Annotated in this window: 95 protein-coding genes and 1 pseudogene (2 of these 96 cut by a window edge); 47 read left to right on the plus strand and 49 right to left on the minus strand. The window is 70.0% G+C overall.

The window, feature by feature from the left end:
• The 3 genes in view from ACIBQ1_RS08515 to ACIBQ1_RS08525 are tightly spaced (at most 35 nt apart) and all read left to right on the plus strand, a layout consistent with a single transcriptional unit that may run on beyond the window.
• Positions 1 to 902, plus strand: partial view of a helicase-related protein gene (locus ACIBQ1_RS08515; protein WP_397275641.1) — the end only. 2,323 nt of this gene lie to the left of the window's left edge; the window shows 902 of its 3,225 coding nt (coding positions 2,324-3,225); its start codon lies off the left edge, out of view; it ends in the stop codon at positions 900 to 902.
• Positions 903 to 904: 2 nt separating this feature from the next.
• Positions 905 to 2,779, plus strand: coding sequence for a DrmB family protein (drmB, locus tag ACIBQ1_RS08520; RefSeq protein ID WP_397275643.1), 1,875 nt, complete (start codon positions 905 to 907; stop codon positions 2,777 to 2,779).
• Positions 2,780 to 2,814: 35 nt separating this feature from the next.
• Positions 2,815 to 4,908 carry a UvrD-helicase domain-containing protein gene (locus ACIBQ1_RS08525; RefSeq protein WP_397275645.1) on the plus strand — a complete coding sequence of 698 codons (2,094 nt, stop codon included), beginning with the start codon at positions 2,815 to 2,817 and terminating at the stop codon, positions 4,906 to 4,908.
• Here ACIBQ1_RS08525 and ACIBQ1_RS08530 read toward each other — a convergent pair.
• Positions 4,889 to 6,829 (minus strand): DNA translocase FtsK, encoded by a 1,941-nt coding sequence (locus ACIBQ1_RS08530; protein ID WP_397275647.1) that lies wholly within the window; start codon positions 6,827 to 6,829, stop codon positions 4,889 to 4,891. The two genes, ACIBQ1_RS08525 and ACIBQ1_RS08530, sit on opposite strands and share 20 nt — an antisense overlap.
• Positions 6,830 to 6,940: 111 nt before the next feature.
• Between ACIBQ1_RS08530 and ACIBQ1_RS08535 the strand changes: the two genes are divergently transcribed.
• Both ACIBQ1_RS08535 and ACIBQ1_RS08540 read left to right on the plus strand, forming a co-directional pair.
• The gene (locus ACIBQ1_RS08535) at positions 6,941 to 7,414 is read left to right on the plus strand and encodes a very short patch repair endonuclease (protein ID WP_397275649.1); all 474 of its coding nucleotides are present in this window, start codon (positions 6,941 to 6,943) and stop codon (positions 7,412 to 7,414) included.
• Between the two features lie 1,896 nt (positions 7,415 to 9,310).
• Entirely contained in the window at positions 9,311 to 9,592 is a 282-nt protein-coding gene (locus ACIBQ1_RS08540; RefSeq protein WP_397275651.1) for a hypothetical protein, read from the plus strand.
• Here ACIBQ1_RS08540 and ACIBQ1_RS08545 read toward each other — a convergent pair.
• On the minus strand, positions 9,573 to 11,135 hold the full coding sequence (locus ACIBQ1_RS08545) for an ATP-binding protein (RefSeq protein ID WP_397275652.1): 1,563 nt from the start codon (positions 11,133 to 11,135) through the stop codon (positions 9,573 to 9,575). The genes ACIBQ1_RS08540 and ACIBQ1_RS08545 overlap by 20 nt on opposite strands.
• A 131-nt stretch (positions 11,136 to 11,266) precedes the next feature.
• Here ACIBQ1_RS08545 and ACIBQ1_RS08550 point away from each other — a divergent pair, with 131 nt between their 5' ends.
• The 3 genes from ACIBQ1_RS08550 (at position 11,267) to ACIBQ1_RS08560 (ending at position 13,607) form a co-directional block, all read left to right on the plus strand.
• Positions 11,267 to 12,508: an MFS transporter gene (locus ACIBQ1_RS08550; protein WP_397275653.1), complete on the plus strand. Its 1,242-nt coding sequence runs from the start codon at positions 11,267 to 11,269 to the stop codon at positions 12,506 to 12,508.
• 441 nt (positions 12,509 to 12,949) lie between these two features.
• Entirely contained in the window at positions 12,950 to 13,207 is a 258-nt protein-coding gene (locus ACIBQ1_RS08555; RefSeq protein WP_397275654.1) for a hypothetical protein, read from the plus strand.
• 97 nt (positions 13,208 to 13,304) lie between these two features.
• Entirely contained in the window at positions 13,305 to 13,607 is a 303-nt protein-coding gene (locus tag ACIBQ1_RS08560; protein ID WP_397275656.1) for a hypothetical protein, read from the plus strand.
• Positions 13,608 to 13,956: 349 nt separating this feature from the next.
• Here ACIBQ1_RS08560 and ACIBQ1_RS08565 read toward each other — a convergent pair whose 3' ends face one another.
• Positions 13,957 to 15,519, minus strand: coding sequence for an ATP-binding protein (locus ACIBQ1_RS08565; RefSeq protein WP_397275657.1), 1,563 nt, complete (start codon positions 15,517 to 15,519; stop codon positions 13,957 to 13,959).
• A gap of 425 nt (positions 15,520 to 15,944) precedes the next feature.
• Between ACIBQ1_RS08565 and ACIBQ1_RS08570 the strand changes: the two genes are divergently transcribed.
• Both ACIBQ1_RS08570 and ACIBQ1_RS08575 read left to right on the plus strand, forming a co-directional pair.
• Positions 15,945 to 17,951 carry a hypothetical protein gene (locus ACIBQ1_RS08570; RefSeq protein ID WP_397275659.1) on the plus strand — a complete coding sequence of 669 codons (2,007 nt, stop codon included), beginning with the start codon at positions 15,945 to 15,947 and terminating at the stop codon, positions 17,949 to 17,951.
• A 165-nt stretch (positions 17,952 to 18,116) separates the two neighbouring features.
• Positions 18,117 to 18,560: a YbaB/EbfC family nucleoid-associated protein gene (locus tag ACIBQ1_RS08575; RefSeq protein ID WP_397275661.1), complete on the plus strand. Its 444-nt coding sequence runs from the start codon at positions 18,117 to 18,119 to the stop codon at positions 18,558 to 18,560.
• Here ACIBQ1_RS08575 and ACIBQ1_RS08580 read toward each other — a convergent pair.
• Entirely contained in the window at positions 18,554 to 19,240 is a 687-nt protein-coding gene (locus ACIBQ1_RS08580; RefSeq protein ID WP_397275663.1) for a hypothetical protein, read from the minus strand. The genes ACIBQ1_RS08575 and ACIBQ1_RS08580 overlap by 7 nt on opposite strands.
• Positions 19,227 to 19,553, minus strand: a complete 327-nt coding sequence (locus ACIBQ1_RS08585) for a hypothetical protein (protein WP_397275665.1) — start codon at positions 19,551 to 19,553, stop codon at positions 19,227 to 19,229. Before ACIBQ1_RS08585 ends, ACIBQ1_RS08580 begins: the two co-directional genes overlap by 14 nt.
• A gap of 251 nt (positions 19,554 to 19,804) precedes the next feature.
• On the opposite strand from ACIBQ1_RS08585, the gene ACIBQ1_RS08590 reads away from it, so the two are divergent.
• Complete coding sequence (locus ACIBQ1_RS08590) at positions 19,805 to 20,107, plus strand: hypothetical protein (RefSeq protein WP_397275666.1); 303 nt, start codon at positions 19,805 to 19,807, stop codon at positions 20,105 to 20,107.
• 88 nt (positions 20,108 to 20,195) lie between these two features.
• On the opposite strand, the gene ACIBQ1_RS08595 is transcribed toward ACIBQ1_RS08590, so the two are convergent.
• Both ACIBQ1_RS08595 and ACIBQ1_RS08600 read right to left on the minus strand, forming a co-directional pair.
• Positions 20,196 to 21,455 carry an MFS transporter gene (locus ACIBQ1_RS08595; protein ID WP_397275667.1) on the minus strand — a complete coding sequence of 420 codons (1,260 nt, stop codon included), beginning with the start codon at positions 21,453 to 21,455 and terminating at the stop codon, positions 20,196 to 20,198.
• Positions 21,452 to 21,577 (minus strand): hypothetical protein, encoded by a 126-nt coding sequence (locus tag ACIBQ1_RS08600; protein WP_397275669.1) that lies wholly within the window; start codon positions 21,575 to 21,577, stop codon positions 21,452 to 21,454. Before ACIBQ1_RS08600 ends, ACIBQ1_RS08595 begins: the two co-directional genes overlap by 4 nt.
• Positions 21,578 to 21,749: 172 nt before the next feature.
• Here ACIBQ1_RS08600 and ACIBQ1_RS08605 point away from each other — a divergent pair, with 172 nt between their 5' ends.
• From ACIBQ1_RS08605 to ACIBQ1_RS08615, 3 genes are all read left to right on the plus strand, one after another.
• Positions 21,750 to 23,579, plus strand: a complete 1,830-nt coding sequence (locus tag ACIBQ1_RS08605; RefSeq protein WP_397275671.1) for an ABC transporter ATP-binding protein — start codon at positions 21,750 to 21,752, stop codon at positions 23,577 to 23,579.
• Positions 23,579 to 25,411: an ABC transporter ATP-binding protein gene (locus ACIBQ1_RS08610; RefSeq protein ID WP_397275673.1), complete on the plus strand. Its 1,833-nt coding sequence runs from the start codon at positions 23,579 to 23,581 to the stop codon at positions 25,409 to 25,411. The genes ACIBQ1_RS08605 and ACIBQ1_RS08610 overlap by 1 nt, the downstream gene beginning before the upstream one ends.
• Before the next feature lie 429 nt (positions 25,412 to 25,840).
• Positions 25,841 to 26,890 (plus strand): hypothetical protein, encoded by a 1,050-nt coding sequence (locus ACIBQ1_RS08615; protein WP_397275677.1) that lies wholly within the window; start codon positions 25,841 to 25,843, stop codon positions 26,888 to 26,890.
• Here the strand turns inward: ACIBQ1_RS08615 and ACIBQ1_RS08620 are convergent.
• Positions 26,789 to 27,250, minus strand: coding sequence for an HAD family hydrolase (locus tag ACIBQ1_RS08620; protein ID WP_397275678.1), 462 nt, complete (start codon positions 27,248 to 27,250; stop codon positions 26,789 to 26,791). The two genes, ACIBQ1_RS08615 and ACIBQ1_RS08620, sit on opposite strands and share 102 nt — an antisense overlap.
• A gap of 187 nt (positions 27,251 to 27,437) precedes the next feature.
• On the opposite strand from ACIBQ1_RS08620, the gene ACIBQ1_RS08625 reads away from it, so the two are divergent.
• The 4 genes from ACIBQ1_RS08625 (at position 27,438) to ACIBQ1_RS08640 (ending at position 31,974) form a co-directional block, all read left to right on the plus strand.
• Positions 27,438 to 27,821, plus strand: a complete 384-nt coding sequence (locus tag ACIBQ1_RS08625) for a hypothetical protein (RefSeq protein WP_397275680.1) — start codon at positions 27,438 to 27,440, stop codon at positions 27,819 to 27,821.
• Positions 27,822 to 28,173: 352 nt separating this feature from the next.
• Positions 28,174 to 29,166 carry a trypsin-like serine peptidase gene (locus tag ACIBQ1_RS08630; RefSeq protein ID WP_397275682.1) on the plus strand — a complete coding sequence of 331 codons (993 nt, stop codon included), beginning with the start codon at positions 28,174 to 28,176 and terminating at the stop codon, positions 29,164 to 29,166.
• Between the two features lie 119 nt (positions 29,167 to 29,285).
• Positions 29,286 to 30,542 carry a serine hydrolase domain-containing protein gene (locus ACIBQ1_RS08635; protein WP_397275684.1) on the plus strand — a complete coding sequence of 419 codons (1,257 nt, stop codon included), beginning with the start codon at positions 29,286 to 29,288 and terminating at the stop codon, positions 30,540 to 30,542.
• 94 nt (positions 30,543 to 30,636) lie between these two features.
• Positions 30,637 to 31,974, plus strand: a complete 1,338-nt coding sequence (locus tag ACIBQ1_RS08640) for an MFS transporter (RefSeq protein WP_397275685.1) — start codon at positions 30,637 to 30,639, stop codon at positions 31,972 to 31,974.
• Here ACIBQ1_RS08640 and ACIBQ1_RS08645 read toward each other — a convergent pair whose 3' ends face one another.
• From ACIBQ1_RS08645 to ACIBQ1_RS08660, 4 genes are all read right to left on the minus strand, one after another.
• Positions 31,975 to 32,520, minus strand: coding sequence for a GrpB family protein (locus ACIBQ1_RS08645; RefSeq protein WP_397275687.1), 546 nt, complete (start codon positions 32,518 to 32,520; stop codon positions 31,975 to 31,977). It lies immediately after the preceding gene.
• Between the two features lie 22 nt (positions 32,521 to 32,542).
• Complete coding sequence (locus ACIBQ1_RS08650) at positions 32,543 to 34,696, minus strand: DUF6055 domain-containing protein (protein ID WP_397275688.1); 2,154 nt, start codon at positions 34,694 to 34,696, stop codon at positions 32,543 to 32,545.
• A gap of 121 nt (positions 34,697 to 34,817) precedes the next feature.
• Positions 34,818 to 35,732: an adenosine deaminase gene (gene add / locus ACIBQ1_RS08655; protein ID WP_397275690.1), complete on the minus strand. Its 915-nt coding sequence runs from the start codon at positions 35,730 to 35,732 to the stop codon at positions 34,818 to 34,820.
• Positions 35,729 to 36,667 carry a nucleoside hydrolase gene (locus ACIBQ1_RS08660; protein WP_397275692.1) on the minus strand — a complete coding sequence of 313 codons (939 nt, stop codon included), beginning with the start codon at positions 36,665 to 36,667 and terminating at the stop codon, positions 35,729 to 35,731. Before ACIBQ1_RS08660 ends, add begins: the two co-directional genes overlap by 4 nt.
• Positions 36,668 to 36,741: 74 nt before the next feature.
• Between ACIBQ1_RS08660 and ACIBQ1_RS08665 the strand changes: the two genes are divergently transcribed.
• On the plus strand, positions 36,742 to 37,743 hold the full coding sequence (locus ACIBQ1_RS08665; protein ID WP_397275693.1) for a LacI family DNA-binding transcriptional regulator: 1,002 nt from the start codon (positions 36,742 to 36,744) through the stop codon (positions 37,741 to 37,743).
• 16 nt (positions 37,744 to 37,759) lie between these two features.
• On the plus strand, positions 37,760 to 38,728 hold the full coding sequence (locus ACIBQ1_RS08670; RefSeq protein WP_397275694.1) for a slipin family protein: 969 nt from the start codon (positions 37,760 to 37,762) through the stop codon (positions 38,726 to 38,728).
• A 133-nt stretch (positions 38,729 to 38,861) separates the two neighbouring features.
• Here the strand turns inward: ACIBQ1_RS08670 and ACIBQ1_RS08675 are convergent, their stop codons facing one another.
• The 10 genes from ACIBQ1_RS08675 to ACIBQ1_RS08720 form a co-directional block, all read right to left on the minus strand.
• Positions 38,862 to 39,719 (minus strand): thermonuclease family protein, encoded by an 858-nt coding sequence (locus ACIBQ1_RS08675; RefSeq protein WP_397275696.1) that lies wholly within the window; start codon positions 39,717 to 39,719, stop codon positions 38,862 to 38,864.
• Between the two features lie 140 nt (positions 39,720 to 39,859).
• The gene (locus ACIBQ1_RS08680; RefSeq protein WP_397275697.1) at positions 39,860 to 40,615 is read right to left on the minus strand and encodes a GntR family transcriptional regulator; all 756 of its coding nucleotides are present in this window, start codon (positions 40,613 to 40,615) and stop codon (positions 39,860 to 39,862) included.
• Positions 40,573 to 41,409, minus strand: coding sequence for a tryptophan synthase subunit alpha (trpA, locus tag ACIBQ1_RS08685; RefSeq protein WP_397275698.1), 837 nt, complete (start codon positions 41,407 to 41,409; stop codon positions 40,573 to 40,575). The genes ACIBQ1_RS08680 and trpA overlap by 43 nt, the downstream gene beginning before the upstream one ends.
• A complete protein-coding gene (gene trpB, locus ACIBQ1_RS08690) occupies positions 41,406 to 42,599 on the minus strand; it encodes a tryptophan synthase subunit beta (protein ID WP_397275699.1) in 1,194 nt (397 codons plus the stop codon). The genes trpA and trpB overlap by 4 nt, the downstream gene beginning before the upstream one ends.
• An 85-nt stretch (positions 42,600 to 42,684) precedes the next feature.
• Positions 42,685 to 45,171 carry a PQQ-binding-like beta-propeller repeat protein gene (locus tag ACIBQ1_RS08695; RefSeq protein ID WP_397275700.1) on the minus strand — a complete coding sequence of 829 codons (2,487 nt, stop codon included), beginning with the start codon at positions 45,169 to 45,171 and terminating at the stop codon, positions 42,685 to 42,687.
• A complete protein-coding gene (locus tag ACIBQ1_RS08700) occupies positions 45,147 to 46,031 on the minus strand; it encodes a hypothetical protein (protein ID WP_397275703.1) in 885 nt (294 codons plus the stop codon). The genes ACIBQ1_RS08695 and ACIBQ1_RS08700 overlap by 25 nt, the downstream gene beginning before the upstream one ends.
• Positions 46,028 to 47,707 (minus strand): PQQ-binding-like beta-propeller repeat protein, encoded by a 1,680-nt coding sequence (locus ACIBQ1_RS08705; RefSeq protein WP_397275705.1) that lies wholly within the window; start codon positions 47,705 to 47,707, stop codon positions 46,028 to 46,030. The genes ACIBQ1_RS08700 and ACIBQ1_RS08705 overlap by 4 nt, the downstream gene beginning before the upstream one ends.
• A 38-nt stretch (positions 47,708 to 47,745) precedes the next feature.
• Positions 47,746 to 48,168, minus strand: coding sequence for a hypothetical protein (locus tag ACIBQ1_RS08710; protein WP_397275706.1), 423 nt, complete (start codon positions 48,166 to 48,168; stop codon positions 47,746 to 47,748).
• Between the two features lie 151 nt (positions 48,169 to 48,319).
• Complete coding sequence (locus ACIBQ1_RS08715; protein WP_397275708.1) at positions 48,320 to 49,486, minus strand: FAD-dependent oxidoreductase; 1,167 nt, start codon at positions 49,484 to 49,486, stop codon at positions 48,320 to 48,322.
• 18 nt (positions 49,487 to 49,504) lie between these two features.
• On the minus strand, positions 49,505 to 49,972 hold the full coding sequence (locus ACIBQ1_RS08720) for an SAM-dependent methyltransferase (RefSeq protein WP_397275710.1): 468 nt from the start codon (positions 49,970 to 49,972) through the stop codon (positions 49,505 to 49,507).
• A gap of 121 nt (positions 49,973 to 50,093) precedes the next feature.
• Between ACIBQ1_RS08720 and ACIBQ1_RS08725 the strand changes: the two genes are divergently transcribed.
• Positions 50,094 to 52,820: a helix-turn-helix transcriptional regulator gene (locus ACIBQ1_RS08725; protein WP_397275711.1), complete on the plus strand. Its 2,727-nt coding sequence runs from the start codon at positions 50,094 to 50,096 to the stop codon at positions 52,818 to 52,820.
• Here the strand turns inward: ACIBQ1_RS08725 and ACIBQ1_RS08730 are convergent.
• The 9 genes from ACIBQ1_RS08730 to ACIBQ1_RS08770 all read right to left on the minus strand — a co-directional run bounded on the left by ACIBQ1_RS08730 (position 52,817) and on the right by ACIBQ1_RS08770 (position 61,722).
• Positions 52,817 to 53,065 (minus strand): cell division protein CrgA, encoded by a 249-nt coding sequence (locus ACIBQ1_RS08730; RefSeq protein WP_397275712.1) that lies wholly within the window; start codon positions 53,063 to 53,065, stop codon positions 52,817 to 52,819. The genes ACIBQ1_RS08725 and ACIBQ1_RS08730 overlap by 4 nt on opposite strands.
• Before the next feature lie 41 nt (positions 53,066 to 53,106).
• The gene (locus tag ACIBQ1_RS08735) at positions 53,107 to 54,081 is read right to left on the minus strand and encodes a sugar-binding transcriptional regulator (RefSeq protein WP_397275714.1); all 975 of its coding nucleotides are present in this window, start codon (positions 54,079 to 54,081) and stop codon (positions 53,107 to 53,109) included.
• 74 nt (positions 54,082 to 54,155) lie between these two features.
• Entirely contained in the window at positions 54,156 to 55,151 is a 996-nt protein-coding gene (locus ACIBQ1_RS08740) for a D-ribose ABC transporter substrate-binding protein (protein ID WP_397275716.1), read from the minus strand.
• Between the two features lie 16 nt (positions 55,152 to 55,167).
• The gene (locus ACIBQ1_RS08745) at positions 55,168 to 56,250 is read right to left on the minus strand and encodes an ABC transporter permease (RefSeq protein WP_397275718.1); all 1,083 of its coding nucleotides are present in this window, start codon (positions 56,248 to 56,250) and stop codon (positions 55,168 to 55,170) included.
• Complete coding sequence (locus tag ACIBQ1_RS08750; protein ID WP_397275719.1) at positions 56,247 to 57,785, minus strand: sugar ABC transporter ATP-binding protein; 1,539 nt, start codon at positions 57,783 to 57,785, stop codon at positions 56,247 to 56,249. Before ACIBQ1_RS08750 ends, ACIBQ1_RS08745 begins: the two co-directional genes overlap by 4 nt.
• Positions 57,782 to 58,426 (minus strand): DUF2291 family protein, encoded by a 645-nt coding sequence (locus tag ACIBQ1_RS08755; protein ID WP_397275721.1) that lies wholly within the window; start codon positions 58,424 to 58,426, stop codon positions 57,782 to 57,784. Before ACIBQ1_RS08755 ends, ACIBQ1_RS08750 begins: the two co-directional genes overlap by 4 nt.
• Positions 58,423 to 59,892, minus strand: a complete 1,470-nt coding sequence (locus ACIBQ1_RS08760; protein WP_397275723.1) for a glycerol kinase — start codon at positions 59,890 to 59,892, stop codon at positions 58,423 to 58,425. Before ACIBQ1_RS08760 ends, ACIBQ1_RS08755 begins: the two co-directional genes overlap by 4 nt.
• Positions 59,885 to 60,838 carry a transketolase family protein gene (locus ACIBQ1_RS08765; RefSeq protein ID WP_397275725.1) on the minus strand — a complete coding sequence of 318 codons (954 nt, stop codon included), beginning with the start codon at positions 60,836 to 60,838 and terminating at the stop codon, positions 59,885 to 59,887. The genes ACIBQ1_RS08760 and ACIBQ1_RS08765 overlap by 8 nt, the downstream gene beginning before the upstream one ends.
• Positions 60,835 to 61,722: a transketolase gene (locus ACIBQ1_RS08770; RefSeq protein WP_397275727.1), complete on the minus strand. Its 888-nt coding sequence runs from the start codon at positions 61,720 to 61,722 to the stop codon at positions 60,835 to 60,837. The genes ACIBQ1_RS08765 and ACIBQ1_RS08770 overlap by 4 nt, the downstream gene beginning before the upstream one ends.
• Before the next feature lie 205 nt (positions 61,723 to 61,927).
• Between ACIBQ1_RS08770 and ACIBQ1_RS08775 the strand changes: the two genes are divergently transcribed.
• From ACIBQ1_RS08775 to ACIBQ1_RS08795, 5 genes are all read left to right on the plus strand, one after another.
• Complete coding sequence (locus ACIBQ1_RS08775; protein ID WP_397275728.1) at positions 61,928 to 63,205, plus strand: extracellular solute-binding protein; 1,278 nt, start codon at positions 61,928 to 61,930, stop codon at positions 63,203 to 63,205.
• 72 nt (positions 63,206 to 63,277) lie between these two features.
• Positions 63,278 to 64,219, plus strand: coding sequence for a carbohydrate ABC transporter permease (locus ACIBQ1_RS08780; protein WP_397276734.1), 942 nt, complete (start codon positions 63,278 to 63,280; stop codon positions 64,217 to 64,219).
• Positions 64,216 to 65,055 carry a carbohydrate ABC transporter permease gene (locus tag ACIBQ1_RS08785; RefSeq protein ID WP_397275730.1) on the plus strand — a complete coding sequence of 280 codons (840 nt, stop codon included), beginning with the start codon at positions 64,216 to 64,218 and terminating at the stop codon, positions 65,053 to 65,055. The genes ACIBQ1_RS08780 and ACIBQ1_RS08785 overlap by 4 nt, the downstream gene beginning before the upstream one ends.
• Before the next feature lie 13 nt (positions 65,056 to 65,068).
• On the plus strand, positions 65,069 to 66,061 hold the full coding sequence (locus ACIBQ1_RS08790; RefSeq protein WP_397275731.1) for a sugar phosphate isomerase/epimerase family protein: 993 nt from the start codon (positions 65,069 to 65,071) through the stop codon (positions 66,059 to 66,061).
• Entirely contained in the window at positions 66,061 to 67,608 is a 1,548-nt protein-coding gene (locus tag ACIBQ1_RS08795; RefSeq protein WP_397275733.1) for a DUF4038 domain-containing protein, read from the plus strand. Before ACIBQ1_RS08790 ends, ACIBQ1_RS08795 begins: the two co-directional genes overlap by 1 nt.
• Before the next feature lie 106 nt (positions 67,609 to 67,714).
• Here the strand turns inward: ACIBQ1_RS08795 and ACIBQ1_RS08800 are convergent, their stop codons facing one another.
• The 4 genes from ACIBQ1_RS08800 to ACIBQ1_RS08815 all read right to left on the minus strand — a co-directional run bounded on the left by ACIBQ1_RS08800 (position 67,715) and on the right by ACIBQ1_RS08815 (position 73,933).
• A complete protein-coding gene (locus ACIBQ1_RS08800) occupies positions 67,715 to 67,840 on the minus strand; it encodes a hypothetical protein (RefSeq protein ID WP_397275735.1) in 126 nt (41 codons plus the stop codon).
• Between the two features lie 100 nt (positions 67,841 to 67,940).
• Positions 67,941 to 72,224 (minus strand): HAD-IC family P-type ATPase, encoded by a 4,284-nt coding sequence (locus ACIBQ1_RS08805; protein ID WP_397275737.1) that lies wholly within the window; start codon positions 72,222 to 72,224, stop codon positions 67,941 to 67,943.
• A gap of 26 nt (positions 72,225 to 72,250) precedes the next feature.
• Complete coding sequence (locus ACIBQ1_RS08810) at positions 72,251 to 73,174, minus strand: hypothetical protein (protein WP_397275739.1); 924 nt, start codon at positions 73,172 to 73,174, stop codon at positions 72,251 to 72,253.
• 291 nt (positions 73,175 to 73,465) lie between these two features.
• On the minus strand, positions 73,466 to 73,933 hold the full coding sequence (locus ACIBQ1_RS08815; protein WP_397275741.1) for a PPOX class F420-dependent oxidoreductase: 468 nt from the start codon (positions 73,931 to 73,933) through the stop codon (positions 73,466 to 73,468).
• Positions 73,934 to 74,074: 141 nt separating this feature from the next.
• On the opposite strand from ACIBQ1_RS08815, the gene asnB reads away from it, so the two are divergent.
• Positions 74,075 to 75,919 carry an asparagine synthase (glutamine-hydrolyzing) gene (asnB, locus tag ACIBQ1_RS08820; RefSeq protein WP_397275743.1) on the plus strand — a complete coding sequence of 615 codons (1,845 nt, stop codon included), beginning with the start codon at positions 74,075 to 74,077 and terminating at the stop codon, positions 75,917 to 75,919.
• A 79-nt stretch (positions 75,920 to 75,998) separates the two neighbouring features.
• Here the strand turns inward: asnB and ACIBQ1_RS08825 are convergent, their stop codons facing one another.
• On the minus strand, positions 75,999 to 76,829 hold the full coding sequence (locus ACIBQ1_RS08825; RefSeq protein WP_397275744.1) for a hypothetical protein: 831 nt from the start codon (positions 76,827 to 76,829) through the stop codon (positions 75,999 to 76,001).
• Positions 76,830 to 76,980: 151 nt separating this feature from the next.
• On the opposite strand from ACIBQ1_RS08825, the gene ACIBQ1_RS08830 reads away from it, so the two are divergent.
• Genes ACIBQ1_RS08830 through cydB form a run of 4 tightly spaced genes read left to right on the plus strand, consistent with a single transcriptional unit; the run spans position 76,981 to position 81,188 of the window.
• Entirely contained in the window at positions 76,981 to 77,685 is a 705-nt protein-coding gene (locus tag ACIBQ1_RS08830; RefSeq protein WP_397275746.1) for a ThuA domain-containing protein, read from the plus strand.
• Positions 77,670 to 78,764, plus strand: coding sequence for a Gfo/Idh/MocA family protein (locus ACIBQ1_RS08835; RefSeq protein WP_397275748.1), 1,095 nt, complete (start codon positions 77,670 to 77,672; stop codon positions 78,762 to 78,764). Before ACIBQ1_RS08830 ends, ACIBQ1_RS08835 begins: the two co-directional genes overlap by 16 nt.
• Positions 78,765 to 78,818: 54 nt before the next feature.
• Positions 78,819 to 80,189: a cytochrome ubiquinol oxidase subunit I gene (locus ACIBQ1_RS08840; protein WP_397275749.1), complete on the plus strand. Its 1,371-nt coding sequence runs from the start codon at positions 78,819 to 78,821 to the stop codon at positions 80,187 to 80,189.
• 15 nt (positions 80,190 to 80,204) lie between these two features.
• On the plus strand, positions 80,205 to 81,188 hold the full coding sequence (gene cydB, locus ACIBQ1_RS08845; RefSeq protein ID WP_397275750.1) for a cytochrome d ubiquinol oxidase subunit II: 984 nt from the start codon (positions 80,205 to 80,207) through the stop codon (positions 81,186 to 81,188).
• A 142-nt stretch (positions 81,189 to 81,330) separates the two neighbouring features.
• Here cydB and ACIBQ1_RS08850 read toward each other — a convergent pair whose 3' ends face one another.
• Positions 81,331 to 82,530: an FAD-dependent monooxygenase gene (locus ACIBQ1_RS08850; protein WP_397275751.1), complete on the minus strand. Its 1,200-nt coding sequence runs from the start codon at positions 82,528 to 82,530 to the stop codon at positions 81,331 to 81,333.
• Positions 82,531 to 82,689: 159 nt separating this feature from the next.
• Complete coding sequence (locus ACIBQ1_RS08855; protein WP_397275752.1) at positions 82,690 to 83,199, minus strand: GNAT family N-acetyltransferase; 510 nt, start codon at positions 83,197 to 83,199, stop codon at positions 82,690 to 82,692.
• 421 nt (positions 83,200 to 83,620) lie between these two features.
• On the opposite strand from ACIBQ1_RS08855, the gene ACIBQ1_RS08860 reads away from it, so the two are divergent.
• The gene (locus tag ACIBQ1_RS08860) at positions 83,621 to 85,441 is read left to right on the plus strand and encodes a DJ-1/PfpI family protein (RefSeq protein WP_397275753.1); all 1,821 of its coding nucleotides are present in this window, start codon (positions 83,621 to 83,623) and stop codon (positions 85,439 to 85,441) included.
• Positions 85,442 to 85,510: 69 nt separating this feature from the next.
• Here ACIBQ1_RS08860 and ACIBQ1_RS08865 read toward each other — a convergent pair whose 3' ends face one another.
• Positions 85,511 to 86,476 carry a C39 family peptidase gene (locus ACIBQ1_RS08865; protein ID WP_397276735.1) on the minus strand — a complete coding sequence of 322 codons (966 nt, stop codon included), beginning with the start codon at positions 86,474 to 86,476 and terminating at the stop codon, positions 85,511 to 85,513.
• Positions 86,477 to 86,527: 51 nt separating this feature from the next.
• Positions 86,528 to 89,050: a hypothetical protein gene (locus ACIBQ1_RS08870; RefSeq protein ID WP_397275754.1), complete on the minus strand. Its 2,523-nt coding sequence runs from the start codon at positions 89,048 to 89,050 to the stop codon at positions 86,528 to 86,530.
• Positions 89,051 to 89,238: 188 nt separating this feature from the next.
• On the opposite strand from ACIBQ1_RS08870, the pseudogene ACIBQ1_RS08875 reads away from it, so the two are divergent.
• From ACIBQ1_RS08875 to ACIBQ1_RS08895, 5 genes and pseudogenes are all read left to right on the plus strand, one after another.
• A pseudogene (locus ACIBQ1_RS08875) lies at positions 89,239 to 89,455 on the plus strand (LuxR C-terminal-related transcriptional regulator); the annotation flags it as partial.
• A gap of 101 nt (positions 89,456 to 89,556) precedes the next feature.
• Positions 89,557 to 90,315 carry a dolichyl-phosphate beta-glucosyltransferase gene (locus ACIBQ1_RS08880; RefSeq protein WP_397275756.1) on the plus strand — a complete coding sequence of 253 codons (759 nt, stop codon included), beginning with the start codon at positions 89,557 to 89,559 and terminating at the stop codon, positions 90,313 to 90,315.
• Positions 90,282 to 92,180, plus strand: coding sequence for a glycosyltransferase family 39 protein (locus tag ACIBQ1_RS08885; protein WP_397275757.1), 1,899 nt, complete (start codon positions 90,282 to 90,284; stop codon positions 92,178 to 92,180). Before ACIBQ1_RS08880 ends, ACIBQ1_RS08885 begins: the two co-directional genes overlap by 34 nt.
• An 87-nt stretch (positions 92,181 to 92,267) precedes the next feature.
• Entirely contained in the window at positions 92,268 to 92,771 is a 504-nt protein-coding gene (locus ACIBQ1_RS08890) for a hypothetical protein (RefSeq protein WP_397275759.1), read from the plus strand.
• A gap of 152 nt (positions 92,772 to 92,923) precedes the next feature.
• A complete protein-coding gene (locus ACIBQ1_RS08895) occupies positions 92,924 to 93,289 on the plus strand; it encodes a hypothetical protein (protein WP_397275760.1) in 366 nt (121 codons plus the stop codon).
• 3 nt (positions 93,290 to 93,292) lie between these two features.
• On the opposite strand, the gene ACIBQ1_RS08900 is transcribed toward ACIBQ1_RS08895, so the two are convergent.
• Together ACIBQ1_RS08900 and ACIBQ1_RS08905 are read right to left on the minus strand one after the other, a co-directional pair.
• Positions 93,293 to 93,988 carry a poly-gamma-glutamate hydrolase family protein gene (locus tag ACIBQ1_RS08900; protein WP_397275762.1) on the minus strand — a complete coding sequence of 232 codons (696 nt, stop codon included), beginning with the start codon at positions 93,986 to 93,988 and terminating at the stop codon, positions 93,293 to 93,295.
• A 32-nt stretch (positions 93,989 to 94,020) separates the two neighbouring features.
• Complete coding sequence (locus ACIBQ1_RS08905) at positions 94,021 to 94,662, minus strand: TetR family transcriptional regulator (protein WP_397275764.1); 642 nt, start codon at positions 94,660 to 94,662, stop codon at positions 94,021 to 94,023.
• Positions 94,663 to 94,736: 74 nt separating this feature from the next.
• Here ACIBQ1_RS08905 and ACIBQ1_RS08910 point away from each other — a divergent pair, with 74 nt between their 5' ends.
• The 3 genes from ACIBQ1_RS08910 (at position 94,737) to ACIBQ1_RS08920 (ending at position 97,527) form a co-directional block, all read left to right on the plus strand.
• On the plus strand, positions 94,737 to 95,402 hold the full coding sequence (locus ACIBQ1_RS08910; RefSeq protein WP_397275766.1) for an esterase/lipase family protein: 666 nt from the start codon (positions 94,737 to 94,739) through the stop codon (positions 95,400 to 95,402).
• A 154-nt stretch (positions 95,403 to 95,556) separates the two neighbouring features.
• Positions 95,557 to 96,807 carry a serine hydrolase domain-containing protein gene (locus ACIBQ1_RS08915; RefSeq protein ID WP_397275767.1) on the plus strand — a complete coding sequence of 417 codons (1,251 nt, stop codon included), beginning with the start codon at positions 95,557 to 95,559 and terminating at the stop codon, positions 96,805 to 96,807.
• 297 nt (positions 96,808 to 97,104) lie between these two features.
• Positions 97,105 to 97,527 (plus strand): DoxX family protein, encoded by a 423-nt coding sequence (locus ACIBQ1_RS08920; protein WP_397275769.1) that lies wholly within the window; start codon positions 97,105 to 97,107, stop codon positions 97,525 to 97,527.
• Here the strand turns inward: ACIBQ1_RS08920 and ACIBQ1_RS08925 are convergent.
• From ACIBQ1_RS08925 to ACIBQ1_RS08940, 4 genes are read right to left on the minus strand one after another with little or no spacing between them, the layout of a single operon-like run.
• Positions 97,520 to 98,785, minus strand: coding sequence for an alpha-L-fucosidase (locus ACIBQ1_RS08925; RefSeq protein WP_397275771.1), 1,266 nt, complete (start codon positions 98,783 to 98,785; stop codon positions 97,520 to 97,522). The genes ACIBQ1_RS08920 and ACIBQ1_RS08925 overlap by 8 nt on opposite strands.
• A 22-nt stretch (positions 98,786 to 98,807) precedes the next feature.
• Positions 98,808 to 99,671 carry a carbohydrate ABC transporter permease gene (locus ACIBQ1_RS08930; protein ID WP_397275773.1) on the minus strand — a complete coding sequence of 288 codons (864 nt, stop codon included), beginning with the start codon at positions 99,669 to 99,671 and terminating at the stop codon, positions 98,808 to 98,810.
• Complete coding sequence (locus tag ACIBQ1_RS08935) at positions 99,664 to 100,602, minus strand: carbohydrate ABC transporter permease (protein WP_397275775.1); 939 nt, start codon at positions 100,600 to 100,602, stop codon at positions 99,664 to 99,666. The genes ACIBQ1_RS08930 and ACIBQ1_RS08935 overlap by 8 nt, the downstream gene beginning before the upstream one ends.
• 13 nt (positions 100,603 to 100,615) lie before the next feature.
• On the minus strand, positions 100,616 to 101,752 hold the full coding sequence (locus tag ACIBQ1_RS08940) for an ABC transporter substrate-binding protein (RefSeq protein WP_397275776.1): 1,137 nt from the start codon (positions 101,750 to 101,752) through the stop codon (positions 100,616 to 100,618).
• Positions 101,753 to 101,986: 234 nt separating this feature from the next.
• Between ACIBQ1_RS08940 and ACIBQ1_RS08945 the strand changes: the two genes are divergently transcribed.
• The 4 genes from ACIBQ1_RS08945 (at position 101,987) to ACIBQ1_RS08960 (ending at position 106,965) form a co-directional block, all read left to right on the plus strand.
• Entirely contained in the window at positions 101,987 to 103,138 is a 1,152-nt protein-coding gene (locus ACIBQ1_RS08945; RefSeq protein ID WP_397275778.1) for an ROK family protein, read from the plus strand.
• A gap of 237 nt (positions 103,139 to 103,375) precedes the next feature.
• Positions 103,376 to 104,548, plus strand: coding sequence for an RCC1 domain-containing protein (locus tag ACIBQ1_RS08950; protein WP_397275779.1), 1,173 nt, complete (start codon positions 103,376 to 103,378; stop codon positions 104,546 to 104,548).
• 108 nt (positions 104,549 to 104,656) lie between these two features.
• Complete coding sequence (locus tag ACIBQ1_RS08955; RefSeq protein ID WP_397275781.1) at positions 104,657 to 105,070, plus strand: VOC family protein; 414 nt, start codon at positions 104,657 to 104,659, stop codon at positions 105,068 to 105,070.
• 50 nt (positions 105,071 to 105,120) lie between these two features.
• Positions 105,121 to 106,965 carry a glycoside hydrolase family 97 catalytic domain-containing protein gene (locus ACIBQ1_RS08960; RefSeq protein WP_397275783.1) on the plus strand — a complete coding sequence of 615 codons (1,845 nt, stop codon included), beginning with the start codon at positions 105,121 to 105,123 and terminating at the stop codon, positions 106,963 to 106,965.
• A gap of 46 nt (positions 106,966 to 107,011) precedes the next feature.
• On the opposite strand, the gene ACIBQ1_RS08965 is transcribed toward ACIBQ1_RS08960, so the two are convergent.
• Genes ACIBQ1_RS08965 through ACIBQ1_RS08975 form a run of 3 tightly spaced genes read right to left on the minus strand, consistent with a single transcriptional unit; the run spans position 107,012 to position 109,957 of the window.
• Positions 107,012 to 107,842: a carbohydrate ABC transporter permease gene (locus tag ACIBQ1_RS08965; RefSeq protein WP_397275785.1), complete on the minus strand. Its 831-nt coding sequence runs from the start codon at positions 107,840 to 107,842 to the stop codon at positions 107,012 to 107,014.
• Positions 107,832 to 108,731, minus strand: coding sequence for a carbohydrate ABC transporter permease (locus ACIBQ1_RS08970; RefSeq protein WP_397276737.1), 900 nt, complete (start codon positions 108,729 to 108,731; stop codon positions 107,832 to 107,834). Before ACIBQ1_RS08970 ends, ACIBQ1_RS08965 begins: the two co-directional genes overlap by 11 nt.
• The gene (locus tag ACIBQ1_RS08975) at positions 108,698 to 109,957 is read right to left on the minus strand and encodes an ABC transporter substrate-binding protein (protein WP_397275787.1); all 1,260 of its coding nucleotides are present in this window, start codon (positions 109,955 to 109,957) and stop codon (positions 108,698 to 108,700) included. The genes ACIBQ1_RS08970 and ACIBQ1_RS08975 overlap by 34 nt, the downstream gene beginning before the upstream one ends.
• 201 nt (positions 109,958 to 110,158) lie before the next feature.
• Here ACIBQ1_RS08975 and ACIBQ1_RS08980 point away from each other — a divergent pair, with 201 nt between their 5' ends.
• The 3 genes in view from ACIBQ1_RS08980 to ACIBQ1_RS08990 are tightly spaced (at most 48 nt apart) and all read left to right on the plus strand, a layout consistent with a single transcriptional unit that may run on beyond the window.
• The gene (locus ACIBQ1_RS08980) at positions 110,159 to 112,426 is read left to right on the plus strand and encodes a glycosyl hydrolase family 95 catalytic domain-containing protein (RefSeq protein ID WP_397275789.1); all 2,268 of its coding nucleotides are present in this window, start codon (positions 110,159 to 110,161) and stop codon (positions 112,424 to 112,426) included.
• 48 nt (positions 112,427 to 112,474) lie between these two features.
• Positions 112,475 to 114,172, plus strand: coding sequence for a sensor histidine kinase (locus tag ACIBQ1_RS08985; protein WP_397275791.1), 1,698 nt, complete (start codon positions 112,475 to 112,477; stop codon positions 114,170 to 114,172).
• A protein-coding gene (locus tag ACIBQ1_RS08990) for a LuxR C-terminal-related transcriptional regulator (protein ID WP_397275792.1) crosses the window boundary here: on the plus strand, positions 114,163 to 114,716 show its 5' portion. 94 nt of this gene lie beyond the right edge of the window; only the first 554 of its 648 coding nucleotides appear in the window; it begins with the start codon at positions 114,163 to 114,165; its stop codon lies off the right edge, out of view. Before ACIBQ1_RS08985 ends, ACIBQ1_RS08990 begins: the two co-directional genes overlap by 10 nt.

A 114,716-nucleotide genomic window follows, 5' to 3' on the forward strand; every position in this document is an offset into this window, starting at 1 on the left:
TGGTGGGTTACTTCAACAGCCTCCGGCTCCTGGCAGCCGCCGAACTCCAGGTCCTGGACGACGTCCAAGACCGGCTCAAGCTGCTGGCCGAGCGGTTCGAAACCGAAATCCGGCGCGCCGACCAGCTCACGGAGCTGACCAGCCGCGTGAAATCCAGTGATATCCCGAAACGCCTTAAGGATCTGGAGCGTACGCTTCCCGACGAGAGCGTCTTCGACACGGTCCTCGCCACGAACATGATCTCCGTGGGTGTGGACGTGGACCGGCTCGGTCTGATGGCGATCATGGGTCAGCCGCAGACCACAGCCGAATACATCCAGTCGAGCAGCCGCGTTGGTCGTCAACATCCGGGTCTCGTCGTCATGCTCTACAACGCCAACCGATCTCGGGACCGCTCGCACTACGAGAGCTTCGTGCCCTACCACTCGGCGCTCTACCGGCAGGTCGAGTCGACTAGCGTCACGCCCTTTTCACCACGCGCCCGTGACCGGGCCCTGCACGCAGTCCTGGTGGGCATGGCGCGGCTCATCTACCCTGAGCTGCGACTCAACGGGGCGGCGGCAGCAGTACAGAAGTACGGGAGCCGGATCGAAGAACTGAAGGACCTCATCCTGATCAGAGCAAGGGGGGCCTTGGAAAGCGACGGGGGCGTGATCGACGAAGACGAGCTGGCCGGCGTCGAGAAGGACCTCAACGACCTCATCGCCGACTGGATCTACCTCGCCGACGAGAATCCGGACCTGGTCTATCAGGCCAGGCCGCGGTTCAAGCGGAGTGAGGTGCGCAATGCCGACGAGGCTCTTCTCTGTACCTTCGCCGATACCGACCTCACCCAAGCTTGGCCCACCTTGTGGAGCCTTCGTGACGTCGATGCGGAGTCCGACCTCTACCTGGAGCGATGAGAATGGCACTTCGTGGCGGACGGACCCGGCAGACGGGCCGGAACGGCGAGGCCGAAGCCACCCGCAAACCGCTGGGCGCGGTGCGTCGGGCGCAGGCCATCACCACTTACGGTGTGGGTTCGATGATCGCTATCGAGGATCAGTCGTACATTGTGAGCGGACTGGACAGTTGGAGAGTCGGGAAGGCGGACGTGATCTACGAGCCGCGACTTCAGCACTGGCTTCGGGTCGCCAAGTTCCAACTCCCCCCGGCGGACGAGCCGCCCTCTGGCGATGGGATGAAAGTCCGGCTCTTCCCCGAGATATACTCCTGCGGCACCTGCAAGAAGCTTCAGGAGTTCAAGAGATTCGGCTCGCCCGCGGGCAAGAGCGTCTGTGGCGCGTGCGACAAGCCGCTGACTCCATCACGATTCGTGATCGCCTGCGAGAACGGCCACCTGGACGATTTCCCCTACTTCGAATGGGTCCACAAGAAGAGTGAGCCCAACCGTGGCGTGAACGAGCAGGTCAAACACGAGCTCACGCTGGAGAGCAGCGGTCAGACCGCCTCGCTCCGCTCGGTCGTGATCAAGTGTTCGTGCGGGGTACGGCCAGCGTCGCTGGAAGGCGCCTTCGGCGGCGGTGCGATGTCCGCGCTGGGCATCAAGTGCAAGGGGCGGCGGCCGTGGCTCGGGCGCGATGCCAAGGAGCCCGGGTGCAGCGCGACTCCTCGGACGCTGCAGCGAGGTGCGTCGGCCGCCTGGTTCTCGATCAGTCGGTCCGCGCTCTCGATCCCGCCTTGGTCGCAGGCTCTGCAGCAGCGGTTGAACCCCTACTACGACTGGCTTGCCGGAAAACTGGAACGTAGGCCGGAATCGGAGATCCTCGAAGACATTAAGGAACATCCCCATCTCACGGACGACGGTCGGTTCACGCCAGAAGAAATCCTGGCGGCCGTCCACCGACGTCGGGAGTTGGAGGCCAGTGCCCTGCCCGACTCTGACGAGGCACCCATGTTCGAGTCGGCCAACAAGCTCCGGCACGAAGAATACAACCAGCTCTGCGACGGGACCGGAAGCGTTGCCCGCGACGAGAACTTCGAGTGCGTGCAGGCCCCTGGTGACGGGAGCGCCCTACCATACGGCATCAAGCGCTCCATGCTGGTGAAGCGGCTACGCGAGGTGCGGGCGCTGGAGTCGTTCACCCGAGTCACCATGTCCGACCCAGCGGGCGGCGACACCCGCCGCGCCGCAATGGCCAACGACGCGGTGGACTGGCTACCTGCGATCGAGGTCAGTGGCGAAGGCGTCTTCCTCACCATCGATGAACAGCTCCTGCGAGAGTGGGAACAGCGCCCGGGACCGGTGATGCGCGCTCAGCAGATCTGGCGGAACCACACCGCGATCCTGCGCGAGCGCGCGGAGCGGGCCGGAAGCACGAAGCTCCCTGAAGACATCAAGTCCCCTGTGACGCCGCGATATGTGCTTCTTCATACCCTCGCGCACGTGCTCGTCAACGAATGGAGCCTGGACTGCGGCTACCCGGCCGCGTCGCTGCGTGAACGGCTCTACGTGGACCAAGACATGGCCGGGGTGCTCATCTACACGGCAACAAGCGACTCGGCCGGCTCGCTTGGCGGGGTGGTCGCCCAAGGTGAGCACCGCAGGCTCCACGAAACCCTCGAGTCGGCACTGGCCCGCACCGAGTGGTGCTCACAGGACCCGCCGTGCATGGAGTCCGAGGCCAGCGGTATGGACAGCCTCAACCTGGCCGCCTGCTACGCATGCGTTCTGCTCCCCGAGACCAGCTGCGAGACCAACAACGTCTTTCTGGACCGGGCCATGCTGATCGGTGCCCCGGACGATCCGGCAACCGGCTTTTTCTACGAGGGTGGCTAAAGTCACGTGATCTTCCGAACATGAGGAGGGACGCGGTGCCACGTCTGGGCATCCACCAGGACTTCCTACAGGACCTCATCCGGCTGGAACGCCCTATCCAGCAGAAGGTCGTCGATACGATCACCAAGTTCGAACAGACGGCGCACGCCGGGGCGCATCTGGAGAAGCTCAACGACATCCGCGATGAGCGGTTCAAGAGCATTCGAATCGACCGGAAGTACCGCGGTATCGTCCTGGTCCCGCAGTCGGGTGACAATTTCACATTGCTTCGCGTGGACACTCACGACGAGGCCTATCAGTGGGTACGGCACCGCCGCGTCTCGGTGAATATGGCCACCGGCCACATGGAGATCCGTGACGACGCAATCATCGCCGACACGATTGAGGGACTGACGCGGGCTCCGTCTGAGCCCGCGCATCCGCTGCTCGATCACATCTCCGACGCCGACCTCATCCGGCTCGGCATCGACGACCAGATGCTCAAGTTTGCCCGAATGCTCACCGACGTGGCCATGCTGGAAGCGTTGGACGGCAAGTTGCCGCAGATCCAGTACGATGTGCTTTTCGGCTTGGCCGCCGGCATGTCGCCGGAGGACGTTTGGAACGATGTGGTCGGCTCCGCCGTACCGGGAAAGATCGATCCAGAGGACCTCGTTGCTGCCACCCAGCGGATGCCGCACAAGGTGGCGCTGGTCGAAGGGCCGGACGAGCTGATTGGGTTGTTCGCCAAACCTTTCGCCAGATGGCGGGTCTACCTGCATCCGCTACAGCGGGAGGCGGCATTCCGGTCGTACACGGGCGCAGCTCAGGTGACCGGCGGCCCCGGCACCGGCAAAACCGTGGTTGCGATCCACCGCGCCCGGCACCTGGCCCGAGAAGGCGGCCGGGTGTTGCTGACCACCTTCACAGCGACGCTGGCCCGTTCGCTGGCCGAATCGCTGCGGCTACTGGAGACCGATGACGAGGTACTGTCCCGCATCGACGTTTTGACCGTCGATCAGGTGGCGCGACGGCTGATGGACGAGCACGTCGGGAAGTTCGCGCTCCTCCGCGACGAGGAGGAAAAGGAGATTTGGCGGCGGATCACTCGGCGTCGGAGTCTGGACTTTTCCGAGAGGTTCCTCCGAGAGGAGTGGCGGCAGGTGGTTCTTGCGCAGGGAATCACCTCCTCTGACGGGTACCTGTACACGCGTCGGACCGGGCGAGGACGGCGACTCGGCTCACTGCAGCGAGCCCAGATCTGGCGGGCCATCGCCGAGTTCGAGCAGGAGTTGACCGAGCACAACTACCGTACCTTCGAGACAATCTGCGTCGAGGCGACGCGGGTGCTGGGGGAACTGGACGCCCGGCCGTATGATCACGTGATCGTGGACGAGGCACAGGACCTCCACCCGGTGCGTTGGCGGGTGCTCCGAGCTGTGGTCGCCGAAGGCCTGAATGACCTGTTCATCGCGAGCGACACCCACCAGCGGATCTACGATAACCGCGTCTCCCTCAACTCGATCGGTATCCAGCTCGCCGGCCGCTCCACCAGATTAAAGATCAATTATCGGACCACAGAGGAGATCCTCACGTGGGCCATCGCCATGCTCGCTGGCGAGAAGATCGACGATCTCGATGGGCGGCGAGCGAGCCTGACTGGCTGCCGGTCCGAGGTCCACGGTGCCAAGCCCGAACTGTGCGGCGCGTCGACAAAGAATGGCGAGCTATCGCACCTGGTCGAGACCATTCGGAGCTGGCTCGACGCCGGAGTGCAGCCAGAGGAGATCGGGATTGCGACCCGGTCCGAGACGCTGGGGCAGTCGGCGGTGGAGGTTCTGACTCGCGCCGGCATCAATGCCTCGTACCTCTCCCGGGACCGTGATGGCGTGGATGGCCACATCAGGGTCACGACCATGCACCGGATGAAGGGCTTGGAATTCCGCTGCGTTGCGGTGATCGGCGTAGGCGCCAACCAGTTGCCCGCCGCGAATGCGGTCACACCGCTGGGAGAGGATGCAACCACCCACTGGAACGACCTCCAGCGGGAACGCTGCCTGCTCTTCGTGGCTAGTACCCGCGCGCGCGAGCGCCTCCACATCTCCTGGCACGGCGAGCCGAGCCCGTTCCTCAACCTCGCCAGTGGCTGACGATCGCCGCGATCTCCTCGTCCGAGATCGCGGCGAGTCGGATCTCATATGGCAGGCTGCTCCTGCTCGCAAGGAACAACCCGCTACCCGGACGCAGTGACTCGGCCCCCACGTGCTCAAGGACGCTCAGGCTTTGCTCAGCCGTGGCCACGGTAAGGGCCAAACGGGCCGAGAAGTAGCCCTTGATCCGTCCATTGAGCACCTCTTCGGACGGTGCAGCCGTGCGGGCAACGACATGAAATCCCGCTGCGCGACCTTCCCTGGTCAGCTCGATGATCGCTTCACTGTCGCCGACCTCGGTCAGCTCGTCGATGACTACGATCACGTCCGGATGGGCCAACTCTGTGCCGCCGAGGGCGCCAACTGGGGCAGATGCCCTGGCCTCGCGCACCTCGCGGTTGAACTGCTCTGTGGTACGACAGCGATGTGCGGTCAGATCGGCGTAGCGACACTCAACCTCAGCCAGAGCCCAGTTGAGCGGGTCACCTTTGGCCTGCTCGATCAAGTGAGGCAGGTCTGGGAAGAGATTCGTCCGACCGGTGACTACCAAGCGGAGGCGCATCGGATGGTGACGCATCGCGAGTGAGGCGACGATGCTTCGGAGCGGGTCGAATTGCTCCCCGTTTCCACCGATCAAGAAATGCGGTGATTCGTTCAGCTTCCAGAAAGCAGGTGTCCCGCCCTCGGCGCGGCCGAGGCCCGCCAGCAGCGAGTCGCCGTCGGGTGCTTCGCGGAGGATGTCCCCCAGGCTCAGCAGATCGGGAGACCGGTGGGGCACCTCGACGCCGATTGCCACCACGCCTGGTAGCGGAGAGGTTGACCGCTTCATGGGCACAAGCCGCGTCCCGCTGTTGTTCACCGCCGCGGCTAAATCGCGAGCCAGCGCGAAGACTGCGGCATCCGGTGTAGTGGGGCCAAGCCTGATTTCGAACCGGGTGAGCTGGGGTGTCCGGGCATAGCCCGCAACCCTGGCGTCGATTCGGGCCTTGCGCAGGACCTGATCGATGGCTTTGGCCACGGCGCCGTCGGCGTCGCTGTGCCTGCGTTCGGGCGTGCCAGACTTCAGGAGCCTGACGGGCGGAAGTCGATCAACCTTCCTGGCGGGTTTGGGAGCGGGTGGGCGCATGGCTCGGAGTCGGGCGGTCACCTCGGCGGCCGACTTCGGGCGCTCTTCCGGCTTCTTGGCCAGGAGCTGGAGTATCAGCTCTTCCAGCGTGGACGGAATATCGCCTCGGATGTCGTGCGGAGGTTTCGGTGCCTTGGTGGCGTGCTGGAAGAGAATCTGCCAGACGTTGCCGTGGAAAGGCCGATCGCCGGTGGCCATTTCGTAAAGCACGCATCCCAGCGAATAGAGGTCACTGCGCTCGTCTGGCGCGCCGTCGCTCTGTTCGGGCGCTGCATAGGCCGGAGTACCGGCCTGCATCGTGGCTCGGCCCGTGTCGACGACTCTGGCGATGCCGAAGTCGCAGATCTTCGGTCGGTCGCCGGGCAGGAGCATGACGTTGGCGGGTTTGATGTCGCGGTGGATGACCTTCTTGGCGTGCGCGGCGGTGAGCGCCTCGGCCAGGCGGGCCCCAATGGTGATGACCCGCTCTATCGGAAGGCCGGCCACAGCCGCGGACATGACCTTTGCCAGGTCCTTGCCGCTGAGGAGTTCCATCACGAAGAACAGTCGCCCGTCGTCCTCGTCGGCGTCGTGAACGATGACGATGCCGGGGTGCTGGAGCTGGCCACAGACCTTGGCTTCGGCGCGGAAGCGATTTACTCGTCGCGGATCGGCGTCCACATGGTTGGGAAAGACTTTTACGGCGACCTCGCGGTCCAGGCGCAGATCGAAAGCCTTCCACACCACACCCATGGCGCCCCGGCCGAGCTCCCCGTCCAGCCGATAGCGGCCGGACAGGATGGTCCCCTCCTGCACAGCGTCACCTCCGCCACTTCGCCCGCATTTAGAGCATGGTGATGCCTATCACGAGGAGTGAATCTTCGAAAACTGAAGTCCGCAAAGCACACCACGAGGATCTCGTACGGTATGACTATGACAGTGGAGAGGCCCGCCCGCGCTTCCAGCGAGGGCGTCCGGAAGAGCATGCAGTCGAATCGCGGCAGGGACACCAGGCCCGAGCTCGCTTTGAGGCGTGCCGTCCACGCTCTCGGTCTTCGCTACCGCGTTTGTGTTCGCCCTCTCCCAGCTGTCAGACGCACCGCTGACCTGGTGTTCACCAAGGCCAAGGTGGCCGTCTTCATGGACGGATGTTTCTGGCATGGTTGCCCTGACCATCACACGAAGTCGGCTACCAACGCCGCGTACTGGGCGGACAAGGTTCGTAGGAACAGGGAGCGTGACGCTGAGACCGACCAGCTTCTCGCCGAGGCGGGTTGGACGGTGGTCCGCATCTGGGAGCATGAAGATCCGTTTTCGTCGGCGGGGAAGGTCGCAGAGCGGGTCCGAGCGGCGGCTGTCCGCAAGATCCAATTTGACGACCAGCATCCTTGTCAATGTTAATTTGACGACTTCGGTCGTACGTATGCCCTATGTGTCACTCCTTATTGCCGTCGAGGGATCGCGGACGCGTGCCCGTGCGGGGAAATGGCAGTGCTGGCCGCTGGGCCTAGCGGGGGAGGTCCGCCACGCGATGACCCGGTCTCTAGCTGAACGGTACTTGTGGCGTGGCATCCGATTGGGCAGGGCCGCCTTCGCGGTTCGTCCTCAACCTGTGGCGCATCGGCGCGCATATCCTGCTCCACCTCGAACGCACGGGCGTATCTGACCAAGAGTCGCACAGTGTTGTGATTCGTACGCGAGAAGACTAAATTAAGACATTTATCATCATAGGGCCACAAATGGTGTGGGATGAAAGTTGCCCCTCTTTCATCAGGTTTCCCCCTTGACGGCGTTGATCCCTACTGAATAGAGTCGCTTGTGCGCCATCTCGAAGGCGTCTTCTTTCTTTAGAGGGCGACGGTTGGGTAGCGCGCCCTGTGTTGCGGTCGGCGGTGTGCCGTGGCTATTGGCGCCCGCGTGTTCATTGGCTTGTTCGGCGATGCCCTGGCGCGTTCATGCCGTCATTCTTGAAATGGCGCTTAGACGTCGGGGCGTGTTGGGTGAAGTGAGGCGGGGTGTGCTCCGTCGTGCGGCAGGTGGGCAGTCGTGTGATCCACGATCTCCTGTCGCGAGTGACGTGCTCCACGTCTCTTCCGCCCTACGCTGGAGGCCGTGACATTCGATAGGTCTTTGCAGAAGTGTTTTCGGGGATCCTTGCTCGGTTGTGTCTCGAAAGGCTCGCAAATGATCACATCGGGGCCCAAGGTCGTCGATGACCCGTCAGCCGATTTCCGCATCGGAATTCGCGCCATCCGGGGCGATGTCTCGAAAAATATTGGTCGTGTCGCTATTCGGGGCGGCAGGACGGAGTCGTCGTTCGAGTAGTACTGACCCAGTCAAAATTATCGGCCGCCCCTGGTCGACGCGGAGTTTGCAGGTGATATGAGCCTGTCCGCCCTTCCCCGTAGTCTCGGTGCCGGGTAGGAAAGGGCATGGCCTGGCTTCGTCGAGGTCGAACCCTCTCGTGCGTACGCCGACAGATAGGCCTGCCACTCCGCCTCCGTACAGACGATCGTGTCGGGCCGCGACGCGCTCCGCCCCATCGTCGAGTGATGCCAGCCTCCACGCAGCTATCTCGGCCTGGCGTTCGCCAGAGATTCTGGTTCGGCGTCCGCGGTGCGACGGGCCTGCTGGTCGTGCATCCTGATTAGCCACCTGGACACCCAGCGTGTCGAGATGGCCAAATCGGCATCGTTCTCAACGATCACCGCAAAGGAACGTGGACGCTTTGGGAGATCATCCTCAGACGCCCAGATGAGGCTGCGAGACGTTGCTCTATCAGCCCCGCAGCCTTGCCAAGACACCGGCGAAGGGCCCAACCCCAGCGCGTCGAGACCCTTCATCATCGCGTGACGGTGACGCGGTCACTTCGAACACGCCAAAACAGCGCCAACAAAACAGGTCACCACCATCCATCCCCTTCTATCGAGAGAGCCCATATGTCTCCAGAACGCGCCGTCCTGATCGCTCTGGCTGTTGTGGCCGCGATCAGCATCGCAACCGCTCTCCTCCTCGCGGACGGCGCCACGTGGCCGGCCGCCCTCCTCGGCGGGCTTACCTCCGGTGGTGTAACCCTCTGGGGGTTGCTCGGTTGGCTCAGCCGACGCGCGTAGTCGATGGCACGGCGAAGGGTCCGAACTCGCAGTACATCAGGTTCGGGCCCTTCCCCGCCCCAGGTGAGGATCTGCGGCCGTGTGCCTCTGGCCCTGCGGATCCTGCTGGCGCTCCTACCAAGGGCGAGAGCGTATGGGCTGCGGCGTGGCCGTTCTGGAGTCAGGACCGCGGCGATCATCCTGGATGTCCCGGCTGCGGGCGCTGCAGGTGGCGTTGAGCGGGCTGGTGACCAAGTACGAGTGGGACCATCTACGGCGGCTGGCAGGGGAGGGGCCTGTGCCTGCCCGGTTCAGGCAGAACAGGAAGCTGCAGATGGAGCTCGAACGGCTCGACGCCAGCGCAAGGGCCGTCGCGCTGGCGTGCGCGGGTGCGACGAAGGCGGACCCGGGGCTTATCAACATCGCAGAAATCGTTTCTGCGTGGGGGCTCGGGACGGGGTTGCCCTTCACGCCCGCAGAACGGTGACCTGTCGCCCCGCCGGGGTGTGGTCTTGGTCGAACTGGACGCGTTCGTCCATCGGCGACGCCTCGGGACGGCGATCGAAGATCACCAGGTAGCCGGTGTCGAGATCAAGCCGGTCCAGATAGCGGTCGAGTTGCGTGAGCCCCTCGGCCAGTGGATCCCGCTGACCGGGTCGCCACACTTTGAGCTCCATGGCCTCCCGCTGCACCTGCTGCTCGCCGTACGGCCAGCGCAGGTAGACGTCCAGGCGGCCGGTGCCTGCCGCGTACTCCCTGTCGAGGAAGCCGCCGCCGTTGACGATCCGGTGCAGGTAGGCCATGAGGATGATCTGGCATGCGGCCTCGTGGTAGGCGGTACCACGGACCAGCGTCTCGCCGTGCTGCTTCCAGAAGGCGGTGAACTCACGCAACAGTTTGAGCAGGTCCAGGCGGCCGTCGGGGAGGACGAAAGACCGCGAATCATCCCGGATGATGGCTTCCGCACGGCTACCCATCACGCGCAGGATGACCTCGCGGTAGATGGGGTTGGCGATTTCGAGCACGCGTCCTCGGGCTGCCAGGCCGAGATCACGCACGTAGGAGAAGTCGTCCTCGAAGGTTTCGTCGACGTGGACCAGCGTGCCTGCGAGCGCCGGTTCGAGCACTCGCTTGACCCGGGGTTCGTGCAGCTTGGCGACGAGAGAATCCAGGTGGGTGGCGCGGGCGCGGATGAGTCGCTCTTTGGCCTGCTCGATGTGCCCGGCAGTGATCGGCTCCTCTGGAGGAACCCGCATTTTACGGGTGACCTGGTAAGCCAGCGCGTTGATCAGCCAAGGTTGTCCGCGGGTGAATTCGAAGGCCGCGGTGAGGGCTTCCTTGGTGAACTCCTGCCCGGTCTCCGCGGTGTGCTGGCCGTACAGCTCCCTGACGTCCTCAGGAGTGAAGTCACCCAGGCGAAGCGACCTGACCGCGATGTTGAAGGGGCTGATCGCGCCGAGCCGGGAGGGGTCGCCGCCTGAGGCGATCTTGTAGTCCCGCACGTCCCTCAGCCCGCACAACACCACGGAATTGGGGAACGGAACGCCTCTGGGACGATCGTTGTGGCCGATGCGCAGTTGCCGCAGGACCGCGATCAGGCTCTCCCCGTACAGCGCGTCGATCTCGTCGATGAGCAACACGAGCGGGAGCTCGCACTGGGCTGCCCACGCCTGGAGAGCGGCGCCCAGCCGTCCACCCGGAGCGGCCTCAGGCCAGGGGGTGGGCGCCGAGTTGTTGCTCCATCGGAGCTGGTCCAGCAGGATCAGCTCCGCGGCCTCGTAGTCGTCGCCCGCCACGGAGGCCGTCTCGCAGGACATCATCACCGCCACGGCGGCACGTTCCTTGGTGAGCTCATGCTCCAGGGAATGCAGCAGGGTCGTCTTGCCCGACTGGCGCGGAGCGTGGATCACGAAGAAGCGATCCAGGTCGATCAACTCGCGCGCCTGCGGCAGCCGGGGCTGCGATGGCAGCACGTAGTGGAGCCGGGGGTCGCACGGTCCGGTGGTGTTGAAGTACCTGGGCCTGGTCACCGTCACAGTGTGGCATCAAGCGGTGACAGATTCGATCGGGTTGGCTCACAGAGCCAGGTCTCACGCTGCCCGCCCCATTGCCCACGTCTTCACTGACATTTGATGTCAGTGAAGACGTGGAGACTGTGCGCATGCCCGTTCAGATCCACCATCGCACGACCATGCGCCTGCTCATCGCTGCGGCCTTCACCACCGCGCTCGGCAACAATATTCAGCTCATCACCGGGGCGCTGCTGCTGGCCAGGGAACAGCAGACTATGATGGCCGTGGGCTGGTTGTTCATCGCCGTCGCGCTGCCGCAGGCCGTCCTGTCCCCGTACCTGGGGCGGCTCGCGGACCGCCTGGACCGTCGTGTCCTGTGGGTCGCCTGCGACACGGTGAGCGCCGTCGTCGCCCTCGGCCTGCCGCTGTGGCTGGCTGCGGGCGGTGCCGCCGAAGTCGGCATCTATGCCGCGAACTTTGCGCTCGCCCTGGTCAGCGCGATTTTTGTGCCGGCGAGTGCGGCTCTGATCAAGGAACGAGTTCCCGGCGGTGATGTCCTGCGCCGGTTCAACGGCCGCTATGAGATGGCCACCCAGGCCGGCATGCTGCTGTCCGCCACTGTCGGCGGGCTCGCCGTCCAGATCTTCGGCGCCGTCCCCTTGCTCGTCTTCAACGCGGGCACCTTCGCCGTTTCGGCCCTGTGCGTGACCGCCATCGGCGGTGCCGGAGTTGTCGTCGGCCGCGCCTCCGAGCCGGTGGAGGTCGCAGGCCCGGAGCATCTCCCGCTTCCGATGGGCAGCCTGATCCTTCTGTACGCGCAGGGCAGTGTCGTGGTCACCGTTTTCAACGCCCTCCTGCCCATGTACGTCTTGGTCGAGCTCAATCGCGGGGCGGGCACCTTCGGGGCCATCGACGCCCTGGGCAGCCTCGGCTTCCTGGCCGCCGCTGCCGGGTATCGGCTGTTCGCCCAGCGGTACTCTGATCTGCGCATCGCCGTGGTGGGCTTCCTCGCGTGCAGCCTGCTCATCGTCGCTCAGGGACAACTGGGCATCACCGGACTGGCCGTGCTGGTCCCCATCGGTGCGTTCGTCTTCGGCCAGGCGAGGATCTCGTCACGGAATTTGCTGATGGCCCATGCTGGTCGCGCGGATATCGGCCGGGTCTTTGGTCTTGCCAACGGCGGCGGGCTCGCCGCGACCATCACCGTCATGCTGCTCGTGGCCACCGTCACCGATCACACCAGCGTGGGGGTCGGCTTCGCCACCCTCGGCGCATTCGCGCTTCTGTCCACAATCTGGGCATTGGCGCTCCAGCGACGTGCCGTCAGGATCGCCGAAGCACCTGCATCACCAGCCGTGCAGACCGAAGATGACAGCGCCGCGCTCCGATAGCCGATCAGCTTGCCGAATCCGGCTTACGCCCGACGGGCGCAGCAACGGCTCCAGTACCGCCCGCCCATTGCGCATCCGTCAGATCCGCCCGCCCCCGCCATCGAGAAGGCGCGGGCGAGGTCTCCGCGTTTGATGGTCTTCTTGGTCGTTGTCTTATCTACCGGAGACCTTGTGCCGATCGTCGACGTGGCGCGCGGCCTTTTCAGATCCGTCGCTTTGACCACGTTTTCGCTGGCCGGGGCTGTTCGGTGGTCTGCGCCCCAGGAGTTCGATTCTCCTCCCGGGGAGAAGGAATCTAGGCACCGGTATGAAAGAACCACTGCCTGCCCACGAGCACCCATCGGCACATTGGCCAACTGTCCGTCACTGAGCACTCACGCAGTGGGACCATGGGCGAAGTGAAGTCCGGGGATTCTCCCTCTGCCGTAAAGGTAGGAACACATGGACGTGGAAGCATGCCTTCTCGACCTGATGTCGCGGGTGCGGGCACTCGAAGCGGGCGCGCCCATCAGTGACGCCATCAAGACCACGATGGCCGGCATCGCCCAACAGGTGAAGGCCGACATCACCGAGTTCCGGGCCGAGCTCAGACAAGATCTCGCAGCTCTCGGTGACGAGGTGGCAGGGCTTCGGCGGCACCTGAACGAGCACCTCAGCACCGCCCGACCCGAGATCCTGCACCAGCCCGGCTCTCTCTAGCCCGAGCCGAGCGATCGCTGGACGACGAAGGGCTCAGCCGAAGCCGCCAGTATGCGCGCGGCGGCTCATGCTGAGCCCAGCGTTTTAGGACACTCCCATGAGGCTGGCCGGCAACACTGGGGCGATGGCAGCGGAAGGGCAACTGCAGCGCAAGCCCGGGGAGCAGATGCTGATCTCCAGGCAGTCCGGACGCCTCGCAAGGATCGCCGTGGAGGCTGATCCGCTTGTTGGACAGCGCTTCGCGATACTGGCGTTCCACAGCGCCGCCGATCCGCTCCTCGCCGATCACCTTGCGCACAGCTCGGCGATCCTGCGTACGAGCCGCCCGCGAAACAGGAAAATGGGCTCTGCGAAAAGGGAAAACCGGGCCTCTGGGTCGGCTCGTCATCGCGAAGGATGACCGCACGCACCTTCGTGCGCATCCGGCCACGACCAGTGATCATCGACGAGGTCCAGCGGGACGACGATCCCCCGATCTGGCCACCAAGCAGGTGGTCGACGAGGACTGGTCTCCAGGCCAGGCCGTACTATCCGGATCGACTCGTTCCCTCAGCTGGTCGTCGCCCATGTCGCCGATGGTCTCGGGCTCGACGTCGCGACCGTACGCACGTATCTGACCTACCTGGAAACCGTGTTCCTGATCGCGCTCCCTGTTTCTCGTCCGTTCCGCCTGCGAAAACAGGATGGAGTTCTCTCGTGGGATGGTTCGCTTTGGTCGACAAACACCCCTTGGCCGAGGACTGACACCTTCACGCCCGCAGAACGGTGACCTGCCGTCCCGCCGGGGTGCGGTCTTGGTCGAACTGGACGCGTTCGTCCATCGGTGACACCTCGGGACGGCGATCGAAGATCACCAGGTAGCCGGTGTCGAGATCAAGCCGGTCCAGATAGCGGTCGAGTTGCGCGAGCCCCTCGGCCAGCGGATCCCGCTGATCGGGCCGCCACACTTTGAGCTCCATGGCCTCCCGCTGCACCTGCTGCTCGCCGTACGGCCAGCGCAGGTAGACGTCCAGGCGGCCGGTGCCTGCCGCGTACTCCCTGTCGAGGAAGCCGCCGCCGTTGACGATCCGGTGCAGGTAGGCCATGAGGATGATCTGGCATGCGGCCTCGTGGTAGGCGGCGCCACGGACCAGGATCTCGCCGTGCTGCTTCCAGAAGGCGGTGAACTCACGCAACAGCTTGAGCAGGTCCAGGCGGCCGTCGGGGAGGACGAAAGACCGCGAATCGGCCTGGATGACGGCTTCCACAGCGCGACCCAGCACACGCAGGATGACCTCGCGGTAGATGGGGTTGGCAATGTTGAGCGAGGGCCCTTGGGCTACCAAGCCGAGGTCACGCACGTAGGAGAAGTCGTCCTCGAAGGTTTCGTCGACGTGGACCAGCGTGCCTGCGAGCGCCGGTTCGAGCACTCGCTTGACCCGGGGTTCGTGCAGCTTGGCGACGAGAGAATCCAGGTGGGTGGCGCGGGCGCGGATGAGTCGCTCTTTGGCCTGCTCCATGTGCCCGGCAGTGATCGGCTCCTCTGGAGGAACCCGCATTTTACGGGTGACCTGGTAAGCCAGCGCGTTGATCAGCCAAGGTTGTCCGCGGGTGAATTCGAAGGCCGCGGTGAGGGCTTCCTTGGTGAACTCCTGCCCGGTCTCCGCGGTGTGCTGGCCATACAGCTCCCTGACGTCCTCAGGAGTGAAGTCACCCAGGCGAAACGACTCGACCGCGATGTTGAAGGGGCTGACCGCGCCGAGCCGGGAGGGGTCGCCACCTGAGGCGATCTTGTAGTCCCGCACGTCCCGCAGCCCGCACAGCACCACGGAGTTGGGGAACGGAACGCCTTCCGGGCGACTGTTGTGGCCGCTGCGTAGTTGTCGAAGGACTGACATCAGGGTCCTCCCGCTCAGCGCGTCGATCTCGTCGATGAGCAACACGAGCGGGACCTTGCACTGGGCTGCCCACGCCCGGAGGGCGGCGGCCAGCCGTGCACCCGGGGCTGCCTCGGGCCAGGGGTCAGGCGCTGCGTCGGTCTTTGACCGGAACTCGTCCAGCAGGATCAGCTCCGCGGCCTCGTAGTCGTCGCCCGGAGTGGAGGCCGCCTCGCAGGAGATCGTCACCGCCACGGCAGCGCCTTCTTCGGTGAGCTCACGCTGCAGGGAATGCAGCATGGTCGTCTTACCCGACTGACGCGGAGCATGGATCACGAAGTAGCGATCCAGGTCGATCAACTCGCGCGCCTCCGGCAACCGGGGCTGCGACGGCAACACATAGTGGAGTCGTGGGTCGCACGGTCCGGTGGTGTTGAAGTACCTGGGCCTGGTCACCGTCACAGTGTGGCATCAAGCGGTGACAGATTCGATCGGGTTGGCTCACAGAGCCAGGTCTCACGCTGCCCGCCCCATTGCCCAACCTCGCGCGCCGTTCTGGACTATGACGCCGCTATGGCGGCGGCGGGCGATGCTGCTCCGGGGACATCAGCGTTTGATGGCAGACGCATGGGAGAGCGTGCGCCGGGGTTTCCGCGACGTGTTCGCGATACCGGCGTTCCACAGCGTCGCCGATCCGCTCCTCGCCGATCACCTCGCGCACAGCCGCTGGTGCAGGTCGCGTTCGACTACGTGCGTGACTGCCGGCGCAGATGATCATTCTCCTGGCAGGGCGCGCACAGCGGGTCGATGGTCCATCATGGAGAGTCATCGGCCCACGCGGCTTCGCGCCCCGAGGGCAGCCGGAACCACGGTGGGGAATCATGAGGACCTTTTTCGAGCCGGACCAGGAAGAGGAGTTCGAGGCGGCCAAGGATCTGCTGATCCGCCGCTGCCTGGACTGGGCCGACGGCCGCGGCCTGGCTGCCGACGGCCTGGTGCTGACTGCGGCCTTGGACTCCCGCCATCGCAGCAGAGACGGACGGCTGGGCTTCTGGGATGCCGCACAGGTGCGGCGGTTCCTGCTGGAGTGGATCCCCCGGTACGTCGCCGCGCCTCGGGAGGACCTCGATGCCGCCCCGCAAAGCCTGATCACGCTGCTGCGTTACCTCGATGCGACCGGCATCCGCGACCCGCGCGGCGCCACGACGGCCGAGTTGGAGGAGGCCGTGGCCGAGGCCGTGAAGGAATATCCGGCGGCCTTGGCGGACCCGTACCGCCAAGGGCTGGCGAGGTTCTGGGCGCAGGTGGCCATCGACAACGGTGTCGACCCGGGCGACCACAAGGCCCTGACGAAGTTTCAGCGCGATGTCGACGCCGGGCGGGTGGCGTACGACGCGGACGTGCTCGACAAGGTGGCGGAGGCCCGTTTTCTCGGACTCGGGCCCGACGAGGAACGGGCGTTCCCGCAGCCGCCCATCGTCCTGCCGTCCGCGCCGGAGATCGCCGCCGCCGCGGCGCGAAGCGAGATCGTACGGAGGCTGGCGGCACTGGCCGACTGGGCCGGAGCGGAGGGCAGGCCGCTGACCGGCGCCGGAAACCTCCGCGTGGCCGACGCCCGCGAGCTGGCCGAGCTTCTCGGCACCGGCGAGCAGGACCTCAAGGTTCGCAGCGCCACGCACATGCCCAAGCTGCACCTCCTCGTCGAATGGGCGAAGGCCGCCCGCCTGGTCCGCGTGAGCAAAGGCCGCCTCCTGCGGGTGGCCAAGGCCGCGCCTCTGCTGCGTGATCCGGAACGGTTGTGGTCGCGGGCCTTTGAGGTCTTCTTCGACCTCGGCCCGGTGATCGGCGCCTCCGCCTCGGGGTGGGACATCGAGTCGCCGCTGGTGGAGGTCTTCGACGAGGTGATGGCGGACGTGCTGAACAGCGTGTACGGCCTCACCGGCCAGGTCCCCGTGGCCCGCCTCCAGGAGACGGTCTGGCTGGCCTGCCGCGAATACCTGATGCTGGGCGACGGGACGCACGACCTGCGGCGGAGGAAGGTCGACGACGACCTGGTCGCGGCGCTGGAGGCCCTGGCCGAGCTCGGCGCGGTGGAGCTGAGCCACGGCGTCGCCGAGGCCCTCTACCTCAGTGACCTGGGCGATGACGACGAAGAACAGCCCTTGCCGCCCGAAGCGCGGACCCGGTTGCGTGCCGTCCTCTCCGAGCCGGGTCTGCTCGTGAGCCTGACACCGCTCGGCATGCGGGGTGTGCGCGAGCGGATGCTCGCCGAGGGCCGGGACGCACCGCTGGTGGGAGAGCTCGTGGAGGCCGCGCCGGGCGGGCTGCTCGGCGTGCTCGCGGAGCACTACCCGCCGGAGGAGGCCGCGACGGAGCTGGCGGGCTGGCTCGCCGCACACGGCGGGGACGTCGAGCCGTTGCTGGACGCCATGCGGGCCTGCCCGTTCCGCACCCGCGCGTCCGCCATGCTCGCCACCCTGGTGGAAGCCCATCCCGACGGCCGGTCGCTCCTCGCGCGCCTGCGCGGGGACCGCGTGCTCGGGCCCATCGCCATCACCCTGCTGCACGATGCCGGAGCCGTGGGACCCGATGATCTGTCCTCCTCCGAGCAGCTCCTGCTCATGACCGAAGGCCTGCTCAACCTGCTGGAGCTGGCCGGTCCGGAGGAGGTCGTGACGCAGCTCGGCCAGATGGCGGGCAGGGAGGCGCCACAGATCATCGAGGCGGTGACGCAATCCGGTCATCCCGCCACGGTCGGCATGGACGAGCTACGCAGGCTCGTGGCCGAGCCGTTGCGTGCCCGTTCCCACACGCTTCGGTTTGTGGAGGGACCTCGGCCGGGGGCGCGCGGCCGCCGTTCCGGTCACGGCAAGAAGCGCAGGCGCTGATCTCAGGATCAAGACGCTGTCTGGACCGTTGCCCGCCACCGCGAGGGAGCGGAGGAAGACCCGGATCGCCCCGCCCGGGGGTCGGGGGATGATCGCTGGGAAACCGCTGCGAAACGGACTTGTGCTATGACCGTCCGGAAGAACGTACATGGACGGAGAACGCACGTGGACGACCCGCTCGGAAACTTCGCGAACATCGACGTCGAGGCGTTCCTGCGGGATTCCGGGAGGCGGGTGGCCGATTTCGAGGCGGCGCAGAAGGAGGTCGCGGCGGCGGTCGGGCGGGCGACGGCCGCCGACGGTCTCATCGCGGTCGAGTGCACCGCGCAGGGCGGTGTGAGCCGGCTGGACATCGATCCGAGGGCGAAGCGGATGAGCGTGCAGGAGATGTCCGCGGCGATCCTCGCGGCCATCCATGACGCCGACGCCGATCTTCAGCGCCGGCTGTCGGAGATCATGACGGGCACGTTCGGCGGCGGGCTGGACCCCGCCATGGGCGATCCGGACACCGCCCGGGCGAAGATGGCCGAGGCGCAGCAGGCCTTCGACCGGATGATGGGCGATGCGATGGGCGAGCTGGACCGCATGCGCAGGAAGCTCGGTTACTGAGCGTCCTGGGGGCGGCCCGCCGCGTACTGCGGCTTGAGGCCGTCCGTGAGGCTGCGTTCGGTCATCCAGGCGGCCCCGTACTTCAGGGCCAGGCCGAGGACGGTCTTGATCGTGAAGTTCCGCAGCTCGATGACCCGCCGCTCGGCGGTCATCGCGTGCGACAGCGCCTCCCACTTGAGGAACAACCGTCCGGGTCCGACCAGTGCGGCCCTGGCCAGGGTGACCATCGCCAGGCTCGCGAGGCCCAGGTGGAGGTAGATGTACAGCGTCCAGAGGTTGGCCAGCACTCTGAGCAGCCACGAGAGGCTGTGGGCCGAGTCGGCCGCGGTGTCGGACTCCATGGCGTAGCCGGTCATCTTCTGCCCGTAGAGCTCCCGCTCCGCTGCCTGCCAGCTGGCCGTGGACACGCTGTCGTGCTGCTCCTGCGCCGTCGCGCCCGCGGCGTAGACGCCGTTCCCGAAGGCGCTCCAGCCGTCCGCGGCTCTGTGCAGCACCTGCGGGTCGGCCGGCACCGACAGCCCGTACGAGACCACCACGCGCTCGAACGCGGGAAAGATCAGGGAGGCGAACGCGTACATGCCGAGCGTGGAGTACTGGATTTTCTTGAGGTCGCCGCCCTCGTCACCCGGCTGGAACGGGTCCGGGGTGCCGCCGGGGACGGGGATCTTAAAGCCGGACATTGGCCTCGCTCCAGTTCTCGGCGGTCTGGATGTTGTCGGCGACCGTGTGCAGTTGGTCCCGATGGCCGTGCAGGGCTTCGATCGTGTTGTTGACCGTGTTCTCCGCGTAGCCGACGATCTTGTCGTGCTCGTTGGTCAGGGGCCATCCGAGCACGCCCATGGCCCACGGCCCCAGGCGCATGTTCGAGGGGAAGTCGCCGGCCTGGTCCAGGTGCGACACGGGGGAGGTGCCTGTGACGTCGTCGACGAGAGCGTCGCCCAGCGCTCTGATCGCCGATTGCCGGTGGACACGTGCTGCCTCGCCTTGGCTCAAAACTACTCCAAGTACGTGATCCATAACTTGGATGCACATACTAGCGATATCTGGATCACTCGGCCGCTGGGCCCTGCGACGGCGGATATTCGAGCGTCTGCTGTCCGGGGATGGCCAGTGCGTGGACCGGTCTGGACGGGTGCGTCCGGGCCTCTGTTGGACACCTGGCGACGGCGGCTTCGCTGAGCCTCACCCCCGAGGACCTGACGGTCCTCACCCACGGGGGACGAGCCAGAACAGGAGTCCGAACCATGTCAGTCAACATCAGGAAGCCCCTCACCCTGCTGACCACCCTCGCGGCCGTCAGCGCCACCCTGCTCACCGCGGCCCCGGCGAGCGCCGCCGTCGGCGAGCGCGGCCGTCTGGCGTCCGAGTGCGGCCTCCACCGGGACGGCGACGCGGCCATGTACAAGAACTGCACCGGTGCCGGCGAGAACATCTTCGTGACCTACCTGCTGGGCGGAAACACCTATTTCTGCGTGCCGGCGGGAGTGTCGAGGTACGTCGGCAGGTGGAGCAACGTGTTCAGGGCGTACAACCGGGGCGGCTGCTGACCGCTCCCATGAAACGGGGCCGCGGGCAGCCCGCCCGCGGCCCCGTTGCGGGCCGCCTTGGGCGGTGCCGGAGCGGCCGTAGGCGCCGTCATCCGGCCTGGAACGCGGCGCTGGGCGTGCGGATACCGCGGCGGAACAGGGCGGGCAGGCACAGGACCGTGCCGAGCGCGCCGATCCACACCGCCGACTCCAGCCCGCCGAGCGCGGTGGCGGCGGAGGCGAGCAGGGAGCCGATCGCCACCGCGCCCCACAACAGGAAGCGCTGCACGGAGGCCACGCGGCCGAGGAGTTCGGGCGGGGTCTGGGTCTGGCGGAGGGTCACCGAGGTGGGGTTGAACGCGCCCTCGCCCGCGCAGTGCACGATGCTGCCGATGACCAGGCCGGCGGCTCCGAGGCTCCCGTGCGCCCCCAGTACGGGCATGGCCACGATCCCCAGCACCGACACGGTGGCGGCGAGCATGAGCGCCCGCGAACTGCCCAGACGCCTGATGAGGAAGGCCGAGGCGAGGTTGCCGATCGGATAGCCGGCCGCGGCGGCGCCCACCACGACCCCGATCCACTGCGGCGACAGCCCCAGGACGTTGCGGCAGTACAGGACCAGGCTGGTCTCGACCATGGAGAGGAACAGGACGTAAAGGGTGCCGCAGGAGAAGACCGGCTCCAGGACCGGATGCCGGAGCACGAACCTGAGCCCGGCCGCGACGTCCCGCCGCATCCAGCCCCGCTCCCGCGCGGTGACGGCGGGCGGCGGCTCGCGGTGCCGGATCGCGATCAGCGTCACGAGCGAGGCGGCGAAGCTGAGGGTGTTGGCGAGGATCGCGCCGGCCACGCCGACCAGCCCGATGACCGGCCCCGCGGCCATCGGCCCGACCGCCTTGGCGGTCGACTCCGACAGCGCCAGGCGGGTGTTGCCGGTGTGCAGTTCGCCCGGGTCCCGGAAGAGGCCGGGCAGGTACGAGGTGTAGGCGACCTGGAAGAACACCACCGCGCAACCGCTCACCAGCACCAGCGCGAACAGCAGGGGGAAGCTGAGCACGCCGGTGGCCGCCGAGACCCAGATCGCCCCGAAAGCGATCACCTGCACGCCGTCACAGACGAGCATGACGACGCGGCGAGGCAGCCGGTCCACGATGGCACCGGCCGGCAGGCCGAGCGGCAGGAACGGCAGGAACAGCGCGAACGGCAGCAGCGCGGCCTGGGCCGGAGTCGCGCCCAGCACCGTCACCGCGAGCAGCGGCAGCGCCAGCGTCATGAACTGGTCCCCGAACAGCGACAACGACTGCCCGGCCCACAGCAGCCCGAAGTCGCGGCGGACCGTACGGCTCGCCGTCTGCGGCAAGGAGGTCATGCCTGCCGCCAGAAGTCACGCAGCAGCGACTGCACGGTCTCCGCCTCCTCGACATGGCCGAACGAGCCGCTGCGCCGGCCGCCGCGGATCCCGTACGCCTGACCAGGGGGATGTTCGATCATGGCGTTCATCTTGGCCTGGTCGGGAGGCGGGACGACGGCGGATATCGGACCTCTCATTTCGGGCGCCCGCGCGCCGACCGGGCGCGGCGAAAACCGATGGGAAACTGTCGGTGGTCGGTGATAGAAACCAGGTTCGATACTCGCGCGCTCGTGCCCGGGGGAGGGCCTGCCAGTGACCACCAGCAACTCGGAGTTCTCCGTCTCCGGCCCGAGCTACAACCGGCGCGGCCCGGTGCGCTGGCTCTGGTCCCATCTTCGCCGGCATCCGGCGCACCTGATCGGGTTCCTCGGCGGGTCGCTGATCATGGTGGTGCTCAACGCCATGGTGCCGCAGTTCACCGGCGACGCCTTCGACGCCGTGCTGGGGCAGCGGGGCGAGCCGCTGGACGCGCTCGGGTTCATCGCGCTGGCGCTGCTGGCGATCGTGCTGGCCCGGGGGCTGTTCGACCTGGTGGCCAGGCTGTCGAGCGAGGTGCTGGCCAAGCGGCTCGAACGGGACGCGCGCGACGAGCTCTACGTGAGCCTGCTCGGCAAGAGCCAGACCTTCCACAACCGGCAGCGGGTCGGCGATCTGATGGCCAGGGCCGCCAACGACATCCGGCAGCTCTCCATCATGATCACGCCCGGGGTCGACCTGATCGTGGACTCGGGGCTCACCGGGCTGGTGCCCATCTTCTTCATCGGGGCGATCGATCCTCGGCTGCTGCTGGCGCCCGGGTTGTTCGCCGTCGTGTTCGCGCTCGCGCTCTGGCACTACATGCGGCAGCTCAACCCGGTGGCGACGCGCATGCGTGAGCAGTTCGGCGACCTCAACGCCGGGCTCAACCAGGCCGTGCGCGGCATCGAGGTGATCAAGGTGACCGCGCAGGAGGCGCAGGAGCGGCGGCGCTTCCGCGCCGACGCGCGGCTCTACCGCGACCTCTTCGTCCGCAACGGGCTGGTCCAGGCCCGCTACCTGCCCACCCTGCTGTTCTCCTTCGCCATGGCCGGGGCGCTGTGGCACGCCCTCCATCTCCAGGGCATCGGGGCGATCACCCTCGGCGAGGTGGTGGCGTTCATGGGGCTCATGGGCATGCTCGGGTTCCCCACGCAGATGTCGATCTTCACGTTCTCGCTGATCCAGATCGGCATCGTGTCCTCGCGCCGGATCCTGAGCGTCATCACCTCCGACAGCGAGATCGAGCAGCGGGCCGACGGGCACGCCGCGCCGATCAGCGGCGAGATCGTCTTCGAGGACGTGACGTTCGGCTATGAGGACGACGAGGACCCGGCGGTGCGCGGGGTGACGTTCACCGTGCGGCCGGGGGAGACGGTGGCGATCGTCGGCGAGACCGGGTCGGGCAAGAGCACGCTGACCAAGCTGGTGCCGCGGATCTACGACGTCACGTCCGGGCGGATCCTCGTCGACGGCGTGGACGTGCGCGACTGGGACCTCGACTCGCTGCGGTCCCAGATCTCCACCATCGAGCAGGACATCGTGCTGTTCTCCCGGTCCGTGTCCGAGAACATCGCCTTCAGCCTGGGGCAGCGGGCCGATCACGAGGCCGTGGTGCGGGCGGCGGAGGACGCCCAGGCCGCCGAGTTCATCGCCGAGCTGGACGACGGCTACGAGACCGTGATCGGGGAGCGCGGGGTCACGCTCTCCGGCGGGCAGCGGCAGCGGCTGGCCATCGCGCGGGCCCTGCTGACCGATCCGGCGATCCTCGTGCTCGACGACTCGACCAGCGCCATCGACTCCGCCACCGAGGACCGGATCCAGCAGGCGATCGGGCGCATCCTCGACGGGCGCACCACGCTGCTGATCACCCACCGGCTCTCGCAGATCCGGTGGGCGGACAAGGTGCTGCTGCTCAGGCGCGGCGAGGTGGTCGACTTCGGCACCCACGACGAGCTGATCGCGCGCAGCCGGCTCTACCGCCGGATCTTCGCGCACTACGACGAGGTCGAGCTGGACGCGGCCGAGGACGCGGTCCTGGCCGCGGAGCGCGGAGGGGTGCGCTGATGGGCTTCATCATGGACGGCCTCGACGCCGAGGACTACGACCGCACCTACGGCGACCGTGCCCTGCTGCGCCGGATCCTGTCGTACTTCCGGCCCAAGCTGGGGTCGATGATCCTGGTCGCCACCATGATCGTGCTGCTGTCCGCGAGCCAGGCGGCCGTTCCCGCGCTGGGCAGCCTGGCCGTCGACGCGATCGCCGGCGGCACCATCGGCTCGGTGGGGTGGCAGCTCACGGCGGGGATCCTGGTCGCCGGGGTGTTCTCGTGGGTGTTCAACTTCATCCGGCAGAAGTTCAGCGCGCAGGTCACCGGCGACGTGGTGCTCCGGCTGCGCGAGGACGCGTTCGACGCGGTGCTGGAACGCGACCTGTCCTTCTACGACGAGACCCCGTCCGGGAAGATCGTCAGCCGGGTGACGTCCGACACCGACGACTTCGCCACCGTGTCCACGCTGACGATGGACCTGATCAGCCAGGTGCTGATGGTCGGCTTCGTCACGGTCCTGCTGTTCGTGCGCAGCGTCGAGCTGGCCCTGCTGACGCTGCTGGTGGTGCCGATCGTGGTGGGTCTGGCGCTGATGTTCCGGCGGCTGGCCAGGGCCGGCACGCGCCGGGCGCAGCGCTCGCTCGGCCGGGTCAACGCCAACCTGCAGGAGACCATGGGCGGCATCGCGGTCGCGAAGAACTTCCGCCAGGAGCAGCAGGTCTACGACGAGTTCCGGCCCATCAACCGGCAGAGCTACCAGGTGACGCTCCGCCAGGGGTTCGTCTTCTCCACCATCTTCCCCGTGCTCTTCCTGGTGGCCGGGCTCGCGTCGGTGGGCCTGGTCCAGTTGGGCGGCGTTCAGGTGCTCGACGGCGGGCTGTCCGCGGGCGACTGGTACCTGTTCCTGCAGGGCGTGTCGCTGTTCTGGTTCCCGCTGACGTCCATCGCCGCGTTCTGGTCCCAGTTCCAGCAGGGGCTGTCGGCGTCCGAGCGGGTCTTCGCCCTGATCGACGCCCCGCCGCGGGTGGTGCAGAGCGCCGCCGAGCCGCCCGGCAGGCTGGCCGGGCGCATCGAGTTCCAGGGCGTCACCTTCGGGTACGACGCCGCCAGCCCCGTGCTGCGCGACTTCGACCTGCGCATCGAGGCCGGGGAGACCGTGGCGCTCGTCGGCCACACCGGGGCCGGCAAGTCGACGCTCAGCAAGCTGATCACCCGGTTCTACGAGTTCCAGGAGGGCCGCCTGCTGATCGACGGGCGCGACATCCGCACCCTTGAGCTGGGCGCCTACCGCAGCCAGATCGGCGCCGTTCCGCAGGCCCCGTTCCTGTTCAGCGGCACGGTCGCCGACAACATCCGCTACCCGAGGCCGGAGGCGGGCGACGACGAGGTGCGCGCGGCGGCGGCCGCGGTGGGCGGCGGCGACTGGATCGAGGCCCTGCCCCACGGGCTGGAGACGGACGTGGGCGAGCACGGGCGGGCGCTGTCGATGGGCCAGCGCCAGCTCGTCGCGCTGGCCCGGCTGCTGATCCAGGATCCGGCGATCGTGGTCCTCGACGAGGCCACGGCCAGCGTCGACCCGCTGACCGAGGCCCAGATCCAGGAGGGGCTCGATCTGGTGCTGGCCGGGCGGACCTCGATCGTCATCGCGCACCGGCTCTCGACGATCGAGCACGTCGACCGCATCATCGTGCTGGACCACGGGCGGATCGTGGAGGAGGGCGACCACGCTTCGCTGCTGGCCCGGGGCGGGCGTTACTGCGAGGTCTACAACACCTACTTCCGCCACCAGTCACCCCACTACCGTGCCGGCACCGGCTTCGTCTCCGTGGCGGGTGGCGGAGCCGGCTGACCGCCCGGCCCGGCCGCGCGGCCACGGCTCCCTTCTTCCTCGCCGTCACCCGGGCGGCCTTACGCAACGACAACGACACCCCGCCGACCAGGGAAAGACCGCCGCCACCGCCACAACCACCATGAGGAGCGCTCCCGAGCCCGTGCCCTCACTGGCGGCTATCCGCCGAGTCCTGGCCCGGCTGTTCATCCCCGTCGCCAACGCCATCGAGCACGTCCTGGCCTGGTCAGCCTTCCGCCGCCACCAAGCCCGCGCCCGGCTCAGCCATTACCGCCGACAGCGGAGATCCACCACCTCAAGATCTGTGAATGTAGTACAGGGAGGGGCATTTGTTATGTTTCCTCGTGGACAGGGCTGATGCGCTCGGTAACTCTCACAAGCTCACCCCCGATGAGCAACCGATCGGTCTGCGAGAGATTGAGGGGCTGAGTGGACACGGAGCCGGGCGGGAAGCCGAAATGGAATTTCAAGAAGGCCGTCCGCACGATCCCCAAGGGGGCGTGGGTGGCTGCGGCCGCCTCCTGGCTCATCGGAACCGCTTTCGCGATAGGCGGTTTCCTCTCCGACGTGAATGACGGGTGGCTGAGCCGGCAGCCGTTCACCACGAACCTCGTGAGCGCCATCACGAGCTTCCTGTTCGCGGTCCCCATTGTGCTGCTGGGGTTCAGCCAGGTCGAGGAGTATCTCAAGGAGCAGCAGGAGCTGCGCGCCAAGCGCCTGGAGGAGCGCGAGGCGGAGTTCGAGCGGCGCGCCTTCCAGAGGGATGAGGAATTGGGCCGCCGGATCCAGCGGCAGGAAGAGGAGCTCCGCGAGCAGGCCCGACGGCAGGATGAGGCTCGGCGGGCCGCAGCGGAGCAGGAGGCGCGGCTTCGTGAGGCCATGAGGGCGGCCAACGACACGATCGAGCGTATGATCGCCGGGCTGGATTCGATCCTGCGGGATCGGGAACATATCGGCGAGCTGCGCACTCTGCTCTGGCAGACCACTCTCCCGATCCCGGACGATCGCGAGAGTATCCGGGTGCTGCAGCGGATGCTGGATCTGTGGGCGGGGGTGATGCCTTCGGCCGAGGCTCTGCGTGCGAAAACGAGAGTACTGGTGGGCGAGTGGAGGGCGATTCCCACCGAGGCGAAGGCGTCGTTCGACCAGGGCACGGCGCTCGACGTTGACAGCGCACTGGTACGCCTGGCTAAGGCCGCTGCCACTGGCGAGCTCTACACCAGGCATGCGGACATCGTGGCACTGGTGGCGCGGGCCCAGGACTTGATGGGCACCGGCAAGCGGGACAAGGGCCTTCGGCTGTCCGCGCTGGAACAGGCGGCACGCAGGCTGAGCGGCGTGTTTGGCCAGGTGGACGTGCGGCAGCCGCTCGACGACCTAGTCAGCCTGCCGGCCATGCTGAAGCGTCTGTCGCGCACCACTGTGCCGTCGGCCGGGGTAGGTGACCAGCAGACGACAAGCCGAAGCTTGAATGGGTGACCCGTCGGCTCGCCGGAAGAGCCTAGACCGCCAGTATTGCGCGATGATGGCCATTGCTCCGACGGCGTCGGTAACTACGTAGTCGGCAGGGCGTTCGTCGCCCGGCCATGTACCCCTGTCAATCCAGATTGTGCGCAGGCTCGCCCTGCGGGCTCCTTGGATATCGGCGATGAGGTTGTCGCCGACCATCCACCCGCCATCGTCCAGAGCGGCCCCACATCGCTGAGCGGCTATCTGGAACAGACCGAGCTCGGGCTTGCGGATCCCCTCGGCCCCGGACACGGCACAACCGTCGATCACGTTGGCGAGGCCGGTTCGTCGAAGCTTGCCGAGCTGGTTTTCGGGCGCGCCATTCGTCACGATGCCGATCCGCCATCCCAGCGCTGTGGCTGGAAAACCGCAGGCCGGAGGCAAAACGCCTGGTCGAGAAGAGCGTCCCGGCTGGCATCGCTCGGTTACTGCCCATCCTTCCTAGTCGACTAGGAACGCCAGCGCTATTTCGTGAAGCCTTGAAACGCCTGGAGGCGGTCACCTAGAGGATGAGTCGATGAGCAAGACGATCACCTATGTAATCACCTACGAGAACGGGCGCTGGGTGTCGCGTTGCCCAACTGGAGAGACCGAGGGCGTTGGCGTGGCCAGTACCTTGTCGCAGATGGAGCGTGATTTGGCGCAGATCCATGCCTGGGCTTGGCCCCAGAACACTCCTGGCGTGGAGTTGGTCTTCGACCTGCCCGAGGACCTGGCCGGTGTGGTGACCGAATACCACCGTGAGAAGGAACTGGCCGAGGCTCATGTCAGGCGTGCTGCGGAGTTGGCCGTCAAGGTCGCGAAGACTCTCACGAACCACTGGTCGGAGCCGGACACGGCATGGGTCATGGGCCTGTCCAAGCAGCGCGTGCACCAGTTGAAGGTCGCGCCTGATAGGTGACCGTCCGACCCGTTCCTGGACGCCGTACGGGATCAACGAGCGTCTGATGCTGCTCGATCGGCTGGACCGGGTCGACGGGCGCCGGTGGTTCGGGTGGGGGTCGCCATCGGGCTCCGGGGGTAGGGCTCCCGTCCTGGAGGCGTGCGGTGTTCCTGTTGAGGAGGAGCCGGTCTCGCAGACCGGCGCCCAAGTCCCTATGGCGTCGGTCTACTTCCGCGACCCTGACGGAAACCTGATCGAAGTCTCCACCTACTGGAGAGCTGTTGTCGGCGGCCTGGGCAGTCTGTGACGATTGTCCATTTTTGTGACAAGTGTGGTAAACCTCCTTCGTCACACTTGTCACGGAGGTCCCATGCGTACCTTGTCCATCGTCGGCTTGACCACCTTGATGCTGGGGCTGGGCAGCCACGCCGCCGTCGCCGAGCCGCCGGCGGCGAAGGCGGCGGAGGACGGGCCGCTGGCGCACAATGTCCCGGCGACGTTCGCGGCCGGAAGCGACTACTGGACCCCGGAGCGGATGCGCGCCGCCCAGCCGCTCGCCGCCCCCGCCGACACGGCGAGCGGCGAGACCAAGAGCGTGACCCCGTTCGCCGCGCAGGAGCAGGTGGACATCGCGCCCACCCCCTCGAAGGACACGATGCGCTGGGTCCGCCCGTACGTCACCTCGGCGGCCAAGCAGCAGACGTGGCAGTCCGGCGGCCTCATCGCCAAGACGGCGGGCAAGGTGTTCGGCACCGGCGGCAGCGGCAGGGACTTCGTGGCCTCCGGCAACGTCGTGACCAGCGCGGACGGGGACGTCGTCGTCACCGTCGGGCACGCGTTGATCGACGGCGAGGGCCGGTGGAGCAAGAACCTGGTCTTCGTCCCGGCGTACAAGAACGGCGCGGCACCCTACGGCAAGTTCGTGGCGCGGACCATGTTCATCTGGTCCGGCTACTACAAGGACGGCGCTCACCAGCCGCCGCTCGACTTCGGCATGCTGGTCGTCAAGCCGGTGAAGGGCAAGACCGTCGTGCAGACCGTGGGCGGCCAGGGCATCAGGTTCAACTCCGCCACCGTCGGCTCGTCCAACCTGCTGCTCGGCTACCCGAGCAACGGCAACGGTGGCAAGACCCTGCAGTACTGCAGCGGCGCTTCGGTGAACCCGGCGTACGGCATGAAGTACGCGTTCCTGTGCGACATGGGCGGGGGCTCCAGCGGCGGCCCGTGGTTCCAGGGCTTCAACAAGATCACCGGTATCGGCTACCAGATCTCCACCCACGCGCTGCGCAACACCACCACCAGCTACGGCTCCTACTTCGGCCCCGAGGCGCTCAAGACCTTCCGCGCGGCGGAGGGCGCCTGAGCCCGGCCTCAAGGTCGGGGCGTCAGGGCACGTGGACGCTCCGGCCCCAGGGGATCGCCTTTTGTGCTGATTGTGGTAGTAAAGACCACTATTGATGCTGTTGTGACACAGGGGGAAATGTGACCGCACTCAGCCGCCGCCGGCTCCTCCAGGCGAGCGCGGGCGCCGTACCGGCTATCGCGCTCGGGGCCCGCCCCGCGTCGGCCGGCGTCGCCGCGCCGCTGACCACCGGTGTGGTGCCGAGCGCGCTGGCCGGGTTCGACAAGGCGATGACGACGTTCATCACCGAACGGGACATCTCCTGCGCCCAGCTCGCGGTCGCCAAGAACGGCAAGATCCTGCTCGCGCGCGGCTACGGGTACTACTCCAAGCCCGGCGCCCCCATCGTTCGGGTGCAGCCGACGTCCCTGTTCCGGATCGCGAGCCTCAGCAAGAGCCTCACGGCGGCCGCGATCGTCCGGCTGGCCCAGGACGGCAAGGTGTCTCTGGGCGCGAAGGTGGCCTCCCTGCTGGGGCTGTCCACCACGGCGGACCCCCGGCTGGCGAACGTCACCCTCTGGCGGCTGCTCCAGCACCTCGGCGGCTGGGACAGGGACGTCTCGAAGGACGCGCTGTGGATCGACCCCACGATCTCCGCGTCGCTCGACGTGCCGCTGCCGATCGACCACGCCGACATCATCAAGTACGTCACCGCGAAGAAGCTCGACTTCGACCCGGGCACGAAGTACGTCTACAGCAACTACGGCTACATGCTGGCCGGGCGGGTCATCGAGAAGGTCTCCGGCCTGAGCTACGAGTCGTACGTGCGGCAGAAGCTCCTGGCCCCCGCCGGGATCACCCGGCCGCGGCTCGGCCGCAGCCTCCGCTCCGAGGCCGTCTCCACCGAGGTGACCTACGAGTCGAAGCTCACCAACAAGAGCGTCGTGGACCAGTCGGGCGCCGTCGTGCCGTTCCCCTACGGCGGTTTCAACATGCCCAACCAGGACGCCAACGGCGGCTGGCTCGCCTCGGCCGTCGACATGGTCAAGTGGGGCTTCGTCTTCGACGCCGCCGGGCCCGTGCTCAACTCCACGTCGATCTCCCGGACGTTCGCCAAGCCCGAGACCGGCGTGACCGCCGGCGGCTCCTGGTACGGCCTCGGCTGGAACGTGCGCAACAACAACGCCGGAGGGCTGAACACCTGGCACACCGGCAGCATGCCCGGCACGTTCAGCTTCCTCGCGCGGGTGCAGAACGGCGTCAGCTACTGCGCCATCTTCAACCGCAGGGAGGAGACGGGCACGCCCGACTTCGACTCGATCGACCCCATCCTCGGCGCGGCGATCGGCACCGTGAAGACCTGGCCCACCACTGACCTGGCCCCGAGGTATTTCTGACCGCCGGCAGAAAGCTCTACAAAAGAGCCTCGTGACCACCAATGTTGTGTCATGTAACGTCGCGGGAAAGGTAAGTCCTACCGAGGAGCGGTAGATGGTGGAGGAGCAGCGACCCGACGCGACAGGACAGCAGCAGACGAGAAGGCAACTGGTCCGGGCGGTGATCGCCTCCGCCGTGGGGACCTCGATCGAGTGGTACGACTTCTTCCTGTACGGCTTCGCCGCCAGCACGATCTTCGCGGAGCTGTTCTTCCCCAAGAGCGACCCGACCACGGGTCTGCTCCTGTCTCTCGGCACCTACTTCGGCGGGTTCGCCGCCCGCCCGATCGGGGCGGCGATCTTCGGTCACTACGGCGATCGGATCGGCCGCAAGGCCACCCTCATCATCACGCTCCTGAGCATGGGCATCGCCACCGCGCTGGTCGGGCTGGTGCCGACGTACGAGCAGATCGGGATCTGGGGCGGCATCCTGCTGACCGTGCTGCGGCTGCTCCAGGGCATCAGCGTCGGCGGCGAGTGGGGCGGCTCCGTGCTGCTGGCCACCGAGTGGGGCAAGTCGCGCGGCGGGCGGCGCGGGTTCCTGGGGAGCTGGCCGCAGTTCGGGGTGCCCGTCGGGCTCGTGCTCGGCTACCTGGCCCTCGAAGTGTTCCAGCCGCTCGACCCCTACTGGGGATGGCGCATCCCGTTCCTGCTCAGCATCGTGATGGCGGGCGTCGGCCTCTACATCAGGCTCGGCATCCTGGAGACGCCCGTCTTCACCAAGGTCCTCCAGGAGAACCGGGTCGAGCGCGTCCCCGTCCGCGAGGTCATCGCCAGGAACTGGCGGGAGATCGTGCTGAGCGCGCTGCTGCGGACCGGGCAGCAGGCGCCGTTCTACATCTTCACCGTCTTCATCCTCACGTACGCGACCAAGACCCTGGGGTTCGAGGCGAGCGACGTCTACCTGTACGTCATCGCGGCCGGGGTCGTGTCGCTGTTCACCGTGCCCTTCTGGGGATACGTCTCGGACATCGTGGGGCGCCGGAGGCTGTACATCATCGGCGCGGCGGCCATGGTGGTCTGGTCGTTCATCTACTGGCCGCTGCTGGACACCCGCGTCCCGTCGCTGGTCCTGCTCGCCATCGTGCTGGCGGCGCCCATCCATGACATCCAGTACGGCCCGCAGGCCACGTTCATCGCCGAGAGCTTCACGGGGCGGCTGCGCTACAGCGGGGCCTCGCTCGGCTACCAGCTGGCCTCGCTGACGGCGGGCGGGCCCGCGCCGCTGATCGCGGTCTGGTTGTACGCGACGTATCAGAGCTCGTTCGCCATAGCCGTCTATATGGCGATATGTGCGCTGATCAGCGTGGTCGCGGCGTTCGCCCTGAAGGATCGATCGGATCAGGACTACGCGGTCGAGTACGACGACGTACGAACCGAGACCAGCCCCTGATCACGCGTCGCTCGGGCCCGGCGTCCAGCCGGTGATCTGAGACCAGTCGTCGGCGTGGCGAAGCGCGTCCCAGATGAACGGCCGCTTCGCCTCGACGTATCGGTGCCGCTCGTGCCTGAACTCGGCCGCGAAACGCCGCTTGACCGCCGCGTACTCGTCCGCCGTTCCGGGGTGGGCGCGCAGGTAGTCGCGGAAGAGCAGGGAGAGCTGCTGGGAGAAGCTGCCCAGCACGCGTACGTGGACGTGCGTGCGGCGCTCGCCCGGCGCCTCGCGGAAGTAGCGCTTGGTCAGGTCGGGATTGTCCGCCCGGTACACCAGGCCGAGGCTCTCCAGCGGCGGCCTGAACGCCTCCGGCGGCTCGAACGACCGCACCGACACCTGGACGTCGATCACCGGCTTGGCCGCCAGCCCGGGCACTGCGGTCGATCCGATGTGATCGATCCGCGGTGCCACGTCGCCGAGCCGCCGGCGCAGTGCCTCCCCGATCCTGGCGAACTCCTCCTGCCAGGCCGGGTCGTAATCCGCTATCTCGACGGGGTCTGCCATGCGCCGATTATCCCGGTTCGCATCAGCCGAAGGCGCGGACCTCCAGCAGGCCGACCGAGCCCTGGCCGCTCTGCAGCACGACCCGGAGCCTGGTGGTGCTGACGGCGGTGAACGTGACCGGGTTGTACGCCCCGGCCGCGATCCCGTACGCGCTCGCCCCGGGCACGTCCGCGTACGCGCTGCCGTTCCAGTACTGCAGCTTCCACGAGGCGGGCACGCGCACGCCGCCGCCGTCGTCGAAGAAGTAGACCTCAGCCGACTTGATCGTCTGAGTCGAGGACCAGGTCAGCTCGGCCCACTGGGTGCCGGTCTCCGGCCAGGTGCCCCAGCGCGGGCTGGGCACGAGGCCGTCGTTGACGGCCGCGACGCTCTCCCACGGCGAGGTGTACGAGGCCGAGGGCGTCGCGCTCGACGCCAGGTTGACGGGCGTCGGGTTCCCGCCGCCGCCGCCGAAGGCGAGGTCGGCGTCGCTGAAGATCGGGTGGGACGGGTTGACGTCCGCCTCGCCACCGCCGCCGTCGCAGCGGCGGTCGGGGTTGAACATCAGGTACGTGCCCGAGGAGCAGGCCGTCGCGGGCTCGGCGTCTCCGCCGATGACCACGCTGCCGCCGAGGTTCGCGCCGCCCTGGACCAGCGCGCTGTTCTTCACCACGGCGTTGCCGCCGACGGTCGCGCCGCTGTTGACCCAGGCCAGGTCCTCGACGCGGGCGTTGCCGCTGACCGTGCTGTTGCCGTAAACGGCGGCCCTGGGGCCGACGTAGGCGGTGGCGGCCACGTTGGCGCGGTTGTCCACCCAGCCGCCGCCGTTGGAGTGCCAGTGGCCGCCGCCCGGCGCGGCCGGTTTCACGTGACCGGGCTCGAAGCCCCACGGCGTGGCGCCCTGCAGGCGGAACTGGTACGGGTAGCGGTAGTTCTTCGGGTAGCCGTCGAGGAAGGCGTACTTGTGCACGGCGTTCGGCGCGCCGACGACCACGAGGTAGACGTCCTTCTCGCCCGCCTGGGTCTGGAAGGTCACCTCGCCGTTCGAGGAGTTGTAGACGGGGCTGTAGCGGGGCGTGCCATTCTTCACCGCCACGAACCCGTACGACCAGCCCGACCCGGCCGCGGAGTTGACGTGACCCCTGAACCGCATCCGGATGAGCGCGCCGTCGCTGCCCGGGACCAGGCGGATCTTGTTGTAGCCGTAGTCGGAGGGCGCGATGGCGTCGGAGACGCGGAAGTGCCCGGCCGCCGCGTTGACCGCCTGCGCCTCCACGCCGTTGTAGGCCGTGACGAAGGGGTACAGGCTGTTGATGAAGGGCATGAAGTCGGCGCGGTTGGAGTAGTCCCACGTCACGTTGCGCTGGGCGTACTCACCCAGTCGCCGGTTGAGCTCCGCCTGGTCGATGCCGGAGATCCGGCGGTAGGTCTCCAGCGGGTGCTCGTTGCTCCTGGCCTCGTTCCACAGGCGGTTGAACATGGCAAGGCCGTCGCGGTCCTTGATGTACTGCAGCAGCATCCAGTTGCCGTAGTGGTGCCGGCTGCTGCTGTAGGCGAGGTTCTCCGTGCGGATGAACCGCGTCAGGTCGCCCGCAGCCGTCTTCGGGTACACCTGCATGGCCATGAACTCGGCGCTCGACTCCCAGAACGTGCCCGCGCTCGGGTCCGTGAACCCGAAGCCGGGCCTGCCGAGGAACGTGTAGTTCTGGAACACGTGCCCCAGCTCGTGCGCCAGCCCCCATGAGCCGGGCAGCGCGGCGGCGGGGGCGATGTTGATGACGCCGACCTTGCCGTCGGTCGAGCCGCCCGTCGCCCACGCGTCGAGCGGCGCGTTCGACCAGGTCCTGGTGACGATGACGATGATCTTGTACTGCGCCAGCAGCCCGGTCTCCGGCGTGAACTTCATGGTGTTCACGTAGAAGGAGTAGAGGCTCTCCAGCTGGCTGAGCATGTTGTCGGGGTCGAAGTTGTACGGGGAGGGCGCGGTCTTGGGATTCGTGCCCGAGCGGTCACCCCATAACAGGATGAAGTTCGCCGACTCCTTGGTACGGTCACTGGCCCACGGCACCTCCCCGGTGCTCTGCCAGCGCGCTGGGATGAAGACGGCCTTGGCCGCCGCTGTGGCCGCCGGGGTGGTGGTGAGAAACGCGGTGACAAGCATCAGGAGGGCGACCGTCGCCGCCCGCAATCGTCTCATTCGGAAACCTCCGGGAGCCGCTCTGTGTGTTAGCGCTAACAGCGTGCGTTATGTCACATATTTTGGAGCGGCATAGAGTGTTGAGGTTCGCAACAGAGACTGTCAAGACCCGGTGAAACTTTCAGTTCAGAAAGGCTGCCTCCGCCGCGTTCGCCTGGGCGAGCTTCTCCTGCTCGGCCGTCCACCCGGCGAACTCCCGCTCCAGCGTGGTCCCGGCGGTGGTGCGCGCGTCGGTGCTGATCGTGACCGCCAGCCCGTCCTCCAGGAGCGGGATCGCGGGGTGCTCCGACATGCTGGGGACGGCGCCGGTCATGACGTTGCTGATCGGGCACATCTCCAGGGCGATCCGGTCGCGGCGCAGCCGTTCGAGCAGCGCGGAGTCGCCGGTGCAGCGCACGCCGTGCCCGATCCGGCGGGCGCCGAGCACGTCGATCGCCTCCCACATGCTCTCCGGGCCCGCCGCCTCGCCGGCGTGCACGGTGCACGGGAGGCCGGCGGCGTGGGCGAGGTCGAACGCGGCCCGGTGCGGCGTGGCGGCGTAGCGCTGCTCGTCGCCGGCCAGGTCGAGCCCGGCCACCTTGTCGCGGTGCCGCAGCGCCGTCTCGGCGACGGCCAGGCTCTCGTCCGGCGTCTGGTGCCGCAGGCAGCACAGCAGCAGCCCGGTACGCACTCCCGTGGCCGCCTGGCCCGCCGCCAGGCCCTCGGCGACGGCCTCGACCGCCTCGTCCATGGTCATGCCCTGGTGGCCGTGCAGCTGCGGGGCGAAGCGCGTCTCGCCGTAGACCACGCCGTCCGCGCTCCAGTCCGCCACCAGCTCGCGGGCGGCCCTGCTCAGCGCGTCGGGCGTCTGCAGCACCTGGAGGGGCACGTCGATGTACGTGAGGAACCGGCTCAGGCTGCCGCACCCGGCGGGCGCCGTCACCAGTTGCTCGACGGGTGCCCCCAGGGTGATGCCCTGGCGGCGCGCCAGGTCGGCCACCGTGCTCGGGCGTACCGATCCGTCGAGGTGGCAGTGCAACTCGTAACGCCGGGTCATCGCGGTCCCTCACAGGTGTCGAAGAGCAGTTGCTTGAAAGAGGTCTCGTCGACCCGCCGCACCAGCGTCAGGTTCGGTGCGGGGGCCGTGCGGCGGCGGTCGATGATGAGCTGGCCGCGGGTCTCGTCGCCGAGCGCGACGTCCACGTACGCCCGCTCCCGCTCGACGGCCAGCTCGGGCCGCAGCGCCACGGCCATGGCGACGGGGTCGGGGAGGTCGTAGCCCGGCAGGCCGGTGACGTCGCGGGCCCAGTCGGCGACCGTCCGGTTGACGCGGTGGGCGAAGGTGGCCATGGGGGTGTCCAACTGCTCCAGCCGGAGCTGGTCCGCCGGGGTCATGACGGCGTCCCGGCGCGAGACGTCCCAGCCGATCCAGGTCACCTGGTCCGGCGTGGCGGCCTGGAGCACCACGCGGGCGGCCTCCGGGTCGGCCCACACGTTGAACTCGGCGGTGGCCGAGACGTTGCCCCGCATGTCCGCGGCGCCGGCCATGCAGTACACGTGCCGGTAGCGGGAGAGCAGGTCGCGGTCGCGGAGCAGGGCGGCGGCGACGTTGGTGAGCGGTCCCAGGGTGACCAGGGTCAGCTCGCCGGGGAGGTGGCGGGGCGCGTCCAGGAGGACGTCCACGGCATGCTCGGGCTCGGTGGCCCGCAGCGGGTCGGGGAGGTCCAGATCGCCCATCCCGTCCTGGCCGTGCACGTGCTGGGCGGTGGACAGCGCGCGGGTCATCGGGGACGCGCAGCCCTCGTGGACGGGGATGTCCGGGCGGCCGGCCGTCTGCAGGGAGATCAGGGCGTTACGGGTCGCGACCGCCAGCGGCACGTTGCCCGCCACCGTTGTCACCGCCCGTACGTCGCCCAGCCCGCTGGCGGCGGCGAGCAGTAGCGCCACCGCGTCATCCGAGCCGGTGTCGGTGTCGACGACCAAAGGCAGCACGGTCACCTCTTGTCTAATCGTTTAGATCTGCCAAGTGCCTATCTAAACGATTAGATGCGAGAATGTAAACCGCCATGACGAAACGTCCGAGCACTCTGGCCGATGTGGCCCGCAGAGCGGGCACCTCCACGGCGGTGGTCAGCTATGTGATGAACAACGGGCCCCGCCCCGTGGCCGCCGCCACCCGCGAGCGTGTCCTGGCCGCGGCGGCCGAGCTCGGCTACCGCCCCAACCGCATCGCCCGCGCGCTGCGCTCGCGCACCACGGGCGTGGCCGGCCTGGTGCTGGCCGACGCGTCCAACCCCTACTTCGGGGCCCTGGCCAGGCACGTCGAGCGGGCGCTGGAGAGCCGCGACCTGCTCACGCTGGTGGGCAACGCCGGCTACTCGGCGCGGCGGCAGCGGCATCTCGTCGAACGATTCCTGGCCGCCCAGGTCGACGGGCTGGTGATCGTCTCGTCGGACTCCGTGGGCGACGTGGCGGACGTGGCCGAGGCGGCCGGCGTACGCGCCGTCTACGTCCACAACGGCCCCCCGGGCGCCCGCGTGGCGGCGGCCGACAACCAGGACGCGGTGCGGGAGGCGGTCGCGCACCTGCGCGGGCACGGGCACCGGCACATCGCCTTCCTGGCCGGGCCGGACGACGAGGGGCCCGTGGGCGTGCGGCGGGCGGCCTGGCAGGCGGCCGTCGCCGGCGACCCCGGCGCCGCCCTCCTGCGCTGCGCCTACTCGCGGGCCGAGGCGGACTCCCTGACCCGCCGCCTCGCCGCCGCGGGCGCCCTGCCCCACGCCCTGGTCACCGCCACGGACGAGCAGGCCATCGGGGTCCTGTCCGGCGCGTGGGCCCGCGGCCTGGCCGTCCCCGACCGGCTCGCCGTCATCAGCCTCGACGGGACCCCGGAGAGCGCCCACACCGCTCCGGCGCTGACGGTGACCGAGCAGCCGCTCCAGGCCATGGCGGAGCAGGCCGTCGCCCTGCTGTTCGACGAGGCGCCCGCCCCGCTCGCCCCGCACGCCGCCCTGGTCCCGCGACGTAGCTGTGGCTGCGGAGGAGGAGATCTGGACCTACTCTCGTAAGAGAAGGGATAGGTCCATGGACATCAACATCGTGCTCGGAGTCATCGCCTTCTTCCTCTTCTTGGTGGTGGTCACCGGGGTGAGAGTCGTCAACCAGGTCGAACGCGGCATCGTCTTCCGCTTCGGCCGGGCGCAGCAGCAGATCCGCGAGCCGGGCCTGAGGTTCCTGATACCGGGTGTAGACAGCATGCGGAAGGTCAACGTCCAGATCGTCACGATGCCGATCCCCACGCAGGAGGGCATCACCAGGGACAACGTCTCCGTACGGGTCGACGCCGTCGCCTACTTCCGGGTGCAGGACCCGATGCGGGCCGCGATCGAGGTGCAGAACTACCTGTTCGCGGTGGAGCAGGTGGCGCAGACCTCGCTGCGGTCCATCATCGGCAAGAGCGAGCTGGACGATCTGCTGACCAACCGCGAGGAGCTGAACCGGGGCCTCGCGCTCATGATCGACAGCCCGGCGCTCGGCTGGGGCATCCACATCGATCGCGTGGAGATCAAGGACGTGCAGCTGCCCGAGGCCATGAAGCGGTCGATCGCCCGCCAGGCCGAGGCCGAGCGCGAGCGGCGGTCCAGGGTGATCGTCGCCGACGGAGAGCTGCAGGCCGCGGGCAAGCTGGCCGACGCCTCGGGCATCATGTCCCAGACGCCGGGCGCGCTGCAGCTGCGCCTGCTGCAGACCGTGGTGGAGGTCGCCGCGGAGAAGAACTCCACGCTGATCATGCCGCTGCCGGTCGAGCTGCTGCGCTTCTTCGAACGGGCGGGGCAGAACCTCGAACGGGCGACGCAGGCCGCCGCACCGGCCGAGCCCGCCGCGGTCGGCTCGGAACGGGTCCGGCCCGAGCGGCCCGCCCTCGCGGAGGAGGAGGCCGTTCCCGAGCTGCCCGCCCAGCGGAGCGAGAGCGAGTTGCCCGCGCGGCGGAGCGAGAGCGAGTCGGCCCTTGAGCCCGGACAGAAATCGGGTGACCTACCGCTGACCCGGTGAGAGCCACTCGGCGATGTCCGCGACGACGGCCGGGTCGACGTGCTGGGCCGGCTCGCCCGTTCCGCACCCACGCCGACCGCGTGGAGGAGGCCCTGGACGTCATCCGCGCGGCGGCGTGTCCTCCTCCTCCGGGTCAGTGCTTGATGGGCATGTCCTTACGGGCCTGCTCCAGGTCCTTCTTCCAGATCCACAGCCGGTTCGGCGGCGGGACCTCGTGGTAGCCGTACAGGCCGACCTCGGTCAGGGTGCGCAGGTCGACGCACACGCGCTCGTAGGCGTTCGCGACGGCATCCGCCGGGTTCTTCAGGTCCTTGGCGCCGAGCTTGATGCAGGCCCGGTACTCGTAACCCAGCAGCAGATCCGGGCCGAACTGCGCCCACGCGCCGCGCTTGTGCTGCCAGGCGTCCTCGGCCTCGTCGAGCATCAGGTTCAGGTCGTAGGTGGGCGGGATGGAGGGGTAGATGAGGAAGCTGGCGGCCCACCCGAGCGACAACATGTCGAGGTTGAAGGTGCGGCGCTGCGGGTCGTCGCGGGGCGGCAGCGGGTCGGACGTCCCGCCGGCGAACCAGGGCGCGGTGTAGCCCAGCAGGCGGCCGTGGTTCTCGACGAGCTCGCCGGTGGCGACCACGGCCAGCTTGCGCTGGGTGCCGTCCGGGCGGGTCAGGCGGGTCTTCACCATGGTCTTGTGCGCCTCGGCCGCCAGCTGGCCGGCGGTGAGGTGGTGGTCGGCGGCGTTGGGGGTGATGCGTGAGATGAGGTAGTCGCGCAGCTGCTGGGGGATGGCGTCGTAGGTGCCGTCCTGCAGGCGGGCCTTGGTGCGCTCAAGCGCGGCCTGGGCAGTGGGCGGGCTGCCCCCGTAATGGCTTTCCGGGGTGTCGATCGAGACCATGCGGATCGACATTTCGATCTTCGGGGTGTCGCCGTCGGTCACTTCGGTGAACTTGTAGTCGTTGGCGGGACGGCTGGGCCCGACGAAGCCGAGATTGATCATTGTGTGCTCCAACACCGGGTGAGACCTGGAGCACCAACATCGCAGTCGATTGAAACGCTCTGGCGGCTGACACGCTGACCTGCGCCGACGTTGATCGAAAACATTGACCAAGATCTACCTGGGCGGGCTTGCGCGTTGGGTCAGGTGCTCGCGCCCCAGGTGAGGGAGAGGCCGGTGGCGGCGCGTTCTGTGCGGATCTCCATCATGCTGCCCAGGATGGTGGCGTGGTCGGCGACCAGCGCGGTGGCGTCGAGCGCGTACGTGATCCGCTCGCTGAGGAAGACCGGGCTGCCGGGAGGCTCTTCGAGGTGGGCCGCGACGGCCGGGTCGAGCAGGCCGGGCCGGATCTTCTCCGAGGCGCGCGCCACCGCCACCCCGCAGTCGGCGAGCGCGCCGTAGAGGGAGGTGGCGGTGAAGTCCCGGTCGCGGATCTGCTCGGCGGCCGGCCGGCGGATCCAGGAGACCTGGTGGATCGCCGGGCGGCCGGCGAACTCGCGCACCCGCTCCAGCCGCAGCGCGGTCTCGCCGGGAGCCGTGCGCAGCTGGGCGGCGATGCGGGCCGGCACCCGGCGCACCGAGCGGCCGAGCACGACGGTGCGTATCTCGTGGCCCTGTTTCCTGAGGTCGTCGGCGAGGCTCTGCAGGGAGCCCAGCTGGTAGGCCAGGTGCGGCGGGGACACGAACGTGCCTCGGCCGGCCTGCTGCACGATCAGCCCCTCGTCGCTGAGCTGCCGGAGCGCCTGGCGCAGCGTCATGAGGGTGACTCCGTACGAGGCGCTCAGCTCGCGTTGGGACGGCAGCGCCGCGCCGGGGGCGTAATGTCCGGCCCGGATCTTCGCCGCGAGGTCGGCGGCTATGGCGCGGTACCTCGCTTCGTGTCCGGCGTCACGGGCCATCGTCTTTCGTCACGCTCCTGGTCAAGGGCCCGCCGCAGCCCCGTCAGGTAGGCGCCGACGTCGTCCGGCCCCGCCCCGTCGAGGATCCGGCGCATGATCGCGGCACCGATGACGACACCGTCGGCGCGCCGGGTGGCTTCCACGGCCTGCCCGGGCGTGGAAATGCCAAATCCTAGCAAGACCGGCCGGTCGCTGTTCTGCTTGATCCGTTCGGCGAGGGCCGCGGCGGACTCGGCGAGCGCGGTCCGCTCGCCGGTGGTGCCCATCACCGAGACGGCGTAGACGAAGCCCCGGCTGTGTCGCGCGATCTCGTCCAGTCGCGGCTGCGGCGTCGCCGGGGAGGCGAGCAGGACCAGGTCGACGCCGGTGGCCGCCGCCGCGTCCGCCAGCTCGCCGGCCTCGTCCAGCGGCAGGTCGGGCACGATGAGCCCGGTGATCCCCGCCCGGCGCAGCGCCCGGCAGAACGCCGTCGGCCCGTCGCGCAGCACCAGGTTGTAGTAGGTGCTGGCGACCAGCGGCACGTCCAGGCGCAGTTCGGCGATCTCGGCCAGGATGCCGTCCACCGTCGCGCCCCGGGCCAGCGCCACGTCCGACGCCTCCTGGATGGTGGCGCCGTCGAGCGTGGGGTCGGAGAACGGCAGGCCGAGCTCGATCGCGTCCGCGCCGGCGGCGGCGAACGCCCGCAGGTAGCCGGTCCAGCCGGGGGTGATGCCGCCGGTCACGTACGGCATGAGCAGCTTGTGGCCGCCGTCGCGCCGGTCGCGCAGCGGCCTTTCGAGCAGTCCGGTACTCATACCAGCTCCTTCAGGGTCGAGATGTCCTTGTCGCCCCTGCCGGACAGGGTGAGCAGAACCGTCGCACCCGGCGGCAGCTCGCCCGTACGCGCCGCGCGGATCACCCACGCGACCGCGTGCGCCGACTCCAGCGCGGGCACGATGCCCTCGGCGCGGGCCAGCCGCACCGCCGCGGCCACCACCTCCTCGTCGGAGACCGTGACATAGCGCGCCCTGCCGAGGTCGCGCAGGTGGGCGTGCTCCGGCCCGACCCCGGGGTAGTCGAGGCCGGCCGCGATGGAGTGCGCCTCGATGATCTGCCCGTGATCGTCCTGGAGGAACAGCGAGCGGAAGCCGTGCAGCACGCCCAGCCTGCCCCTGGCCGCCCCCGCGCCGCCCTCCGCCTCGACGCCGACGAGCCGGGCGGTGGTGCCGACGAAGCCGGCGAACGTGCCGGCCGCGTTGGAACCGCCTCCCACGCAGGCCACGACATAGTCGGGCACGGCGCTGGCGAGCGCCCCGGCGCACTGCTCGCGCGCCTCGTCGCCGATGACCCGCTGGAACTCGCGCACCATCCACGGGTACGGGTTGGGCCCGACGACCGAGCCGAGGCAGTAGTACGCCTCTTCGGTGACCCCCACCCAGGCGCGCAAGGCCTCGCTGGTGGCGTCCTTGAGGGTACGGCTGCCGGTGCCGACCGGTACGACCTCGGCGCCCAGCATCCGCATCCGGAACACGTTCAGCGCCTGCCGCTCGACGTCCCGCTCGCCCATGAACACGGTCGCCCGCAGCCCCAGCAGGGCGGCGGCGGTCGCGACGGCCACGCCGTGCTGGCCCGCGCCGGTCTCGGCGATCAGGCTGGTGCGGCCCATCCGGCGGGCCAGCAGCGCCTGGCCCACCACGTTGTTGATCTTGTGGGAGCCGGTGTGGGTGAGATCCTCCCGCTTGAGCAGCAGGGTCACGCCGAGCTCGGCGGACAGCCGCCGGGCCGGGGTCAGCGGCGTGGGCCGCCCCACGTACAGGGTCAGCGCCTCCGCGAGGCTCTCGCGGAACGCCGGGTCGGTCCGGGCCTCCCGGAAGGCCGCCTCCACCTGCCGGCAGGCCGCGACCAGCGACTCCGGCACGTACAGCCCGCCGTACTCCCCGAACCTGCCCAGCTCGCCGGGGTCCTCCATCACACCTGGCCGGGTGGCCGGTTCCGCTGTCAGCATGCACCTCACCCCTCTATAACTCTGCGAACAGTTCTATAACTGTTGAGTGTGACACAAAGTGCGCGGAAGCGCCATGCCGCCCCGGTCAGGAAGGGGCGTGGCCGGTGACGAGGGTCAGCCCGTCGTGTCCATGGGCCCTGGCCAGGTGGGTGAAGGGCCGGCCCGGGAAGTCCGTGACCGCGAGGGCCTGCTCCTCGGGCGTGAGCCGGTGCCAGCCGAGGAAGCGCGCGTCGTCGTACCAGGAGACGAAGGCGCCCGGCTCGAAGGGGATCTGGGCGGTCCGGGTGCCGTCCGAGGTCCGCCAGAGGCAGGTCTGGCTCGCGCGTTCGGGGCAGCGGGTGGCGAAGAGCAGGCCGGAGGGGGACGCCCAGTTCTGCCCGTCGATCAGCTTTCCCACGTTTTCGAGACGACGTTTCACGGTGCCGTCGAGATCGAAGAACGTGACGTCGAAGTCGTCGTCCGCGTCCTCGTAGTCGCTCAAGGGGCCGGACTGCACGGCGACGGTGCCGGCATCGCCTCCCCAGCGGAACCTGCCCGAGTAGCGGCCGCCGTCGGCGACGCGGACGAACCGGGGCCGCATCGTGGCCAGGTCGACGACCACGAACCCGGTGATCGTGCCCCGGTCGGTGGCGGTCAGCAGCAGCGTCCGGCCGTCCGGAGACCAGACGGGCGAGGCCACGCCCATGGGAGCCTCTACCGTCGGGATCCGGCGGACCGAGCGCTTCGCGGTGTCCAGGATCGTCACCGGGTCCCGGCCGCGCGACGGGTAGCTCTTGGCCGTCCGGGCTCCCCAGGCGCCGTCCGGCGAGAGCGCGTCCACCTTCTCGCCCAGCCGGGTGAAGGTCCCCTTAGCGCGGACGTAGGGATGCCCGTCGAGCAGGTACGCGATGACCACGGGCGGGGCCGTGACGTCCTGGGCCACCGTCACCTCCGTCCCGGGCAGGCGGGACAGTTCGAGCCGCCGCGAAGGCGCGGCCGGAAGCGTGGCCGGAAGCGTGGGCCGTGTCCGGACGCCCGGGCCCGCGTCGCGTAACCGGTCGGCGACGGAGCCGGCGAGCGCCGTCAACCGGCGCCGTACGGGGAGGTCGCCCGATTCCACGGCCGCCACCACCGGGCCGACGCGGAAGTACACGTCGATCGGAAGGGAGCCGCCCACCACGGCCTGGTCCCCGATCCCGGCGGCGGGAGTGCTCGCGTACGCGTCTCCCAGCGTGTCGATCATGGCCGCGGCCTCGTTCGGATCGTCGGCGACCCAGAGCACGCGGACGTTGAGCGAGCCGCCGCCCCGCTCGGTGTAGCGGCAGGTCACGGGCCTGGGCAGGGTGTATCCGTACAGGGTGTTCCGGGGCGTGCCGGGCGAGAACGTCCCTCCCGGCGGGAGCGCGCAGGCGTCCGGCCAGCGGCCCGGGTCCACGCCCCCGAGCAGCGAGGGGCCCCTGCCCGGCGGGACGCGCCGCAGGGCCGAGACGCGCACGCGGTGCGTCTGCCCCGCCGCCCGCAGGGCGCTGCCGGCATAGAGCCGCTGACCGGCCGACGCCAGCACTGTGGCCGGGGCGGGCAGGGTGTACGAGGTCGCCGCGCCGGTCCCGGGGTCGATCGAATCGACGACCGGGAACCCGCCGATCCCGGCCCGCGCTCCGATGCCGCCCTCGACCAGCTTCGCGTACGTCGGCGCGGGCCTCACCTGCCACAGGGGCGCGCCGCCCGGCCAGGACGTCGCCGCCAGCACGTCGTCCCGGCCACTGTGATAGCTCGTCAGCACGAGGCCGGGCCCCCGGGCCATGGCACATTGCGGCCAGCATTCCCCGTGGTGGAGCACGGGCCGCCCGCGGTCGTCGAAGAGAGTCATAGTGCGGTCGCCGAAGACCGCGATCACGCCGTCGGCCACCTGGAATTCGGGGGAGGTCCCCGCCGGGAGCGGGATCGAGCGGAGCGTCGTTCCCGTGGCGGCGTCCAGCAGGAGCACGCGCGGCGACCGGCCGCAGGCGAGGAGCAGCACCACGTCGGTGGCGCGGGCCGCCGAGCCGGAGACGTCGCACCCGGCGGGCACGCCGAAACTCCACACGTCGCGGCCCGTCCCGGTCGAGATCCCCTTGATCGTGCCGGCCTCCAGATCCTTGACGGCGAACACTCGGGATCGGGCAGCCGGTGGTCTCCGCCAGCCCGGCGGCAGGGACGTCCTCGGCCTGCGCCAGAGCTCCTTGCCGGTGACGCCCGACACCGCGATCAGCTCGTGCCTGCTGTCCGCCCGGGTGAGCGGCCGGTAGTAGTCGATCAGGACGACGTCCGAGGCCAGGTCCCAGCCCGTGGCGGACGCGGTGGTGAGCTGGTGCCTCCACCTGGGGTGCCCGTCGTCGACTCCGAGCGCGAGCACGCCCCGCGCGGTGCGTACGAGGAAGTCGCGGGAGGTCAGGGCGTGCTCGTAGCCCTCACCTGTCATGGGTATGTCGGCGTGCCAGAGCGGGACCAGCCGCGCGCTCGGCCGGGCGTCGACCGGCGCGCTCGCCGGCACCAGGACCAGGCCCAGGAGGAGGGCGGCCAGGAGGCCTAGGGTCTTGGCGGCCTGCGACACGGCTCGTTCCTCCCCCAGGCCCGATAGCCCGCGCCGAGGTAGCTGGGATCGCCGTAAACGGTGGCGTACGTCTTGGCCTCTCCCGTGATCCTGAACGGCTGCCCGTCGGCCCCGCCGAAGAACGAGCTCGTGGGCTGCTCGTCGGCCTTGTAGACGTAGATCACCTCGATGTCCCACTCGTACCAGCGGCGCGCGGCCGTCACGGAGAACTCGACCGTGACGCGCTCGCCGTCGGCCAGGTCGATGCTCTTGGGCAGGTACCGCGAGCCTCCGCCTTCGGGCGTCTGGAGATCGAGGTTCGCCTTGACCTTGTACTCGGTCCCGTCCCCCTGTGAGGGAACGGTGAGGCAGGTGCCCGTGGGGACGGGCCCGGAGCGGCGGACCCGGGGCCGGACGTCGATGATCCTGACGGGCCGGCTGCGCCGCCCCTGGAGGACGATGACCACGTCCATCTCTCCCACGCGCGCCGCGTGATGGCGTGAGAGCAGCTCGGTCAGCTGCTTGAAGTTCGGGCCGCGCAGCAGCACGGCGTGATCGCCGGGCGGCAGCCGCTCGTACGTCGCCACGGAGTCCGTCACGTAGAGCCTCGACGTGACCGTGCCGGCCAGCACCGGTGCGCCGGCCAGATCCCGGGCCGTGTCCGCCAGCGTGGGCCACATGCCGGCCGCCACGCCGCAGAGCGCCAGCACGACACCGGCGGCGACGATCCGCACGAGCGAGCGTCCGCGGGCACCCCGCGAGATGATCGTCACGTCCCGTGCGGACGTGATCTGGATGTTGTCCCCGCCCACCACCGAATCGCGCAGCACGGGTGCCGCGGCGGCCGGTTCGCCCGGTTCGGTGCCGGGCGGGCGGGTCATGCCGCCGCCCGGAGGCCATCGGCCGCCGCGCGGGCGAGCCGCACCGCGACCTCGCGGTCCCCCGCGCCGTCCATGCGGACCAGCGTGCCGCCCACCCGGATGATCACCGCGTCGGCCAGGTCGCTTTCGACGAACAAGCGCATCCAGGGCTCGGGGCTGGAAATCCGGCTGGAGTCCCCCTCGCCGTACTTGGCGGCGATGGCTTCGAGTATCGTCTCCGCCTCGCCCGCCGTCGCGCCCACCCACAGGACGCTGAGCGTGAGCACGGGGTGCTCCGCGTCGGCGGGGACCAGGTCACAGCCGGTGGGCGTGCTCAGGCCGAGTTCGGGCGGGCCCGGCCGGGGGAGGGACCGATAGCGGACCTTCGGGAACTCGGCCGCCAGCGCGGCGGGCGGGACGAGGGAGCACGTGTCCGGCCAGCTCCGGCGCTCGACGCCGCCTCTCGCCGTGAGGCCGGGGTCGGTCACCGGAGGCGGGACCGTCCTGTACGCCAGCAGCGGCTTCGCGTCTTCGTCCGAGCCGGGGGCGGTGAGCAACGCGTACCGGCTGATACCGATCACGTCCTCGTAGACCGGGATAGTGGCGACAGGCGTCTGCTTCCCCGTCGCCGGATCCACCGCCACGATGACGGAGCCTTCGAGCGTGGCGGCGAGCCGCCTGATGCCGTAGATCCTCCCGTCGACCAGCTCGACCGTATCGAACTCTCCAGCCTCGCCGTGGATGGGGGTGACGCGGCGCGAACGCCGGTCCACCGCGTCCGCCACCCTGGACTTGCTGACGTCGTCCTGCCGCACGACCAGCAGCCCCTCGGCCGCGGCGGCGAACCAGCACGGGCACGTCTCCTCCGCCATGTGCTCGTAGAGCCGCCGCCCGTCGGCGTCGTAGACGGTGAAGGCGTTGCCGCTCTCCACGCCGATCGCCCGGCCGGAGACCGTGATCAGGGGAATCCCCGACGGGAAGACCTCCTGTTCCCACAGGTGACGCCCGGTGGAGACCTCCAGTACGCGCAGGCGGGCGTGCCCGCCGCAGTTCATCAAGAACGCGGCCACCGACTCGTCCGCGTCTCCCGACTCGACGTGGCATCCGGGGGAGGCGGCCGACTCCCACCTCTGCTGCCCGTTCACGGCGTCGAGAGCTCTCACCACGCCGATGGAGGGGATCTCGATCAGCACCCGTCCCCCGCCGACGCCGAGATAGCTGAAGAAGGGGTCGGGCATGCCGGAGCCGTAGGACCCGGACGCGAGATTCCACAGGATCGCCCCGGTGCGCCCGTTGAAGGCGAGGAGGCTGTTGCCCCGGGGGTCCTCGTCGGCGCGCCGGGCCGCCGCGACGACGTAATCACCGGTGGCCTCCAGCGATTCTTCCGGCGGCGTGTATCCGCCGGCGTCCGACGTGCCGAAAGACCACAGCCGCTGACCTGTCACGGCGTTCCTGCCCTCGACCTGCTCGCCGTGCGTCAGGACCAGTACGTCGCCCAGGAAGAGCACGCCGGGCCAGTCACCACGGAAATGGGCCTGCCATAAAAGGGAACGAATGCCGGCGGTAATGGCCGGTCCCTGCCTCGTCACAGGAAAACGCGGAGGAGCGGGAGGCGCCGGGGCGAGAATCGCGAGGCAGGCGAGGCACAACAGGGCATGCCACACCCATGATTCGCGAATCCGCCATTCCCTGAGCACGAGATATACCTGCGTGGAACCCGGACCCGGCAAACGCTTCAGCGCCGCCGGATGTCGACATCCCGCGCCTGCCCAATCTGGATGTTGTCACCGGATATCGAGCTGCCGGAGACTATCTGGCTGCCGTCGTTGGCGGCGATCGCGCCGGCGGGGGCCGTCCGCAGCAGCTCCGTGACGTCCTTGACCAGCTCGGGATCCGCGGCGAGGGCCCTTTTCAGCTGGCCGCGCAGCGCCGCGACGATGTCCTCGTCCTCGGGCGTCTCCACCACGTCCTGTACGGCGGATTCGATGCGGTCGCGGCTCTCCTCCCGGTTCATGAAACGTCGCAGCAACCGGCGCCCGAGATTCACCGACTCGTCGGCCGCCAGGTCCTGCGTTCTGGTCAGCACCGCACCGCCGTACGCGCCGATGGCCGCCGTTATGTAGGGCATGACCTGGCCGGCGATCGTAACGATGTCCATGCGCCCTCCTTGTCTTCTTATTTCATCGACTCCGGCCAGGAAAAGGGTTACGCCATTCGCCGCGGGCGCGCTCGGGTTCCTCGGGTCGGCGGTGGCCACGCTGGCCTTGGACCCGGCGCTGATGGTGCACGTCGCGAGCTGAAGGAGCGGGCTACGAATCGGCCGTGGCCAGCTCGGACAGGTTCATCGCCATCGCGTGGTGGACCGCGGGGACCCAGTCCAGCGCGCGCAGGGCGGTGTTGCGCAGGGAGCGCAGCGGGCCGTTGCCCATCGTCGCGATCTTCGTCATCCGGTGGGTGAAGGCGACGACGTCCTCCGCGACGGGACGGCGCTCCGTCCCGTACGCGTCCAGGACCGTCTCGGGAGCGCCGTCGCGCAGCACCGCGGTGAGCTTCCCGGCCAGGGTGAGCGCGTCCTGGATGCCGGTGTTCATGCCCTGGCCGCCGGCCGGGCTGTGGACGTGGGCCGCGTCCCCGGCCAGGAAGATCCGGCCCGCCCGGTAGCGCTCGGCCAGCCGGTGGTGGACGCGGAACCGCGAGCTCCAGACAAGATCCGTGACCGTGGCCGGGTGGGCGCGCGGACCGCGGGTGTCGAGGAGCGCCTGGATGTCGGCGACGCCGGGGTGTTCGGGGGCCTCGTCGAGCGTCGCGACGATCCGGTGGCGGCCGCCCGGCAGCGGGGCGACGACGGTCAGCCCTTCGGGGGCGAAGTACAGGGAGACCTCGTCGGCGGGGCCCGCCCAGTCGAGGCGGACGTCGGCGAGCACGAACGACTGGGCGTAGGTGTCTCCCCTGAACGCGATCCCGGCCTGCTCGCGCACCGTGCTGTGCATGCCGTCGGCGCCGACGGCGTACGAGGCGCGGATCAGGCGGCCGTCGGACGTCGTGGCGGTGACCCCCGTGGCCGTCTGCTCGACGGCCGTGACCTCGTACGGGCGGTGGACCGTGCCGCCGGCGGCCAGGAGCCGGTCCAGCAGCACCTGTTCGGTGATGTCCTGGGGCACCATCAGCGTGTACGGGAAGTCGGTCGGCAGCTTGTCGAAGGCCACGGTCAGCAGGACCCGGTCGCGGTCGCGCACGGTGAAGCGGGGCACGATGACTCCCCTCGACACCAGCTCGTCGCTGACGTCGATCGCGCGCAGCACCTCCAGGGTGCGGGCGTGCACGACCGCGGCGCGCGAGGTGTTGGCGCCGCTCTCCGCCCTGTCCACGACGACGGCGTCCACGCCGTGCCGGGCCAGCGAGGTGGCCAGGGCCAGGCCGACCGGGCCCGCGCCGACGATCAGGACGTCCGTTTCGGCCGGAAGCTGTGCGTTCATACGGCGATCTCCCTTGTCTCAGTAGTAGTTGCGCATCAGTTCGGTCGCCCAGGCGGGCTGCACGGTCTCGCCCTGCGGCCCGAACTCCGCCATGTAGGGCTTGAGATCGAGGACCGGGCTGCCGGCGATGGCGTCCAGACCGCGTACGCGCACGTCGAGGCCGTCCACGGCGAGCAGGCGGCAGCGGGAGACCCCCAGCCGGTTCGGCCGGTTCTTGGCCCGCTGCGCGAAGATGCCCACCGGCGGCCAGCCGGGATTGCCCCTCGGGCGGCGAGCCGAGGTGTGCACGGACTCCGGGTCCACCAGGTGGAAGAGGAACACCACCTCCAGGTGCGAGAACGCGTCCAGCCCCGCGAGGGAGTCCGGCCGAAAGCGCGTCCCGTCGAGGCGGATCAGCGCTTCCTCGGTGTTCCAGTCGTCGTCGAACGCCTCGGTGCGCCCGCCCACGACGGTGCCCACGGGTTGCAGGGTGACGGCGTGCTCCACGGCTTCCTCCAATGTCCGGTTACCGCTCACGACCGTACGGGCCGGCCCGCGCGCGTGAATAAGTCACGATGACCGGGCTGCTCGCGGCCGGCGGACGCCGCTTAGGTAAGGTCGGGGCATCATGATCGGGCGAAACGCCGAGATCGCCCTCCTCAAGGGGATGATCGCCGAGTCCGGCACCGGCCGGGGCAACGCCGTCGTCGTGTGCGGCGAGGCCGGGATCGGCAAGTCGGCGCTGCTGGCGGAGGCCGCCCGGGCGGCGGGCGACGACGCGCTGGTGCAGCGGATCACCGGCGTGGAGGCCGAGGCCGAGCTGCCCTTCGCCGCCGTCCATCTGCTGCTGCGCCCCGCGCGGCACCTCGTCGCGGGGCTCCCGGACGCGCAGCGGGCGGCCCTGCTGGGGGCGTTCGGCGAAAGCCAGGGCGGCGCCCAGGACCGCTTCCTCGTCGGGCTGGCGGTGCTGACCCTGCTCGCCGACCTCGCCGAGGAACGTCCCCTGCTGTGCCTGGTCGACGACGTGCAGTGGCTGGACCGTGCGTCGGCGGACGCGCTGGTGTTCGCGGCGCGCAGGCTGGAGGCCGAGCGGATCACCATGATCCTGGCCGCCCGCGACGACGGGGCGGAGCCACCCGTCCATGGCATCCCGGAGCTGCGGCTCGCCGGTCTCGACCGGGCGGACTGCGAGACGCTGCTCGCCGAGTCCGCCGACGATCTGGTGGCGGAGGTGCGGGACCGGGTGATCGAGGAGGCCGGGGGCAACCCGCTCGCGCTCCTGGAGTTCGCCGCGGCTCTCGGCCCCGAGCAGCGGGCGGGCCGGCTGGCTCCGCTGCCCCTGCGGGCGCCCAGGCTCTCCCTGCCCGGACGGCTCGAACAGTCGTTGCGCGCCGCGATCCGGCGGCTCCCCGAACCCACGCAGCTGCTGCTCCTGGTCGCCGCGGCCGAGGGCTCGGGCAGCCTGGAGCTCGTCCTGCGGGCCGCGGCGGGCTTCGGGGCGGGACTGCCCGACCTGGAGCCGGGCGAGCGCCATCACCTGGTGCGGATCTCCGACGACCGGTTGCGCTTCCGCCATCCCCTGGTCAAGACGGCCGCCTACCACGAGGCGCCGCTCGCCCGGCGGGTGGCCGCCCACCGCGCGCTGGCCGACGCCCTCGACGGTGACGAGCACGCCGACCGCAGGGCCTGGCACCTGTCCGCCGCCGCCGTCGGGCCCGACGAGGAGACCTCGGACGTGCTGGCGGCGGCCGGAGATCGCGCCCGCCACCGGGGCAGCCACGCCTCGGCCGCCACCGCGTACGAGCGGGCGGCGCAGCTGACCGTCGACCAGGAGCGGCGGGCCCGCAGGCTGGCCGCGGCAGCCGAGGCGGCGCTGGGCGCCGGGCAGCTGGACCGCGCCGGCGCCGCGGCCGACCGGGGGCGGCGGCTGAACCGGGACCCCGTGGTGCTGGCCCGGCTGGTCGCCGTGCGGGCCGCGGTCGACTCCGAACACGGCAGCCCGGCACCGCCGGCGCTGATCGACGCGGCCGCCGGCATCGCCGGCAGCGCGCCGGCCGACGCCGCGGCCCTGCTCGCGACGGCCGCCGGCGAGGCCTGGTTCGCCGGTGACCATGCCGCGCTCGCGCGGGCCGCGGACCTGCTGGAATCCCTCCCGCCGGGCACCAGCGCCGTGGCGGGGGCGGTGCGCGGAATGGAGCGGGTGGCGGCGGGCGATCCGGCCGCGGGCCTGCCGCTCCTGCGCGCCGCCGTCGCGCTGCCCCACAGCGCCTCAGACCAGGTCGGCGGCACGTACGCGGTGTTCAGCGCGCTGATGACCGGCGACGACGACGCGGCCTGCGAGCTGGCCGCCGCCCGGGTGGCCGCCTGCCGCGAACAGGGCCTGATCGGGGCCCTGCCGCACGCCCTGCAACTCCTCACCCAGGCGCAGATCCTGCGCGGAAGCCACGCGGAGGCGGCCGAGTCGGGTGCCGAGGCCTGGCAGATCGCGCGTGACACCGGCCAGGCGGGCCGGCTGCGGCACCTGCACGGCATCCTGGCGCGGCTCGCCGCCGTGGAGGGCGCGGACGACAGGTGCGTGCGGCTGGCCGGGCAGGCCGAGGGCTCCGCCCGGGAACGCCACGGATCAGGCTGGGGCGGCTGCGCGCTGACCCTGCTCGACCTGGTACGGGCCCGGTACGAGGCGGTGGCGGACCGGATGGCGCGGGTCCTCGACGGCCCGCTCGGCCACACCGTGATCGTCACCTTCGCCATAGCCGACTACGTCGAAGCCTGCGCCCGCCTGGGTGATCCGGCGCGGGCCTCCGGGGCGTTCGCCCGGTTCGACGCCTGGGCGGCGGCCAGTGGCCGGCCGTGGGCCACCGCGGTCGCGCACCGCTGCCGCGCGCTGCTCGCCCCGCGCGGTGAGGCCGAGGCCCACTACGGCGCGGCGCTCGAATGGCACGCCCGGGGCGGGCGGATGTTCGAGCAGGCCAGGACGGAGCTGCTGTACGGCGAATGGCTGCGGCGGGCGCGCCGGCGCTCCGACGCCGGGGCGCAACTGCGATCGGCGATGGGCCGCTTCGCCGCGCTGGGCGCCGCACCGTGGGCCGAACGGGCCCGCACGGAGCTGGCCGCGACCGGCGCCCGCGCCGACCTGCCCGAGCTCGGCGTGGAGGCGAAGCCGCTCGACGCGTTGACCCCCCAGGAGCTGCAGGTCGTACGGCTCGCCGCGGCGGGCGCCACGAACCGGCAGATCGGCGCGCAGCTCTTCCTGAGCCCGCGGACGGTGGGATTCCACCTGTACAAGGCGTACCCGAAGCTGGGGATCTCCTCGCGCGCCGAGCTGGCGGGCCTCGACCTCGGCCGTCCCGCCTAGGGGCGGCGCGCCGACCGCACGATCACCGTCACCACCAGGGCGAGGGCGAAGGCCGCGCCCAGCAGGAAAAGGGTGAACCCGGCCAGCAGGTTCCAGTTGCCGAAGTCAGCCAGGACCGGGAGGGTGGGGTCCAGGTAGTACAGGACGATCCACGCCACGCCGACGAACCACGAGACGCCCATCGCCGCGGCCAGGCGGCGGGCCAGGCGGTTGATCGGTGCTTCGCGAGCCTGCTGATCGGACACCGGAATCACACTCCTGTTCGGATGGATCCAGCCTAACCGGATCAGGCGCAGAGCAGGCGAGCGATCGTCAGATCGGTGATGAGGACGTTGACCCAGCCGCCCTCGATGGCGGCCTTGATGGCGGAGAGCTTGCGCATGCCGCCCGCGACCCCGACCCGCCGTTCGACGGCGCGGAAGGTCGGCGCGTCGATGCCGATGACGCGCTGGTCGAAGCCCGAGTCGACGGGTTTGCCCGTGGAGTCGAAGAAGTGCAGGCAGACGTCGCCGACGGCGCCGAGCCCGCGCAGCTCCTCCTGGTCGGCCTGGCTGACCGCGTTGCCGCTGCTGAGCAGCAGCGGCGAGGGCTCCAGGCTGCCGATGCCCACCAGCACGACGGTCAGGTCGTGCCACTGCGCCTGGACGTCCTTCACGCTGGGGTCCTCCTGCAGCGCGTCGCGGATGGCGGTGGTCGCGACGACGCCGGGCAGGGGCACGAAGACCGGCCGGGCGTAGGTGAGGTTGGCCAGGCGGGCGACGAGCCGGGTGGCGTGCACCTGCGCCTCCGGGCTGCCGACCCCGCCGACCAGCTGGATCACGCGGTCGGCTACCTGGGAGTTCTTCTGCGGCAGGCGTTCGACCGTGGCCAGCAGGGTCTCGCTCCAGGAGGAGATGCCGATCACGTCCCCGCCGGTGAAGGTGACGCCGAGGTAGGCCGCCGCCGCGGAGGCCAGCGGCGGGATCACGTCGTCCTGGTAGTCCTCGATGTCCACGACCACGGCGTCGCGCAGCCCGTACCGGCGCTGCAGCTCCTCCTCCAGCTCGGTGTGCACGCCTTCGGGGAGCGTGACCACCGTGCGGACCATGCCCCGCGTGACCGCCTCCTTGAGGAGACGGGACACGCGGGGTTGTGAGATGTTGAGCGTGGCGGCGATCTCGGGCTGGCGCATGTTCTGCTCGTGGTACATGCGCGCCACCCGGGCCAGGAGTCGCAGGTGATCCTTGGTCGTGTCGCGCCTACGTTCCGCGTTATGGACCACCGCGCACCGCCTTTCTATTCACTCCTGAATGAAGCCTATTGTCCGAGCCGGCGTGGTGAGGACCTCCGGCAGGGTCACTTCCTGGCGAACACTCCGAACTCGTCGGCGTTGTCGGCCGTGACGAGCTCGCAGTCGATGGACTGCTTCTCGTCCTTGCCTGTCTTGCCGGTCTTGATGAACTGGTCGGCCTGGTCCACGGCGCTGGTCGCGCCGAGCGCGGCGGGCTGCAGCCCGGTGGCGTGCATCTCGCCCGCCTTGATGGCGGCGATGGCGTCGGGGCTGCCGTCGAAGCCGACGACCACGACCTTCTTCAGCAGGCCGGCGGCCTTCAGCGCCGCGACCGCGCCCAGGGCCATGGTGTCGTTGCCGGCGATGACGCCCTGGATGTCGCGGCTCTTCTGGATGATGGTCTCCATCTTGGTGAACGCCTCCTGCTGGTCCCAGTTGGCGCTCTCCTTGGCCACCGGCTTCATGTCCGGATACTGGGAGATCACGTCGGCGAAGCCCTTGGAGCGGACGCTGGCGTTGGTGTCGGACTCCTTGCCGACCAGCTCGACGTAGTTGCCCTTGCTCTTCATGGCCTCCACGAACGACTGCGCGACCAGCTGGGCGCCCTGGGAGTTGTTGGAGACGATCTGGGCCTTGGCGATGCCGGTGGCGTTGATCTCCCGGTCGATCAGGAAGACGGGGACGCCGCCCTGCGCGGCCTTGCGGACCGGCCCGATGGAGGCGTCGGCGCCCGCGTTGTCCAGGATGATCGCCTTGGCCTGGCGGGAGATGGCGGCGTCGATCAGTTCGCTCTGCTTGTTCGGGTCGTCGTCGTGGGAGGCCACGGACGTCTGGTAGCCGAGCTTCTCGGCCTGGGCCTTGGCGGCCTCGGCCTCGGCCTTGAAGAACGGGTTGTCGTGCGACGGGGTGATGATCGCGATCAGACCGCCGCCGGCCGCGGCGCTGCTGCTGCCCGCCGTCGCGGTGGTCGCGGGCTGGTCGCCGCCGCCGCCGCAGGCGGTCAGCGTGGTGCAGCCGAGCAGGACAGAGAGGGCCAAAGTGACAATGCGGGTGGGGGGCATGCTGTCTCCTTGTGGTTCAGTCGTGCTTCTTGCTTGCGGCGACCGCCGCCGCGGCGGCTCCCCGTCGCTTGAATCGCTGCTGGCCCTGGTCGAGCATCACAGCGAGGATGATGACCGCGCCCTTGATGAGGATCTGCCAGAACGTCGACACGCCCAGGATCACCAGGCCGTCGGCGAGGAACCCGATGACGAACGCGCCGACCAGGGTGCCGCGCACGGTGCCCCGGCCGCCGCTGAGCGCGGCGCCTCCGATGACCACCGCCGCGATGGCATTGAGCTCGTACGTCTCCCCGGCCTGCGGGGCGGCCGAGGTGAGCTCCGAGGCGATGATGAGCCCGGCGACCGCCGCGCAGGCCCCGGAGATCACGTACACGATGGTCTTGACCCGCCGGATCGGCACGCCGGACAGGTCGGCGGCCCGCTCGTTGCCGCCGGTGGCGTAGAGCCAGCGGCCGAACGGGGACTTGGCCAGCAGCAGCACCGCCGCCACGGCCAGCAGGATCATGATCCAGATGGAGGTGGGCAGGCCGAGCGGGCGCCCGCTGCCGAGCAGCTCGAAGCCGGTGTTGCCGAGCGCCGGGTTGCCGCCCAGGTTGGGGTAGGTGGCGCCGTTGGAGATGAGCATCGCCGCGCCGCGGGCCACGTACAGCATGCCGAGCGTGGCGATGAACGGCGCCACGTTGAAGCGGGTGACGAGGATCCCGTTGAGCAGGCCGATCGCCATGCCGACCGAGACGCACAGCACGATCACCACCCACACCGGCGGGTAGGCGATCACGCCGCCGACGTGCAGCCCCTGCAAAAGCTCGCCGGCGACCACGCCGGACAGGCCCACGATGGAGCCGACGGACAGGTCGATGCCGCCCTTGAGGATGACCAGCAGCATGCCGATCGCGATCACGCCGTTGATGGCGACGTGCTTGGTCATCGTGATCAGGTTGGGGACGGTGAGGAAGGAGTCCGACAGCACGCCGAAGATCACGATGAGGACGGCGAGCGCGATGAAGGCACGCAGCTCGAAGGCCACGTTCAGCAGCGAGAGGCGGCGGGCCCGGGTGGCGGCCTGCTCCGGGGCCGCGGTGGTCGCCGTCGCCGTCATGACGAACCGTCCTGAGTTCCGCCGTCGGACACGCGCATCAGTTCCTCCCTGGTCAGCTCGCCGCGCCGAAACTCGCCGACGAGGGCGCCGCGGGCGAGCACCAGCAGCCGGTCGGGGATGTGCAGGGCCTCTTCGGCGTCGGATGTGGTGAACAGCACGGCCAGGCCCCGCCTGGCCTGGGCCGCCATCAGCTCGAAGATGTCGGCCTTGGCGCCCACGTCCACGCCGCGGGACGGCTCGTCCAGCAGCAGGACGCGCGGCCCGGTCAGCAGCGCCTTGCCGATGATCACTTTCTGCTGGTTGCCGCCGCTCAGCGACCCGATGGCCGCCTGGGCGCCGCTGGTCTTGACGGTGACGTCGGTGATGGCGCGGGTGACGGCGGCGCGCTCGCGCTCCTGGGAGACGAACAGGCCGCGGACGAACGTGCCGAGCGCGGCCAGCGACAGGTTCTGCCCGACCGACATGGTCTGTACGAGGCCGTCGCGCTGGCGGTCCTCGGGCACCAGCACCACGCCCCGCCCGATGCGGTCGCGGATCCCGGCCTCGTGCAGGGGAGCCCCGTCCAGCAGCACCTCGCCGGAGGAGGGCCGCAGGCGGCCCGCCAGCGTCTCCAGCAGTTCGGTGCGCCCGGAGCCCATCAGCCCGTAGATGCCGACGATCTCGCCCGCGCGCACGCTGAGCGACAGCCCGTTCACGGCCAGCCGGTCGGGGACGGCCGGGTCGGCCACGGTGAGCCCCCGGACGCCCAGCGCCTCCTCGCCGAGCACCGGCTCCCGGCTGGGGAACAGCGTGTCCTGGTCGCGGCCGACCATCTGCTCGACGATCCAGCGGATGTCGACCTCGCCGGCCCGCGCCGTGGCGACCAGCCGCCCGTCGCGCAGCACCACGACGTCGTCGGCGATCTCCAGTGCCTCGTCCAGGTGGTGGGAGATGTAGACGACGGCGACGCCCGCGGCGGTCAGCTCCCTGATCACCCGGAAGAGCACGTCGACCTCGGGCGCCGTCAGGGCCGAGGTGGGTTCGTCCATGATGAGGACGCGGGCCTGCTGCAGCAGCGCGCGGGCGATCTCCACCAGCTGCTGCTGGCCGAGGCGCAGGTCGCCGACGAGCCGGTCGGGGTCGACGTCCTCCTCCAGTCGGTGCAGGACCGCGGCCGTGGCCGCGCGCTGCGCCTTGCGGTCGATGGAGCCGTACGCGGTGCGGACCTCGCGGGCCAGGAACAGGTTGTCCTGGATGCTGAGGTTGGGGCAGAGGCTGAGCTCCTGGTGGATGATCGAGATGCCCTGGTCGGCCGCGTCGCGGGACGAGTGCAACCGCACGGGCCGCCCGTCCAGCTCGACGTCGCCGGTGGTGGGCCGCTCGATCCCGGCCAGGATCTTCATCAGGGTCGACTTGCCGGCGCCGTTCTCGCCGAACAGCGCGGTCACGCGGCCGGGCGCGACGGCGAAGTCGACGCCCTTGAGGGCGTGCGTGCCGCCGTACACCTTGGTGACCTCGCAGGCCCGCAGGACCGGGCCGGGGGCAGGGGCGGTCATGAGATCGCCACCGGGGTGATCGTCACAGTCTGCGGCGTCAGCAGGGTGAACGCCCCGGTGACGGAGATCTGCCTGCCTTCCAGGGCCGTCGCGTCCAGCCCTTTGAGCAGCTTGTCGCGCATCTGGTTGTTCAGGGCGGTGGCGGCGTCGGCGTACTCCACCTGGTTGGTGAACTGGCCGAACGTGATGAATCCCACCGCGTCGCGCAGCGCGGTGCCGTTGATGGCGGGGCCGGTCTGCACGGAGACGCGGGTGCCGTCCGGCAGGCCCTTGACGGTGACGGGGAGCAGCCCGGACCTGGCCGCGCCGGCCTCGCCGGTCACCTTGACGGCGAAGGTGTAGGGGCCGGTGCCCTGGCGCTTGCCGTACTTCTGGCTCGCGGCGTCCTTGCCGGCGGCCAGGGCGTCGAGCAGGACGGGCAGGTCGACGGCCGCGCTCTTGACGGCGGGCACGACCTTGGCCTCGTAGTTCTGGGCGCCGAACGCGGCCGGGTCGAACTTCTTCGGTGCCGCCGCGGCCGCGGTCTCGGCCGTCCGGTACTCGGTGCTGACGGCCATGAGGACGATCAGCACGGCGACGGCGGCGGCGATGATCCAGCGGATCGGGACGCGCCGATGGGGGGTCGGCGCCGTTGCTGTCATGTGGTGTTCCCTTCTCCGGAGGGCTGGGATCTGCGCACGGCCTCGTGCCAGGCGGCCTTCCTGGCGGCGCGTTCCGTCTCGTCCAGGGTGGGCTCGAACCGGTCGGCGGGCCGCGGGCGCCGTTCCAGCTCGTCGAGCGTCCACAGCTTGGCCGCGAGCCCGGCGGCGTCGGCCACGCCGAGGCACGACAGGTCGTGCTCGCCGGGGCGGGCGACGGCGCGTCCGCCGAGGTCGGCCTGCAGCCGCATCATCCGGTCGCTGCGGGTGAGCCCGCCGTCGGCCATGAGCACGCTCACCTGGCCGACGGCCCGCTCGATGGCCGTCACGACGTCCTCGACCTGGAAGGCGACGGCCTCCAGGGCGGCGGCGACGAGCTGGCCGCGCCGGGTGCCCAGCGTCAGGCCGGACACGACGGGGGTGGCCGCCGGCTCCCACCACGGGGCGCCGAGCCCGCCGAAGGCCGGCACGAAGTGCACGCCGTCCGGGCTGGCGTCCGCGGCCTCGGCCAGCAGCTCCTCGGTGCGTACGCCGAACAGCTCCGCGAGCCAGCTGACCGTGCGCCCGGTCGCCCGGATGTTGCCCTCGACGCCCAGCACCCGGCCGCCGATGTCCCAGGCGACGCTGCGGCACAGCCCGGGGGCCTCACCGCAGTCGCCGATGGCCATCACGGAGGAGCCGGTGCCGTACGTGGCCTTCACCACGCCGGGCCGCCAGCCGGCATGGGCGAACATCGCGGCGTGCGAGTCGCCCATGACCGCCAGCACCGGCACCCCGTCGGGCAGCGGCGCGAGGTCGCGGGCGGCGGGGAAGGCGCCGCAGGAGGCGACCACCCGCGGCAGCACCTCGGCCGGCACCTCGAACACCTCCAGCAGCCGCGGGTCCCAGTCCCCGGTCCCGACGTCGAGCAACTGGGTGCGCGAGGCGTTGCCGACCTCGATGACGTGCTCCCCGCCCAGCCGGCTGAGCAGCCAGGAGTCGACGGTGCCCAGGCACAGCTCGCCCGCCCGGCCGCGGCGCCGGTCCGGATCGTACGTGTCGAGCAGCCAGCGGGCCTTGAGCGCGGAGAACATCGGGTCCAGCGGCATCCCGCTCACCGACCGCACCAGGCCGGCGGCCCCGGTGGCGGCCAGCTCGCGGCACTGGGCGGCGGTGCGCTGGTCCTGCCAGCTGATCAGCGGCCCGACCGGCTCGCCGGTGCGGCGCTCCCACAGCACCAGCGACTCGCGCTGGTTGCTGAACCCCACGCCGGCGACCCGGGCGGCCAGTTCGGGGCTGACGCAACCGGCGACCGCCCGCCGCACGCTCTGCCACAGCTCGTCGGCCGACTGCTCGACCCAGCCGGGGCGGGGCTGGGCCTCGGCGACCGGCACGACGGCGCGGGAGACGACCCGGCCGGCCTCGTCCACGAGCAGCGCCTTGGTGGAGCTGGTGCCCTGGTCGATGGCCAGGATGAGCGGGCTAGCCATGGCGCAGCAGGTCCTTGACGGCGCTGACGATGCCGTCGGCGGACAGGCCGAAGTGGTCGAGCAGGAAGGCGGTGTCGCCGGTGGGGGCGAACACGCGGGGCACGCCGAGGATGCGCATGGGGACGGGGTGGCGGGTGACGACGGTGGCGGCGACGGCCGCGCCGAGCCCGCCGCTGATGGTGGCCTCCTCCGCGGTGACGATGCCGCGGGTCTCCCGGGCGGCGGCGACGATGGCGTCCTCGTCCAGCGGGTCGAGGAAGGGCATGTTGAGGACCCGCAGGTAGATGCCCTCCTCGCGGAGCCGGGCGGCCGCCTGCAGCGCGCGCGAGGTCAGCGAGCCGATGGCGATCACCGTGGCGTCGTCGCCGTCGGCGAGCAGCACCGCCCTGCGCGGCTCGAAGGGCGCGCCCTCGGGCGTGACCACGGGCACCTTGAACCGCGGGATGCGCACGTAGCTGGGCCTGCCGGAGGCCGCCGCCCAGCGGACGGCGGCGCGCGTCTGGACGGAGTCGGCCGGGACGATCACGTCGAGCCCGGCGACCGCGCGCATCCAGGACAGGTCCTCGATCGAGTGGTGGGTGGGGCCGAGCTCGCCGTAGGCCATGCCCGGGCTCTGCCCGCAGAGCACGACGTGCGCCTCGCTGTAGGCGACGTCGGCCTTGATCTGTTCCAGGGCGCGGCCCGTGAGGAACGGCGCCGCCGCGCACACGAAGGGGATCTTGCCGGCGTTGGCCAGCCCCGCGCCCACCCCGACGAGGTCCTGCTCGGCGATGCCGACGTTGATCAGCCGGTCGGGGAAACGTTCCCGGAAGCCGACGAGGTTGCTGGAGCCCACGGAGTCGTTGCAGACGGCCACGATCCGCTCGTCCTCCGCGGCCAGGGCCAGGAGCTCCGCGGCGAAGTCCTGGCGGCAGTCGAAGGCGGTCTGCTGGTCGGTCAGGGTCATCGCGCCAGCTCCGCGAGGGCCGCTTCGACCTGGTCGGGGCTGGGCACCTTGTGGTGCCACTCCACCCGGTCCTCCATGAACGACACTCCCTTCCCCTTGATCGTGTGGGCGATGACGGCGACCGGCCTGCCGGTGGACGAGCCGCTCATCGCCTCCAGGAGGGCGAGGTGGTCGTGTCCGTCGACCTCGCGTACCTCCCAGCCGAAGCTGCGCCATTTGTCGTCCAGCGCGCCCAGGGCGTTGGTGTCCTCCGTCCTGGCGCCCTGCTGCAGCCGGTTGCGGTCGATGACGGCGGTCAGCGACGACAGGCCGTGGTGGGCGGCCGCCATGGCCGCCTCCCAGTTGCTGCCCTCCTGCAACTCCCCGTCACCGAGCACCACGAACGTGCGCCAGTCCGCGCCGTCGAGCTTGGCGGCCAGCGCGCACCCGGTGGCCACGGGCAGGCCGTGCCCGAGCGCGCCGGTGTTGGTCTCGATGCCGGGGACCTTGATGCGGTTGGGGTGACCGTTGAGCGCCGACAGCGGGGCCATGAAGGTGTCCAGCTCGGTCGCGGGGAAGAAGCCGCAGTGGGCGAGGGTCGAGTACAGGGCGGCCGCGCAGTGCCCCTTGCTGAGCACGAAACGGTCGCGCCCGCTCCAGTGCGGGCGTTCCGGATCGACGGACAGCACGCCGTAGAAGCAGGTGACCAGGATGTCGGTGACGGACAGGTCACCACCGACGTGCCCCATCTGGGCCCGGTCGATCATGCGGATGATGCTCCGGCGCACCTCTGTGGCCAACTGGTCCAGCTCCGCGGCCGCGGTGTGCCGGTCGGCCCGGCGAATCCGTTCGGCCGCCTGGCGATAGACGGCCGAACGCGTCGGATCGGCAGCAAGCAACATCATCACCGGGCCACGACTTGAATATCTATTCCGATATGACTAGGCATATTTTGAAGCTAAGGCCGGGATCGCGTTCATGTCAATGAGGTGCAGAAGCTTGCGACTCACCTGCTTCTTGACGGCTGTATGTCGCCGACGTTACATTCCGCTCGAATAGACAGGCGGTATTGAATAGCTATTCAATCGCCTCCAGCCCTCTGGAGAAGCAATGAACACCCCAAGCAAAGCGGCAGCGCTCGCGGCATCCGTGCTGCTCCTGGCCGCCTGCAGCGGCAGAGTCCAAGACGACACCAGTGCGACCAGCGGGGGGCAGGTCAAGCTGAGCTGGTGGATGGTCACGCAGAACGCGGAGACGGCAGGCGCCGCGTTGAAGTCGATTATCGGCGACTTCGAGAAGCAGAACCCGAACATCAAGGTAGATCTTCAGTACCGCGCGGTAGACGCGCACAAGGACGCGCTGCGGACCACGGCCGGCAGTAGCTCCGGGCCCGATATCTACTACAACTGGGCCGGCCCCGGCCTCGGCGGCGAGCTGGTCAAGTCGGGCGTGAGCCTCGACCTGAGCAAGTACTACCAGCAGTACAAGTGGGCCGACCGGTTCAACCCGTCGACCCTGAAGGCCTACACCCAGTACGGCGGCTACCACGGCGTGCCCTGGACGCAGCGCACCGAGGTCGTCTACTACCACAAGGACCAGTTCGCCAAGGCGGGCATCAGCGCGCCTCCCACCACGTACCAGGAGTGGGCCACGGCCGCGCAGAAGCTCAAGGACGCCGGGCTCACCCCGATCACCATGGGCGGCAAGGACAACTGGCACGTCATGCGCCTGCTGGACACGTTCATCGAGACCAACTGCGGCGCCGAACTGGGCGACAAGCTCAACACCCGCGCGACGAGCTGGGCCAGCCAGCCGTGCGTGGACAAGTCCTTCGAGCAGCTCAAGCAGTGGTCGGAGAACTACTTCAACAAGGGCTTCGCCGGCCTGCCGGTGGCCGAGGCGGGCGCGATGTTCCACTCGGGCAAGTCGGCCATGCAGCTTGAGGGCGACTGGTTCACGCAGCAGAACATCGACGCCGGCGACGACCAGAACAACGTGGGCGTCTTCCCGATGCCCACGGGCACCGACCGGCTGTACGGCTTCTCCGAGGGCATGTACATCAGCAAGACGAGCAAGCATCCGGACGAGGCCGCCAAGTTCCTGGACTTCTTCACCTCCGCCGCCGTGGAGGGCAAGTACCTGGGCGTCTTCTCCTCCGTACCGGTGAACAAGGACACCAAGGGAGCCAACCCGCTCGCGCCGATCAACACGCAGATCGCCGAGCTGACCGGCAAGGCCAAGGGCTTCTTCCTGAACAACGACCAGAACTTCCCCACCGACGTGACGACCGAGTACTGGCGGATCCAGAACGGGGTCACCAGCGGCTCGATCGCCCCCAAGGAGGCGGGCGCGCTGCTGCAGAAGTTCATCGACACCCACAAGGACTGACCAGCCGTGACCGGCCGGGGGATCGTTCCTCCGGCCGGTCCGATCAACCGAGGAGGAGCGGCCTTGGCCACCGTGTCCACCGCCCCGACCACGTCACGACCCACCCACCACTCGCACCGCCCCCGCACGCCGCGCCGCAGCCTGCCCTTCCTGGGCGCGCTGCCGTTCCTGGCGCCCGCGCTGGCGCTCTACGGGATCTTCCTGCTGTTCCCCATCGTCTCGGCGATCTACCTCAGCTTCGTGCGGTGGAACGGCTTCCCCACCGTGCCGCAGATCTGGGCGGGACTGGCGAACTACCAGGACATCTTCACCAACGACACGGTCTTCCACACGGCCCTGCGCAACAGCGTCATCTGGGTCGTGCTCTCGCTCATCGTGCCCACGGTGCTCGCCCTGCTGCTCGCCCTGGCCCTCAACCACCGGCTCCTCGGCCGCAACCTGCTGCGCTCGGCGTTCTACATCCCCGCCGTGCTGGCCTCGATCGCCGTGGCGACCATGTGGACGTGGATCTACAACCCGAACTCCGGCCTGGTCAACAGCACGTTGACCTCTCTCGGCCTCTCGTCGCGGATCCAGGACTGGCTCGGCGACCCGCAGATCGCCCTCTACTCCGTCTTCGTCGCCTTCGTCTGGCAGACGACGGGCTTCTCCATGGTGCTGTTCCTGGCCGGGCTGCAGACGGTGCCGGCCGATCTCGTCGAGGCGGCCAAGCTGGACGGCGCCTCCGCCTGGCAGACCTTCCGCAACGTCACCCTCCCGGCGCTGCGGCCCACCTTCACCGTCGTCCTGGTGCTCACCGTCATCAGCTCGCTCAAGGTGTTCGACCTCATCGTGGGCATGACCAACGGCGGCCCGGCCCAGTCGAGCCAGGTGCTGGCCCTGTGGTCCTACAGCCAGTCGTTCATCAACCACAACTTTGGAGGGGGCAACGCGCTGGCCGTCGTCCTGCTTGTGATCACCTTGGCGCTCGTCCTGCCGTACCTGCTGTGGACCTTGAAGGAGGACGAGCGATGACCGCTGTCCGCCGGTTCAACTATCCGCTCATCGGCCTGTGGATCGCGCTGGTCGTCACCGCGCTGATCTGGCTCGCGCCGTTCGCCTTCATGGTGCTGACCTCCCTGAAGTCCACCGCCGACATCAGCCGCTCCTCGGTCTGGGCGCTGCCGGAGGTGTGGCGCTGGGACAACTACACCGCCGCCGCCGAGCGGGGCGAGCTGTGGACCGTGGCCGGAAACAGCGCCTACATCGCGCTCGTCAAGGTGCCGCTCGGCCTGATGGTCTCGGCCGCGGCGGCGTTCGCCATCGCGCGGCTGCGCTTCAGGCGGCACCGGATGCTGCTCATCGTGATCACCCTGGGCGCGATGGTGCCGGTGCAGGTCGCCATCGCCCCGATGTTCACCACGCTGTCCAGCATGGGGCTGCTGAACTCCACGAGCGGGATCATCCTGCCCTACCTGGCGTTCGGCATCCCGTCCCAGGTGTTCTTCCTGTACGGGTTCTTCCGCTCGCTGCCCCGCGAGCTCGACGAGGCCGCCCGCATCGACGGCTCGGGGAACTGGCGGCTGTTCGTCGGGGTGATCCTGCCGCTGGCCAAGCCCGCCCTGGCCGCCCTGTTCATCCTGGACTTCGTCGCCACCTGGAACGAGTACGGGATGGCCCTGGTGCTGCTGCAGGACCAGGACGTGCGTACGGTGCCACTGGCGCTGCAGGCCTTCCAGTCGCAGTTCGCCTCCAACTACGGGCAGCTCAACGCCTTCATCATCATGTCCATCCTCCCGGTCCTCATCGTCTATCTGATGTTCCAGCGCTTCTTCACACAAGGCGCCCTCGCCGGCGCGATCAAGGGATAGGAGACCATTCCGCATGGCAGCAGAACCACTGTTCGGCGCCGGGCTCTGGCACTTCGGGCAGTTCCGCGACCGCTACGCCACGGACGGGTACGGCCCGCCCGTCTCCACGCTGGAGGCGATCGACCGCGCCGGCCAGGTCGGCAGCCTGTCCGTCGTCGACATCAACTACCCGTTCAACCCCGCCGACCTCGACGTGGACCAGCTGGAGGACCGGCTGAAGGCCAACGGGCTGCGGGCCATCGCGCTGACGCCGGAGATCTACACCAGGAAGTTCTCCCGCGGCGGCTTCACCAACCCCGACCCCGCCGTCCGGCGCGACGCCATCGAGCTGGTCAGCGAGTCCGCCGACCTGGCCCGCCGCCTCGGCTGCGACTACGTCAAGCTCTGGCCCGGCCAGGACGGCTGGGACTATCCCTTCCAGGCCGACTACAAGGCGCTGTGGCAGATGTCCATCGACGCTGTGCGGGAGCTGGCCCAGCGCCACCCCGACCTGCGCTTCGCCATCGAGTACAAGCCGCGCGAGCCGCGTAACCGGATGACCTTCTCCTCGGCCGCCCGCACCCTGCTGGCCATCGAGAAGATGGACGTGCCCAACGTCGGCATCCTGCTCGACTTCGGCCACTCCCTGTACGGCCTGGAGTCCCCGGCCGACGCCGCCCAGCTGATCCTCGACCACGACCGGCTCTACGCCATCGACGTCAACGACAACTTCAGGGGCTGGGACGACGACATGGTCGTCGGCTCCATCCACCTCGTCGAGACCTTCGAGTTCTTCCACACCCTGCGCCAGGCCGGCTGGCAGGGCGTCTGGCAGCTTGACCAGTTCCCCTTCCGCGAGGACTCGGTGGAGGCCGCCCGGGCCGGGGTAGAGGTCATGCGGACGATCTGGCGGGCCCTGCAGGTCCTCGACGTGGACGCCCTGGCCGAGGCGCAGGCCCGTCAGGACGCCCTGGCCGCGCAGCGCATCGCACGGAAGGCGCTGCTCAGCGCCCAGGTGGACGGCTGATGGGCGACGTGGCGCGCGTCGGGGGCGCCTGGCGCGAGGTGGAGATCACCCTCACCGCCTCGGCCGACCTCCCCGACGCCTACACCGCCGTCGAGGTGTGGGCCGACTTCACCCACGACACGGGGCTGTCCCTGCGCCGGCCCGCGTTCTACGACGGCGGTCGCACCTGGCGGGTCCGGTTCAGCTCGCCGCTGTCGCACGGCCGCTGGCACTGGACCACCGACGCGTCCCTCGACGACCGCGGGCTTCGCGGGGCGTCCGGGATCATCGAGGTCGAGGCCGTCGAGCCGCCCGCGCACCGGTTCCGGCGGCACGGCTTCTGGACGATGTCGCCGGGCGGGCGCAGCCTCGTCCACGCCGACGGCACTCCGGCGATCATGGTCGCCGACACCGCCTGGGGCCTGCCCTGGCGGGCCACCGAGGAGCAGGTCCGCGTCTACGCGGCCGACCGGCAGGCCAAGGGCTTCAACGCGGTGCTGCTGATGTCGGTCCAGCCCGACATGCGCGCCGTCGGCCCGCGCGACCGCTCCGCCGACGAGGGCTTCGACGTGGCCTTCGAGGACCTGCCCACCGGCCACGTCAACGCGCTCAACCCCGCCTACTTCCAGTACCTGGACCGGCTCCTGGACATCCTCGTGGAGCACGAGATCGTGCCGGTGCTCCAGCCGGTCTTCCAGGGCTTCGGCTGGAAGGGGCTCGACGTGGCCGGCACGGTCGTACCTCCCGAGGAGTACGCCCGCTACTGCCGCTACCTGGTGGCCCGCTACGGCGCCCGCCCCGCGATCTACCTCGTCGGCGCCGACGGCTCCGGCCGCGAGCCGCAGATCGCGGCCGGCGGCGCCGAGGTCCACGCCTGGGACTGCTACGCCCAGCCCACCGGCATCCACTACCGCCCGCACGCCGACAACCGGGCCTGCCAGGACGCCGACTGGCTCGACTTCCAGTGGTGCCAGACCGGCCACGGCGGCGAGCACGTTCCCGAACGGGTCGCCGTCATGCGGCGCGACACGCCCGTCAAGGCCGTCGCCAACGGCGAGCCCACCTACGAGCAGACGCGCAGCGCCACCAACGCCGCCGGCTGGTGGCAGGGCCACGAGGCGTGGAGCAACCTGTGCGCGGGCGGGGCCATGGGCGTCGTCTACGGCGCCGCGAACATCTGGCAGTGGAAGCTCCACGCCGACGAGCCCGGTCACGAGCCCTACTTCCTGGCCCCGTCCGGCGGCTGGCGCGAATCCCTCGACTTCGAGGGCTCCACCTATGTCGGGCTGCTCGGCAAGATCCTGGACGGCCTGCCCACGACCGACATGGAGCCGGACTGGGAGACGTTCATCAGCCCGCGTGCCCTGCGGGTGCCCGGCCGCCTGCAGGTGGTCTACCAGGAGAACGGCGGCGCGCTGCGCCCGACGCGTGAGGACGGGCTGCCGAGCGCCTATCGCGTCGTCGACCCGCGCACGGGCCAGGTCGTCGTGAGCGGCCGGCGCCGCCCCGGCGAAGCCGTCGAGGACGAGCGCCACGTGGCCCGCGTGGTCATCTTCTGCGACGAATGAGCCGCCCGCCACGCCTTGGAGGGGGCGTGGCGGCACGATCGTCCGACAGACACGAACCCACTCCGCACGGAGTGGGTTCGTGTCTGTCGGAAGGCTGGAAGGGCGGTCAGGCCAGCCGGAGGCCGGCCGGGGTGAAGATCGACGCGGCGAGGCTCTGGACGAACCGAGCGAGCAGCGCCTCAAGGAGCATCATGGCGGCCTTGGCGAGCAGGGAGGCCAGGAACTCGGACAACTCTCTACCTCATTGATAGAACTACGCTTCAAGTCATATTTAGGTAGAAAGATGTATATACGGTGCAAATCCGAATGTCCATAGGGTGAACGAAAGATGACTATCCTGAGATGGCCGCCCGCTCGATCATGGCCCCCACCAGGGACGTCGCCGCGGCGCACCCGAGCCCGATGCCCCACGCCAGCGGCCCGACCGGCTGGCAGCCGAAAAGCTGGCTGAGACCGGGCACAGAGACGATCACGCCCAGCGCCGCCAGGGACGACACCGAGGCGAGCACCACCGTGCGATCCCCGCTGCCCAGTGACAGCGTCTGCAGCAGCTGGGCCGCCACGAGGCCGATGAGCCCCACCGTGTCGGCCCGGCCCCGGGTGCCGGTCATCCGGGCCAGCACCCACGACCCGCCCGCCGCCACGGCCGTGGTGACGGCGCGCAGGTAGATGTCCTTGGTCAGCGCGGCGCCCAGTGAGGCCTCAGGGCCCTCGGCCAGCAGTTTCTCCGGGCTCGCGGCGCTCGGCGGCCGGATGGCCACCGCCATCGCGGGCAGCATGTCGGTGAGCAGGTTGACCAGCAGGAGCTGTCGGGCGTTGAGCGCGCTGCGCCCGGTGAGCAGGCTGGACCCCAGGGCGAAGGCGATCTCCCCGACGTTGCCGCCGAGCAGGATGCCCAGCGCGTCGCGTACGGAGGTCCACATGGCCCGGCCCTCGACGATCGCGTCGATGATCGTCTCGATGCGGTCGTCCACCACGACGATGTCGGCGGCGGCCCTGGTGGCGGGCGCGGCGCGCGAGCCGAGGGCGACGCCCACGTCGGCGAGCCGGATCGCGGGCACGTCGTTGGCGCCGTCGCCGGTCACGGCCACGACTTTGCCGGCCTTGCGCCAGCAGGTGACGATCCGCGCCTTGTGCTCGGGCGTGACCCGGGCGAACACCGCCACCTTCGGCAGCTCGTCGGCCAGCGCGTCGTCGTCCAGCTGATCGAGCTCCGGGCCGGTCATCACGCGCAGGCCGTTCAGGGCGCCGATCTCCGCGGCGATGGCCTCCGCCGTGCTGGGGTGGTCGCCGGTGAGCATGGCGACCCGCACACCGGCCCGGGCCAGCCCCTCCACGCTGCGCTTCGCCGTCGGCCGCACCGGATCCGCCAGGCCCAGGAACCCGAGGAAGCACAGGTTCTCGATGCGCGACTCGTCGAGGTCGGCGCGGCTGGAGGCGGGGCGCTCGGCCACGGCGAGCACCCGGTAGCCCCGCAGCGCGAGCCGGTCCACCTCCTCCTCCAGCTGCCGCCTCGTCCGATCGTCCAGCGGCACGCGCTCCCCGCCCGCGACGATGTGCGTGGAACTGGTGAGCACGATCTCGGGAGCGCCCTTGACGCTCAGCAGCTGTCCCTCCTCCGACCGGCCGAGGACGGCGTGGTAGCCGCGGGCCGGCTCGAAGGGCAGCTCGTCCACGCGGTGCCACTTGCGCAGCCCGTACCTCGGGGTGACGCCGAGCTTCCCGGCGCCCTCAACGATCGCGCGGTCCGTGGGGTGCGGGATGGCCCGCCCGCCCTCGAACCTGGGCCCCGCGCGCAGCGCCGCGCCCACGATGGCCCGCAGCTCCGGCGTGGCCTCCTCCACCGACTGCTCGACCCGGCCGTCCGACACCCGCCGCAGGCTGATGTGGCCTTCGGTGAGCGTGCCCGTCTTGTCGAAGCAGAGCACGTCCACGCGGCCGAGCGCCTCGATCGTGGACGGGTTGCGCACCAGCGTGTTGTGGGCCGACAGCCGCTTGGCCGAGGCCAGCTCGGCGGCGGTGGCGACGAAAGGCAGCCCCTCGGGGACCGCGGCCACCATCATGCTGACGGCCGGGGCCAGGGCCTGCGACAGAGGCGAGCCGCGTACCAGCTCGACGGCCATCAGCACCACGCCGGAGCCGAGAGCCGCCGGGAGGATCCGGCGGCTCAGCGCGCGCAGGCGCAGCTCCACCCCGCTCGGCGGCGGGCCCTCCTGGACGAGCCTGGCGGTCCTGCCCGCCTCGGTGGCCTCTCCCGTGGCCACGACCACGGCGAACCCGTGGCCCGCCGCGACGGTCGTGCCCTTGTAGACCATCGAGGTGCGGTCCGCGACGGCGGGCGCCGCGGTCGGGGCGTCCGTCTTGGAGACGAGCTGCGACTCGCCGGTGAGGGTGGACTCGTCGATCTCGAGCCCGGCCGCCTGGAGCAGCCGCCCGTCGGCCGGTACGGCGTCGCCGGCGCGCAGCTCGATCACGTCCCCTGGCACCAGGTCCTCGGCGAAGCCCGCCACGGAGCCCGTGGGACGGAGGATCCGCACCCGGATGGCCGTGGTCTCGGTGAGGCGGTGCAGCGCCCGCGCGACGTTCCGCCGCTGCGCGCCGCCGAGCGCGGCGTCCACCACCATCACGCCGCAGATGAGCACGGCGTCCAGCGCGGAGCCGAGCCCGGCCGACACGCCCGCGCCCGCGGCCAGGACCGGGCTCAGCGGGTTGGCCAACTCGTGCAGGGTCGCGTTGAGCAGGGACTCGGGGCCGGCCTCCGCCGGCCGCGCCTGGCCCGTCCTGCGGCGGGCGGCCTCCGCCTCGCTCAGCCCGTCGGGCGAGGCGGACAGCCGGGCCAGGACGTCGCGGGCCGCCATGGCGTGCCAGGGCGTGTGGTCGGCGAGCATCGGCGCGGGTCTGTTCCCGGCGCTGCGCCCGGCCCACTCACCGGCCGCGAAGGCGGCCAGCGCGGTGCAGTCGCGGGCCAGGTTGGCGCGTCGGACGGCCATCGTGGCCGGGCCGAGAAACGCCAGCCCCGTGCCGGCGACCGAGCCGGCGGCCGCCACGAGCACCCCGCGGACGCTGGCCTTCCTGGCCGCCGGCAGACACTGCAGCAGCAGGTGCACGCCTTCGAGCCCGCCCATCACGTCGGCGTCCCACGGCACCCACCGCGCTCCGTCGAGGACCCCGATGCCCATGTCGGCCTGGCGCAGCCCGCGCCGGCCCCGCTGCGACACCAGGGCCACGGCGTGCCCCTCCGACTGCAGCGCCCGCACCGACGCGCCCAGCCGCTGCCCGTTCTGGACGACGCGGCTCACGCGCAGCCGCTTGGCGAGCGCGGCCTCCCCGCCGGCCAGGACCACCTCGCAGGCGCCCTTCGACGCCGCGACCAGGGCCTCGGCGAGCGGATGCAGCTCGGGGGCCAGGTGGACCAGGGCGATCGGGGTTCCGTCGCGTTTGACCATGACGGTGGTACGGTCCTCCGCCCCGTGAGGCTCGGTGCTCCACCCGTCGAGCTCCCGCCGGGCCGCCGGGTCGGCGAGGTCGATCAGTGAGTGGAGCCGGGTGTAGAGGTCGTCCGAGTCCCCGGTGGGGCCGAGCGAGGTCACGTCGTCGATCGTCCAGGCGCCCGTGGTGAGCAAGGCGGCGTCGAAGACCACGGTGTCGATGCGGTCCATGCGGACGAGCACGTCGCGGTCGAGCACCATCATGCCGCGCCCGGCGAGCGCGCGGGCGACGGCGCTGGTGAAGGCTTCCCTGCCGAGGTTCGCGGCCTTGGGGACGCCGGCGACCAGCACGGACAGGCCCCGCTCGCGGTCTTTGCTGATCACCGTGGTCAGGCCGAGCCCGGTCAGCGACACCGCACCGGCAGCGTCGGCGTACCGCTCCACGGGCCCGCGGGGGAGCCGGCCCGGGCGCGGCGCGGCGGCGGCCCTGGTGTGGCGGTAGGCCCCCTCCACCGCCGCGAACTGCTCCTCGCGCTGTCCCCACGCCTGGAGCCCGGCGCGCGAGTCGATGTACCGGCCGGCCGCGGCGACCGAGTCGATCAGCAGGGACATGGGGCGCATGGCCAGCGTGTTGGAGACGACCCGGGTCATCGCGATCAACGCGTCCGCGCCGGGCTTGCCGATGCGCTCCTCCAGCTCGCCGCGTACCCGGGGGGTGTGCTCGGCCAGCGAGAGGAGGCTGGGCACGGCCGCGGACAACCGCGGGACGCGGGCCATCCGGCCGGCCAGGGCGAGCCCGGTGCCGACCAGGTGCAGGCCCAGGCTCACCACGGCGCGGTCCTGCTGCTCCTCGCCGTCCCGCGCGGGGGCGGGGAGGCCGTCCCCGCCCTCGTCGAACTCCTCCACGACGGCCACGAGCTTGTCCAGGTCGTCCGTCGTGACGTCGCAGGCCACGAAGACGCAGCCGAGCGAGCCGTTCACCTCGGCGCGCGGCACGCCGGCCGCCCTGAGGCGCTCCTCCAGTTCGCGGGCGCGCCGCTCGGTGCGCGGGCCGCCGATGTCGCGCAACTCGATACGCGCTCCGCCCGGACATGGCTGAACGCGGCGGGAGCGCGGGAGTGCGCTCCGCACCGGCTCCGGGAACATGTTCAGGAACGTGCCAGTGTTGAGCAGGCCGAACAACGCCATGTGATCTCCCGTCTACGGCGTCGTCGTCACCTGCTGGGCGCGGTGCTCTTTCGCCTGCTTGTCGAGCTCGAAGTCGAGGTGGATTTCCTGGTGGTGGTGCGCGAGGTCGCGGCCGGCTTGCCGGTGGTGCTTCTCGTGGTGCCGGTGGTCTTGGTGGTGCGGGCGCTCGTCGCCGGCTTGGCGGCGGTGGCCCGCGTGGTGCCGCCCGTCGTGGCTGGTTCGGCGGCGGTGGCTCTGGTGGCTCTCGTGGTGCGGGTGGTTGTGGCCGGCTTGGCGGCGGTGGTCCTGGTAGTGGTGCGGGTGGTCGTGCCCGCCCTGCCGGTGGTGCCGGCGGTGCCGCCGGTCGTGGTGGCCTTGCCGGTGGTCGTGGTGGCCCTGCGCGTGGTGCCGGTCGTGGTGGCCCTGCGCCTGCCGGTCGTCGTGGTGGCGGTCGTGGCGCCGGCTGCCGTCCCGCGCCGCGTGGCGGTCGCGGCCCGCCTGCTGGGCGTCGTGGTCTCCCGCGCCGCGGGCTCCTTGGCCGGTGCGGCGGTCGTACGCGCCCGGCCGTACGTGGTCCGCTGCTGCTGTCCCCGCTGCGCGATGATCGTCCCGGCGCCGATGGCGGCCGCGACGGGCCATTCGAGCACCCCGATCGCGGCGAGCGCGCCGAGTGCCCCGTAATAGGCGATGCGCTCGGGCGCGGGAAGGAACGTGCGGGCGACGTCGACGTAGTGGCCGAGCTCCTGCCTGCTGACACGTGGCATCGGGATGTTCGGCATCGGGATGCTGGGCATCTGGACCCGCGGCATCTGTATTCGTGGCAGCTCGATGTGCGGCATCTCTACGTGCGGGCGCCGGAGCTCGGGCTGCCGGACCTGGATGCCGAACATCGGCAGGTCCAGGGTGAACCGCTTGGCGCCATTCCCGTCGGGCCCGGCGGTCGTGCGCCTTCGCGGCTGGGTGACGGCCATGATCCCTCCTACGGACGCGGATTCCTTTCCGTATCCCTATCCACGGCTCGGGCCCTCTATTCCGGACTAGAGAGATTTGGGGATTTTTGCCATCCTTTATTAATTTTCAGGGCAAAGCCCAGGTCAGGGCGAGGGCGATCGTGTCCCAACCGCTGACTTGAGTGCTTCAGGAGAGCGCGGAGCACGTCCTCGGCGTGCGTCCACAGCACCGCGCCCCCGATCCCGGGCACGAGGTGCCGGACGGCTCCGGGGGTGCGGGCGATCGGGCTCACCCCCTGGTCGGCGGGCGCGTCATTCCGATATCAGGCGGGCGGGGAAGCCGCCGGTCGCGACGGGGCCCCAGCGGTCTATGTGGATGCGGATCAGCGACTTGTCCTGGCGGTGCATGGCGGCGCGGTACTCGTCCCAGTCGGGGTGCTCGCCGGCGATGCACCGGTAGTACTCGACCAGAGCGTCGAGGGCGTCGGGCATGTCCAGCACCTCCGCGTGCCCGTCGACCTGGACGTAGGGGCCGTTCCAGTCGTCGGACAGCACGCAGATGGACACCCGCTCGTCGCGGCGGGCGTTACGGGCCTTGACCCGGTCGGGATACGTGGAGACCACGATCCGGCCGGCCTGGTCGACCCCGCAGCTGACGGGGGAGAGCTGTGGCCGGCCGTCCTTGCGGGTGGTCGAGAGCAGGCCGTGGTGCCTGGGGCGGAGGAATTCGAGCAGCTCGGGCAGGTCGATGTGGCGTGCGGTGGCGATGTTCGGAGCCATCTCTGTGCCTTTCGGTCATACGAAATCCCTCCGATCCTTTCATCCGAGGCGGCGCCTGCCGGGCCGGAGGCGTTCGGGAGCGTGATATCCCGCCCGGGCGGGGCATCAGGGGGGCGTCTGGGAAATCGGGAGGAGCCGAGCATGTGCGGCATCTGCGGCTGGGTTGACTTCGAGCGGGACCTGCAGGACGACCGGGCCACCGCGCAGGCCATGACGGACACGATGGCCTGCCGCGGCCCTGACGACGAGGGGCTCTGGACGGCGCCGCACGCCGTCATCGGTCACCGGAGGCTGGCGATCATCGACCTCCCCGGCGGCCGGCAGCCGATGGTCGCCGAAGAGGAGGGACGGGCGCCGGCCGTCCTCACGTACAGCGGCGAGGTGTACAACTACCGCGAGCTGCGCTCGGAGCTGGCCGCCCGCGGGCACCGCTTCCGCACCCGGAGCGACACCGAGGTGGTCCTGCGCGCCTACGTCGAGTGGGGCGCGGACCTGGCCACCCGCCTGAACGGCATGTACGCCTTCGCCGTCTGGGACGCCGAGCGCGAGGAGCTGCTGCTGGTCCGCGACCGCATGGGGATCAAGCCGCTGTACTACTACCCGACCGCCCACGGCGTGCTGTTCGGCTCGGAGCCCAAGGCGATCCTCGCCAACCCGCTCGCCCAGCCGGTGCTCGACGCCGACGGGCTCCGCGAGCTGGTGGCGTACGTCAAGACGCCGGAGCACGGGATCTTCAAATGCATGTACGAGGTGCGCCCCGGCCAGCTCGTACGGGTGACCCGCGACGGGATCAGCAAGCACCATTACTGGCAGCTGGAGTCCCATGAGCACCAGGACGACGTCGACTCCACCGTCAAGACGGTGCGCGACCTGCTGGAGGACATCGTCCACCGCCAGCTCATCAGCGATGTCCCGCTGTGCGCGCTGCTGTCGGGCGGCCTCGACTCCAGCACGATCACCGCGCTGGCCGCCAGGGGCTTGTCGGATCAGGACCTGGGGCCGGTGCGCTCGTTCGCCGTGGACTTCGTCGGCTACACGGAGAACTTCAGGCCCGATCCCGTCCATCCGACGCCCGACGCGCCGTACGTGCACGAGCTGGCCGAGCACATCGGCGCCGAGCACACCGACATCGTGCTCGACTCGCGGGAGCTGATGAGCCCGGCCGTGCGGGCCGCCGTGCTGCGCGCCCGCGACCTGCCGATCGGCATCGGCGACATGGACAGCTCGCTCTACCTGCTGTTCAAGGCGATCAGGGGGCACTCCACGGTGGCGCTGTCCGGGGAGTCCGCCGACGAGGTCTTCGGCGGCTACCGGTGGTTCCACGACCCGGCGGCGGTCGCGGCCGACACCTTCCCGTGGTTCGCCGGCGGCCTCGCCGACCGCCTGGGGGTGGAGGAGCTGTTCAAGGAGGACCTGGCGCGCACGCTCGACGTCGCCGGTTACCAGGACATGAGATACCGCCAGGCGCTGGCCGAGGTGCCCGAGCTGCCCGGCGAGACGGGGCACGAGCGGCGCATGCGCGAGGTCGGCTACCTGCACCTCACCCGGTTCGTGCAGATCCTGCTCGACCGCAAGGACCGGATGAGCATGGCCGTCGGGCTGGAGGTTCGGGTGCCGTTCTGCGACCACCGGCTGGTGGAGTACGTCTTCAACGCCCCCTGGGCGATGAAGACCTTCGACGGGCGGGAGAAGAGCCTGCTGCGCGCGGCCGCCGCCGACCTGCTGCCCGAATCCGTGCTCCAGCGCGTCAAGAGCCCCTACCCGGCCACCCAGGACCCGGCCTACGAACAGGCGCTGCGCGACGAGGCCCGCGCCCTGGTCGAGCGCGACACACCCTGCGCCCAGTTGCTCGACCTGGACAAGGCACGTGCGCTCGTCGAGCGCCCCGTGGGCGACACCAGCTCCCTCGCCGCCCGCGCCTCATTGGAGCGGCTGCTGCAGCTCGACGCGTGGCTCAGGGAGTACCGGGTCCACCTCGCGCTCTGATCGGACGATGTCCGGCACGCCGTTCGACGCCCGAGTGAGGAGGGGAGCCGCTCGGGACTGGGACGGCGCTACCGGCTCCTCAGGAGCCCGGCGTAGGTGTGGGGGTCGTGGTCACGGTTTCCGAGACCGACGGCGTCGGCTCGGGGGCCGGCGTCTCAGTCGGTGTCTCGGTCGGTGTCTCGGTGGGCGTTTCCGTCGGTGTCTCGGTGGGTGTCTCGGTCGGTGTCGTGGTCGGCGTCGGGCACGGGGTCGGCGTCTGCCACGCGGGCGGGCCCTGCATCCACTGCCATGCCTGCTTCCAACCCCTGTACGACCAGATCCGCTTCATGGGCCGCGTCAGGTCGTAGACGGAGTTGGCCGTGGCCGCCTGGTCGTCACCCAGCGCGGTCACCGACACCCAGTCGTCCTGCTTGACCGCGCCGTTGCCGCGGCGTCCGGCGATCGTGTGCGTCTCGTCGTCGATCGCGTACGTACGCTCGAAGCCGTCCTGGCTCCGCACGGTGATCGAGTCCTCCGCGACGGCGGTCGCCTGCCCGGTCTGGGCGAACAGGGTCACGGTGCCGCAGCCGTCCTCCGTCGGCACCGCGAACTCGCCGTGCATGGTTCCGACGAATCCCCACGGGTTGATCGGCGCTATTTCCGGACGGGGTGAGGTGGGTGTTTCGGTCGGTGTCGTGGTGGGTGTCTCAGTCGGTGTCTCGGTCGGGGTCTCTGTTGGCGTCTCGCTGATCGTCGGCGTGGGGGTCGGCGTGCCCGTGGGCGTCGTTCCCGACGCCGCGGAGGCGGTTCCGATCCCGCCCGTGGCCGCCAGCACGACGGCGGCGGCGACGATCAGCGGTCGGGGGACGCGCCTGCGCGGCCCGCCCGGCTCGAATGACAGTTCCTCGTGTGGTTGGTCAGTAGGTGGCACCTTGTCCTCCACATCGGGTTTGTCCGATTACAACCCCGACGGACTAAGCCACGTGTAAGTCGCGGGCAGCGGATAACGGTCACCCCTTTAGCGACTTAGGTGTGAAATGCGAGGATTGGAGTCGTTTGTCCTCTAAGCGATTGGCGGGAGCATGGCAGACGAACACGGCAGGAAAGCGCTGGTGGTGCGGGGCGGCTGGGAAGGGCATGCCCCGGTCGAGGCCACCGAGCTCTTCGTGCCCTTCCTCGAGAAGAACGGGTTCGAGGTGCATCGGGCGGAATCTCCGGCGCCGTACGCGGACTCCGCGTTCATGTCCGGCGTCGACCTCATCGTGCAGTGCTACACGATGGGCACGATCGAGCGGGAGGAGCTGATCGGGCTGGAGGCCGCGATCCGCGCGGGCACCGGGATGGCCGGCTGGCACGGCGGCATCGCGGACTCCTTCCGCAACTCCTCCGACTACCTGCATCTCATCGGCGGGCAGTTCGCCTGCCACCCGGGCAAGGACCCCGCGGAGCGGGAAGGCACGCAGGCCGACAACTTCGTGCCGTACACCGTCAACCTGCTGCCCGAGGCGGCCACGCACCCCATCACCGAGGGCATCGCGGACTTCGACCTCGTCACCGAGCAGTACTGGGTCCTGACCGACGACTACATCGACGTGCTGGCGACCACGACGCAGAAGGTCCGCCCGTGGGACCCCTGGCACCGGGAGGTCACCTCGCCCGCGATCTGGACCCGCCGGTGGGGCAGCGGGAAGATCTTCGTCACCACCCCCGGGCACAGCCTCGACGTCCTGCATCACGACAGCGTGCGCACCATCATCGAAAGGGGAATGTTGTGGGCCAGCCGGTGAACGTCGGTGTCGTGGGGTGCGGGGCGATCTCGGCCCAGTATTTCCGGACCATCGACCGGTTGCCGCAGCTGCGGCTGGTGGCCGTGGCCGACCTGGACCTCGACCGGGCACGGGAGGCGGTAGGTCCCTATGCGGGCGTCGACGTGCTGAGCGTGGCGGAGCTGGTGGCGGACCCGCGCGTGGACGTCGTGCTCAACCTCACCGTTCCCGCCGCCCACGCCGAGGTCGCGCTGCGGGCCATCGCGGCGGGCAAGGACGTCTACTGCGAGAAGCCCCTCGCCGCGACGGCCGCGGACGCCGCCCGCGTGCTCGGGGCCGCCGCCGACGCCCGGGTACGCGTGGGGTGCGCGCCCGACACGGTCCTGGGAACGGGTACGCAGACCGCGCGCAAGGCCATCGACGACGGCCTGATCGGCAGGCCGATAGCGGCGACCGCGACGATGACGACCCCCGGCCACGAGCGCTGGCACCCGAACCCCGACTTCTACTACGTCCCCGGCGGCGGGCCGCTCCTGGACATGGGGCCGTACTACATCACCAGCCTGGTGACGCTGCTCGGCCCGGTGGCGAGCGTCATCGGCGCGGCCAGCCGCACGCGGGCCAAGCGCACGATCGGCTCGGGTCCCCGCCAGGGCGAGGAGATCCCGGTCACGGTCGACACCCACGTCACCGGAGTGCTCGTGCACGCCTCGGGAGCGCTGTCCACGCTGGTGATGAGCTTCGACGGGACGGCGACCAAGGCGCCCAACATCGAGGTGCACGGCGAGGCCGGCTCGCTCGTCGTACCCGACCCCAACCGCTTCGACGGGCAGGTCCTGATCTCGACGGGGAAGGACGGCTGGATCGACCTTCCCGAGTCGGCCGGCTACGCCGAGGCCGGGCGCGGCGTGGGGCTGGCGGACTTCGCGGCGACCCCGGCGGGCGAGGAGCCCCGCGCGGGCGGCGCGCTGGCCTTCCACGTGCTCGACGTCATGGAGTCGCTGCTGGCCGCGGCGCGTTCGGGCACGTCGGTGGCCATCACGAGCACCTGCGAACGGCCCCTGCCCGTGGCCCTGCGGCCGAGTGATCAGCCGGACTGAGCACCGGGGCGTGTCGTAACAAGCGGTGCGTGATCGGGCGCTTACAGTCGGAACATGGACACCGTGGATCTCGCGCGCTGGCAGTTCGGGATCACCACGGTCTACCACTTCCTGTTCGTGCCGCTCACGATCGGGCTGTCGGTGCTGGTGGCGATCCTGAACACGGCCTGGGTACGCACCGGCAACCCGGCCTACCTCCGCGCCACCAAGTTCTGGGGCACGCTCTTCCTGATCAACTTCGCCATGGGCGTGGTGACGGGGATCGTGCAGGAGTTCCAGTTCGGCATGAACTGGAGCTCCTACTCCAGGTTCGTCGGTGACGTCTTCGGCGCCCCGCTCGCGCTGGAGGCGCTGCTGGCGTTCTTCCTGGAGTCGACGTTCCTGGGGCTGTGGATGTTCGGCTGGGGTCGGCTGCCCAAACTGGTGCATCTCGCGTGCATCTGGGTGGTGGCGATCGGCAGCACGGTCTCCGCCTACTTCATCCTGGCCGCCAACTCGTTCATGCAGTGGCCGGTGGGCTTCGTCGTCAACCGGCGGGCGGAGCTGACCGACTTCGGGGCCGTGCTGACCAACAAGGTCCTGCTGGCCACCTTCCCGCACACCATCCTGGGCTCCTGGCTGGCCGGCGGGGTGATCCTCATGGCCGTCTCCGCCTGGCACCTGGCCAGGAAGCGGGACGCCGACGTCTTCCGCCCGTCCCTCCGGCTCGGCGCGGCTGCGGTGCTGGTGGGCGCCGCCGGCACCCTCGTCTCCGGCGACGTCCTCGGCAAGATCATGACGCAGACGCAGCCGATGAAGATGGCCGCCGCCGAGGCGCTCTACGAGACCCGGCAGCCGGCGCCGTTCTCCCTGTTCACCATCGGGACGCTCGACGGGACGAAGCCGCTGTTCGCGCTGGAGGTCCCGGGGCTGCTGTCGCAGCTGGCCACCGGCTCGTTCGACGGCAAGGTGCAGGGGATCAACGACCTCCAGGCGGAGTACCAGCGCAGGTTCGGCCCGGGGGACTACCGTCCCTACATCCCGCTCGCCTACTGGTCCTTCCGGCTGATGATCGGCTTCGGCATGCTCGCGGGGCTGGTGGCGCTCGTCCTGCTCTGGCTGACCCGCGGCGGACGCGTTCGCGGCAAGGGCTGGATCTGGCGGCTCGCCGTGTGGTCCGTCGTGCTGCCCTTCCTCGCGCACAGCTTCGGGTGGATCTTCACCGAGACGGCCAGGCAGCCGTGGATCGTCTTCAGCCAGATGAAGACCGTTCACGGCGTCTCGCCCAGCGTCGGCGCGGGCACCGTGCTCACCTCGCTGATCGTCTTCACCCTCCTGTACGGCGCGCTGGCCGTGGTGGAGGCCGGCCTCATGATCAAGTACGGCAAGGCGGCCCCGCCGTCCGCCGACAGCATCGAGCCAGGCGAGCCGTCGCCCGCCTACTAGCAGGGAGATCGCGCGATGGAGCTCACCGACGTCTGGTTCGTGGCGATCACCGTGCTCTGGCTGGGCTATTTCGTCCTGGAGGGGTTTGACTTCGGCGTCGGCATGCTGCTGCCCGTCATCGCCGGGAACGACGCGGAACGCCGGGCGTTGATCGCGACGATCGGCCCCGTCTGGGACGGCAACGAGGTGTGGCTGATCACCGCCGGAGCGGCCACGTTCGCCGCCTTTCCCGAGTGGTACGCCTCGCTGTTCAGCGCGTTCTACCTGCCGCTGCTGCTGATCCTGGTGGCGCTGATCGTGCGCGGGGTGGCCTTCGAGTACCGCGGCAAGCGCGACTCCCTGACCTGGCGGCGGCGCTGGGACGCGGGCATCGTGGCGGGCTCGTTCGTGCCCGCGCTGCTGTGGGGGGTGGCCTTCGCGAACATCGTGCGGGGCATCCGGCTCGACTCCCGCCACGAGTACGTGGGCACGCTGCCGGACCTGCTCAACCCGTACGCGCTGCTCGGCGGGCTGACGACGCTGACGCTGTTCGCCACGCACGGCGCGATGTTCCTGGCGCTGAAGAGCACCGGGGAGCTCAGCCGGCGCGCGGTCGCGGTGGCGGTGCGGACGGGCGTCGTCGCGGCGGTGCTCGCGGTGGTCTTCCTGGCCTGGACGCAGCTCCGGAGCGGGAGCCCCGCCACGGTCGTCCTGGCGGCCCTCGCGGTCCTCGCCTTCGTCTCCGCGCTGGTCGTCGTGGGCCGGGGCCGCCAGGGCTGGGCGTTCCTCCTGTCGGCGGTCGCCATCGGCCTGACCGTGATCAGCCTGTTCGCGGTCCTCCACCCCGATGTCCTGCCGTCGACGATCGACCCGGCCTACAGCCTGACCGTCGGCAACGCGGCCGCGACCCCGAAGACGCTCAGCCTCATGACCTGGGTCGCGGTGATCTTCCTGCCGCTGGTGCTGCTCTATCAGGGCTGGACGTACTGGGTCTTCCGGCACCGGATCAGCGTCGGCTGACGTACATCACCTGGGAAGCGTCCCACTCCACGAAGCTGCTCCGGGGCGGGCGGCGGCATGAGGTCGATCATCGCACGCCCGCCGCCGCCGGCCCCGGTATCGGGCGCTGCGGCTGCGGGGCGGCCCGGAGCACTGAGCGCGATCACATCAGGGGCGCTTGCGGGGATCGCGTGACCTTCGAGCCCAGCCAGGACACGAACCTGGGCGGCGCCCCGGTCACCTGGCTGATGGCGTAGTACAGCCTCGGCGGCAGGTGCGGGAGCAGCGCCGAATGCCGCCGGCCGAGCAGCTCGAACATCTGCCGCGGCGGCAGGTGGATGTAGCGCTCCAGGTTCTCGTACCACTGGGCGCTGAGATGGGCCGTCTTCTGGGTGGCCACGATCGCGGCTTTGCGGTCGCGGTCGTAGCGGGCCAGGGCGGCGGCGAGCTCCTTCTCTTCGTACAGCGCGTTGACCAGGCCGGCGGCGTCGCCGAGCGCGAGTGCGGTGCCCGCGCCGACGGAGTAGTGCGTGGTGTGCGCGGCGTCTCCCATCAGGACGACGTTGCCGCGGTGCCACGTCCGGTTGGTCAGGGTGCGGAAGTTCAGCCAGTGCGAGCTGCCGTCGGCGTGCGCCCGGCCGATCAGCGGGTGCCCGTCCAGGATCTCGGAGAAGAGCTTCTCCAGGAGGGCCAGGTTGTCGGCCTCGCCGGCCTCGTGGAGCCCGAGCCCTCGCCAGGTCGCGGGGGAGCACTCGACGATGCAGGTGCTGTGCGTCTCGCCGAATCCGTAGCCGTAGCACCAGATCCAGCCGTGCGGGGTCTCCGAGAAGGCGAAGGTGAAGGCCTTGAAGATCTGGGTGGTCCCGAGCCAGGTGTAGTAGTTCTCGCCGACCGCGAACTCGGGGCCGAAGTGGCCGGCGTGGCGCTCGCGCAGCACGCTGTTGACGCCGTCGCCGGCGACGATGAGATCGGCGTCGGGCAGCTCCTCCTCGCTCGCGATCTCGCGCTCGAACTCGACGCGTACGCCGAGCGCGCGGGCCCGTTCGACGAGGATGTCGAGCAGCCGGTGCCGGCCGATGCCGAAGCCCTCGTCCCCGTGGTCCACCGTCACCGTCGCGCGGTCGCGGACGTGCGCGACCCAGCTCTCCCAGCGCACCGAGTTCGCGCGGATGGCGCGCGCGGACTCGGGGTCGGCGGCGTGGAGGTAGCCGAGCAGTTCGTCCCAGTACGTCACGCCCCAGCCGTACGTCGAGCCGGCCGGGTCGCGCTCGTAGACGGTGATGTCATGGGACGGGTCCACCCGCTTCATCAGGATGGAGAAGTACAGGCTGGCGGGTCCGCCGCCGACGCAGGCGACCTTCACAAGAGCCCCCCGAATGACACAAGGTAACCTATTTGTGGCATAGAGTAACAGATGCGATGCGACGGCAGGTCAGGGGCCCTCGTCCAGCCGGTCACCGGAGGGCGACGGCGATCTCACCCAGGGTGCCGCTTCCCCGGCGCGGCCCCCGCGGCGGGCGGGTCAGCGGAGGATCAGCTCGTACTCGACCTGCTCGATCGGGTTGCCGTCGCCGAAGTCGTGGCCGCGGACCGCGCGGGACTCCGTGAAGCCGCTCTTGGCGTAGAAACGGCGGGACTGCGGCGTGTCACGCAATGTCCACAGATGCACCCGCCCGAAGCCCTCCTCACGCATCCGCTCCAGGGACGCGGTCATCAGGGCACCCGCGATGCCGGTGCCCCAGCCGTCCGGGTGGCCGTAGAAGCCGAAGAGCTCCGCCGACCCCTGGTGTTCCGGCGAGGAGCCGAAGTAGGAGAAGGCCAGCGGCCGCCCGTCCAGCGCGGCGAGCATGACGGTGTCCTTGCCCTCGGCGAGCACGCCGTGCCACTTGCCGAGCCGATGCCTCACCGCCCCTTCGAAGAACTCCGGGGAGAAGAAACCGGCGTAGGCGACCTTCCAGGACTCCGTATGGATCTCGCCCACCGCGTCCCCGTCGCCGGGAGAGGCGTGGAATACCGTGAAGATTCCAGTCATGGGATGAAACGGTAGGCCATGACCGGATGGCGGCCGGCGCGCGCTGAAGGTTCCCCGGCCTGGGCAGGCCGGTCAGGATCAGGGTCCGGCGGGCGGGCAACCGGCGGCACACCGGGAACCCCGGCCGGGCGTGGCTCCGCCGGGCGGACCGGCACGTGCAGAGTGCACGCCGGACGCGGTGCGAATCCCACGTCGACCTCGTGCCCCCGGCACCGGTTGCGTCCGCGCTGATCGGACGACACTCGGCAGCAGAGAGACATCGCCCCTGGGAAACGACCTGAGCCAGTCCATTACCGACACGATTCCCCGCTATTCGGACAACCGGCCGGTGATCGCTTGCCCGGATTCCGGCCGCCGGGCTGAACTGGCACTGGTCGGCCAGGGCGCCACAACCTCCGCCACGACCTTTAGGAGTGCGGCAATGACTGTTCACGAGCCACGGACCAGCAGGGCGCGCCTGGCCGGGCGATTCATCTGGCACTACATCGAGATGGTCATCGCGATGAGCCTGGGGATGCTGCTGCTCGGCCTGGTGTGGGGCGCGGTCCTGCCAGGGAGCACCCGGTTCGACGTCGGCACGCTGATCATGGCCGCGGACATGACCGTCGGCATGGCCGTCTGGATGCGGGTGCGCCGCCACGGCTGGGCCGCCGTCGGCGAGATGAGCCTGGCGATGTTCGCGCCGTTCCTGGTGCTGCTCGTCCCGTACTGGCTCGGCGTGCTGCCCGGGCACCTGGTGATGTCGATCGGGCACACGCTCATGTTCGTCCTCATGGCGGTGGCTATGCTGCGGCGGCGCGAGGAGTACCTGCACCACCACCATCGCCTGAACATCCGGTGGAAGTGGGTCGGGCGGGCGGCCGTCGTGCCGGCCGTGCTGCTGATCCCCGCCGGGGTCTCCGCGGTGAACACCGTCGGCAAGTTCGGCGACCTGTACCGGGCGCGCCAGGACACCGTGTCGGTCCGGCCGGCGGCCAAGGTCCACGATCCGGCCAAGCCCACGGTCGCCTTCCTGGTCGGCGGCAAGGGCGCCAACGCGGCCGACCTGCTGGGGCCGTACGAGGTGCTGGCGGGCACCGGCCGGGTGAACACCTACGTCGTGTCGGCCGGACCCCGGCTGGTGCCCCTGACCGGGGGCCTGGACATCGTGCCGGACCTGACGTTCGACGAGCTGACGCGGCTGATGGCCGACCAGCGCGACACCCTCGACGCCGTGGTGGTCCCGGCCCTGCAGCCGCCCGCCCCGGCCGAGTCCGGCTCGATCAGCGCCTGGTTGCGGCAGCAGTCGGCGGCCGGCGCGCTGACCGTCAGCGTCTGCGCAGGGGCGCGCGCGCTCGCCGCGAGCGGGCTGCTGGACGGCAGGCCCGCGACCTCCCACTGGTTGCGGCTGTCCGGGCTGCGCGAGGACTTCGGCGACGTCAGGTGGACGAGCGGCACGCGGTACGTCGACGACGGGAACGTGATCACCACCGCCGGCGTGCTGTCCGGGATGGACGGCGCCCTCCGGATCATCGAGCGGCTGCTCGACCCGGCCACCGCGCGCGAGGCGGCACAGCGGGTCCACTGGCGCCACTACGTGCCCGGCGCCGCCGCGCAGCTCCCCGAGTCCGGCCTGGAGCCGCCGGACGTGGTCGTCGCGCTCAACGCCTCCTACCAGATCGGGCCGTCGACCATCGGCGTCCAGCTCACCGAGGGTGTAGGGGAGCTGGAGCTCGCCTCCGCGTTCGTCTCCTACACCGAGTACTCCATGGTCGGGCGCACCGTCGCGGTGGGCGACGGCGCGATCCGCTCCGAGCACGGCCTGACGTTCGTCCCGCGCTCGACGGTCGCGGCGGCCGGCCTCGACCGCCTCCTCGTGCCCGGGGTGGACGCCGCCCGGCGCGGGGTGGCGGGCGGCGCGGGGCTGCGGCCCGAGTACCTGCACGTCAACCCGGAGTTCGCGTTCGACCCGGTGCTGCGCGACATCGCCCGCACCTATGACGTGCAGACCGCCCGGTTCGCCGCCAAGACGCTGGAGTACCCGGTGCTCGACGTCAAGCTGACCGGCAGCGCCTGGCCGTGGTCCGCCACCCTCGTCCCGGTGCTGCTCGGCCTGCTGGGCGGCGCCGCCGCCATGGGGATCGGCCTGGCGGCCCGCCGGCTCCGCGCCAACCGCCGTCCCCTGGAAGCCCCGGAAGCCCCGGCCGCCCAGGCTCCCGCCGAGCAACCGGTCATGACGGCTCCGACCGCACCCGAGCGCTGACCTATGCCCGCCCCGGCCGCCCCCGGCCTTCTCCCGGCGGCGGCCGGGCGCGGGTGGCGGGGCCGGGGCTCAGGTCGTGACGATGGCGACCGTGTCGATCCAGTTCCACGCGAGGTTGGCGTTGTCCAGCAGGAGCTTGTCGACGTCGATGGAGTGCTCGCTCGCGTCCCACGGGTCGGCGACCTTGAACGTCGACGGGTGGACGGACCCGTCGCCGTGAACGACACCGCCGTAGCCGTGGATGGTCAGATAGTGCCGCTGAAACGGCGTGGCGGTGGTGTTCCAGGGCAGCTTGCCCGGGATCACGAGGACCATCACCGGCCTGCCGCGCGACAGGGACGTGACGATGCGGTTGATACCCGCCTCATAGGTCTGGCCGTTGGAGACCGCTATCTCCTCCCAGTGGTACTGCCAGTCGGAGTCCGGGATGTAGGAGTTGACGGCCGGCGGGATCTTGCCCGGCATGGTGACGCCGAAGAGCATCTCGTCGGTCTGCAGCCGGTCCGCCAGCTGGGACTGCGTCGGAGCCGAATAGCCGATCGTGGCGAGCGTGGTCTGCGCGACGCCGGGGCCGCACCAGTTGTCCTTCTCCTGCTGCTTGGCGGACAGCCGCATGTCCAGGGCCCGGACCGGGAGCTGCCACGTGCCCGCGATGCCGAACTTGGCCTCGGTGACGACGTAGGGGCGCCTGAGATCGGTGAACGCGGTGTAGCACGCCCTGCTGGCGTTCGTGGTCATGGTCGGGCACGAGTCGGTGATGTCCGGCCCGTTCCCGCCGAACCAGAGCCGCAGGTTGACCTGGAAGTTGGTGTACGCGCCCGGGTTGATGAAGGCGACGGTGCGCACCTGTGTGCGGGCGGTGTTGAACTCCAGGCACACCTGGTAGGAGGTGCCGTTGTAGACCCGGCTGTCGCTGCAGGTCCGGTTCGCCGGGGACGGGTATTCGTGCCAGATCCCCGCCTGCGCGGGGAGCGCGGGGGAGATGACGACCGCGAGCGCCGCGCCCGTCAGGACCGCGACCAGGGCTCTGATCATTCTTCGCACGGGCATGCTTCCTTTGAAATATCGGTTCAGGCCGAAATCAGCTCAGGGGCGGGGAACGGCGAGCCGGAACAACCGCTCGTTGATCTTGTAGTAGAGGTTGCCGAAGTCGTCGGCGGTCAGCCCTTCCATCCCCGCGACCGTCAGCAGCACGGTCACGGCCTTCGTCGACCTGTCGATCGCGAAGATCTGGTCGCCGGCCGTGCCGTACACCCGCAGGGGATCCTGGGGCAGGGTCAGCAGCACCCCGTCACGCCAGGCCAGGCTGGGCTTGGCCGCGTAGTCGGGGTCGGCGAACAGCCGCTTGGTGGTGATCGCGTCGGGCCGCGCCGGGTCGAGGGTGAACAGCGAGCCGCCCGCCAGCCCCCAGAGCTCGTCGTCCACCGCCGTCAGGGCGGTGACGGCCTTGGGCGCCGTCAGCGGGAGCGGGTGCGGGCGCACGGCGCCGGTGGCGGGGTCGTAGGAGAACAGCGTGGCCGAGGCCCCCGGCGCGTAGACGGGGTCGACGCCCAGCGCGCCGCGCGTGGAGGTGCCGCCGAACAGCTTGCCGCCCGCGTAGGCCAGCGAGACGACGGACTGGTCGGGCACCACGCACAGGGTCCGCCCGGCCGTGCCCGGCTTCCAGACGGTGAGGGCGCCGCTGCGCTTGCCGTATTTCGGCACCGTGCCCATGTAGACGGTGCCGTCCGGCCCGCCGGCCAGCGCGTACGGCCGGTCCTGCGGCGGCGGGCCCGCGCCGGGCTCGCAGTCGTCGGCCTTGTCGCCCGCCTCGCCGCCGGTGTACCTGAGCGTGGGCGGCCACGGGGCCCCGGGCTCGTAGCCGTAGAGCCGGGCCGAGGGGTAGACGCCGAGGTAGAGCAGGCCGTCGTGGGCCAGCAGGCTGTCGGTCTGGTTGAGCCCGTTGAGGGTCGGCCGGTCCGGCCGGCTGTCGTCGGCGTCGCTCCGCAGCGGGTCGTGGACGCCGGTGCCGCCGGTCAGGTAGCCGCCGGTGTAGACGCGGCCGTCGGGTCCCGTGCCGAGCGCGTTGATCGCGGCGGGCAGGACGGGAGTGCCGGTCACGAGGGTGCTGCTCCAGCGGCCGTCGGCGGGCTCGTACTTGAAGATCCTGGTGCCGTCCGTGGCCGCGCCGAGGCCGACCAGCGTGCTGCCGGACCAGGTGTAGCCGGTGACGTCGAGTCCGGGCCGGACGGAGGTCGCCCGCACGGTCCGGGTGTCGATGTCGTAGGAGTGCAGCAGGCCGTCCTTGACGAACCAGATCGCGCCGTCGAGGGCGGGGGAGTGCTGCAGGTCCACGTCGGTGATCGTGGCGTCGGTGGCGGCCGCGTACGAGCCGTCGGCGTTGCGCGTGACGCGCAGGACGAGCAGGGTGCGGTCGGTCCAGGCGAACAGCCGGCCGCCCGTCCAGGTCAGCCCGCCCACCATGGAGTTGTGGGCGTAGGCCGCGGGGAGCAGGCTGTCCACCCGCCCCGTGACGTTGTCGTACCTGACCAGGGCGGCGTTCGTGCCGGTGCCGAGATAGGTGGCGTTGGCGGCCGGGTCGTGGGCGATGCTGCGCACGTATTGGGCGCCGGCCACGATGGGCACGCTGCCGATCGTGGTGAAGGCGCCGTTGTCGTACTTGAAGTAGCGGCCGTCGTTGTAGGTGCCGCCGTACACCTTCCCGCCCGCGCCCGGCTCCAGGTCCCAGATGAAGGAGTAGCCGCCCTCCGCCCGGCCCAGGTCGGTGACCGTGGACTGGCCGGGGACGTGCCGGTAGAGCTTGGAGTTGGGGTAGGTGCCGAGGTAGACGCTGCCGTCGGTGGCGGTGGCCGCCGCCCAGCCGCCGACGGTGGGCGTGGCCGCGCTGTCGGGGATGGTGATCTTCTTGGTCACCTTCGCGGTGGTCACGTCGATCACGGCCAGCTGCGGGTTGACGTCCGCGGTGCCGGTGTAGACGGCGTACGCGCTGCCGCCCGCGAAGGTGGTGGCGTTGGGCACGCTGCTGTCGATCTGCACGCCCAGATCGGTCACGTCCTTGGCGATCAGCACCTCGTCCCAGTAGGCGGTGGCCACGTCGGCCACGCCCGAGTAGACGAGGGCCGAGACGGTGGCCGTGCCGGCGGGGGCGACGCCCGAGGCCGAGACGCGGTTCCAGCGCCTGCCCGTCGCCGGGGCGCTCGCGCCGCCGGGCAGCAGGTTGCCGGAGGCGTCCCGGAAGCGTAGATACAGGTACGCGGTGCCGGTTTCCGCCCAGACCTGGGCGTACAGGGTGTAGCGCGTGCCCGCCGTGGCGGGCAGGCCCGGCATGCTCTCCCTGCCGTAGGCGGCGCTCGGGTCGGCGTCGGTGACGCGCGCCGTGGTGCGCCCCTCCCAGGACACGGCCTCGAAGCCGCCCTGGCTGTGCGAGCCGCTCCACCCGGCCAGCCCGTCGTCGAAACTCTCGTTGGCGAACCGCAGGTCGGCCGCGGTCGCCGCCGTGGACGGCACGGTGAGCAGCGTCGCCAGGAACGCGGTCGCCACCGCCCCGCGAAGTGCTCGCCCGCGCGTGAACCAGGGCCGCGTTAAGGGGCCCTCCAGGGGAATCCGCATGCGCCACCTCCAGGGGTCGTGTTCGTTTGCGCTCAATTCCGGTCCCGACCGTAACCTTATGAGCGGGGTCCGTCAATGGCGTCCGGGCATCCCCCGTGAGAGCTACCTGAATCGTCCGCTCACTGGTGATTCGCCGGGTGCCGCCGCGCTCGTAGCGTCTTCGCCGGGTCGCCGATCGCGCGACCGACGTCAACGGCATCGAGGCCACCCGGCAACTGGCCGGCCCCTCCGTCGAGGCCGCCGCGAAGGTGCTGGTCGTCACCACCTTCAACGTCGACGAGTACGTCTACCAGAGAGACCGTGAAGACCTACGTCTCACGGATCCTGGCCAAACTCGGTCTGCGCGACCGCGTGCAGGCGGTCGTCCTCGCCTACCGGGTGGGGCTGGTGTCCGGCACGGACTGAGCCGCGGTCTCAGCAAGGTTTAACCTGACCGCGCCACAGTCTCAGTGAGGCTTAATGGTCGCCTCAGCCCCATCCCATGGCGGCCCTCGATCGTCTCTGTCATGAGCATGATGACGGTGACAGCGCCTCGGGTTGAGGCGGCAACGGGGACCCGCCTGGTCGAGGTCGTGGTCCCCGTCCACAACGAGCAGCGGGTCCTGGCGGAGAGCGTGCGCCGGCTGCACTCCTACCTGGTCCGCACCTTTCCCTACGGTTTCCGGATCACCATCGCGGACAACGCCAGCACCGACGGCACCTGGGGGATCGCCGCCGGGCTGGAGCGGGAGCTGCCCCACGTGCGGGCGGTGCGCCTCGACCGGAAGGGGCGGGGCAGGGCACTGCGGAAGGTCTGGTCGGAGAGCGACGCCGACGTCGTCAGCTACATGGACGTCGACCTGTCCACCGATCTGGACGCGTTCTTCCCGCTGGTGGCGCCGCTGCTGTCCGGGCACAGCGACCTTGCCATCGGCAGCCGGCTGTCCAGGGGCTCGAACGTGGTCCGCGGGCCCAAGCGGGAGCTGATCTCCCGCGCCTACAACCTGCTGCTCCGCTCCCTCATGGGCGCCCGGTTCTCCGACGCCCAGTGCGGGTTCAAGGCGGCGCGGACGCAGGTCGCACAGGCGCTGCTGCCCGTCGTGGAGGACCAGGAGTGGTTCTTCGACACCGAGCTGCTCCTGCTGGCCGAGAGCCGCGGGCTGCGGATCCACGAGATCCCCGTGGACTGGGTGGACGATCCCGACAGCCGGGTCGACATCGTCAGGACCGCCATGGACGACCTCAAGGGGATGTGGCGAGTGGCGCGGACGCGGTGGGCGCGATGACCGCGCAACTGCTCGACCGCCCGGTCGATCGCGCCACTCCCGCCGCGCCGCCGCGGGACCCGCGGTGGGCACGCCCCGCGTTCTGGGGCGTGCTGGCCCTGTCCGCCTTCCTCTACACCTGGGCGCTCGGCCAGAACGGCTACGCCAACACCTACTACGCCGCCGCCGTCTACTCCGGCACCCAGAGCTGGAAGGCGTTCTTCTTCGGCGCCCTGGACTCCGGCTCCTTCATCACCGTCGACAAGCCGCCGCTGGCCCTGTGGGTGATGGGCCTGTCGGCCCGCGTCTTCGGGTTCGGGACGTGGAGCATGCTGCTTCCCCAGGCGCTGGCCGGCGTCGCCGCCGTGGGGCTGGTCCATTCGGCGGTGCGGCGGGCGCTCGCCTCGCCCGTCGCCGGCCTGATCGCGGCGGCGGTCATGGCGCTCACCCCGATCACCGTGGCCATCAACAGGGACAACAACCCCGACACGATCCTGGTCCTGCTGCTGGTCGCGGCGGCCTGGCTCTGCCTGGAGGCCATCCGCACGGGCCGGACGCGCACGCTGCTGGCCGCGGCCGTGCTGGTCGGCCTGGCGTTCAACACCAAGATGCTGCAGGCGTACCTGGTCGTGCCCGCCTTCGCCGTGGCCTACCTGGTGGCCGCGCCCGGAACGCTGCTCCGGCGGGCCGGTCGCCTGCTCGCGGCGGGAGCGGCCCTCGTGGCCGCCAGCGCCTGGTGGATGGCGATCGTCGACCTGTGGCCGTCGGACAGCCGGCCGTACATCGGCGGCAGCGAGGACAACACCGTCTGGGACCTGGTCATCGGATACAACGGCCTGGGCCGGATCTTCGGCGCGAGCGGGAACGGCGGCGGCGCGAGCTTCGGCGGCGAGGCCGGGGCGACCCGGCTGTTCAACGACACGATGGCCGGCCAGATCTCGTGGCTGATCCCGTTCGCGGTCCTCGCACTGGTCGTCGGGCTCGCGCTGGTCGGCCGCCGGCCGCGAACCGAGCCCGTCCGGGTCTCCCTGCTGCTGTGGGGCGGCTGGCTCGCGATCCACTTCCTGGTGTTCAGCTTCTCCGAGGGCACCTTCCACCCCTACTACGCCACCGCCATGGCTCCGGCGATCGCCGCGCTCACCGGGATCGGCGGGGTGCTGATGTGGCGGGCCTACCGGCGCTCCCCCGCCTGGAGATGGGCGCTGCCGCTCGGCGTCGCGGTCACCGGTGGCTGGTCGTTCGTGGTGCTCAGCCGTACCGGTGACTTCGTGCCGTGGCTGCCGTGGGTGGTCCTGGGCCTGACCGCGGTGGCGGTGCCGGGGCTGCTGGCGGGCGCGTTCGGCGCCCGGCGGCTGGCCGCCGTGGCCCTGGTCGCCGGGCTGCTCGGCGGTCTGGCCGGGCCCGCGGCGTACGCGGTGACCCCGCTGACCTCGGCCGTCCAGGGCACCAACCCGACCGCCGGGCCGGCCGGGAACGAGGCGCGGCGGCAGCCGCCCGCCTCCGGCCGTTCTGACGGCGGCCGCGGACCCGGTGGTGGGCAGGTGAGCACCGGGATGATCGAGTACCTGAAGTCCCACCGAAGCGGCACGACCTGGCTGGTGGCCGTCGACAGCGCGCAGAGCGCGTCCTCGATCATCCTCTCCACGGGTGAGGCGGTCATCGCCATGGGCGGCTTCACCGGGAGCGACCCCGCCATGACCGTCGCCAAACTGGAGGAGTACGTCTCCAGCGGTCAGCTGAAGTACATCCTGATCGGCAGCGGCGACGGCCCGAGAAACACAGACTCCTCGGTGACGGAGTGGGTCAAGGCCAACGGCACTCTGGTGGACGCCTCGGACTACGGCGGCACCGACAGCGGCGGCCAAGCCCTGTACCAGCTCGGCTGATCGCTTTCTGTGTTGAAATGACTCCGGAGAGTTATTTTCGCAGCTCCGGCGGGCACAACGTCAGGAGTGCCCGCCTGGAGGAGCCCAATGCCGACCCTCGACCGGTTCACCGCCGCCGCTCTGCTGGTCGTTCTCGCCGCCGCCTGCGCCGACTCGCGTACCACGCCGTCGTCGCCGCTGTCGGCGGTGACGCACACGGCGCCTCCCACGCCGACCGCCTCCCCCCAGCCCACGCCCGCCCTGCCGCAGGCGGCTGACGGGAGCAGGCTGGCGTCCTGCAAGGACGCCGACTGCGAGGTCGAGGTCCGGGTGGGTGACCGGCTCCGGATCAACGAGCGGTTCGGGGTGCAGCGGCTCACCATCAGCGCGCTCCAGCCGGACGAGGTCACGATCGCGCTCCTGGGTTTCACCGGCGGGATGCAGGTCGAGGGGACGAACGTCAGCATCACCGACAGCTGCGTCAACGGGCGCTGCCGCGACGAGGGCAAGCTGTCCCTGACGCCCGGCAGGCCCGCCCGCATCAACAACATGCGGCTGGAAGTGCCTTTCCTCTCCGGCGACCACGCCATTCTGCGCCTCAGCCCCAGGTGAGCGGGCTTTTACTCTTTTCTCCTTCCCGGCTTTAAGCGGCGAAGCGCCTAATGGAGGCGTAGGCCTTTCGAAGGCGCGCCCGCGCCGGGAAAGGACGGGAAACGATGATGGACATCCTGCGGAAGGCTCGCCTGGGATTGGTGCTCGCCACAATGGCAGTCGCCACTGTCACCAGCGCCACCACCGAAGCCGCCACGACCAGGGCCGCGCTGAGCTGGCACACGGGCTGGTTCGTCAAGACCATGTGTTACAAAGACACCCGCTCGTTCACCCAGACCGCATTGAGCCGCAACGGCTTCAGGACCGTCGCCACCCCGCCCAACGCCGTTCTGGGCAGCGACGACAACACCCTGGTGGAGGTTTCCTACGCGCCGGCGCAGACCAGCTACCAACCGAACCAGTTCGCGAGGGTCCACTTCACCGTGACCGCCATGTCCAACAACCCGAGCGCGGCCCAGGTCGCCCGCAACCGCGTCCGCGAGAACATCCAGAAGCAGCGCTACATCGACACCTGCTGACCGTCAGCCCAGGGCGCGATTGACGGCCGCGACGTAGTCGTAGAACGCTTTCTTGCGGTTGGCCGGGTTCTCGATCCAGGCGCGGTTCAGCTTTCCTCCGTCGAAGAACCGCTCCCGCTGACCCCGGCTGATCTCCAGCTGCACTCCCATGCCCCTGCGGTTTCTGTTCGCGATGTTCTGGGGGCTGTCGCCGCCGATTTCGTCGGGCACGGACGCCGCCACCGGGAACCCGGCGGCCCGCAGCTCGGCGGTCACCTTTTTCATCAATGTCGTGTCGCGCCCGCCGACGTAGGTGGTGGCGTCGTCGCCCGCCGCGGCGTGCCAGGAGACGGTGTAGTCGACTCCCGCCACCACCGAAAGCGCCTTGGGCTCGTCGAAGTGCGTGGAAGTGATGTGCAGGGCGCTGTTGCCGGAGCCCTTGATGCCTTCGAACGCATAGTAGGCGTGCGTGCGTCCGGCGGCCTCGTCGGCGAGCTGAGAGGTCGGCGCCTCGATCGCGCCGCCGTGGATGGCGATGTGCGCCACCTTCGCCCCGCCGGGGACGCGCACGACGCGGCGGTAGTCCTCGCCCTCGACCTCGTGGGCGGAGAGCTCCGCATAGTCGGCGTAGACGTCGCTCGCGGTCCGCACGGCGTGAGCGGCCGGCGCGAGGCCGATCACCAGCAGCGACGCGGCGGCGACGGACACGATTTTCTCCACGTGACACCTTTCGACGATCTTCTTGACCGCCATCATGCCGTCCCGCGGCCGCCCGCATCGGGGCCGCAGGCGAGGTCGCGCTCCAGCGTGCGGGCGTAGGACTCGACGCCGGCCACGATGTCGATCGTGTCGGGGTCGAGCAGCCACTGGGTCTGCAGGCCGTCGAGGGTCGCGATGATCTCGGCCGCCTTGGCCGCGGGGTCGATGTCCTGGCGGGTGAGGCCGGCGGCCTGGGCGGAGCGGATGCTGTCGGCGACGATGGCGCGCATCGCGCGGTAGCGCTCGACGAAGTGCCGGTGGCCGGGCGCGTCAGGTTCGAGGCTCTCGGCGACCAGGACGGTGAACAGCTTGGCCAGCCCCGCCCGCTCCTTGTTGCGGCGCGCGAACTCCGGCATGGCCCGCAGCCGCCCCGACGGCTCCATGCCCAGGATCTCCATCGCGAACGCCTCGCTGTCGAGGTCACGCCGTTCGATCACGGCCAGGAGCAGATTGGCCTTGTTGCCGAAGTGGTGCAGGAGGCCGGGCTCGCTGATGCCGGCCCGGGCCGCGATCTCGGAGAGGGCGGTGCCGCGGTAGCCGTCGCGGGCGAACGTCTCCGCGGCCGCGGCGATGATCTCCTCCCGCCGGCGGCGAACGAGCTCCTGTCTGCTGGGGTCTTGTCTACGCCGGGGCACGATGCTAAATCTAGCGCATCACTTACCGAGTGTTCTGTAAGTGAATGCACCCTAGGGATAGCGAGGTGTGACTCATGTCATCGAGGCGCCGCCGCATCGGAGGGCTGATCGTCGCGGGAATCCTGCTGGCCGGGCTGGGAGCCGGCCAGCAGGTGCAGGCCGCGCAGCCGGAGCCGGTCATCCTGATCCACGGCTGGAACGGGTCGCCCACCGAGTTCGCTCAGATGGAGGCGGCGCTGGAGCAGGCCGGCCATCCCGCGTACACGATCGACCTGCCCGGGGAGGAGAACATCGCCAACGCCGGAGCCATCAGGGACCTGGTGGCCCAGGTGCGGCAGGAGAACGGGGGAGGGAAGGTCAGCCTCGTCGGGCACAGCATGGGAGGGCTGTCGGCGCGCCATTACCTGAAGTCCCTCGGCGGGGCCGACGCGACGCTGAGCTACGTCTCGATGGGCACCGGCCAGCGCGGCTACTGGCCGGCCTGCCTCCTGGCGCAGGACAAGGGTGGGCAGATGTGTCCCACCAGCAGCTTCATGAGCCAGCTCAACAGCGGTGACCCGACGCCCGGCGCCGTCCGGTACACGCTGCTGGTGAGCTCCCTCGACGAGACGCGCAACGACGTCATCGACGGGGTGTGGTGCAAGGCCGAGTTCCCCGGGGTGGCGCACGCCGACGAACCGAAGTCGCAGGTGTTCATCGACGGGGTCATCAGCGCACTGGCCGGGACCTGCCCGTCCTGACCCCCGGTACGGCGAGGGGCCGCGGACGCCTTCGGGTACAGCTGGCTGTACCTGAAGGCTCCAGCGGATGGGATCGATCAAGGATGCCCTGCACCGACATTCTTGGTGATGTCCGGAACGGACGACCCCCACCAAGAATTCAGGAGCGTTTCCCATGTCGCGTACCTCTTCCGAGTCGAAGTCCTCCCGGCGCGTGCGGGTCCTCGCGGCGGCCGCGCTGACGGCGCTGTCGGGACTGGTCGTGGCAGGTACGCCGGCCGCCGCGGCCACCGGGCTCGACCGCACCGCGAGCGTCGTCCGGCAGAGCCCGGACGAGAGCCTGTCCGCCGAGCTGGCCGAGGTACGCGACGAGCTGAAGCGCAACCACCGGCCCGACGCCGTGCAGAGGAAGCTCGACGAGCTGGTGAAGAAGAACAAGTTCCCGGCGGCGCTGGCCGCGGTGCAGGACGCGAAGGGCCGGACCCGCCACTACACCGCCGGCGTCGCGGACCTGACGACCAAGGCGGAGGTGCCGGTCGACGGCCGGGTGCGGATCGCGAGCAACACCAAGATGTTCACCGCCGTGGCGGTGCTGCAGCTGGTCGGCGAGGGCAAGGTCGACCTGGACGAGCCGATCGAGACGTACCTGCCGAAGGTGGTGCGCGGCAAGGGCATCGACGGCCGGAAGATCACCGTACGGCAGTTGCTGCAGCACACCAGCGGCCTGCCGAACTACACCCGCTGGATGCCGAGCATGTTCAAGAGCCGTGACGTCTACCGCTCGCCCCAGGACCTTCTGGACATGGCCTTCGCGCACAAGGCGTCGTTCGCACGGGGCGGCTGGGAGTACAGCAACACCAACTACGTCCTGGCCGGCCTGCTGATCGAGAAGGTCACCGGGCGGCCGGTGGCCGAGGTGATCACGGACCGGATCATCAAGCCGATCGGGCTGCGTGACACGTACTGGCCGGCCAAGGGGGACAAGACGATCCGGGGGCGCCACCCGCACGGGTACGGGTCCGAGAAGCCCGGCGGCAAGCTGAAGGACATCACGAACCTGGACCCGTCGTGGGGCTGGGCGGCCGGGCAGCTGATCGGCACGCCGAGCGACCTCAACCGCTTCATGAGCGCCCTCATGGACGGCAAGCTGCTCAAGCCGGAGCAGCTCGCGGCCATGAAGCACACGATGAAGGCGCCCGGCTTCCCGGCCGGCTGGGAGTACGGGCTGGGCCTGATGAAGATGCCGCTGAGCTGCGGCGGTGTCACCTGGGGCCACGGCGGTGACATCGACGGTTACGAGACCCGCAACGGGGTGACCGAGGACGGCCGGGCCGCCACCGTCGCCGTCACGTCGCTGCCCGCCGACGAGGACGCCCACGAGAACGTGATCAAGGCCATGGACACCGCTCTGTGCGCCAAGCGGTAGCCGATCCCTGCGACGGCCGCCCGGAGCCTGCTCCGGGCGGCTTTCGTATGCCGGGATTTACCGCGACCTCGTCATTCGTGTCAAGTTTCGCGCCGAGTTTTGCCGGAAGAGCCCGTGCGCTGATGAAAATTTCACGAATGCGAAACTTTATGGCCAGGGCGTCCGGGCAGTTCGGCATATATGCAGCGCGTTTTGGACCGATCTCGCGAGTGGTGCCGCATTGACAGGTGCGGCCGATCTCAAGAATCTGTTTGGGAGCGCTCCCATACTTTTCAACAGCAAGAAAGGGCATTTGCCGTGGACCTGTTGAACAAGAATAAGGATCTGTTCCTGGCCCTGTACCGGTTCGTGCTGGGCCTGCTGTTCGCCTGCCATGGCGCGGCGACGCTCTTCGACGTGCTGGGCGGGTCGCCGGGCCCGGCGCCCGGCTTCGGGCAATGGCCCGGATGGTGGGCCGCCGTCATCGAGCTGATCGGCGGCGTCCTCGTCCTGCTCGGACTTGGTGCCCGCGCCGCCGCCGTCATCTGCTCGGGCACCATGGCCTACGCCTACTTCATCGTCCACCAGCCGCAGGCGTTGTTCCCGATCGAGAACGGCGGCGAGAAGGCCGCGCTCTTCTGCTGGGGTTTCCTGCTCATCGCCGTCCTCGGACCCGGCCGCTGGGCACTGTCCACGCTGCTGACGCCGTCGCGGGCCCTCGCGGACGACAGGGTCAGCTGAGGAACAGCTCGACGACGGGCACGGCGACGTCGGGACGTTGTACGGGCAGGTCGAGGGTCAGGACGTCCGGAGCCTGGGCGCCCATCGTCGTGAGGCCGGCCTTCTGGCCGGGATCGATGACGCGGGTGCGGATCTCCGACGCGTCGTGCAGGAATTGGGCGTACTTCACCCGCCCGGCCAGCCCCGGCAGGTGGAGGTGGCCGAACGGCCACTGGAACACGTGCAGGTAGAGCCGATCGCCGCGCTGGGTGTAGCGGCAGTCGGGCGGCGGTGTGAAGTCGCTGGGCCCGCAGCCGTAGACCGAGCGGGAGTTCAGTCGCATCCAGGCGCCGAGGTCGCCGAGGATCCGGCGCGCGCGGGGGTCGATCTGGCCGCGCCCGTCCGGGCCCACGTTGAGCAGCAGGTTGCCGCCCTTGGCGACGCTGTCGACGAGCATCCGTACGAGCAGGTCCGGCGTCTTGTAGTCGAGGTTGTCCCGGTCGTACCCCCAGCTGCCGTTGAGGGTCTGGCACGCCTCCCACGGCACCTCGCGGCCGTCGACGGTCATCGGTCCGGCGGGCTGGTACTGCTCGGGGGTGACGAAGTCGCCCGGGATGTCGAGCCGGTCGTTCACGATGATGCCCGGCTGGAGCTCCCTGACCATCTCCAGCAGTTCGTGCGCGCGCCAGTCGTCGGCGCCCTTGCCGCCCCAGTGTCCCGGCCGGCCCTGGTAGGAGAAGTCGAAGAACAGGTAGTCGATCCGGCCGTAGCCGGTGAGCAGCTCGCGTACCTGGGCGTGCAGGTATTCGGTGTACTTGGAGATGTCACGTCCCGCGGCGGCGGCCTTGAACGCCTCGTCGTCGCGCTGGGGGTGCAGGGAGTCGACCGGGAACTCGGGGTGGTGCCAGTCGATCAGCGAGTGGTAGAACCCGACCTTCAGCCCTTCGGCGCGGACCGCCTCCACCAGCGGCGCGATCAGGTCCTTGCCCCAGGGGGTGCGCGTCGCCTTGTAGTCGGTGTGCGCCGAGTCCCACAGGCAGAAGCCGTCGTGGTGCTTGGTCGTGACGACGATGTAGCGCATGCCGGCCTCCTTGGCCAGCCGCGCCCATTGCGCCGGGTCGTACAGGTCGGGATCGAAGTGGTCGAAGTACGGCTGGTAGTCCTCGTCGGTCAGGCGTTCGCGGTTCTTCACCCACTCGTGCCGGGCGGCCAGGGCGTACAGGCCCCAGTGCACGAACATGCCGAACCGGGATTCGGAGAACCAGGCGTGGTGCTGCACAACGTTCCTTTCCTCAAGAGGTTCAGCGGCCGCCGAGACCGCTGGTCGCGATCCCGCGTACGAGGTGCTTCTGCAGGATGACGAGCAGCGCCGTGGTGGGGGCCATGGAGATCACGGCCGCGGCCATGACGAGGTTCCATTGGGTGCCCTGCTGCCCGAAGAAGAGCTGCAGGCCCAGCGGGACCGTGGCCTTCTCGTCCACCGAGTTGATGATGATCAGCGGCCACAGGAAGCTGTTCCAGTAGTTGATGAACGTGAAGACCGCCAGCACCGCGAGCGCGGGCTTGATCAGCGGCAGCATGATGCTGGTGAAGACGCGCACCGCTCCCGCGCCGTCGAGGCGGGCGCTCTCCGCGATCTCCTCGGGGATGGTCAGGAAGAACTGGCGCAGCATGAACGTCCCGAAGGCGGTGAACGCCCAGGGGAAGATCAGCGCCTGGAACGAGTCCACCCACCCGAACCAGCGCATGAGCATGAACATCGGCACGACCAGCACTTCCTGGGGGATCATCAAGGTGGACAGGAAGACCAGGAAGATCCCGTCGCGACCGCGCCAGCGCAGCCGTGAGAAAGCGTACGCCGACATGGTCGACGCCACCAGCACCACGACGGTGCCGCAGACGGCGACGGCGAGTCCGTTGATCACAAAACGCCCGAACGGCAGGAATTCGAACGCCTCGCTGTAGTTCTCCCACCGGACCACCGAGCCGAGCAGGCTCGGCGGCGACCCGAACACCTCGTCGGCACGCTTCAGCGACGTGGCCACCATGTACACCAGAGGCGACACGAACGCGGCGGCCACCAGGTAGAGGGCCACATGCGAGACGACCAGTCTGATCCGGTGCCCCCAGGGGGCGGCCGGGGCGGCGTGCACGTGTTCAGACATCGTAGGTGACCCATCTGCGCTGGCCGGCGAACTGCACCGCGGTCACGCCCAGGATCAGCACGAACAGGATCCAGGCCGCGGCGGACGCGAGTCCGAACTGGTAGACGGAGAAGCCCTGGTTGTAGACGAACATCATGAGCGTCTCGGTGTCGATGCCGGGCCCGCCGCCGGTCATCAGGAACGGCTGGGTGAAGACCTGGAACGACGTGATCAGCGTCATGGTCGTGGCGAAGAACATCGCCGGGGAGATCATCGGCAGCGTGACGTGGAAGAACTGCCGCCACGGCCCCGCCCCGTCGATCTGCGATGCCTCCACGAGCTGGCGCGGGATGGCGTCCAGCGCGGCCGAGAAGACCAGCATGTTGTACCCGAACCCCTGCCACACGCTCATCGCGACGACGGCGAACATGGCCCAGCCCTGCTCGCCGAGGAAGTTCGGCGCATGCACGCCGGTGACGGCGTACAGCGAGCCGTCGATGAACCCGTTGGGCTGGTAGATCATCCGCCACACGATCGCGTTGGCCACCATCGGCGTGACCACGGGCAGGAAGAACACCACCCGCAGCGCCTGGCGGCCCTTGATGCGCGGCGAGATCCACACCGCCAGCCCCACCGACACGATGAGGTTGAGCGGCAGGTAGAGCACCACGAACAGCAAGGTGTTGAACAGCGTCCGCCGGAAGACGGGGTCGCCGAACAGCGTCGCGAAGTTCTCCAGCCCGGTGAAGACGTGCTCGCCCACCGCGGGCCACCGGAAGAAGGAGATCACCAGGGACATCGCGATCGGGAAGAGCGTGAACAGCGTCAACCCGACCAGGCTGGGCGCGGCGAACAGGGCGGCGGCTTTCCCGTCGCGGCGCAGGCGGCGCGCGCGCCGTCCGCGCGCGACCGCCGCCCGCCGGGGTACGGCTTCGGTGGTGGAGCCCGGCACGTGTTTCCCTTCCCTACGCCGGTGCCTGCTGTTGCACCTGCTTGAGGACGTCCGCCGCCGTGGCCTGCCCGTTGAAGACCGGCACGCCATACTGGGCCAGCAGCTTGGACACCTGATCCCAGTTGGCGGTCGCCCGGAACGGCCTCGCCGAGGAGTTGGCGGCGTCGAGGACCTCCTTCGCGCCCTCGAACGCGTTCTCGTACCACGTGTTCTGGACGGACTTGCGCGCCGGGTAGGCGCGCCCGATCTTGCCGAGCTGCCCGAGCACGTCGGCGCTGGTCATCACGCTGACCGCCTTGAACGCCTCGTCCGGGTACGGGCACGACTGGGAGATGCCGAAGCCGGACCCGGCCGAGTAGGTCTTGGACCCGTCGGGACCGGCGGGGATGGTGGCCAGGCCCACGCCGAACTTGGCCTGCTCCTTGAGTGACAGGACGGACCAGGGCCCGTTGACCTGCATCGCCACGTTGCCGTTGAGGAACTGGGTGTCGGGGAAGTTGTTGTCCACGCCGGGCACCTTGGGCGCGATCCCGGCCTTGGCGACCAGGTCCGCGTACCACTGGAAGCCGGTCGTCATCGGCTCGGTGGCGAGGGTGAGCTTGCCCGAGGCGTCCACCGGCTCCGCGCCGGTCTTCGACAGGATCATCGAGAACATGGGCAGGTCACTGGGGTAGGCCACGAAGCCGTACTTGCCGCCGGTGGTCAGCTTCTTGGCGGCGGCCTCGAAGTCGGCCACGCTCCAGCCGACCTTCGGCGCCGGCACGCCGGCCGCCTTGAACAGGTCCTTGTTGTAGGTGATGATCAGCGAGCCGACGTCGTACGGCAGCGCGTACTGCTTGCCGCCCGAGGCCAGCCCGGCCATGATCGAGGAGTCGAAGTCGCCGGTGTCCAGGCCGTTCTTCTTGATCAGTTCGTCCAGCGGGAGCATCCCGCTGACATAGCCGCCCGTGCGCAGGCTCTGCATGGACACGACGCACGGCGCGCTGCCGCCGGCCAGGCGGGTGCCGAGCTTGGTGAAGTAGTCGTTGAACGGCGAGGTCTCAAGGGTGATCTTGATGTTCGGGTACTTCTTGGTGACCTCGTCGGCCACCTTCTGCCAAGCGTCGCGGTCCTCCGTGCCGGAGGCCCACATCGACCAGGTGAGCGTCACCGCGCCGCTGCTCGCCTTGCTGCCGCCTGATGATTGCTGGCCGCCGTTGTCCCCGCAACCGGCGGTTAATCCCCCCGCGATGACCACCGCTACGGCGACTGCCAATGATCGCCGACCGCCATGCATCTGCCTGCCCATCGCAGCTCCACTCAATAAGCTCGGGGCCGAGTTAATAATTGTGAAACATAGGCGTCGCGCTCTGTAGTGTCAATGAGATCGAGGTGGAAATATCCGATGATTGCTCGTGGAATCACCCCTCGTGGCGATCTGACCCGCGTGGAGATCCTGGCGCTGCTCGGCACCGCGGGAGCCCTGGACCGGCGCCAGATCGCGACCCGGCTCCGGCTCGGCGACGCGACCGTGCACGAGCACACGCGACGCCTGCTGGACTGCGGCTACCTGCGCACACTCGCCCCGCAGGCGGGGGCCGTCGGCAGGCCCCGCATCCCGCTCCAGGTCGTGCCCGAGGCCGCCGCGACCCTCGGCGTGCGGGTCGCCACCGACCACCTCGTCACCGTTGTCGCGGGCCTCGACGGTCGCGTGATCACATCCGATGTATCACCCTTCGACTGCCGTTCAGACCCCATCCCTCAGCTGCTCGCGGTGATCAACCACCGGCTGGCCGACCCCGCCCTGGGGCCCAGGTTGAAGGCCGTGGGCGTGGTCACTCCGTCCTCTGTCGATTCGTCCACCGGCTACATACGGGTATGTCCCCGATTCGGGTGGAGTGAACTTCCCCTCGGCGAACGGCTGCGCGCCGAGTTGCCGATCCCGGTGCTGGTGGACAACGATCTCAGAGCGAGCACCACCGCCGAGCTCCTGTACCGGACGGGCCGCGAGTACGACGACTTCCTGGTGCTCGGCCTCGGCGACGGGGTGGGGCTCGGCGCGGTCCTGCAGCGGCGGGTGCACCGCGGCCCGAGCGGGCTCTCCGGCGAGTTCGGCCACACGCCGGTCGCCGCCACCGGACCGCGCTGCGCCTGCGGCGCCCGGGGGTGCCTGGAGACGCTCACCAGCGACCACGGCATCCTGCGCGCCGCCCGCCGCGCGGGCCTCGCCGGGGCGGCCACCACCATCGAGGAACTCCGCGCGCGATGGGTCTGCGGCGATGAGCCGGGGCTGGCGGACGTCCTGGCCGGGATCGGCGCCATACTCGGGCGGGCCGTCGTCGGGGTCGTCAACCTGCTCGGCACGCCCACCATCGCGGTCATCGGCGAGAACCACGTCCTCTGGCCGGGGCTGGAGCCGGGGTTCCTCGCCGCGATGCGGACCAGCCAGGTCACCGCCGCCCATCGCGTTCAGGTGATCGTCCGTCCTTGGAGCGACGCCCAGCACGCGCTCGGCGCCGCCGGCCTGGCCCTCGCGGCCCCGGAAACCCTCACCTGACCACATCGAGGACGGCCGATGGACCGGCATGTCCCGGAGCCGCCCCGGATGGAACGGCATGGAACTCCTTAAGTGCGAGGCACCGCCGCCCGATGGCGGTGCCCCGACCCTGGGAGACCACCTTGACCGAATCCCGCCGCCGCACTGCGCGCGGCCTCACATGGGGACCGGGCGCGATCCCGGCGCCCACGACCGCACCACCAGGCACGCCGGCCCTGGCCACTCCGGGGAGCCGCCATGTCAACTAGACGACTGCTCGCCGTCCTGGCCGCCGTCCTCGTCACGGCGGGACTGGCGGGGGTCGTCCCGGCAGCCGAGGCGGCCGCGCCCACCACGCACGCCATCGCCTGGGGGCAGGGCGGCTACGGGCAACTCGGCAACGGCGGCAACGACGACCAGAAGGTCCCCGTCAACGTAGGCCAGCAGGACGCGGGCTTCACCGAGGTCGCGGGCAGCCTCACCCACTCCCTGGCCATCGCCGCCGACGGCTCCGTCTGGGCGTGGGGCGAGAACAACAACGGCCAGCTCGGCGACGGCACTTACACCGACACGAACGTGCCGGTCAAGGTCCAGAATCTCAACGGCGTCGTGGAAGTGGCGGCGGGCCTGGGGTTCAGCCTGGCCCGCACGTCCACCGGCAACATCCTGGCCTGGGGTGACAACACGTTCGGGCAGCTCGGCCTCGGCTGGTTCGGCGGCTCGGCCCCGACTCCGCAGCCCCTCCACGGGCAGCGGGACATCACCCACATCGAGGCCGGCTGGTTCCACAGCATGGCGCTGCGCAACTTCTCCACGGTGCTGGTGTGGGGCTCCAACTCGCGCGGCCAGCTCGGCGACGGCACCGACATCTCGAAGGCCAGCCCCACCGAGCTGACCGGTCTCGGCGGGGAGAGCGGCCCGCCCTTCGACATCGCCGCGGGCTTCTACCACTCGCTCGCGGTACGCGGCGACGGGACGTTGCTCGCCTGGGGAGCGAACAACTTCGGCCAGTTGGGCAACGGCACCACCGCCGTGACGCCGTCGTTCAGCCCCGTGCCGGTCATAGGGTCGTACGGGCCGGTGAAGGCGCTGGCCGCGGGGTGCACGCAGAGCTACCTGGTGGACGGCTCAGGGCGGGTGTGGGCCTGGGGCGACAACTCGCAGGCGCAGGTCGCCTTCACCGGGTCCGTCGTCACCCAGCCGCAGATCATCCCGAACCTGTCCGGCGTCCAGGACGTGGCGGCGGGCTGCGCCTTCGGCCTGGCCCTGACGGGCGGCGGCGGGGCCTATGGCTGGGGCAAGTATGAATCCGGCCAGACCGGCACCGGCGTCCCCGTGCCGATGCCGCCGTTCCCGGTGAACTGGACGACGGGGATCACGTTCATCGCCGCGGGCGGCGATCACGGGTTGGCCATCAAGAAGGCGAGCTGACACAGGACGGCGTGGGGCGTACCGGCCGGGGCGCCCCGCGCAACTGGTCGCCGGACCGGTCAGGAATGGAGAAGCGCCGGTCACCGGGCCGCAACTAGCGTGACCGCCATGGACATCACCATTCACCAGACCTTCCTTCCCGCCGACGACCCGGAGGCCTCGCTGGCCTTCTACCGCGACATCCTGGGCTTCGAGGTCCGCAACGACGTCGGAGGCGGCGCGATGCGCTGGATCACGGTCGGCCCCGCCGGCCGGCCCGGCACGTCCGTCGTCCTGCACCCGCCGGCCGCCGACCCCGGCATCACCGACGACGAGCGCCGCACCATTCTCGAGATGATGGCCAAGGGCACCTACGCCTCCGTGATCCTGGCCACCGCCGACCTCGACGGCGCTTTCGAGCGGATGAAGGCCGGCGGCGCCGAGGTCATCCAGGAGCCGACCGAGCAGCCGTGGGGGATCCGCGACTGCGCCTTCCGCGACCCCGCGGGCAACATGGTCCGCGTCAACCAGGTTGCAATTTAATTCTTTAAGAAGTTAATTAGGGTGCATCTCAGCCTTTCGGGAGGCACCCGTTGCACTGGCTACTGACCGGCACCCTGCTGGCCGGACTGCTCACCACCCCCACCGCCCCCATCACCCCCACCGGAACCTGGATCGTCGGCGCGCCCGCGGGCGGGCCCGTCGCCACCGTGCGCCTGGACGAGCAGGGCCGCCCGTCCGTGGCCGTGTCGCGGGGCGGAGCGGTCGTGCTCGACCCCAGCCCGCTCGGCGTCACCACGGAGCAGGCCGACCTCACCACCGGCCTGCGCCTGAGCGGTCGCTCCAGCCGCGCGGTCGTCGAGAAGTACACGACCACGGCGGGCAAGCGCCTCCAGCGCCTGTCCGTGATGAACGAGACCCGCTTCCGCTTCGCCCGTGGTGACGCCGAACTCGACCTGGTCGTCAGGGCGGCCCGCGACGGCGTCGCCTACCGCTACGAGCTGCCGGGCGCGGGCGCCGTCCTCGGTGAAGCCTCGGCGTTCGACGTCCCGGCCGGGTCCACGGCCTGGCTCGCCGCGCACCGCCGCGACTACGAGAACCCGTTCATCCAGTACGCCGACGTCCCCGCGGCCGAATACCAGATGCCCGCCCTGTTCGGGGTCGGCCGGAACTACCTCCTGCTGGCTGAGTCGGCGTTGGACGGCTCCTACACCGGCCCGCGCCTGGTACGCGACCAGGACGCGTACCGGATCGCCCTCTGGGACGCGCGGGTCCCCTACACCGGCGGCCTCACCACGCCCTGGCGGGTCATGGTCACGGGCGACCTCGCGACCGTCACCGAGTCCACCCTCGTCGACGACCTCGCGCCCGGCTCCCGGCTCGCCGACACCTCGTGGGTCAAGCCGGGCAAGGTGCTGTGGAGCTGGCTGGCCGGCGGCCGGAGCGTGCAGCAGAGCCTGGAGCGGCAGAAGGAGTTCGTGGACTACGCCGCGCAGCACCGCTGGCCGTACGTGCTGGTCGACGCCGGCTGGTACGACGATCCGGTCACCGGCGAACGGGCCTGGACGGATCGGACAGCCGAGTTCACCTGGATGCCGCAGCTCGTCGAGTACGGACGGTCCCGCGGGGTCGGCATCATGGCGTGGCTGCGCTTCTCCGACTTCGACACCCGCGACAAGCGCGTCGAGCGCTTCGGGCTGCTGCACCAGTGGGGCGTCAAGGGCGTCAAGCTCGACTTCATCGACTCCGAGGCCCAGGAGCGGCTGCGGTGGTACGACGAGACGCTGCGGGACCTGGCCGACAACCAGCTCATGGTCAACTTCCACGGCTCGACGGTGCCCAAGGGGATCAACCGGACCTGGCCCCATGTGATGACCATGGAAGGGGTGCACGGCGCCGAGAAGTCCTCGAACCTGACCACCAGCCACCTGGCGGCCCTGCCGTACACCAGGAATGAGATCGGCTCGATGGACTACACGCCGATGGCCTTCCAGCGGGCCGGCCGGCCCACGTCCGACGCGCACGAGCTGGCGCTGTCGGTGGTGTTCGAGTCGGGGCTGGAGAACCTGGCCGGGTCGCTGGACGCCTACCGGGCACGGCCCGAGGCCGAGCGCTTCCTCGACCAGGTGCCCACGGTGTGGGACGACACGCGGTTGCTGTCCGGGAGGCCCGCCGACCACACGGTGCTGGCCAGGCGCAGCGGCGATCGCTGGTTCATCGGCGCCGGCGTCTCGGGGGCGGCCCGCACTCTCCAGGTGCCGCTGCGCTTCCTGCCGGGGCGGTGGCTGGTCGAGGTGACGCGGGACGGCGCCGACGGCCTCGTTCGCGAGGCGCACGTGGTGCGGGGCGGCACGCTGGCGGTGGAGGTACCGGCCGAGGGCGGTTTCGCCGCCATCGCCTGCCGCCGGCGGCCCGGCCTGACGACCTGCGCCCGCTGAGGGCGGCTCCGGTGCCGGCGGGCGCCCGCCGGCACCGGAGCCCCGGTCAGCCCTTGAGGCCGGTGGTCGAGATGCCCTCGGTGATGCGGCGCTGGAAGATCAGGAAGAAGCCCAGGATGGGGATCAGCGACAGCACCCCCATCGCGAGCATCGGCCCCCAGGTGGAGCCGCCGCTGGAGTCGAGGAACGCCCGGAGCGCGAGAGGCACCGTGTACGTGGACACGTCGCTCAGATAGACGAGCTGGCTGAAGAAGTCGTCCCACGTCCAGATGAAGGTGAAGATGGCGGTCGTGATCAGCGCGGGCCGCGACAGCGGCAGGATGATCCGCCAGTACACCAGGACCGGCCCGCACCCGTCGATGCGGGCCGCGTCGTCCAGCTCGCGCGGCAGCGACCGGATGAACTGCACCATCAGGAAGATGAAGAACCCGTCCACGGCCAGGAACTTCGGCACGACGAGCGGCAGGAACGTGTCCACCCAGCCCAGATACTTGAACAGCGTGTACTGCGGCACGATCAGCACGTGGATCGGCAGCATGATCGACACCAGCATGATCGCGAACCAGAGCTTCCTGAACCGGAAGCTCAGCCGGGCGAAGGCGTAGGCCGCCATCGAGCACGAGATCACGTTCCCGGCCACGGCCGCCGTGGCGATGATGAACGAGTTCGCGAAGAACCCGCTGAACGGCACCCCCAGCGCGGTCCACCCGGTGGCGTAGTTGTCCGCGACCACGGTCTGGGGCACCAGCCCGGGATCGGTGAAGATCTCGTCGTTGGGCTTGAACGAGGCGCTGATCAGCCAGAACAGCGGATAGAGCATGACGAGCGCGCCCACCACGACCAGCAGGTGGAGGGCCCAGCGGCGGCTAGTCGGCATAGTGCACCCAGTACTTCGAGGAGCGGAAGGCCAGCGCGGTGAAGGCCCCGGTCACCAGGAGCAGCACCCAGGCCAGCGCGGAGGCATAGCCCATCCGGAAATTTCCGAACCCCTCCTGGTAGATGAAGAGCGTGTAGAAGAGCGTGGAGTCGGCCGGTCCGCCGGTGCCGCCGCTGATGATGAAGGCGGGGGTGAAGGCCTTGAAGGCGTTCACGGTCTGCAGGACGAGGTTGAAGAAGATGATCGGGCTGAGCATGGGCAGCGTGATGCGGAAGAACGCGCGTACCCGCCCGGCGCCGTCCACCGCGGCGGCGTCGTAGAGCTCGGCGGGGATCTGCTTCAAGCCGGCCAGGAAGATCAGCATGGGGGAGCCGAACTGCCAGATGTGCAGCACGACCAGCGTGTAGATCGCGTACTCGGGCGTGGAGATCCAGCTCGGCCCCACGATCCCGAAATATCGCAGGGCGTCGTTGATCAGGCCGTCCGCCCCGAAGATCTGCCGCCAGAGGATCGCCACCGCGACGCTGCCGCCGAGCAGCGACGGCAGGTAGTACGCGGCGCGGTACACGCCGACGCCGCGCATGGGCCTGTTGAGCAGCACGGCGACGAGGAGCGCGAACGCGCCGGACAACGGCACGGAGAACACGACGTAGATCAGCGTGACCCGCACGGCGTTGACGAAGTGCGGGTCGTCGGTGAGCATCCGGGCGTAGTTGTCCAGCCCCACGAAGGACGGGGCGGTGAGCAGGTCGAAGTCGGTGAACGAGAGGGCCAGCGAGGCCAGGATCGGCCCGCCGGTCAGCAGGAGCAGCCCGGCGAACCACGGCAGCAGGAACAGATAGGCCGCGCGTCCCTCTACTTGAGCACTCGTCGAGCTTCTTCGAAGAATCGGGACACCCCCTGGTCGATCGTGAGCTTGCCGAAGCCGATCTGCTGGTTGACGTTGGTGAGCACCTTGTTGTGCAGCTCCCCGGCGCCGAGCGGCTGCGGCGGCGGGAGCGGGCCGACCTTGTCCTTGATCGAGTCGATGTAGTCGTAGACCTGCTGCTCCGAGGGGGACGCCTTGGGTCGCAGCGCGGTGCGGATCGGGCCCGCGGGCGGGATGCCGCGCTCCGATCCGAGCTGGCCGGCCACCTCAGGGTCCGTGACGAGCGCGTTGACCAGGGCCACCGAGTCGTCCTTGGCCTTGCTCCCGGCGCTGACGGTCAGCAGCATGGACGGCTTGTAGTACTGGCCGGGCTTGTCGCCGGTCGGGAAGGCGTGGATGCCGATCTCGTCCTTGGTGAGCGACGTGTAGGCGGTGAGCTGGTTGGACCAGGCGAAGTCCAGGACCGCCTTGCGGGTGGCGACCAGGCTGTTCTGCACGTCGCCCAGCGCGGTGGCCTGGACGTCCGGCGGGGTGGCCGCGCCCGCCTTGCGCAGGCCGTCCCAGAAGGTGAACCACTCCTTGAGGTCGTCCTCGTCGTAGGCCAGCTTGCCGTCGGCGGTGAAGAACATCTTGCCCCGCTCCAGCAGCCAGTTCTCCAGCGCGCCGCCGTCCTGGGCGCCGTCCTCGGTGCCGAAGACGCCCTTGCCCGCCAGCTTCTTGACCAGCTCGCCGTACTCGGGCCAGGTGAAGGTCTCGGGGATCTCCACCCCGCGCTCGGCGGCCAGGGTCTTGTTGACGATGAGGGCCATGGAGTTGATGCCGAAGTTCACGGCGTACTGCTTGCCGTCGATCTTGCCGGCGGCCACCACGTCGGGGTCGAATCCGGACAGGTCCAGGCCCTTGCCGACGTACGGGCCCAGGTCCAGCAGGCTGCCGCGCCTGGCGTACTCGCCGAGGTAGGAGTAGTCCATCTGGATCACGTCGGGGGCGTTGCCGCCCGCGGTCTGGGTGGCCAGCTTCTCCCAGTAACCTTCCCAGCCGGAGAACTGGGTCTTGATCTGGACGCCGGGCTTCTTCTTCTTGAACGCGTCGATGGCCTTCTGCGTCGCGGTGTGCCGAGTCGTGCTGCCCCACCAGGCGAACTGGAGGCCGGCGCCCGAGCTTCCGCCTCCGGCGCAACCGGCCAGGGCCAGGGTGGCCGCGGCCGCTCCGACCTGGAGGAATCCTCGTCTGCTGAGATCTCTCATTGCGGGTCTCCGTCCATAGAACCCGGAGCCAAATATTTAACTCGGGACGTTAATTGGCCCGTAACAAGACGTCAACGCCATGCGGCAAACGGTTGCGGCTTCGAGACGATCCGATCTCTGGGGGGTCTTGACCGTGATCAAGGCCGGAAATACCGTCATTGGTGCCTGACACATCCGATCTCTTCACCCGCGGAGGGCACCATGAGCGAGCCGTCCAGGCGCGAACTCCTCGGCGCCGCGCTGGTCGCCCCCGCACTCGGGGGCGGCGGCGGTGGCGGCCCGCTGCTCCACGACGAGATCGACTGGGAACGGTTCCTGGCCGACGCCGACCTGGTGTGGAAGCGGATGCCGCAGACCTGGTACGAGGGGCCGTTCCTGGGCAACGGCTTCCTCGGCTCCGGCGTCTACGCGCGGCAGGGCGCCAACGCCGTGCGCTTCAACGTGCAGCACAGCGCGGTCCAGGACCACCGTCCCGAGTACGGCGCGCTGTTCGGCCTCGCCCGGCTCCCCATCGGCCACCTCGCGCTGGAGCCCGTCGGCGCGATCACCGGCGTCGACTGGCGGCTCGACCTGTGGAACGCCGAGCTGACCGGCACCATCACCACCTCCTTTGGCAGCCTGCGGATCAGGGCGCTGATCCACAACGACCGCTCCGTGCTGGCCGTCGAGGTCGTCCCCAGCGACGGCGAGCGCGACTTCCGCTGGACCTTCCACCCCGCGGAGGCCGTCAGCCCCCGAGCCGACCCGATCTTCAACCGGCCGCCTCCGCCCGGCTACACCGCCAACCCCGCCCCGTCCGTGACCCGTCACGGCGACCTGGAGCTGATCACCCAGCCGCTGGTGGCCGGCGGCGGGCACGCGACGGCCTGGCAGGAGGTACGACGCGGCGCGCGGCGTACGCTCTACGCCGCGGTCGCCTGGTCGTTCCCGCAGGACACGGCGGGCGACGAGGCGGTCGGATCGGTACGCGCGGCGGCCCGGCTGCCCATCGACGCGCTGGCCGCCGGCCACCGGCGCTGGTGGCACGGCTACTACCGCAAGAGCTTCCTGTCGCTGCCCGACCAGCGGACGCAGAGCTTCTACTGGATCCAGCTCTACAAGGTCGCCGCCGCCGCGCGCGCGGACGCGCCGCCGATGGCGACCACCGGCCCGTGGCTGGAGCCGACGCCGTGGCCGGCGACCTGGTGGAACCTCAACGTGCAGCTCGAATACTGGCTGATCCACGGGTCGAACCACCTGGAGCTGGACGCCGTCACCAGGAGCCTGTCGCAGTACCGGCAGAACCTCATCGACCAGGTGAAGTTCCCCGAGGACTCCGCGGGCATCCCGCGTACCACGGACATGACGCTCGACAACGGGTCCGGCATCGGCAACAGCGGCTACCCGGTGGGCGTCCCCGGCCAGGCCACCCCCGTGCCCGAGGTCGGCAACCTGACGTGGGCGCTGCACAACGTCTGGCTGTCCTACCGGCACACGATGGACACCCGGATCGTGCGCGACGTGCTGTTCCCGCTGCTGCGCCGGGCGATCAACTACTACCTGCACTTCCTGGAGCCGGGCGCCGACGGGAAGCTGCACCTGCCCGCCACGTTCTCCCCCGAGTACGGGGTCAGCGCCCCGGACACGAACTACGACCTCGCGCTGCTCCGCTGGGGCTGCCGGACGCTGGTCGAGTCGGCGCGCCTGCTGCGCGTGCGCGATCCGCTGCTGCCGAAGTGGCAGGAGGTCCTGGCGACGCTGGCCCCGTACCCGGTCGACGAGAACGGCTTCATGATCGGCGCGGGCGCGCCCTTCGCCAAGTCGCACCGGCACTACTCCCACCTGCTGATGGTGTACCCGCTCTACCAGGTCACGTGGGAGCAGGAGGACCAGCGCGCGCTCATCGAGAGGTCGCTCAAGCACTGGATCAGCTTCGAGGGGGCCCTGCAGGGCTACAGCTTCACCGGCGCGGCCTCGATCTCCGCGCAGATGCTGCGCGGCGACGACGCCCGCTTCTACCTCGACGAGCTGCTGCGCCGCTTCGTCCGGCCGAACACGATGTACCAGGAGAGCGGGCCCGTCATCGAGACGCCGCTGTCCGCCGCCCAGTCCCTGCACGACATGGTCTGCCAGAGCTGGGACGGCGTCATCAGGGTCCTGCCCGCCATGCCGGCCGCCTGGCCCGACGTGACCGTGCACGACTTCCTGACGCAGGGGGCGTTCCTGCTGTCGGCCGCCCGCCGCGGCGGCCGCACCGACTTCGTCCGGCTCGCCTCGCTGGCCGGGGCGCCGTGCCGCGTCCGCACCGGCATCGACGGCCCCTTCACCGTACGGAGCAACGGCCGCAAGGTGTCGTGGCGCACGCTGCCCGGCGGGGACATCGAGCTCGACCTGCGCCGCGGCGAGGAGGTGCTGATCCAGGCCCGGGGCGACGCGGTCATCCGCCCGGTGCCCCCGACCGGCCAGGCTCGCTGGGGCCTGCCGGCATAGGGGCCATTCCGGGAGGTTCGCCCGTACAATCCCCATCGGGGGTAGGCGATGGCGACACGTTCCAGGGGCACCACCGCGTTACTCGCCGTCGCGGCGGGCGGGGCCTGGCTGCTGGTCGTCAACGCCCTGGGGGTCGGCCCGGGCGCCATCTGGCGGCACGGCCCGATGTTCGTGCTCGGCGCGCTGGTCGGCGTCTCCTTTCTCACGGCCGGGATCGTGGCCTGGCGGGAGCATCCGCGTAACCAGGTCGGCCCGCTCATGGCCGTGCTCGGGGTCGCCTGGATTCCCCAGCAGGTGCTGTTCTTCCCCGGGCGGGAGCTGTGGGCGCTGGCGCTGTGCGGCATGTGGGCGGGGACGGCCTGCCACCTGTTCCTCGCCTTCCCCACCGGCAGGCTGACCCTGGTGTCGTACAGGGTCGTGGTCGGCCTGGCGTACTGCGCGGCCTTCGTGCTGCCCACGGCCAAGGCCCTCCGGCATTTTCCGCTGCCCCTGCCGCTCCGCCACCTCGCCGACGCGCTCGACGCCTCGTCCTGGCAGGTGACCGTCCTGCTCGCCGGCGTGGTGCTCGCTTTCACGGTCAAGCGCTGGCGTCAGGCCAGCGTGGCGCAGCGCCGGGCGGTGGCGCCGGTCACCGGCGCCTCGATGGTCGCCACGGTCGGGTTCGTCGCGGACCGCATGGCCAACCTCTTCGGTCCGAACCCGTTGCGGCTGCCCCTCGGGTTCGTCATGCTGACGGCTTTCATGGCGATTCCGCTGGCGTACCTGGTCGGCCTCATGCGAAGCCGGATGGACCACGGCCGCGTGGCCGACCTCGTCGTACGCCTGAGCAGGCGCGAACGCCCGGACACGCTGCGCGACGAGCTGGCCGCCACCCTGCGGGACCCGGGGCTGACCGTGGGCTACTGGACGGCCGAGCAGGACAGGTACGTGGACGCCGACGGCCGGCCGGTCGACCTGGACCCGGGGCCGAGCAGGGTCGTCACCCGCGTCGACCAGGGCGAGGCGCCGCTCGCCGTACTCGTGCACGACGCCGCCCTCCTGGAGCAGCCCCTGCTCGTCGAGGCCGCGTGCGCCGCGGCGGCGCTCGCCCTGGAGAACGCGCGGCTCACCGCGGACCTGCGGGCCCGGCTGCGGCAGCTCGCGGCCTCGCGGCGGCGGATGTTGCAGTGGGGCGAGGCCGAGCGCCGCAGGATCGAACGCGACCTGCACGACGGCGTGCAACAGCGGCTGCTGTCGGTGGCGATGACGCTCGGGCTGGCCGAGGCCGGCACCGATCCCGGGCGGGTCGCACCGCTGATCGGCGAGGCCAAGACGGCGGTGCTGGCCGCGCTGGACGACCTGCGCGCGGTCAGCCACGGCATCCACCCGCCGGTGCTGACCGAGCGCGGCCTGTCGGGCGCGGTCAAGGAGCTGGCCGCGGTCGCACCCATGGCCGTCACCTGCGACCTGGCGCTGGACGCGCCGCTGCCGCAGGCCGTGGAGAGCGCGGCCTACTACATCGTCAACGAGGCCCTGGCCAACGTGACCAAGCACGCCGCCGCGTCGAAGGCGTGGGTACGGCTCGCCCACAACGGCCGCCACCTGCTGGTCGAGGTGGGCGACGACGGCTCGGGCGGGGCCGACCCCGCGCTCGGCTCCGGGCTCGCCGGGCTCGCCGACCGCGCCGAGGCCAACGGCGGCAAACTCACGATCGACAGTCCACCGGGGAAGGGAACCGTGCTGAAGGTGATCCTGCCGTGCGCGTAGCGATCTGCGAGGACTCCACGCTGTTCCGCGAGGGCCTGGCCCGGCTGCTGACCGAGTCCGGGTTCACGGTGGCGGCGTGCGTCGAGCACGCCGACGAGCTGCTCGCTCACGTGGGCGAGGACCCGCCCGACGTGGCCGTGCTCGACATCCGGCTGCCGCCCACGCACACCGACGAGGGGCTGCGCGCCGCGGTCACGCTGCGGGAGCGGCATCCGCGGGTGGGGGTGCTGGTGCTGTCGCAGTACGTACGGGTCAGCTACGCGGTCGAGCTGCTCGGCGGCCGTACGGAGGGCGTGGGCTACCTGCTGAAGGACCGGGTGTCGGACCTGGCCGAGTTCGCCGCGGCCATCCGCCGGGTGGGGTCGGGCGGATCCGCCCTGGACCCGGTCGTGGTCGAGCAGCTCGTCGGCCGCCACCGGCAGCCGGACGACCCGCTGGTCCGGCTCACCGAGCGCGAGCGCGCCGTGCTGCGGCTGATGGCCGAGGGGCGTACGAACATGGCGATCGCCGAGCGGCTGGTCATCGCCGAGCGCACCGTGGAGAA

The organism is Nonomuraea sp. NPDC050153, assembly GCF_044460125.1.
Taxonomy (GTDB): domain Bacteria; phylum Actinomycetota; class Actinomycetes; order Streptosporangiales; family Streptosporangiaceae; genus Nonomuraea.

Bases quoted from the DNA above. Each gene is read 5' to 3' on its own strand.
- ACIBQ1_RS08755 (WP_397275721.1), bottom strand. From the start codon at position 58,426: ATGACAGCAACGGCGCCGACCCCCCATCGGCGCGTCCCGATCCGCTGG.
- ACIBQ1_RS08745 (WP_397275718.1), bottom strand. From the start codon at position 56,250: ATGACGGCGACGGCGACCACCGCGGCCCCGGAGCAGGCCGCCACCCGG.
- ACIBQ1_RS08760 (WP_397275723.1), bottom strand. From the start codon at position 59,892: ATGGCTAGCCCGCTCATCCTGGCCATCGACCAGGGCACCAGCTCCACC.
- ACIBQ1_RS08975 (WP_397275787.1), bottom strand. From the start codon at position 109,957: ATGAGAGATCTCAGCAGACGAGGATTCCTCCAGGTCGGAGCGGCCGCG.
- ACIBQ1_RS08930 (WP_397275773.1), bottom strand. From the start codon at position 99,671: ATGTCTGAACACGTGCACGCCGCCCCGGCCGCCCCCTGGGGGCACCGG.
- ACIBQ1_RS08535 (WP_397275649.1), top strand. From the start codon at position 6,941: ATGACTATGACAGTGGAGAGGCCCGCCCGCGCTTCCAGCGAGGGCGTC.
- ACIBQ1_RS08880 (WP_397275756.1), top strand. From the start codon at position 89,557: ATGAGCATGATGACGGTGACAGCGCCTCGGGTTGAGGCGGCAACGGGG.
- ACIBQ1_RS08790 (WP_397275731.1), top strand. From the start codon at position 65,069: ATGGCAGCAGAACCACTGTTCGGCGCCGGGCTCTGGCACTTCGGGCAG.
- add (WP_397275690.1), bottom strand. From the start codon at position 35,732: ATGACCCGGCGTTACGAGTTGCACTGCCACCTCGACGGATCGGTACGC.
- ACIBQ1_RS08765 (WP_397275725.1), bottom strand. From the start codon at position 60,838: ATGACCCTGACCGACCAGCAGACCGCCTTCGACTGCCGCCAGGACTTC.
- ACIBQ1_RS08700 (WP_397275703.1), bottom strand. From the start codon at position 46,031: ATGACCCGCCCGCCCGGCACCGAACCGGGCGAACCGGCCGCCGCGGCA.
- ACIBQ1_RS08630 (WP_397275682.1), top strand. From the start codon at position 28,174: ATGCGTACCTTGTCCATCGTCGGCTTGACCACCTTGATGCTGGGGCTG.
- ACIBQ1_RS08555 (WP_397275654.1), top strand. From the start codon at position 12,950: ATGGACGTGGAAGCATGCCTTCTCGACCTGATGTCGCGGGTGCGGGCA.
- ACIBQ1_RS08980 (WP_397275789.1), top strand. From the start codon at position 110,159: ATGAGCGAGCCGTCCAGGCGCGAACTCCTCGGCGCCGCGCTGGTCGCC.
- trpB (WP_397275699.1), bottom strand. From the start codon at position 42,599: ATGCTGACAGCGGAACCGGCCACCCGGCCAGGTGTGATGGAGGACCCC.
- ACIBQ1_RS08595 (WP_397275667.1), bottom strand. From the start codon at position 21,455: ATGACCTCCTTGCCGCAGACGGCGAGCCGTACGGTCCGCCGCGACTTC.
- ACIBQ1_RS08865 (WP_397276735.1), bottom strand. From the start codon at position 86,476: ATGATCAGAGCCCTGGTCGCGGTCCTGACGGGCGCGGCGCTCGCGGTC.
- ACIBQ1_RS08860 (WP_397275753.1), top strand. From the start codon at position 83,621: ATGACTGTTCACGAGCCACGGACCAGCAGGGCGCGCCTGGCCGGGCGA.
- ACIBQ1_RS08600 (WP_397275669.1), bottom strand. From the start codon at position 21,577: ATGATCGAACATCCCCCTGGTCAGGCGTACGGGATCCGCGGCGGCCGG.
- ACIBQ1_RS08910 (WP_397275766.1), top strand. From the start codon at position 94,737: ATGTCATCGAGGCGCCGCCGCATCGGAGGGCTGATCGTCGCGGGAATC.
- ACIBQ1_RS08795 (WP_397275733.1), top strand. From the start codon at position 66,061: ATGGGCGACGTGGCGCGCGTCGGGGGCGCCTGGCGCGAGGTGGAGATC.
- trpA (WP_397275698.1), bottom strand. From the start codon at position 41,409: ATGAGTACCGGACTGCTCGAAAGGCCGCTGCGCGACCGGCGCGACGGC.
- ACIBQ1_RS08830 (WP_397275746.1), top strand. From the start codon at position 76,981: ATGGCAGACGAACACGGCAGGAAAGCGCTGGTGGTGCGGGGCGGCTGG.
- ACIBQ1_RS08945 (WP_397275778.1), top strand. From the start codon at position 101,987: ATGATTGCTCGTGGAATCACCCCTCGTGGCGATCTGACCCGCGTGGAG.
- ACIBQ1_RS08725 (WP_397275711.1), top strand. From the start codon at position 50,094: ATGATCGGGCGAAACGCCGAGATCGCCCTCCTCAAGGGGATGATCGCC.
- ACIBQ1_RS08710 (WP_397275706.1), bottom strand. From the start codon at position 48,168: ATGGACATCGTTACGATCGCCGGCCAGGTCATGCCCTACATAACGGCG.
- ACIBQ1_RS08680 (WP_397275697.1), bottom strand. From the start codon at position 40,615: ATGGCCCGTGACGCCGGACACGAAGCGAGGTACCGCGCCATAGCCGCC.
- ACIBQ1_RS08815 (WP_397275741.1), bottom strand. From the start codon at position 73,933: ATGGCTCCGAACATCGCCACCGCACGCCACATCGACCTGCCCGAGCTG.
- ACIBQ1_RS08610 (WP_397275673.1), top strand. From the start codon at position 23,579: ATGGGCTTCATCATGGACGGCCTCGACGCCGAGGACTACGACCGCACC.
- ACIBQ1_RS08665 (WP_397275693.1), top strand. From the start codon at position 36,742: ATGACGAAACGTCCGAGCACTCTGGCCGATGTGGCCCGCAGAGCGGGC.
- ACIBQ1_RS08570 (WP_397275659.1), top strand. From the start codon at position 15,945: ATGAGGACCTTTTTCGAGCCGGACCAGGAAGAGGAGTTCGAGGCGGCC.
- ACIBQ1_RS08625 (WP_397275680.1), top strand. From the start codon at position 27,438: ATGAGCAAGACGATCACCTATGTAATCACCTACGAGAACGGGCGCTGG.
- ACIBQ1_RS08805 (WP_397275737.1), bottom strand. From the start codon at position 72,224: ATGGCGTTGTTCGGCCTGCTCAACACTGGCACGTTCCTGAACATGTTC.
- ACIBQ1_RS08750 (WP_397275719.1), bottom strand. From the start codon at position 57,785: ATGACCGCCCCTGCCCCCGGCCCGGTCCTGCGGGCCTGCGAGGTCACC.
- ACIBQ1_RS08810 (WP_397275739.1), bottom strand. From the start codon at position 73,174: ATGGCCGTCACCCAGCCGCGAAGGCGCACGACCGCCGGGCCCGACGGG.
- ACIBQ1_RS08640 (WP_397275685.1), top strand. From the start codon at position 30,637: ATGGTGGAGGAGCAGCGACCCGACGCGACAGGACAGCAGCAGACGAGA.
- ACIBQ1_RS08715 (WP_397275708.1), bottom strand. From the start codon at position 49,486: ATGAACGCACAGCTTCCGGCCGAAACGGACGTCCTGATCGTCGGCGCG.
- ACIBQ1_RS08870 (WP_397275754.1), bottom strand. From the start codon at position 89,050: ATGCGGATTCCCCTGGAGGGCCCCTTAACGCGGCCCTGGTTCACGCGC.
- ACIBQ1_RS08955 (WP_397275781.1), top strand. From the start codon at position 104,657: ATGGACATCACCATTCACCAGACCTTCCTTCCCGCCGACGACCCGGAG.
- ACIBQ1_RS08855 (WP_397275752.1), bottom strand. From the start codon at position 83,199: ATGACTGGAATCTTCACGGTATTCCACGCCTCTCCCGGCGACGGGGAC.
- ACIBQ1_RS08740 (WP_397275716.1), bottom strand. From the start codon at position 55,151: ATGCCCCCCACCCGCATTGTCACTTTGGCCCTCTCTGTCCTGCTCGGC.
- ACIBQ1_RS08580 (WP_397275663.1), bottom strand. From the start codon at position 19,240: ATGTCCGGCTTTAAGATCCCCGTCCCCGGCGGCACCCCGGACCCGTTC.
- ACIBQ1_RS08590 (WP_397275666.1), top strand. From the start codon at position 19,805: ATGTCAGTCAACATCAGGAAGCCCCTCACCCTGCTGACCACCCTCGCG.
- ACIBQ1_RS08965 (WP_397275785.1), bottom strand. From the start codon at position 107,842: ATGCCGACTAGCCGCCGCTGGGCCCTCCACCTGCTGGTCGTGGTGGGC.
- ACIBQ1_RS08915 (WP_397275767.1), top strand. From the start codon at position 95,557: ATGTCGCGTACCTCTTCCGAGTCGAAGTCCTCCCGGCGCGTGCGGGTC.
- ACIBQ1_RS08890 (WP_397275759.1), top strand. From the start codon at position 92,268: ATGCCGACCCTCGACCGGTTCACCGCCGCCGCTCTGCTGGTCGTTCTC.
- ACIBQ1_RS08550 (WP_397275653.1), top strand. From the start codon at position 11,267: ATGCCCGTTCAGATCCACCATCGCACGACCATGCGCCTGCTCATCGCT.
- ACIBQ1_RS08670 (WP_397275694.1), top strand. From the start codon at position 37,760: ATGGACATCAACATCGTGCTCGGAGTCATCGCCTTCTTCCTCTTCTTG.
- drmB (WP_397275643.1), top strand. From the start codon at position 905: ATGGCACTTCGTGGCGGACGGACCCGGCAGACGGGCCGGAACGGCGAG.
- ACIBQ1_RS08775 (WP_397275728.1), top strand. From the start codon at position 61,928: ATGAACACCCCAAGCAAAGCGGCAGCGCTCGCGGCATCCGTGCTGCTC.
- ACIBQ1_RS08840 (WP_397275749.1), top strand. From the start codon at position 78,819: ATGGACACCGTGGATCTCGCGCGCTGGCAGTTCGGGATCACCACGGTC.
- ACIBQ1_RS08770 (WP_397275727.1), bottom strand. From the start codon at position 61,722: ATGATGTTGCTTGCTGCCGATCCGACGCGTTCGGCCGTCTATCGCCAG.
- ACIBQ1_RS08675 (WP_397275696.1), bottom strand. From the start codon at position 39,719: ATGATCAATCTCGGCTTCGTCGGGCCCAGCCGTCCCGCCAACGACTAC.
- ACIBQ1_RS08560 (WP_397275656.1), top strand. From the start codon at position 13,305: ATGAGGCTGGCCGGCAACACTGGGGCGATGGCAGCGGAAGGGCAACTG.
- asnB (WP_397275743.1), top strand. From the start codon at position 74,075: ATGTGCGGCATCTGCGGCTGGGTTGACTTCGAGCGGGACCTGCAGGAC.
- ACIBQ1_RS08650 (WP_397275688.1), bottom strand. From the start codon at position 34,696: ATGAGACGATTGCGGGCGGCGACGGTCGCCCTCCTGATGCTTGTCACC.
- ACIBQ1_RS08785 (WP_397275730.1), top strand. From the start codon at position 64,216: ATGACCGCTGTCCGCCGGTTCAACTATCCGCTCATCGGCCTGTGGATC.
- ACIBQ1_RS08540 (WP_397275651.1), top strand. From the start codon at position 9,311: ATGTCCCGGCTGCGGGCGCTGCAGGTGGCGTTGAGCGGGCTGGTGACC.
- ACIBQ1_RS08985 (WP_397275791.1), top strand. From the start codon at position 112,475: ATGGCGACACGTTCCAGGGGCACCACCGCGTTACTCGCCGTCGCGGCG.
- ACIBQ1_RS08950 (WP_397275779.1), top strand. From the start codon at position 103,376: ATGTCAACTAGACGACTGCTCGCCGTCCTGGCCGCCGTCCTCGTCACG.
- ACIBQ1_RS08645 (WP_397275687.1), bottom strand. From the start codon at position 32,520: ATGGCAGACCCCGTCGAGATAGCGGATTACGACCCGGCCTGGCAGGAG.
- cydB (WP_397275750.1), top strand. From the start codon at position 80,205: ATGGAGCTCACCGACGTCTGGTTCGTGGCGATCACCGTGCTCTGGCTG.
- ACIBQ1_RS08895 (WP_397275760.1), top strand. From the start codon at position 92,924: ATGGCAGTCGCCACTGTCACCAGCGCCACCACCGAAGCCGCCACGACC.